Origin of the sequence: Methanosarcina siciliae T4/M, from assembly GCF_000970085.1 — an archaeon.
In the GTDB taxonomy this organism is placed as follows: Archaea; Halobacteriota; Methanosarcinia; order Methanosarcinales; family Methanosarcinaceae; genus Methanosarcina; species Methanosarcina siciliae.
In genome coordinates this window covers 4093509-4208851 of sequence record NZ_CP009506.1, presented here as the reverse complement: position 1 = coordinate 4208851, position 115343 = coordinate 4093509, and the positions used below count along the sequence as shown (strand labels likewise).

Annotated in this window: 104 protein-coding genes, 1 tRNA gene, 1 other RNA gene and 1 pseudogene (2 of these 107 cut by a window edge); 41 read left to right on the top strand and 66 right to left on the bottom strand. The window is 43.7% G+C overall.

The genetic code is table 11. The features are described from left to right. On the top strand, positions 1-282 hold the end of the coding sequence (gene gpmI, locus MSSIT_RS17640) for a 2,3-bisphosphoglycerate-independent phosphoglycerate mutase (RefSeq protein ID WP_048173810.1). 1272 nt of this gene lie to the left of the window's left edge; the window shows 282 of its 1554 coding nt (coding positions 1273-1554); its start codon lies off the left edge, out of view; it ends in the stop codon at positions 280-282. Between the two features lie 414 nt (positions 283-696). Beyond that, entirely contained in the window at positions 697-1653 is a 957-nt protein-coding gene (locus MSSIT_RS17635) for a beta-ribofuranosylaminobenzene 5'-phosphate synthase (protein WP_048173809.1), read from the top strand. Positions 1654-1779: 126 nt separating this feature from the next. Here MSSIT_RS17635 and MSSIT_RS17630 read toward each other — a convergent pair whose 3' ends face one another. The 5 genes from MSSIT_RS17630 to MSSIT_RS17610 form a co-directional block, all read right to left on the bottom strand. Continuing rightward, on the bottom strand, positions 1780-2787 hold the full coding sequence (locus MSSIT_RS17630) for a cation diffusion facilitator family transporter (protein WP_048173808.1): 1008 nt from the start codon (positions 2785-2787) through the stop codon (positions 1780-1782). 24 nt (positions 2788-2811) lie between these two features. Further along, positions 2812-3828 carry a flap endonuclease-1 gene (fen, locus tag MSSIT_RS17625; protein ID WP_048173807.1) on the bottom strand — a complete coding sequence of 339 codons (1017 nt, stop codon included), beginning with the start codon at positions 3826-3828 and terminating at the stop codon, positions 2812-2814. Positions 3829-4148: 320 nt separating this feature from the next. Then, complete coding sequence (locus MSSIT_RS17620) at positions 4149-6074, bottom strand: clostripain-related cysteine peptidase (RefSeq protein ID WP_048173806.1); 1926 nt, start codon at positions 6072-6074, stop codon at positions 4149-4151. A gap of 99 nt (positions 6075-6173) precedes the next feature. Further along, the gene (locus tag MSSIT_RS17615; RefSeq protein WP_011023897.1) at positions 6174-6476 is read right to left on the bottom strand and encodes a hypothetical protein; all 303 of its coding nucleotides are present in this window, start codon (positions 6474-6476) and stop codon (positions 6174-6176) included. An 873-nt stretch (positions 6477-7349) separates the two neighbouring features. Next, positions 7350-7685 carry a hypothetical protein gene (locus tag MSSIT_RS17610; protein ID WP_048173805.1) on the bottom strand — a complete coding sequence of 112 codons (336 nt, stop codon included), beginning with the start codon at positions 7683-7685 and terminating at the stop codon, positions 7350-7352. Between the two features lie 551 nt (positions 7686-8236). Between MSSIT_RS17610 and MSSIT_RS17605 the strand changes: the two genes are divergently transcribed. From MSSIT_RS17605 to MSSIT_RS17555, 11 genes are all read left to right on the top strand, one after another. Next, on the top strand, positions 8237-9130 hold the full coding sequence (locus MSSIT_RS17605) for a presenilin family intramembrane aspartyl protease PSH (protein ID WP_048173804.1): 894 nt from the start codon (positions 8237-8239) through the stop codon (positions 9128-9130). Positions 9131-9249: 119 nt separating this feature from the next. Beyond that, positions 9250-10053, top strand: coding sequence for an HAD family hydrolase (locus MSSIT_RS17600; protein ID WP_048173803.1), 804 nt, complete (start codon positions 9250-9252; stop codon positions 10051-10053). 242 nt (positions 10054-10295) lie between these two features. Beyond that, the gene (gene atwA, locus MSSIT_RS17595) at positions 10296-11909 is read left to right on the top strand and encodes a methyl coenzyme M reductase system, component A2 (RefSeq protein ID WP_048173802.1); all 1614 of its coding nucleotides are present in this window, start codon (positions 10296-10298) and stop codon (positions 11907-11909) included. A 40-nt stretch (positions 11910-11949) separates the two neighbouring features. Then, a complete protein-coding gene (gene mmp3, locus MSSIT_RS17590; RefSeq protein ID WP_048173801.1) occupies positions 11950-13542 on the top strand; it encodes a methyl-coenzyme M reductase-associated protein Mmp3 in 1593 nt (530 codons plus the stop codon). Between the two features lie 153 nt (positions 13543-13695). After that, positions 13696-14139, top strand: coding sequence for a methanogenesis marker 6 protein (locus MSSIT_RS17585; protein ID WP_048173800.1), 444 nt, complete (start codon positions 13696-13698; stop codon positions 14137-14139). A gap of 5 nt (positions 14140-14144) precedes the next feature. After that, a complete protein-coding gene (locus MSSIT_RS17580; protein ID WP_048175040.1) occupies positions 14145-14648 on the top strand; it encodes a methanogenesis marker 5 protein in 504 nt (167 codons plus the stop codon). Further along, a complete protein-coding gene (locus MSSIT_RS17575; RefSeq protein WP_048173799.1) occupies positions 14645-15892 on the top strand; it encodes a methanogenesis marker 15 protein in 1248 nt (415 codons plus the stop codon). Before MSSIT_RS17580 ends, MSSIT_RS17575 begins: the two co-directional genes overlap by 4 nt. A 7-nt stretch (positions 15893-15899) precedes the next feature. Next, positions 15900-16499 (top strand): methanogenesis marker 17 protein, encoded by a 600-nt coding sequence (locus MSSIT_RS17570; RefSeq protein WP_048175038.1) that lies wholly within the window; start codon positions 15900-15902, stop codon positions 16497-16499. A 1-nt stretch (position 16500) separates the two neighbouring features. Then, entirely contained in the window at positions 16501-17436 is a 936-nt protein-coding gene (locus MSSIT_RS17565; RefSeq protein ID WP_048173798.1) for a methanogenesis marker 7 protein, read from the top strand. A 139-nt stretch (positions 17437-17575) separates the two neighbouring features. Beyond that, positions 17576-18052: a carboxymuconolactone decarboxylase family protein gene (locus MSSIT_RS17560; protein ID WP_048173797.1), complete on the top strand. Its 477-nt coding sequence runs from the start codon at positions 17576-17578 to the stop codon at positions 18050-18052. Between the two features lie 659 nt (positions 18053-18711). Then, positions 18712-19347, top strand: coding sequence for a matrixin family metalloprotease (locus MSSIT_RS17555; RefSeq protein WP_082089059.1), 636 nt, complete (start codon positions 18712-18714; stop codon positions 19345-19347). Between the two features lie 33 nt (positions 19348-19380). Here MSSIT_RS17555 and MSSIT_RS17550 read toward each other — a convergent pair whose 3' ends face one another. Beyond that, positions 19381-19818 (bottom strand): NUDIX hydrolase, encoded by a 438-nt coding sequence (locus tag MSSIT_RS17550; protein ID WP_048173795.1) that lies wholly within the window; start codon positions 19816-19818, stop codon positions 19381-19383. A 256-nt stretch (positions 19819-20074) separates the two neighbouring features. Between MSSIT_RS17550 and MSSIT_RS17545 the strand changes: the two genes are divergently transcribed. The 3 genes from MSSIT_RS17545 (at position 20075) to speB (ending at position 23624) form a co-directional block, all read left to right on the top strand. Next, complete coding sequence (locus MSSIT_RS17545) at positions 20075-21799, top strand: aldehyde ferredoxin oxidoreductase family protein (RefSeq protein WP_048173794.1); 1725 nt, start codon at positions 20075-20077, stop codon at positions 21797-21799. Positions 21800-22282: 483 nt separating this feature from the next. Further along, a complete protein-coding gene (locus MSSIT_RS17540) occupies positions 22283-22669 on the top strand; it encodes a translation initiation factor IF-5A (RefSeq protein WP_048173793.1) in 387 nt (128 codons plus the stop codon). Positions 22670-22748: 79 nt separating this feature from the next. After that, positions 22749-23624, top strand: a complete 876-nt coding sequence (gene speB / locus MSSIT_RS17535; RefSeq protein WP_048173792.1) for an agmatinase — start codon at positions 22749-22751, stop codon at positions 23622-23624. Positions 23625-23832: 208 nt separating this feature from the next. On the opposite strand, the gene MSSIT_RS24360 is transcribed toward speB, so the two are convergent. The 5 genes from MSSIT_RS24360 to MSSIT_RS17510 all read right to left on the bottom strand — a co-directional run bounded on the left by MSSIT_RS24360 (position 23833) and on the right by MSSIT_RS17510 (position 28206). Further along, complete coding sequence (locus MSSIT_RS24360; RefSeq protein ID WP_187151799.1) at positions 23833-24009, bottom strand: MM0924 family protein; 177 nt, start codon at positions 24007-24009, stop codon at positions 23833-23835. A 212-nt stretch (positions 24010-24221) separates the two neighbouring features. After that, on the bottom strand, positions 24222-24401 hold the full coding sequence (locus MSSIT_RS17525; protein WP_048173790.1) for an MM0924 family protein: 180 nt from the start codon (positions 24399-24401) through the stop codon (positions 24222-24224). Between the two features lie 583 nt (positions 24402-24984). After that, positions 24985-25188 (bottom strand): helix-turn-helix transcriptional regulator, encoded by a 204-nt coding sequence (locus MSSIT_RS17520; protein ID WP_048173789.1) that lies wholly within the window; start codon positions 25186-25188, stop codon positions 24985-24987. A 1-nt stretch (position 25189) separates the two neighbouring features. Continuing rightward, complete coding sequence (locus MSSIT_RS17515; protein ID WP_048173788.1) at positions 25190-25573, bottom strand: DUF2178 domain-containing protein; 384 nt, start codon at positions 25571-25573, stop codon at positions 25190-25192. Between the two features lie 644 nt (positions 25574-26217). After that, a complete protein-coding gene (locus MSSIT_RS17510) occupies positions 26218-28206 on the bottom strand; it encodes a cation:proton antiporter (RefSeq protein WP_048173787.1) in 1989 nt (662 codons plus the stop codon). Positions 28207-28843: 637 nt separating this feature from the next. On the opposite strand from MSSIT_RS17510, the gene kamA reads away from it, so the two are divergent. Beyond that, the gene (gene kamA, locus MSSIT_RS17505; RefSeq protein ID WP_048173786.1) at positions 28844-30103 is read left to right on the top strand and encodes a lysine 2,3-aminomutase; all 1260 of its coding nucleotides are present in this window, start codon (positions 28844-28846) and stop codon (positions 30101-30103) included. A gap of 142 nt (positions 30104-30245) precedes the next feature. Next, a complete protein-coding gene (ablB, locus tag MSSIT_RS17500) occupies positions 30246-31121 on the top strand; it encodes a putative beta-lysine N-acetyltransferase (RefSeq protein ID WP_048173785.1) in 876 nt (291 codons plus the stop codon). Positions 31122-31161: 40 nt separating this feature from the next. Here the strand turns inward: ablB and MSSIT_RS17495 are convergent, their stop codons facing one another. The 6 genes from MSSIT_RS17495 to ffs all read right to left on the bottom strand — a co-directional run bounded on the left by MSSIT_RS17495 (position 31162) and on the right by ffs (position 38112). Beyond that, positions 31162-31776, bottom strand: a complete 615-nt coding sequence (locus MSSIT_RS17495) for a hypothetical protein (protein ID WP_048175037.1) — start codon at positions 31774-31776, stop codon at positions 31162-31164. 110 nt (positions 31777-31886) lie between these two features. Further along, positions 31887-33836 (bottom strand): type II secretion system F family protein, encoded by a 1950-nt coding sequence (locus MSSIT_RS17490; RefSeq protein ID WP_048173784.1) that lies wholly within the window; start codon positions 33834-33836, stop codon positions 31887-31889. Between the two features lie 9 nt (positions 33837-33845). After that, positions 33846-36176 carry a type II/IV secretion system ATPase subunit gene (locus tag MSSIT_RS17485; RefSeq protein WP_231589957.1) on the bottom strand — a complete coding sequence of 777 codons (2331 nt, stop codon included), beginning with the start codon at positions 36174-36176 and terminating at the stop codon, positions 33846-33848. A 486-nt stretch (positions 36177-36662) separates the two neighbouring features. After that, positions 36663-37361, bottom strand: a complete 699-nt coding sequence (locus MSSIT_RS17480; RefSeq protein ID WP_048173783.1) for an RAD55 family ATPase — start codon at positions 37359-37361, stop codon at positions 36663-36665. A gap of 194 nt (positions 37362-37555) precedes the next feature. Next, a tRNA-Ser gene (locus MSSIT_RS17475) sits at positions 37556-37640 on the bottom strand. Positions 37641-37797: 157 nt separating this feature from the next. Continuing rightward, positions 37798-38112: signal recognition particle sRNA (gene ffs / locus MSSIT_RS22600), an RNA gene on the bottom strand. A gap of 307 nt (positions 38113-38419) precedes the next feature. Between ffs and MSSIT_RS17470 the strand changes: the two genes are divergently transcribed. After that, the gene (locus tag MSSIT_RS17470; RefSeq protein ID WP_048173782.1) at positions 38420-40042 is read left to right on the top strand and encodes a methylamine methyltransferase corrinoid protein reductive activase; all 1623 of its coding nucleotides are present in this window, start codon (positions 38420-38422) and stop codon (positions 40040-40042) included. A 1488-nt stretch (positions 40043-41530) separates the two neighbouring features. Here the strand turns inward: MSSIT_RS17470 and purB are convergent. Beyond that, a complete protein-coding gene (gene purB / locus MSSIT_RS17465; protein WP_048173781.1) occupies positions 41531-42877 on the bottom strand; it encodes an adenylosuccinate lyase in 1347 nt (448 codons plus the stop codon). Positions 42878-43411: 534 nt separating this feature from the next. Between purB and MSSIT_RS22595 the strand changes: the two genes are divergently transcribed. The 4 genes from MSSIT_RS22595 (at position 43412) to MSSIT_RS17450 (ending at position 47276) form a co-directional block, all read left to right on the top strand. Then, entirely contained in the window at positions 43412-43561 is a 150-nt protein-coding gene (locus MSSIT_RS22595) for a 50S ribosomal protein L40e (protein WP_048184753.1), read from the top strand. 6 nt (positions 43562-43567) lie between these two features. Then, entirely contained in the window at positions 43568-44311 is a 744-nt protein-coding gene (locus MSSIT_RS17460; RefSeq protein WP_048173780.1) for a geranylgeranylglyceryl/heptaprenylglyceryl phosphate synthase, read from the top strand. 510 nt (positions 44312-44821) lie between these two features. Next, the gene (locus tag MSSIT_RS17455) at positions 44822-45061 is read left to right on the top strand and encodes an MTH865 family protein (RefSeq protein ID WP_048173779.1); all 240 of its coding nucleotides are present in this window, start codon (positions 44822-44824) and stop codon (positions 45059-45061) included. Between the two features lie 478 nt (positions 45062-45539). After that, positions 45540-47276 (top strand): ABC transporter ATP-binding protein, encoded by a 1737-nt coding sequence (locus tag MSSIT_RS17450; protein ID WP_048173778.1) that lies wholly within the window; start codon positions 45540-45542, stop codon positions 47274-47276. Between the two features lie 125 nt (positions 47277-47401). On the opposite strand, the gene MSSIT_RS17445 is transcribed toward MSSIT_RS17450, so the two are convergent. From MSSIT_RS17445 to MSSIT_RS25785, 3 genes and pseudogenes are all read right to left on the bottom strand, one after another. Next, complete coding sequence (locus MSSIT_RS17445) at positions 47402-48130, bottom strand: flavodoxin family protein (RefSeq protein ID WP_048173777.1); 729 nt, start codon at positions 48128-48130, stop codon at positions 47402-47404. 116 nt (positions 48131-48246) lie between these two features. Beyond that, positions 48247-48855, bottom strand: a complete 609-nt coding sequence (locus MSSIT_RS17440) for a flavin reductase family protein (protein ID WP_082089163.1) — start codon at positions 48853-48855, stop codon at positions 48247-48249. 401 nt (positions 48856-49256) lie between these two features. Further along, positions 49257-49522: pseudogene (locus MSSIT_RS25785) on the bottom strand (ABC transporter permease); the annotation flags it as partial. Positions 49523-49947: 425 nt separating this feature from the next. On the opposite strand from MSSIT_RS25785, the gene MSSIT_RS17435 reads away from it, so the two are divergent. Then, positions 49948-51327, top strand: coding sequence for an ATP-binding protein (locus MSSIT_RS17435; protein ID WP_394296918.1), 1380 nt, complete (start codon positions 49948-49950; stop codon positions 51325-51327). A 285-nt stretch (positions 51328-51612) separates the two neighbouring features. On the opposite strand, the gene MSSIT_RS17430 is transcribed toward MSSIT_RS17435, so the two are convergent. The 5 genes from MSSIT_RS17430 to MSSIT_RS17410 all read right to left on the bottom strand — a co-directional run bounded on the left by MSSIT_RS17430 (position 51613) and on the right by MSSIT_RS17410 (position 57520). Further along, positions 51613-52824 carry a COG1361 S-layer family protein gene (locus MSSIT_RS17430; RefSeq protein ID WP_197080296.1) on the bottom strand — a complete coding sequence of 404 codons (1212 nt, stop codon included), beginning with the start codon at positions 52822-52824 and terminating at the stop codon, positions 51613-51615. 222 nt (positions 52825-53046) lie between these two features. After that, positions 53047-53673 carry an ABC transporter ATP-binding protein gene (locus tag MSSIT_RS17425; protein ID WP_269430835.1) on the bottom strand — a complete coding sequence of 209 codons (627 nt, stop codon included), beginning with the start codon at positions 53671-53673 and terminating at the stop codon, positions 53047-53049. A 694-nt stretch (positions 53674-54367) separates the two neighbouring features. Next, complete coding sequence (locus tag MSSIT_RS17420; protein WP_048173773.1) at positions 54368-55582, bottom strand: ABC transporter permease; 1215 nt, start codon at positions 55580-55582, stop codon at positions 54368-54370. Positions 55583-55624: 42 nt separating this feature from the next. Beyond that, entirely contained in the window at positions 55625-56866 is a 1242-nt protein-coding gene (locus tag MSSIT_RS17415) for a COG1361 S-layer family protein (RefSeq protein ID WP_048173772.1), read from the bottom strand. Positions 56867-56878: 12 nt separating this feature from the next. Next, the gene (locus tag MSSIT_RS17410; RefSeq protein ID WP_048173771.1) at positions 56879-57520 is read right to left on the bottom strand and encodes an ABC transporter ATP-binding protein; all 642 of its coding nucleotides are present in this window, start codon (positions 57518-57520) and stop codon (positions 56879-56881) included. A gap of 2454 nt (positions 57521-59974) precedes the next feature. On the opposite strand from MSSIT_RS17410, the gene MSSIT_RS17405 reads away from it, so the two are divergent. Continuing rightward, entirely contained in the window at positions 59975-60217 is a 243-nt protein-coding gene (locus MSSIT_RS17405) for a hypothetical protein (RefSeq protein ID WP_148705919.1), read from the top strand. A 497-nt stretch (positions 60218-60714) separates the two neighbouring features. On the opposite strand, the gene MSSIT_RS17400 is transcribed toward MSSIT_RS17405, so the two are convergent. Together MSSIT_RS17400 and MSSIT_RS17395 are read right to left on the bottom strand one after the other, a co-directional pair. Further along, positions 60715-62382: a DEAD/DEAH box helicase gene (locus MSSIT_RS17400; protein WP_048173769.1), complete on the bottom strand. Its 1668-nt coding sequence runs from the start codon at positions 62380-62382 to the stop codon at positions 60715-60717. Between the two features lie 503 nt (positions 62383-62885). Continuing rightward, on the bottom strand, positions 62886-63311 hold the full coding sequence (locus MSSIT_RS17395; protein ID WP_048173768.1) for a hypothetical protein: 426 nt from the start codon (positions 63309-63311) through the stop codon (positions 62886-62888). Positions 63312-63476: 165 nt separating this feature from the next. Here MSSIT_RS17395 and MSSIT_RS17390 point away from each other — a divergent pair, with 165 nt between their 5' ends. From MSSIT_RS17390 to MSSIT_RS17385, 3 genes are all read left to right on the top strand, one after another. Then, positions 63477-64016: a GNAT family N-acetyltransferase gene (locus MSSIT_RS17390; protein ID WP_048173767.1), complete on the top strand. Its 540-nt coding sequence runs from the start codon at positions 63477-63479 to the stop codon at positions 64014-64016. 179 nt (positions 64017-64195) lie between these two features. Then, the gene (locus tag MSSIT_RS23700) at positions 64196-64369 is read left to right on the top strand and encodes a hypothetical protein (protein WP_156157491.1); all 174 of its coding nucleotides are present in this window, start codon (positions 64196-64198) and stop codon (positions 64367-64369) included. 190 nt (positions 64370-64559) lie between these two features. After that, positions 64560-64901, top strand: coding sequence for a carboxymuconolactone decarboxylase family protein (locus tag MSSIT_RS17385; RefSeq protein WP_048173766.1), 342 nt, complete (start codon positions 64560-64562; stop codon positions 64899-64901). Positions 64902-64975: 74 nt separating this feature from the next. Here the strand turns inward: MSSIT_RS17385 and MSSIT_RS17380 are convergent, their stop codons facing one another. Next, positions 64976-65362, bottom strand: a complete 387-nt coding sequence (locus tag MSSIT_RS17380; protein ID WP_052721709.1) for an ArsR/SmtB family transcription factor — start codon at positions 65360-65362, stop codon at positions 64976-64978. Between the two features lie 332 nt (positions 65363-65694). Between MSSIT_RS17380 and MSSIT_RS17375 the strand changes: the two genes are divergently transcribed. The 5 genes from MSSIT_RS17375 to MSSIT_RS17355 all read left to right on the top strand — a co-directional run bounded on the left by MSSIT_RS17375 (position 65695) and on the right by MSSIT_RS17355 (position 70572). Further along, positions 65695-66279 carry a thioredoxin family protein gene (locus MSSIT_RS17375; protein WP_048173765.1) on the top strand — a complete coding sequence of 195 codons (585 nt, stop codon included), beginning with the start codon at positions 65695-65697 and terminating at the stop codon, positions 66277-66279. Between the two features lie 4 nt (positions 66280-66283). Further along, positions 66284-66928, top strand: coding sequence for a cytochrome c biogenesis CcdA family protein (locus MSSIT_RS17370; RefSeq protein WP_048173764.1), 645 nt, complete (start codon positions 66284-66286; stop codon positions 66926-66928). A gap of 202 nt (positions 66929-67130) precedes the next feature. Then, complete coding sequence (locus tag MSSIT_RS17365; protein WP_394296897.1) at positions 67131-67685, top strand: hypothetical protein; 555 nt, start codon at positions 67131-67133, stop codon at positions 67683-67685. Between the two features lie 295 nt (positions 67686-67980). Beyond that, positions 67981-68685: a class I SAM-dependent methyltransferase gene (locus tag MSSIT_RS17360; RefSeq protein WP_048173763.1), complete on the top strand. Its 705-nt coding sequence runs from the start codon at positions 67981-67983 to the stop codon at positions 68683-68685. Positions 68686-69048: 363 nt separating this feature from the next. After that, positions 69049-70572, top strand: a complete 1524-nt coding sequence (locus MSSIT_RS17355) for a hypothetical protein (protein ID WP_231589955.1) — start codon at positions 69049-69051, stop codon at positions 70570-70572. Between the two features lie 95 nt (positions 70573-70667). On the opposite strand, the gene MSSIT_RS17350 is transcribed toward MSSIT_RS17355, so the two are convergent. Then, entirely contained in the window at positions 70668-70988 is a 321-nt protein-coding gene (locus MSSIT_RS17350; RefSeq protein WP_048173762.1) for a DUF6951 family protein, read from the bottom strand. Positions 70989-71775: 787 nt separating this feature from the next. Next, complete coding sequence (locus MSSIT_RS17345; protein ID WP_048173761.1) at positions 71776-72156, bottom strand: DUF302 domain-containing protein; 381 nt, start codon at positions 72154-72156, stop codon at positions 71776-71778. A 363-nt stretch (positions 72157-72519) separates the two neighbouring features. Between MSSIT_RS17345 and MSSIT_RS17340 the strand changes: the two genes are divergently transcribed. After that, positions 72520-72885: a carboxymuconolactone decarboxylase family protein gene (locus tag MSSIT_RS17340; RefSeq protein ID WP_048173760.1), complete on the top strand. Its 366-nt coding sequence runs from the start codon at positions 72520-72522 to the stop codon at positions 72883-72885. Positions 72886-73004: 119 nt separating this feature from the next. Here the strand turns inward: MSSIT_RS17340 and arsB are convergent, their stop codons facing one another. The 5 genes from arsB to MSSIT_RS17315 all read right to left on the bottom strand — a co-directional run bounded on the left by arsB (position 73005) and on the right by MSSIT_RS17315 (position 77055). Continuing rightward, complete coding sequence (gene arsB, locus MSSIT_RS17335) at positions 73005-74057, bottom strand: ACR3 family arsenite efflux transporter (RefSeq protein ID WP_048173759.1); 1053 nt, start codon at positions 74055-74057, stop codon at positions 73005-73007. After that, entirely contained in the window at positions 74050-74937 is an 888-nt protein-coding gene (locus tag MSSIT_RS17330; RefSeq protein WP_048173758.1) for a universal stress protein, read from the bottom strand. Before MSSIT_RS17330 ends, arsB begins: the two co-directional genes overlap by 8 nt. A gap of 303 nt (positions 74938-75240) precedes the next feature. Beyond that, positions 75241-75561 carry a DUF6951 family protein gene (locus MSSIT_RS17325; protein WP_048173757.1) on the bottom strand — a complete coding sequence of 107 codons (321 nt, stop codon included), beginning with the start codon at positions 75559-75561 and terminating at the stop codon, positions 75241-75243. A 126-nt stretch (positions 75562-75687) separates the two neighbouring features. Then, positions 75688-75918 (bottom strand): thioredoxin family protein, encoded by a 231-nt coding sequence (locus MSSIT_RS17320; RefSeq protein WP_048175029.1) that lies wholly within the window; start codon positions 75916-75918, stop codon positions 75688-75690. 165 nt (positions 75919-76083) lie between these two features. Further along, the gene (locus MSSIT_RS17315; protein ID WP_048173756.1) at positions 76084-77055 is read right to left on the bottom strand and encodes a permease; all 972 of its coding nucleotides are present in this window, start codon (positions 77053-77055) and stop codon (positions 76084-76086) included. A gap of 269 nt (positions 77056-77324) precedes the next feature. Between MSSIT_RS17315 and MSSIT_RS24355 the strand changes: the two genes are divergently transcribed. Then, complete coding sequence (locus MSSIT_RS24355; protein ID WP_197080295.1) at positions 77325-77489, top strand: hypothetical protein; 165 nt, start codon at positions 77325-77327, stop codon at positions 77487-77489. 235 nt (positions 77490-77724) lie between these two features. Here the strand turns inward: MSSIT_RS24355 and MSSIT_RS17310 are convergent, their stop codons facing one another. The 4 genes from MSSIT_RS17310 to MSSIT_RS17295 form a co-directional block, all read right to left on the bottom strand. Further along, the gene (locus MSSIT_RS17310; protein ID WP_187151797.1) at positions 77725-77985 is read right to left on the bottom strand and encodes an ArsR/SmtB family transcription factor; all 261 of its coding nucleotides are present in this window, start codon (positions 77983-77985) and stop codon (positions 77725-77727) included. Between the two features lie 126 nt (positions 77986-78111). After that, the gene (locus MSSIT_RS17305) at positions 78112-78495 is read right to left on the bottom strand and encodes a putative zinc-binding protein (protein ID WP_048173754.1); all 384 of its coding nucleotides are present in this window, start codon (positions 78493-78495) and stop codon (positions 78112-78114) included. Between the two features lie 115 nt (positions 78496-78610). Next, positions 78611-78844, bottom strand: coding sequence for a thioredoxin family protein (locus tag MSSIT_RS17300; RefSeq protein WP_048173753.1), 234 nt, complete (start codon positions 78842-78844; stop codon positions 78611-78613). A gap of 139 nt (positions 78845-78983) precedes the next feature. Then, positions 78984-80036, bottom strand: coding sequence for a permease (locus tag MSSIT_RS17295; RefSeq protein WP_048173752.1), 1053 nt, complete (start codon positions 80034-80036; stop codon positions 78984-78986). A 501-nt stretch (positions 80037-80537) separates the two neighbouring features. On the opposite strand from MSSIT_RS17295, the gene MSSIT_RS17290 reads away from it, so the two are divergent. The 4 genes from MSSIT_RS17290 to MSSIT_RS17275 all read left to right on the top strand — a co-directional run bounded on the left by MSSIT_RS17290 (position 80538) and on the right by MSSIT_RS17275 (position 84649). After that, positions 80538-81617: a FecCD family ABC transporter permease gene (locus tag MSSIT_RS17290; RefSeq protein WP_048173751.1), complete on the top strand. Its 1080-nt coding sequence runs from the start codon at positions 80538-80540 to the stop codon at positions 81615-81617. Between the two features lie 65 nt (positions 81618-81682). After that, a complete protein-coding gene (locus tag MSSIT_RS17285; protein WP_048173750.1) occupies positions 81683-82489 on the top strand; it encodes an ABC transporter ATP-binding protein in 807 nt (268 codons plus the stop codon). Between the two features lie 82 nt (positions 82490-82571). Then, a complete protein-coding gene (locus MSSIT_RS17280) occupies positions 82572-83414 on the top strand; it encodes a class I SAM-dependent methyltransferase (protein WP_048175027.1) in 843 nt (280 codons plus the stop codon). Next, positions 83414-84649, top strand: coding sequence for an ABC transporter substrate-binding protein (locus MSSIT_RS17275; protein WP_082089056.1), 1236 nt, complete (start codon positions 83414-83416; stop codon positions 84647-84649). Before MSSIT_RS17280 ends, MSSIT_RS17275 begins: the two co-directional genes overlap by 1 nt. Before the next feature lie 478 nt (positions 84650-85127). On the opposite strand, the gene MSSIT_RS17270 is transcribed toward MSSIT_RS17275, so the two are convergent. From MSSIT_RS17270 to MSSIT_RS17230, 9 genes are all read right to left on the bottom strand, one after another. Next, positions 85128-85412, bottom strand: coding sequence for a hypothetical protein (locus MSSIT_RS17270; protein WP_048173749.1), 285 nt, complete (start codon positions 85410-85412; stop codon positions 85128-85130). A 150-nt stretch (positions 85413-85562) separates the two neighbouring features. Beyond that, complete coding sequence (tusB, locus tag MSSIT_RS17265) at positions 85563-85862, bottom strand: sulfurtransferase complex subunit TusB (RefSeq protein ID WP_048175024.1); 300 nt, start codon at positions 85860-85862, stop codon at positions 85563-85565. Positions 85863-85939: 77 nt separating this feature from the next. Further along, complete coding sequence (locus MSSIT_RS17260; RefSeq protein WP_048173748.1) at positions 85940-86284, bottom strand: DsrE family protein; 345 nt, start codon at positions 86282-86284, stop codon at positions 85940-85942. 24 nt (positions 86285-86308) lie between these two features. Continuing rightward, complete coding sequence (locus MSSIT_RS17255; protein ID WP_048173747.1) at positions 86309-86689, bottom strand: DsrE/DsrF/TusD sulfur relay family protein; 381 nt, start codon at positions 86687-86689, stop codon at positions 86309-86311. Between the two features lie 37 nt (positions 86690-86726). After that, positions 86727-87197, bottom strand: coding sequence for a helix-turn-helix domain-containing protein (locus MSSIT_RS17250; protein ID WP_231589954.1), 471 nt, complete (start codon positions 87195-87197; stop codon positions 86727-86729). A gap of 295 nt (positions 87198-87492) precedes the next feature. Beyond that, a complete protein-coding gene (locus MSSIT_RS17245) occupies positions 87493-88290 on the bottom strand; it encodes a (Fe-S)-binding protein (protein ID WP_048173746.1) in 798 nt (265 codons plus the stop codon). 494 nt (positions 88291-88784) lie between these two features. Beyond that, positions 88785-89999: an ammonium transporter gene (locus MSSIT_RS17240; protein WP_048173745.1), complete on the bottom strand. Its 1215-nt coding sequence runs from the start codon at positions 89997-89999 to the stop codon at positions 88785-88787. A 362-nt stretch (positions 90000-90361) separates the two neighbouring features. After that, positions 90362-91555 (bottom strand): ammonium transporter, encoded by a 1194-nt coding sequence (locus tag MSSIT_RS17235; RefSeq protein WP_048173744.1) that lies wholly within the window; start codon positions 91553-91555, stop codon positions 90362-90364. Between the two features lie 11 nt (positions 91556-91566). Continuing rightward, on the bottom strand, positions 91567-91911 hold the full coding sequence (locus MSSIT_RS17230) for a P-II family nitrogen regulator (protein ID WP_048173743.1): 345 nt from the start codon (positions 91909-91911) through the stop codon (positions 91567-91569). A gap of 214 nt (positions 91912-92125) precedes the next feature. Here MSSIT_RS17230 and MSSIT_RS17225 point away from each other — a divergent pair, with 214 nt between their 5' ends. Beyond that, positions 92126-93007: a class I SAM-dependent methyltransferase gene (locus tag MSSIT_RS17225; protein WP_048173742.1), complete on the top strand. Its 882-nt coding sequence runs from the start codon at positions 92126-92128 to the stop codon at positions 93005-93007. A 134-nt stretch (positions 93008-93141) separates the two neighbouring features. Here the strand turns inward: MSSIT_RS17225 and MSSIT_RS17220 are convergent, their stop codons facing one another. Together MSSIT_RS17220 and MSSIT_RS17215 are read right to left on the bottom strand one after the other, a co-directional pair. Beyond that, complete coding sequence (locus tag MSSIT_RS17220; RefSeq protein WP_048173741.1) at positions 93142-93708, bottom strand: PEF-CTERM sorting domain-containing protein; 567 nt, start codon at positions 93706-93708, stop codon at positions 93142-93144. A gap of 306 nt (positions 93709-94014) precedes the next feature. Then, on the bottom strand, positions 94015-94929 hold the full coding sequence (locus MSSIT_RS17215) for a hypothetical protein (protein ID WP_048173740.1): 915 nt from the start codon (positions 94927-94929) through the stop codon (positions 94015-94017). A 340-nt stretch (positions 94930-95269) separates the two neighbouring features. Between MSSIT_RS17215 and MSSIT_RS17210 the strand changes: the two genes are divergently transcribed. Beyond that, positions 95270-98068: a cache domain-containing protein gene (locus MSSIT_RS17210; protein WP_231589953.1), complete on the top strand. Its 2799-nt coding sequence runs from the start codon at positions 95270-95272 to the stop codon at positions 98066-98068. Between the two features lie 445 nt (positions 98069-98513). On the opposite strand, the gene MSSIT_RS17205 is transcribed toward MSSIT_RS17210, so the two are convergent. The 15 genes from MSSIT_RS17205 to MSSIT_RS17135 form a co-directional block, all read right to left on the bottom strand. Further along, complete coding sequence (locus MSSIT_RS17205) at positions 98514-99506, bottom strand: hypothetical protein (RefSeq protein ID WP_048173738.1); 993 nt, start codon at positions 99504-99506, stop codon at positions 98514-98516. A gap of 78 nt (positions 99507-99584) precedes the next feature. After that, positions 99585-100508 (bottom strand): ABC transporter ATP-binding protein, encoded by a 924-nt coding sequence (locus MSSIT_RS17200; protein WP_048173737.1) that lies wholly within the window; start codon positions 100506-100508, stop codon positions 99585-99587. Then, positions 100495-101475, bottom strand: a complete 981-nt coding sequence (locus tag MSSIT_RS23695; RefSeq protein ID WP_048173736.1) for an ABC transporter ATP-binding protein — start codon at positions 101473-101475, stop codon at positions 100495-100497. Before MSSIT_RS23695 ends, MSSIT_RS17200 begins: the two co-directional genes overlap by 14 nt. Positions 101476-101490: 15 nt before the next feature. Continuing rightward, on the bottom strand, positions 101491-102390 hold the full coding sequence (gene nikC / locus MSSIT_RS17190; protein ID WP_048173735.1) for a nickel transporter permease: 900 nt from the start codon (positions 102388-102390) through the stop codon (positions 101491-101493). Then, positions 102383-103342: an ABC transporter permease gene (locus MSSIT_RS17185; protein WP_048173734.1), complete on the bottom strand. Its 960-nt coding sequence runs from the start codon at positions 103340-103342 to the stop codon at positions 102383-102385. The genes nikC and MSSIT_RS17185 overlap by 8 nt, the downstream gene beginning before the upstream one ends. A gap of 11 nt (positions 103343-103353) precedes the next feature. After that, complete coding sequence (locus MSSIT_RS17180) at positions 103354-104940, bottom strand: ABC transporter substrate-binding protein (protein WP_048173733.1); 1587 nt, start codon at positions 104938-104940, stop codon at positions 103354-103356. A gap of 2 nt (positions 104941-104942) precedes the next feature. After that, positions 104943-105698 (bottom strand): class I SAM-dependent methyltransferase, encoded by a 756-nt coding sequence (locus MSSIT_RS17175; protein ID WP_048173732.1) that lies wholly within the window; start codon positions 105696-105698, stop codon positions 104943-104945. Positions 105699-106752: 1054 nt separating this feature from the next. After that, positions 106753-107883, bottom strand: coding sequence for an ABC transporter ATP-binding protein (locus MSSIT_RS17170; protein WP_048173731.1), 1131 nt, complete (start codon positions 107881-107883; stop codon positions 106753-106755). 19 nt (positions 107884-107902) lie between these two features. Continuing rightward, positions 107903-108568 (bottom strand): molybdate ABC transporter permease subunit, encoded by a 666-nt coding sequence (modB, locus tag MSSIT_RS17165; RefSeq protein ID WP_048173730.1) that lies wholly within the window; start codon positions 108566-108568, stop codon positions 107903-107905. A gap of 192 nt (positions 108569-108760) precedes the next feature. Further along, positions 108761-110206 carry a nitrogenase component 1 gene (locus MSSIT_RS17160; protein WP_048173729.1) on the bottom strand — a complete coding sequence of 482 codons (1446 nt, stop codon included), beginning with the start codon at positions 110204-110206 and terminating at the stop codon, positions 108761-108763. A gap of 12 nt (positions 110207-110218) precedes the next feature. Next, entirely contained in the window at positions 110219-111769 is a 1551-nt protein-coding gene (nifE, locus tag MSSIT_RS17155) for a nitrogenase iron-molybdenum cofactor biosynthesis protein NifE (RefSeq protein WP_048175021.1), read from the bottom strand. A gap of 134 nt (positions 111770-111903) precedes the next feature. Beyond that, positions 111904-113274 (bottom strand): nitrogenase molybdenum-iron protein subunit beta, encoded by a 1371-nt coding sequence (gene nifK, locus MSSIT_RS17150; RefSeq protein WP_048173728.1) that lies wholly within the window; start codon positions 113272-113274, stop codon positions 111904-111906. Between the two features lie 27 nt (positions 113275-113301). Next, positions 113302-114888 (bottom strand): nitrogenase molybdenum-iron protein alpha chain, encoded by a 1587-nt coding sequence (gene nifD / locus MSSIT_RS17145; RefSeq protein WP_048173727.1) that lies wholly within the window; start codon positions 114886-114888, stop codon positions 113302-113304. A gap of 2 nt (positions 114889-114890) precedes the next feature. After that, positions 114891-115268, bottom strand: coding sequence for a P-II family nitrogen regulator (locus MSSIT_RS17140; RefSeq protein WP_048173726.1), 378 nt, complete (start codon positions 115266-115268; stop codon positions 114891-114893). Between the two features lie 26 nt (positions 115269-115294). Further along, positions 115295-115343 carry the final stretch of a P-II family nitrogen regulator gene (locus tag MSSIT_RS17135; RefSeq protein WP_048173725.1) on the bottom strand. The gene runs 269 nt beyond the window's last position, so 49 of the gene's 318 nt are visible here — the last part of the coding sequence; its start codon lies beyond the right edge, outside the window — the gene reads right to left on this strand; the stop codon is at positions 115295-115297.

The following is a 115343-nucleotide window of genomic DNA, read 5'->3' as shown; positions in this document are numbered from 1 at the left end:
TGCGTGGGGAGGATTATTGAGGCTCTGAAAAAAGCAGGGGGTGTGGCCCTTATAACTGCAGACCACGGAAATGCCGAACAGATGGAAAACCAGCACACAGGAGAGCCGCATACAGCCCATACCTCAAATCCCGTAAGGTGCATTTATGCAGGAAATGGCGAAGTAAAAGCCCTTGAGGACGGGAAACTGTCTGACCTTGCCCCCACTCTCCTGGCCCTTCTTGGAGTCCCTAAGCCTAAAGAGATGAAAGGCAAATCGTTGATTTTAAATGAGCGACGCTAAAAAGAAAAGTCAGAGTTTAATACTCAGAAAAGTAAGGTTTGCGAAAAAATCAATTATTTTTTAATATTTTTCGTTCCGTTTTTTATTTTCTATCCCCTCTCCCTTCTTTTCTTTTTTCCGGCCTTATTCTACTTTCTTGTTTTATTCTTTTTCTTGCTTCTTGTTCCATTTTCTTTCTTTTCTCTTTTAGGGTTTTACCAGGTTTTCTGTCGTTCTCTTTTATTTGGGCTTCCTACCCTGTTGATTTAGTATCAACTCTATTTTTTCAGAGTTCCAGGCATACGTTTTCATAAAAAATGCGTTTTTTCCGAGCAGGATTTTTTTAAAAAGATTAAATATCAGCAGTTACAATAGGAAATAAAGATTCTAAGGTTATTATAAAATTTTATAGTGTTTGTCTCGGGTTGTCCACGCATGATCAAAATAACCACTCCCAGCCGGCTTCACATAACCCTTATCGATATGAATGGTGAGATAGGGAGAGTTGATGGAGGGGCAGGACTTACTCTTTCCTCCCCCAATGTAAAAATTACTGCGGCAGAAGCCGATGAAATCCGGATAGAAGGACTTCAGGAATTTGCCGGCCGCATGATAAAAGCCGCTGAAGTCCTGCTTCCTGATGAAAAAGGAGTCATAATTGATGTAGAATCTCTGATTCCCGCTCACGTGGGCTTTGGATCAGGTAGCCAGGCGGCCCTGGCTGTTGCAGCAGCTGTGAATGAACTTTACGGACTTGAAAAAAGCGTTCGAGAACTTGCATTTGTCGTAAAAAGAGGAGGAACCTCGGGTATAGGAGTAACGGCTTTTGAAAAGGGCGGATTCATAGTTGATGGGGGGCACAGGTTCAAAGACAAAGGGGCTTTCATGCCATCAGCTGCAAGCAGGGTACCTCCGGGGCCTGTACTTTTCAGGGAAGATTTTCCTGATTGGGATGTCGTTATTGCAGTTCCCAATGACAAGGGCATGCACGACCAGCAAGAGATCGATGTGTTTCAGAAATTCTGTCCCCTGCCGATAGGGGAGGTCAGGGAGGTTGCACACATGGTACTCATGAAGATGATGCCTGCAGTTCTCGAGGGAGATATCGAAAGTTTCGGGGCTGCGGTAAATCATGTCCAGACCGTGGGTTTCAACAAAAGTGAGAGTCTGATCTGGCCTGACTTCGTCAAGAGCATTGCCTCTTTTATGCGGAGCCGGAGCTACGGGGCCGGAGTAAGCTCTTTTGGACCTGTAGTTTATGCCTTTGTGGATAACAGGGAAGAAGGCAGGCAGCTCCAGGCTGAAGTTCAGAAAATGCTTGACGAATCAGTCGGTGGAATCACAATGATGACCCGGGCAAAGAACAGTGGAGCAGAGATCTCTAATATCTGATACTTAAATCCCGAGATTTAATGTTTGATACTTAAACCCTGGTATTTAAAGTCTGATACTAAAAACCCGAACTAAAATCCGGGTTAAATTATTTTGAAATCGTTTAGAGTCCGGAAGCCTGCAGTTTCAGTGCGAATCAGCCGGGGAAATTTCGGAATCGTGTCCCGGAAGACGATGAAAGTTCTCTCCGGATGCTCCAAGAGGATCTACGTGTACAACTGCGTTTGACAGATAATTCAGGCCATGGAGCATCCTATGTCTCACATTTACTGCAATTTCATGTCCTTCCTTAACGGAGAGCCCGGATTCTACTGCGATATTAACTTCAGCATAAAGCCTGTGTCCTATCCAGCGTACCCTTACCTCCGTAATATCCTTTACCTCTTTTACCTGGCTTATTACCTGCCGGATATCATCAACAATTTGAGGGTCAACTCCGTCCATCATGCGGGAAATAACGGATTTACCCGTTTCCAGGACTATACGGAGGATTGCAACTGTAATCAGGAGCCCGATTACAGGGTCTGCGAGTGGATATCCAAACCAGATGCCAAGAGCTCCTAAAAGCACTGCAAGGCTGGTAAACCCGTCTGCACGCGCATGGTATCCATCGGCAATTAGGGCAGCACTTCCTATTTCTTTTCCGACTTTTATCCTGAATTTTGCCACCAGCTCATTTCCCAGAAATCCAATAATTGAAGCTGTAGCCACAGCCCACAGGTAATCGACAGTCTGGGGAGCAAGAAGCCTTTGAACTGATTCGTAAGCTGCAACCACTGCACTGATGAAGATAAGAAAAACAATTAGCAGCCCTGCAAGGTCTTCTGCTCTGCCGTAGCCGTAAGTAAATCTTTTGTTGGGGTTTTTTCTGGAGAGCAGGAAAGCAAAACCCAGGGGAATTGCAGTTGCCGCATCTCCGAAGTTATGAATAGTATCGGCAAAAAGGGCTACACTTCCCGAAGCCCATACTACAAAAATTTGAAAGAGCGCGGTTAGCATCAGGCCTGCAAAGGACCATTTGACTGCGTACAGCCCTTTATCCGTGGAAATAATTTCGGGATCCACTACTCCATGGACATGGGAATGCGAGTGCTCTTTTTCTGAATGTTCCGGTTCATGTCCTTTTAGGCCCATATCTTCCTCTGCGCTTAAAACTCTTCAAAACCACTGGTCGAGGGTTTTCTGCCTTGCTCCTGACACTGCTTTAAGGCGTTCTGCAGCTTTTTCCACCCTCTCTGCGGAGAAGTCGTTCTTCTCTGATAGGAATTTGATGAGTTTTTCGGAATCCGGCTTTGTCCATTTAATTTCGTAGTTGTCGGTTACTTCAGGATGGATAAAAAGTTCCCTTATTCTGTCCAGGCCTTCGATTTCTACTTCTTTTTCCCGGAGCACGGCATGGATATCTCCATGCTTTTTTATCAGTTTGAGGGCGGTTTTAGGGCCTACTTTTTCCAGTCCTTTGTTATAGTCCGTACCGACGCAGATTGCAATATCGATTAACTGATTCCTGTTGACCCCCAGAGCCCTGAGGGTTTCCTCAAGGTCGATTACTTCAAGTTTGACATCAACATAGACATTCTTTCCGGGGAGCTTACGCTTTCCGGTGACAGCCATATTGCGGACAACTTTGGGGGCTCCGAAAAGAAAGGAATCATAGTCCTGTGAAGCAACATAGTCTGCGTCTTTCTTCAGAACCATGTGGGCAGCCTGTGCCTCTCCTTCACAGGGAGCCTGTATCCAGGGAATGCCCATTATTCCGAGGAGGTATTTTGAATCTTCAACGATTTCATGGTCGACCTTTGAAGATGCCTGAGCATACTTATAAGCAGCTTCAAGGTCCCCTTCTGCCTTTGCATTTGCCCATTTTTCCCGAGAAGTCTCCCTTACTTCTTTCCTCCGGCTCAGGGTTTCGGATTTCAGGTCAGGGGGCTTGCCGTCAAAAATGAAAACAGGTTTGATGCCGGCTTCAATCAGGCTTGCTGTCCTGTAGAGCAGCCCGGAAAGGTGAGAGGTCACTTTCCCTCTTGAATTAACCAGAGGACTTCCGTCCCTCTGGCGGATAATGCTCAAAAACTGGTGAAGGGTGTTAAATGCATCAACTGCAACCACTCGGTTTGAAAGGTCAGAAAGCTCTATTTTCCTTTTCTGAAGCAGATCTCCTATATCCGTGCCCATATTTTTTCCCTCCTGTGTATGAAATTCTTTTTTAGCCTCAGGTTTCTTTACTTTTACTCTCCGGTCTAAACTCTTTTACTTCCTGCGGGAACTTACGATCCTCAGGCAGTTTTAATCCGGGTACACTAGTTGCTCGGGACACTAGTTGCTCTTTACATCTTGTTCCCCGCATCTTGTTCCCGGTATCCCGTTCCTGGATCTCTCTTCCGATAACTCTGTTTTCTTGATAATAGACTTTATGTGTACCGAAGTTTTATCCCTGTTGCCAGATTAACGGCTTTTTGAGATGGAGGAGAATTGTTAAGGAAGTTTTCAGACAATTATTCCAGGATAATCTCCTTAGGTTCGCTCATATTGACGTTAAGGCGGTAATCTTCTGCATGGAGTGCGGTATAATAGGTCCTCTCAGGTAGAAAGTCGTAGACAAAAGCTGTATTTTCATCCATCTTAAGCCTTCCAAGCGTTGTCCAGTACTTAATGCCGGCTTCTCCGTAGACCGGGGCGTATGCAGTGATAATATCTCCGGGTTCGGGTTCAAGCACTTCTTTTGAGAACAGGATGTTTCCGTCGTCAAGGACTTCGTAGGGATTCATATAAGCTCTGACAGTCCCGTTGAGAGTATCCAGGTAAAGCTGAGTAAGACAGGATCTGAACTCCCCGTCTCTTTGAAGTCCCAGTTCGGTATCAAATATTCTGTCTCCGTTCTCGCTTTCTCCTCCGCAGACCGCATAAATAAGAGAGCTTTTCCCCGTTTTGGAGTTCTCTATAAAAATCCATTCCCCTCCCCAGGGGGGAAGGCTGTAGTTTGTGCCTCCTGAACAGGTAAGGGGCATTTTTCCTATGAGAACCGGACCTTCAGGGGAAGCTATAAAATACACCTGGTCTACCGAAGCCAGCCCGGAATCGTCTTCTACTGAAAAGGTATCTCCGGATTTTGAAATGCCGGGTTCGGTAAAGTCCGCACAGGTTTTCATGGCATAACCGTCAAGGAATTCCGACCATGTTTCTGAAATGGAAACCCTGCCGTAATAAGTGGAGTAGCTATCCAGTGTCTGGGGAGAATATACGGAAACTCCATACGCTTCAGGCATTGTACCGTCCTGCCTGGAGTAAATAACAAAATCTTCAAGTGATTTTATGAGGTCATCGGACCTGTCTGTAAGTTCCGGCATTTCCTCCCCGATTCTCAGGGCAAAACTCTTCAGGTCCATTGAGATTTCCGAGCCTTTCTTTGGCTCGACCCCGAACTTTCGGGCTTTTGTAATGGATGCCCCAAGCCCGCAATACCCTTTTGAGTTTGAAAAGCTTGTTCCCATCTCCTCTGCAAGCCAATCTACATTCTGCAGTACCTCTTCGGTTTTGGAAAGGTCAAGGAGAGAAAGGGTTCTTGGGGGCACATGCGAGGGGTTATCCAGATAACTATCAATGATAACCTTGCCTGTTTCTTCTGCAGAGGCTTCGGGAGACTCTGAGACGTATCCGATGAAAGCAACATAGTCCCAGCCGTGGGTGGGTTCTATTGACTCGGAGGAGAGCATGTAATCAGCAGAAGGTTCAACTGCTCTTGCAAGCTCAAGAGTGGACATGAGGCAGGCATCAAAGCCGATAAGGTCAAAATGCATCCCTGAGGCTTCAAGGGCATCGCTCAGTTCAGGCAGCTCCAGCCTGTCATACCCGTTATTTTCGTCAAAACAAAGTCCTCTGTAAGCGTCTCCGTGGTCCCAGAAAATAAGCAGGATGCTTTCACTCTCGTAGTTTTCCCGGATATACGAAAGAAAGGTTTCAAGTCCTGCGGCATCTCCCATGTTTGCATGGGGATATTTCTTCCTGTGGATTTCTTCATTGCCTATGACTTCGTCCTCGCTGTCCTTTCTGAGGTCTTCAAGCTCTGCGATCGTCATACCTTCCCATCCCTCCACAGCAGCCCCTCCGTAAGCCACGAGAACTTCAGTCTCGTTTCTGTTCAGCGTGGATGCCCCATCAATAATTTCAAAGATGTCCTTGCTGGCATATCCGTTTGAAGACTCAAGGTCACTCCCGACCATATAGACCGCAACAAAAGTAGATAACTGACGTTTTGGAAAATCGCCTTCATATTCTGTAGAATGGTTACTTTTGATTTCAGTCCCGCCGCCGGGGTTTTCAATATCTGTTTCTTCTTCCAAACAGCCTCCGCTAAGTAGTAAAAAAAGAATGATCATAAAAATAATTGCAGCAACTTTTGCTTTCTGGAGTTCCCCTTCCAAACTCAACCCTCCATGAATCCCAATCCAAGCTATTCAGGAGAAAAGGGGAAAATCCAGAAACCTCGATTTTTTGTCGGCATATGTCGATGTCTGAAGATATCAGGCGGTAAGATCAAGTCGGACATCAATAACAGAATCTTCATTTGCCTCTATCTTGGATATAGTTAGCAGATTTCCTTTCCTTTCCAGAAGTGTTGCCTTTGTGACCTGGACCTGGTGACCGTCTATTTGTTTTTTGCTATTATTTTTGTGAATAACCAGAATCTTCTGTCCCATTTCGGCTCCTTCTCCTATTTTGGACACGATATTTCGTATGACCTGCTCAAAATCAGAATAAATCAAAATCTCCGACTTATTTGCAACCTTTTTGATAATTCCAATCGGTTCAAGATTGAGGTGCATATTGGCTTTCCTTCTTTACCTGTTTACACAAGGTAATCAATATACTAACTCTGGGTAATAATAACTTACGATCCACTATCTCAATTTTAATATAATTATCAACTTCCTAGCTCCAGATCTCTCCCTCCACTACATAACATCCGATATATATACTTTGCTAAATCATGGAGCTTGTATCCGAAATATTCAGATATGATGTCATTTTATGTATGGTTTCATATCATAAATTGTTATGTTTATGTTTAAAAGTACTATCAAGTTTAATTTGACTAAAATGTAAAGCAGGATTTCCTCCACAAAACTTGTATATCAACTTTTCGTTTTAATTACCTCTGTTTGTTTAAGGATTTAAGTCGCAAAGTAATTAATTTATACAAATTACATAATTTGCCCGCCTGAAAAGATACTTCAAAATAAAAACATTTGGAAGCTTTCGTAATAATCGTTGATTAACGATAAAAACCGTTTAAAAACCGTCCTGGTAAATATGTGGAAGAAATGAAGTGAAATACGTTTGAAGGATACCTGAAGAAAAAATAGGATCTGAATTCAAAGGCAAAGCCAAAACTGTGAAAAGATATGACTGTGAAAATAAAACACAGGATAAAAGAGAATAAACATCTGATGGAATGACAAAATTGAAGCTAAACTAATAAAGGAAAAACTTCTGTATTAAAACGAATGTCTGGATGAATAGGTCTATGTCCGGACGAATCGGTCTATTAATTCATACCAGTCAAATTCAGAGGATAAATACTAAAATCTATAATATATATTTAAAAAACCAAACTAAATTTTAAAAACTAATCCGGATATTGGTAAAAATCTTGCCGTATTTATGCCTGCAGTAAAAAATAAGATTGTGAGCAGAAATCAGTGATATTTTCTGCGGTTGAATTCATATACTGCGTTATCAACTTTACTTGAGAGCTCATTCATCCTTTCTTCGATTTTTGTTTCCGAGCTTTCCATATTGACCCTGAGAGAGCGGTCCCTTGCTTCTATCGTGTCTTCAAAGTCCTGAAGCTTGTTGTTAATAGAAATGAGCATAAGAGATAATGTCCCGGCCAGAATCATAATAGATAAGATGATTAAAGGGTCAATGAAAGGGTTTTCGGGCCTGTATGTAAACCTTCTAAGCCACTGGAAGGATAGAAGGAAAGATGACAGAACCATCACAACAAGGAATACTGTATCTTTAGTCTCCATTGTATACCTCTACGTACTTATGGAAATTCTCCTAATGCATTCATAAACTTCATATAAAGCCACAAATTCTTCAATAACGGGCTGGAAATTATCAGGTGGAAGGTAATTCCATTAAAGTATTTACTGTTTGTCTATTTTTACCGTATTTTCATATTCACTAGCTTTTTATTTTTGCTTATTTTTTATACAGTAATTCTATATAATTTTTTGCATAAACTATTTATGTATCATTTGTCCCGAATTCATTTTTGCTCCTAATCTGTCAAATGTCTCGAATTCATTTTCACTCCTGATCTGTCAAATTTCAGTTCATCATCTGAAGAGGATTGCCGTGACTCTTCTCCGGTAAACTAACAGACGCATAAAACTTCTTATATGAAAATCATGAAGATTGTAAGGCCAGACTTTGATTACAGAAAAAACATGAGTATGGCAGGCAATTGGCAAATTGGATTATCTATTAAAAGATATAAAAATTGAAGACTGAGAATAGAGTAAATATATAAAGGAATAGAAAAGGCATAGTGTCAAGAAATAAGGGAGTTCAGTACTTGAGTTCAAGCGAACATTCACTTAAAGATTATTTGCCGATTCTCTCCATGGCAGGGTTAATCCTGATCGTACAGATTCTAGCCCTTCTCCTATCAATGCCAATGGAGATCAATGATATGCAGGCTTTTGAAGATCCGACACAGGTCTCCAATTCGATTTATTATATCGGGATGATCCTTGTTTTTACACTTCTGGTCCTGATAGCGATAAAGAAAAATATGAAATGGGTTATCAGCCTATTCATATACCTCGCCATAGTCAGTACTCTGTACTATGTATTTTTCGCGCTGTTTACCATGATCCCTGCCCTCGCAGGGCTTGAAAACATAACTTCACTCCTGCTTTCTACGGGGCTGACGGTACTGCTTTACAAATACCCTGAATGGTATGTTATCGATCTTCTGGGAATCTGCATAGCAGGCGGGGTCAGTGCCCTGATCGGAATTTCCCTTTCCATTGTTCCGGTAGTTGTCCTTCTGATCTTGCTTGCGATTTATGATGCCATCTCAGTGTATAAGACAAAACACATGATAGCCATGGCTGAAGGGGTCATGGACCTCAAACTGCCTATTCTTTTCATAATCCCTAAGCACTCAAACTATTCCTTCATCACGGAAAGTTTTGACGAAGGGGAAAAACGTGAAGCCTTTTTCATGGGTCTCGGAGACGCCGTCATGCCCACTCTGCTCGTAGTTTCCGCAAATGTATTCCTCGAAAACGGAGGATTATCCTACCCTGTACTCGGGGCAATGATCGGAACTCTTGTAGGGCACATCTTCCTGTCCGTCCTGGTAATGAGGGGCAAACCCCAGGCAGGGCTTCCATTCCTGAATTCCGGAGCAATTATCGGGTTTTTTATCGGGGTCCTGCTCTCTGGAGCCTCAATCTTTTAAAGGGAAACGAAAACGAAGTTTAATTCCCTAACTTCATTCATTTTTATAAATTTCGGTATCCCATCTATTTTTCCGGGTTTTTACAAAGATTTTTTTATTTTATAGGTTAATCAATTGACATGGCCAAACGAATCGCAGTGGTCTTTGACAGTGCCGGTACTCTTCTCCACATGTACAGAGTTGCAAAAGAGCCAAGCACCGGGGACATTCTTGAAAACATAGAGAGCACTGCCATTGTAGCGAGAAAAAACGGTTGCGGCCTGGTAGCTCTCAATACCGAAAAAGAAATAATCCTTAGCTCCAGAAGAGATATGTTTTTATTTGAGTTTATAAAGAAACATGGAGTTTCAATAGGTATCAGCTGTTCAAAAGGAAAGTTTACTCCGGAAGTTGCCTTTGAGGTTATAAGAGGTTCTTCTCTCCTGATGGGGGATGTGCATGATGTGCTTGAGGCAGTTACAATCCGCTGCCCTGACAGCATTTATTTTGCGGCAGGTCTGATCGTGGATTCAAAAGCAAGAAGAATTCCCTACGTGCTCAGCACGGGAGGGCAGGTCTTCAGTAAGACATCTCAGACCATCCAGTTGCTCCATGCTATGGAGGTGGACATGTACATAGCATCCGGGGACAGAATGTCTTCTCTTGAGCAACTTGCAGAATTCATAAACATCCCTCCGGAAAGAGTCTTTGCCTTTGCAGATCCTTTTATGAAGGAGAAAGTTGTGTTTGAACTTAAAAGCAGGTATGAGAAAGTAGTTATGGTAGGGGATGGAATTAACGATATCCTGGCTCTCAGGGCAGCAGACATAGGAATTATGACCGTCCAGCAGGGAGATAAAAGGCCCGAGGAACTAAGGGACGCAGCGGATGTGGTGCTCAAGGATATAATAAAAGTTGTGGATGTGGTAAAAGGATTGCAATAATTAGATATCCAGTAAATTTCCCTACTGATATTGGTTCTGGATGTTCACAGTGACAAAATAATGCGTTATGTTTATGTAATGTTTACTCTTATCTAGTTGTTGCCCAAATGTGTGAAATTTATTGTTTATGTTAATGCGGTACTCACTTTAAAGTAATTACTTTTCACTCTTGAGCGAATACAGGCAGGCGGGAGAAAGCCACCAGAATTTATTTACAGCTCATAATTTGCGGAGGAAAATAAATGCCAGTATTTATTGAAGTTAAAAACCTAACTGTAGACTTTGACGGTCTCAAAGCCCTGAAAAATGTAAATTTAAGTATCAACGAAGGGGAAGTCGTTGGAATTCTGGGAAAAAGCGGATCAGGGAAAACAATCCTGATGCATGTGTTACGCGGGACCGAATCTTTTGAGAATATCTCAGGCGAAGTGATCTATCATCTGGCCCGCTGTGAGAAGTGTGGGTATATAGAGCGTCCAAGCAAAATCGGCCAGAAATGTCCGGTCTGTGGTGAGATGCTTGAGGAATTCGAAGCTGATTTTATAAAACTTTCACTTTACGACCCGATAAGAAAGGATATTGCCAAGCGCATTGCAATCATGCTCCAGAGGACTTTTGCCCTTTACGGGGATGAAAGAGTTCTGGTAAACGTCATAAACCCCCTGAATGAAATCGGGTATAAGGGAGAAGACGCCATGAAAAAGGCGGTTGAACTCCTCGAGGAGGTAAACCTGAGTCACCGTATGATGCACGTGGCAAGGGAACTTTCCGGTGGAGAAAAACAGAGGGTTGTGCTTGCAAGACAGCTCGTAAGAAACCCCCTCCTTCTATTAGCTGACGAGCCTACGGGTACCCTTGACCCCATGACCGCAAAACTGGTTCACGAAGCCATTATAAACGCTGTTAAGAACTACAACATGAGCATGGTCCTGACTTCCCACTGGCCTGAAGTAATCGAGAAACTGGCAGATAAGGCAATCCTGCTTGAAAATGGAGAAGTTGTTCAGGAAGGTGATCCGCTTGAGGTTTCTGCGATTTTTATGCAAAGTGTATCCATGGTTAGACAGGAAAAGAACGTTCTGGTAGGAGAACCTATTATCCGTGTAAGGGAACTCTCAAAGCGCTATATCTCAGTAGACCGGGGCGTGGTTAGAGCTGTCGACAAAATCTCTTTTGATGTGAAAGAAGGAGAGATTTTCGGGCTTGTAGGGATAAGCGGAGCAGGCAAAACCACAACCTCAAAAATCCTTATGGGAATTTTGCCCCCTACCTCAGGAGAAGTTGAAGTCCGTGTCGGAGACGAATGGGTGGATATGACAAAATTAGGGGTTGATAATAAAGGCAGAGCAACGAAATACATGGGATTCCTGCACCAGGAATACGGGCTTTATACCCATAGCTCTGTAATAGACAACCTTACGGAATCCATCAGTCTTGACCTCCCGTTTGAACTCGGAGTCAGAAAAGCCATCATTACTCTCAAGGCCGCAGGTTTTGAAGAAGATAAAGCAAAATCCATTCTGTCCAAAATGACCGATGAGATGAGTGAAGGTGAGAGGCATAGAATTGCACTTGCACAGGTTCTGATCAAAGAACCAAGGATAGTCATTATGGACGAACCTACCGGGACCATGGATCCAATTACCAAGGTGGCGGTTACAAACTCCATTCTGAAAGCCAGAGAAGAGATCGGAGAAACCTTTGTTGTCGTTTCTCATGACATGGATTTTGTAAATGAGATATGCGACCGTGTTGCCCTCATGCGTGACGGAAAGATTGTGGAAATAGGCAAACCCGATTCCGTACTTGCTCAACTCACGGAAGAAGAAAGGCTCAAGGCTGCAGAAGAAATATAAATATGCTCCCACCTCTTAGTATAGAAAATACTAAAATGAGGTGCAGATTACGAGTAATGAGATCAGCGTAGAGGTGAATGGGCAAAGTTACACTTTGCCCGCAGGCTCTACCCTTGGAGACGCCCTTAAAGTTTCCAGAGCCCCCTACATAGCCGGCACAGCAGTTGGAATCATTAAAAAAGCTGCCGAGAAGAGAACGGAAGAAATCACTGAATACGCTATCAAGACGCCCAGAGGGGAACTGAAGATAGAACTCAAAGATCCAGACTCCTCCTCCGGAAAACTATGGGCTGAACATTATAAAGAGTATGAAGGTAAAAATATCCACTGGGCAAGTCCCGAAGCTCTGGCTTTCGGACCTTTCGAAGCCGACATAAAGCCTTTGCATGAGGCCGGGAGTTTTGAAGCATTTGATGTTGTGTTCGGAGCAGGAGGATTTGACCCCAATAATACTCATCTGATCCTTTCAAGAAAAAGGCACGTTGCAGAGTATGGAACTCCCGAAGATGGTGTTTTTGCAACAGTTGTAACCGGAAGAAATCTTATTTTCAGGCTTTCAAGAGAAGACTCAATCCTGAGTATAGAACCTATTATAGAGTGGGAACAACTTGCAGAAAAGACATGCACCACCGACCTTTCGACTATCCTTGAAGATGAAGACAGCGTATTTACTTATTTTGAGGTCGAGCTTTCCAGAAACTCTCCCAAAGGAGCTGAGCATTTCTATGCACTGACTCGCGAGGGAACCCTTTCCGTAGATGTGACAACCAGTTCTTTTATTTCGGATGATACCCTGAGAGAAGAATCTGTTCCTTACGAAAACTTTGAGCCGAGGAAAGAAGGTGCTATTTCTGTAAGGACCGTCGGGTACGGGACAGGCAGGACATATCTCTCCAGAGAAGAACGACCTTCCAGCCTTGTGCATTCTATCGTTGGGCAGGTAACAAAAGGTATCGAACTTATCAAACTTGCAGAAAAGGGACAGAAGTTGTCAGTAGAAAGCCTTCCTCCCCAGATAGTTCTGCTGGGTCACAGTTTTGAAGAGGTCGAACCCGTACTTTCCGCCATAGGGGTGGAACTGGTAAAGGAAGGGTACAGAGGAGAAAATGCAGTAATCGTAAAGCAGGACCCTCCAACAACCCTTGAAATTCTGGGAGGGGCTAAAGTGACCGCTTACGGGGTTCCCAGGGAAAAACTCATCAAGGTCGAGCTTTACCCTGAGGAAGCTCCAAAATCCGTAGATTTTTTCCGCCATTCTCTCGAACTCAAGACAAAACCCGTTGGAAAACTGCCTGTCTATATGATATACGATAACACTTACCTCTTCAAGACCGAAAAAGAAGCTGTGAAATACAAAGAAGTCCTCCCTGAAAACACGCCTGCCGGCAGGGTCCTTGCAGGGGAAATTGGGATCACAAATCAGGCCGCAAAGAGGATGGGAACCATAGGAGTGAGGCTTACAGACGACGACCTTTTTGGCCCTACCGGAGAGAAGTTTTCCTCAACGAATATTATCGGGCGGATAATCGATCCCGAAAAGCTCATTGGCATCGAAGAAGGAGATGCGATATATGTAAGTGAAGTAGTGCGCAGGAAAACTGATGAGCAGGAAACCGGGAACCCGGATAATTGAAATTCATCAAATTATATAAAACAAAACATAAATTAGTTGAATAATACATAAGAAACTATTAGATGAGCGAAGTAATGTACCTGATATTTGAGTGGATTCACATGTTCGGACTTATCGCAGTTGAAGTCTCCCGAAGTTGAGGAGAGACAGAAGATGACAGAAATAAAACAAAATGAGATTACAAAGTACATTGTAATCAGTTCGGATATAGTGCTGCCTGCGGATGCAACTATGAAGATTTACGAGTCAGAGTATCCGGTTACGGTAAAAGAGACTTGCTTTGGACTGATTGTAACAGGCCCGGAAAAGGACGTCCTTGCAGTGGTAGAAAAGATCCGGCAGCTGGATAAAAATCATATTTTTATAAAAGATAGGGGATTCCCCGCAGGTGATGAGAGACGCTGCCGGGCAACCAGGGGTGGTGGTCCTAGACCGGGATTTCATTTCCTGAGGGAAGAAGTTGAGATGCTTCCTGCCATAGGGGCTGCACTTGATGAACTGGACGCTAAGGGGGCCGTAAACGAAAAGCATGGGGAGAAACGCAGGCTTAAAGTCTCGGATCTGGAGAAAATTATCGAAGCGGAACTTTCGAGGTGAATTTTTTGGCAAAGGTTTTCATTTATCCTGTAAACAGTCTTATCCTGGCTGACCTGGTCGAGCGTTTCGGGCACAAACCCCTTACAATGATGAATCAGGTACGAGAAAAAGTTACAAACATCAGCCTTGATTCGCCCCCTATTAATATCACTCCCGAAGACCCTAAAATAGGGCTTCGATATGCAGCAGTTGAAGTCCCTCCTGGAGTAAGAGGCAGGATGGCCCTAATAGGCCCCCTTCTTGAGGAAACTGAAGCTGCAATAATAGTTGAAAACCCACCTACAAACTTCGGCTGCGTGGGTTGTAACCGTACAAACGAACTGATGAAATATCTGGTTCGCTCAAAAGAGGTCCCGATTCTGGAAGTCAGGTATCCGGAATCGAATGAGGATGCTCGGGATTTCGTAAGCAAAATCGCAGTGTTTCTTAAGTCCCTGCCCTCAAAAAATACCGGAGAAGACGAAAAGGTGGAAGAAATAGAGTCCGTAGGAGAGGAGGGTGAAAAATGAGTGACGACGACATCGGAATTGTCAAGATTGCCCTTGTGTCCTGTGGCTCCGAATATTCAGGAGTTCAGCCCGAGTTTGAAGCTGCTGCAGCAAGAGTAAATGCAAAATTCATTTATCCTGAAATCGACGTCGCATCCATAGATACAATAGGCAAGGATTTCGGGCTTGAAGTTGCAAGTGGAGACCTCAGGCTTATGATGGCAAGGGCAAAGGCCGTTGTTGAAGGACTGACAAAAGTAGACGGGGTTTTTATTACTACCTGCTTCCGCTGTGCTGAAGGAGCTATTGTTAGAAACGAGGTCCGAAGATACATCCACAAGCACTCCGATATCCCTGTAATCAGCTATTCATTCACTGAACGGACAAGTGCAGGCACCCTGCTTACCCGGCTTGAAGCCCTCACCACGGTTGCCAGGCGCAGACATCTCCTTGCCAGGGAGGTTCAGACAGGCCTGACTGCCGGAATAGATTCGGGGTCAACAACCACAAAAGCTGTGATCATGAAAGACAATAATATCATAGGTAAAGGCTGGGTGCCCACAACAAAAGTCCTTGAAAGTGCTGAACAAGCTTATTCCAGGGCCCTTGAAGAAGCCGGGGTTTCCAGAGAAGAAATCCAGGCTCTGGGAACTACTGGATACGGGCGTTTCCTTATAGGAAATCATTTCAATGCTCAGCTTGTTCAGGAAGAAATTACTGTCAACTCAAAAGGAGCTGTCTACCTCGCAGACCGGCAAAAAGGGTCTGCAACGGTTATTGATATCGGAGGTATGGACAACAAGGCGATCTCGGTAGAAGACGGAATCCCCGGCATGTTTACGATGGGAGGAATCTGTGCCGGAGCTTCGGGGCGTTTCTTTGAAATGATCTCAAAGCGGCTCGGGGTGGATATTACGGAACTCGGGGCTCTTGCAGTCAAGGGTATGCAGGAAAATGTAAACATGAACAGCTACTGCATAGTATTCGGAATCCAGTCCCTTGTAAACTCCCTTGCCCGGGGGGCTACCCCTGAAGATGTCGCAGCTGCAGCCTGCTACAGTGTGATAGAACAGATCTACGAGCAGCAGCTTCAGGAAGTGGATGTAAAAGAGCCGCTGATCCTGGTAGGTGGTTCTTCCCTTATCGAAGGAGTCCCTAAAGCTCTCGGAGACCTTCTCAAGATTGACGTCCTCGTGCCGAAAAACTCCCACCTGATAGGGGCGGTCGGGGCTGCACTTCTTGCGTCCGGCTATGTGGAGGAGTGAGGTAAAAATGGAGTCGCTTGAGACCTTTGTTGTCGAGTCAGCAATTGAGTCGGAGCAGGAGTTTTACAGGAAGATTATCGAGGACAACCTTGCAAGTCTCAAGCTTGTCCCTGCAATCGGACGGATCAAGGTAGTGTTGAGACCTGAAGATTCTCTTTTCCAGATGGCAATTATCCTCAGAGATGTTGGTACCAGGGTTACGACAATCGATATTGCTGATGTGGAAGCAAAACCTATCGCCGGGGAAGTAATGATTTCTATCAAAAAAGAGCAGTATATCCCGGAACTGCTCGGAAAACTCTGGGAACGCTACGGAAAAGCGAATATCAGCCAGCCGGACCGCTGGACAGTATCCGTAAGTACGGATAATCCGGCAGAAGAGGCGGCTTTTCTTAAGGAAATGATGGTTGCAGATCCCAGACACAGGCTTCACGAAAACCTTGTGGAGTTTGCGATCCGGGCTACTCCGGAGGGTTTCAGGGTTCGCTATCATCTCTATAAAGGTAACAGGTTTGTTTTTGTGGCATCCGAGGAAGCATTGAAACATGAATGGATCGAAGAAGCGGGAGCAATGCTCGAAGAACTGACTAAAGGAGGGAAAGAGTAAGATGGTTGTACTTCTACCCTATCTTTATACCGGCGGGGTCCATAAGCACGGGCTTTTGATCGAACTGATGGAAGACCTTGGAGGCTACATAATTCAGAAAGTAGTTACAGGGACCGAAGTCAATCTTATAATGCTTATCCCTGAAAAAGACCTTGATATTGTAAAAGAACTCGCTGGTGAATTGCTTGGAATCCTGATCGAAGCCCCTCTTACAGGGGTGGAGATTGCAGTTGTCTCCCCCACGCTTGCTTCCCACCATCTCCCTCATTCGGCCTGTGATGTGGCAGAATACCTCCGCCACCCCGGAGCCAATACCAATATGATAGGGCTCGCCAGGGGAATGGGGCGCAGGGTTTCTCTCTCCATGGACTACGAAAGAAAACTCATCAACGAACACGATATTGCGGTTTTCTCCTTCGGGTCTTTCAGTGATTGTATTACGAAAAAGAAGCCGAAACTCTTTGAAGGCATTGAGATCCCAATAGTGGCTACCGGAGGGCCTACCGAATTAAAAACCGAAGATGTTCCCGGGGCAGACCTCTACGTTGGAAATATCGGGAGGGTCTCTCACAGGTTAAGACGAACCGAGGAGATTGAAGCCCTTGATAAACTCAACGAAGGGGTTTCAAAGATTGCTTCGGATATTCGCAAGCAGCAGGCAAAAGACCCTCTTGCGGTGCTTCCTGCTCGAGTTATGAAGGAAATCGAAAACCAGATCCCGGAAATCCAGAGAGTCCTCTCTCCTGCTCCTCTCACCCTTCAGCTTAACGGGCTCAGGGTCAAACTTCCATACGATGAATTCCATGAGAAAGTTGAAAAACTGGAGTTTGATGAAGGAGTCGTACTTTCCGAGCTTGCAAATATTACCCGGTCAAAAATGAAAAATTATATATTGATAAAAATCAAATCTAAGTCTGACGTTGGTTTTGCAATTTGACCCGGATTCTTGAGTTTAAAATACGGCCACTTTACATTTTTACTGGGTTTGTGCCTCTTCACTCATCCTTTAAACTGTAAAGCTTTTCCCGGAAAACGGCGTCTGACTCGGTTTCTACTTTAATGTGTGGTGGTTTCTTATGGAACTTGAGGATATTGTGGAAGTTTTAAAAAATGACCCCGAGAAAGTCATCCCGGAACTTCTCGAGGATGTCCGGAAACAGTACGGGGAAGTGCCTTATATTATGAACTTTATGAAAGATCTCCCTGAGATCTTCATCCCGAAAACTATTTATGATAACTCCATCATGCGAGAGTTCAAAAATCTCGACCCGGAAACAGTGGAACTTATTTCCATAGGTGTAGCTTCTGCCCTCCGCTGTGAGCATTGCCTGAAAATGCACATAAGAATCGCAAAAAGAAAAGGCATCCCGAAAGAAAAAATATTTTCTGCAATAATGATAGGGGCATCCCTGTCCAATGCAGCAGTACTTGCGGAAAGTACCAGGGCTCTTGCATCTGAATTCCCTGGGGATGAAAAGGGCAGCGAAGAAAACGAACGTTGCTGTGACTCTGATTGCGAAGTATGCAATATCTCCGGAGCAAACATCAAGTAAACAGCATCAAGTAAACAGCATCAAGTAAACAGCATCAAGTAAACAGCATCAAGTAAACAGCATCAAGTAAACAGCATCAAGTAAACAGCATCAAGTAAACAGCATCAAGTAAACAGCATCAAGTAAACAGCATCAAGTAAACAGCATCAAGTAAACAGCATCAAAATGTCTGAGATCTGACTTTTTCATGCTTACTTCTTAAATTTAATCTTAAATTTAATTTTTAAAAAATGTTTTTGAATCCCGGTTTAAACAAAGAATTAGTTTACAGCCCAAATCCCGGTTTAACTTATTAATAAATATTCTTAAGTTAAGGTACTTATAATCTTAAAGCTTATTTTTTGACAGATATTCTTCGGGCTTTAATTACTCGATTCATAAGGTTTTAGCATGATTAGAAAGTCTTATCGGATTCAATCCTTATCGAGGTTCATAAGTCTTTATGGAGATTTGTAAGTTTTTATCGAGGCTCACTTATAACTGACAAAAATAACTGACAAAATATGCATGTACAGCAGTTTTACCTTGTATAAATCATAACTGAATATAATCATAACTGAAAATAAATTAATTACCTATAATGGAGGTTCTTTTGCATTAATCGAAAAAGTATTTCCGTAATCACTTTCTCCGTTGTTTTATTGCTGATGTTATTATTTTTGTCCTCTCCAGCAGCCGGGGAAGATCCGGAGAAGATTCTTGACAAGCCCTGGGATCATTCCCCTATTACAGTGTACATCGACGACAGTAATACCCCTCTTCATTACAGCACCACCTACTATGAACAAATAGAAAAGGCTCTTGAATACTGGGAAAACGGAGGAAACGGTAATCTCGATTACAGCCCTGTTTTTGAGGTCATCGACTCCGAAGACGCGGACATAAGAATAAAGTGGGTGGAAAACCTTGAGACTGTCGAAGAGGCTCCTTCGGGTGTGGCGGGCTATGCAAAACCCAGTATCTCCGGAGATCATTTTGAAGAAGTGGATATAGTCCTTGAGGTTGGAAACTACCAGGGCAGGGGCTGGCGGCAGTATAGTGACGCGACCATGTTCACCATTGCAAAGCACGAGCTCGGGCATGCCCTTGGGCTCGGGCACAGCAATGACCGGGGAGACATAATGTATCCCGAATACGAACTCCGGGATAATGTGAACCCTCTTCTGCTGAGTAAATATGGACCCATTCTGCGGGTGGCAGGTTTGGTAGCCCTTGTAGTTCTCCTCTTCCTTGGAATAAGCTGGCAGTACAGTCGGAGAAAACGAAAAAAACTTGAAGATAAGTACTTCAAATGAGGTCTGAAACGAAAGCTGAAACCGGGAAGCTGATCAAACGGGTGGTTCAGAAGTTTTTTTGTTTTCAAGAGCAAACCTTCTGAAAAAGTCCCTGAAATAGGCAGGAAGCGTCTCCATTCTGAGAATACTTTCCAGGGAAGTCCAGGCATATTCGATATGTTCAGAACTCAATTTAACTTCAGACATAACATATCCCCCATTAAAGACGATAGCAATAACCCTTTTTTTCGGGAGCTCAAATTTTACCTCTCCCGCAATTTCCCCCGGAAATATTGAAATTCCTGTTTCCTCCAAAACCTCGCGCACAACTGCCTCTTTAAGAGTTTCCTTCAGGTTTACTTTCCCGCCTGGCAGGTCCCATTTCCCTGGATTGGTGCGGGAGTTTTCCGAGCGTCTGAGTAGCAGGAATTCTCCTTTCTCATTCTGGACAAGGGCGTATACAGAAATGATATAAGGTTTCTCCAGATTCATGTAGTATTATCTGAGATTTCTCTGTCTTAAAGTCTGGCTTTTTCAGGATCTTCACAGTAAGGACCTTATTTAAATTCTCTTTTAATTGAAGGTTTTAAGGACAATATTTCTATAGAGTGGTTAAAAACTTAAAGGAAAATGGCAGCATCTCCGAAACAGATGAGAATGAATGGATAAAAATTATAATCCGAAATCCGGTTAAAAAATCAGAACCCGGTTCAAAAAAGTAGAAAAAAGATGCATAAAAGGGATTTATATGGCTGGCTGGACAGGAAAAATAGTATGTGTAGACCTTAGTTCCGAAAGAGTTACCATCACCGGTACTGATGAAAAATTAATCCGCATGTACCTGGGGGGCAGGGGACTTGGAGTAAAGTTGCTTTCAGAGCTTTCAGATCCTTATATTGATCCTCTTGATCCTGAAAACCCTCTTATTTTCACCACCGGCCCGCTTACAGGTCTTGCCCCCATGGCTTCGGGGGCAGTTCTCACTTCAAAATCCCCTCTCACAGGCACCATATTCAGCTGGAACACAGGTGGGGGCTTTGGGCGAGAACTGAAAAAAGCCGGAATTGATGCCCTGGTTATTAGCGGAAAAGCAAAGAGCCCTTCTTATGTGGAACTAAAGGGAGACGAGATAAAAGTTATGCGTGCAGGCCAGCTCTGGGGACTAAATACAGAAGCATGTACTGAATCCCTGAAAAGTATGGGAAGTGTAGCCTGCATAGGCAGGGCCGGAGAAAAAGAAGTTCTTATCTCTTCTTTTGTCCTTAATTCCGTTCACAGCGGAAGGGGAGGACTGGGGGCTGTTGCAGGCTCAAAGCTGCTGAAAGCCGTGGTTGTAAAGGGAGAAAAAGAGCTTTTGCCTGCCAGGCCTGAAAAGTTCAAAGAGCTTGAAACAAAGATGCTGAAGCTTTTTGACGCAAACCCCGTGCTCTCCAAGGGGCTTGCAAACTACGGTACGCCTGTGCTTGTAAAGCTTCTGGATTATATGGGGCTTATCCCCAGCAACAACTTTTCCGGAAAAAGCACTCCTTTTGCGGATATGTTCTCAGGAGAGTACATCAAAGCCAGCTTCGATATTGAGAAAGAAAGCTGCCCTGCCTGTCCCCTGGGATGTAAACGGAGGATAAAGAACACCGGGCAGCTTCTTCCTGACTACGATTCTATCTGGGCTTTCGGGTTCAACCTTGAAAACTCAGATTTTGATTCGGTACTCCGGGCAGACAGGATCTGTAAAAATTATGGGCTTGACCCTGTATCCGCCGGGTCCGTACTTGGCGCCTGTGCAGAACTCCAATCCGGGAAAATAGATCCCAGGGAACTTGAAACCCTGCTTACGGGAATCGGGGAAGGAAGCGAACCAGGAAAAGGAGCCAGAAATTACCTCTCGGCCCGGAAGAGGGAAGACCTCAGTATGGATGTAAAGGGACTCGAACTGGGGGGTTTTGACCCGAGGGGGATTAGAGGACAGGCCCTTGCTTATGCAACCTCCTGCCACGGTGGGGATTACCTTACAGCCTTTATGGTCGGTCCCGAAGTGCTCGGGAAGCCTCTGCTCCTTGACCGCCTCAGCCTCCGGGGAAAAGCCGGAATTTTACAGGTTTTTGAAAACCTTACCGCTTTGCTGGATTCCCTTGTGCTCTGTTCATTTTCGATTTTTGCCATCAATGAAGAGCTCTGTTCAGCTCTCCTGAAGGTGGGGGCCGGGCTTGAAATCTCTTCTGCGGAACTCCTTAAAGCAGGAGAAAGAATCTGGAATCTTGAGAGAATTTATAACCTGAAAGCAGGTTTTACACGGAAAGCTGATACTCTTCCGGGAAGGCTGTTTGAAGCCGACAATGATAAGAGAGGAGATGGGATTCCCAGGCAGGAGTTTGAAACTGCTCTTCAGCAGTATTACCTTTATCGTGGCTGGGATCAAGAGGGGGTGCCTTCTCAGGAAAAACTGAGGAAACTTGGACTTGACTATTGGAAATAACCAAAGGGAGGCTTCGAATTCTTGAATGTACTGTAAATTTCTCAGGAATGAGGCTTCTTTAAGATTTATTAGGTTCCTTTAAGATTCCTTTTCTGGGCCTTTCAGGTCCATTTTAATCGTCAGATTAGATGTTTTATAACTAAAATTCTCTTCAAATTAAGGGAATATCTCACTATTTCGGTAAATTCTCTCTGAAATTACGCTCGGAAACTCAAAACCTCGCATAAGCGTTATATACTCTTGGATAATTAACCGTATTAGTTCTCGACCTGTGAGTTTGTACAGGTATTCAGGCAGTAACTACTTTCGAGCTTTTCTATACAGTGCAGTTAAGCAAAGTATGGATGAACGGGTAGGCAGGCTTAAAAATTAGAACAGCCTTCTTATACCACTTCTCCGGAATTGACCCTGAAAAATTCAACAAATCCGGTATGACGTTTACAGCTTATATCGACATCTCTTAAAACGTATGGGAGAATCACTATGAAACAGCAGGTAGAAGTAAAGGACCTTAAAGAAGGAAAATACGTTATTATTGACGACGAAGCATGTGTTATAAAGAGCATTTCCAAGTCCAAGCCCGGGAAGCACGGCGCTGCAAAAGCAAGGGTTGAAGCTATCGGACTCTTTGACAACCAGAAGCGCTCCTACATCGGTTCCGTTGCAAACAAAATCTATGTCCCGATTGTGGAAAGAAAAAGTGCGCAGGTAATCTCAATTACCGGAGACATCGCTCAGCTTATGGATCTGGGGGACTTCTCAACCTTTGAGATTGTAATCCCCGATGAATACAAGGACAAGGTAAAAGAGGGCGAAGAAGTTTCATATATCACAGCCCTCGGAAAGATCAAACTCGACATAAGGACGTAAACCTTTTAATGGCGGTGAAAACTCAGGTCAATAAACCTGAGTTCTTTTTTTTAATAACTAATTTACATCAGGTCAGAGTATGTTTTTACCCAATTCCTTTATAGATGCCCTCGCAGACTATGAATCTGCATGCTATGTTATTTTCGGCGTACCTTTTGATAACACCTCTTCGTATCGTGCAGGTAGTCGCTGGGCTCCGGACGCGATGAGGCAGGTTTCTGCAAATTTTGAGAGTTATAACCCTACTTTCGACATCGACCTTGTGGACCTTCCGATTCATGATGCCGGAAACCTGGAAACCTCAGCTTCGGTTGACGAGACCTTAAGGGACCTTTATGAAGATGTAAAGGGTCTGTTGAACGACGGAAAGCTTCCCATCATGTTAGGAGGCGAACATTCCCTCACCTATTCTACGGTAAAAGCATGTGCCGAGTTCGCAGGAGATGATTTTGGAGTCCTTATCCTTGATGCTCACTTCGATCTCAGGTCAGAGTACAGGGGATTCAAGCATAACCATGCCTGTGTGTCCAGGAACATTCTCGAGCAGATCACGAAGAACCTCGTTTCCATAGGCATAAGGAGCGGCCCGGAAGAAGAATGGGTTTTTGCTATGGAAAATAACCTGAAATACTATACGGCAGATGATGTTGAATCCGCAGGCATGGTTGAAGTCCTTAAAGAAGCCATTGAATGGCTGGATTGCAGCCAGCTCTATCTTTCTCTTGATATGGATGCAATAGACCCTGCTTATGCCCCGGGGCTCGGTACGCCTGAACCTTTTGGTCTCAGTGCCCGGGATGTCAGGACTGCAATAAGGACTCTTGCCCCTTTCTCAATGGCTTTTGACATTGTCGAAATTGCTCCTGAATACGATTCGGGACAGACAGCCATGCTCGGAGCAAAACTCATGAGGGAGTTTATAGCCTCTCATGCAAAAAGCTGCACGAAAGTATAAGCTGCAAAAAAAGCACGGGATTAAGGCAGAAGCCTGGAAAATATCTCGGCTCTACGAGAGCTACAGTTGGCTGTTACCTTTATAGCTGTTTTTGTAAAAATGTGATAGAAATGGATGAAGTTTTCCACCTGGGACTTCTCCAGTTCAATATATTTTATCTGACAGCTTTTATTAAATAAAGCTGCCCCGATTACACTCTTTTGTCCTGTTATGCGCGCCAGATAGCTATGATCTTATCAATTGCTATGTGCGTGTATTTTCCTTCCTTTTCAAGAGTGAGCACATTGTCTGCACAGGCTTTCACTTTCCCGCTAAATATATCGGGCCCACCGCAGTAGACGTCTATAACTTCATCGAGGTAGTGTTCTACTATAAAAGGCTGCATTTCTTTTACTTCCATGTATTTTTTATTGGTTTAATTCCTTCCATGGAAATTCTGGTCGGTTTCCATCTCCTGTCTGATAGATAGAAATCTCAAACTAATCAATCAGTTCGAGTGTTATCCGCTGTAAGAAGATTCAGATATAGGATCAGTTGTCCTTTATCTGTCCCCGCTGGTCTCCTTTAAGTGATACTGAAATCTAAAAAGTTTTGAACTTACTGAGGCCACAAAGCTATAATCTTGTCAATGGCTATATGTGTTAGTTTTCCTTCACTTTCGAGAGTGAGTACATTATCCGCACAGGCTTTTACGGTTCCCCTGAAAATATCTGGCCCACCACAGTAAACATCTATGGCACTCTCGAGGTAGTGCTCCACAATAAAAGATTGCATCATATTTGTTGACTCCTGTTTATTTTCTTGTCTGGATAGTTGTTTTTATTTGTCTGTTATCTGTCTACCATTGCTTTGGTTAGATATATCGGTTGTCAAACCGATATCTTAGAAACAGAACACTATACTTAACTATCGACTCATTCCTTATAAATTTATTTATAAACTAATCTTGATTTTCCGGCTGCAGAAGCCTTAAACCCCGTTTAAGAAATTTAACTTAAGTGCTGAAATCTCGGTTCTTTTCCAGACAGCGGTTTTACCAAAAATAAAAACCTGATTATATGGTCTTTTACTTCAGGTTTATTTGCGTGGAAGAGCTCGGGAAAGCTAAGTTTAGCTGGGAAAAATATTATAATGTCTGCTTTTGGGAAAAACAGGATCAAAATTCATTCATTACCTGGGAAATTCTTTTTACTGCTTTTCATGAAAAATCGGAGTTTCTATGTACAAAATAGGGTTATATGTCTTTATTCTCTTGCTCTCTCTTCTGAAAGGTCGTTTTTTCCGGGTAAGTCCTTCTCTGAATTCTTCAATTCTTTTATATGTTGATGGATTAAGGAATAAACCCTTTTCGAGGCAGCTCTCAATTCTCATTGTCCTCGTAGACAAAGATCTCTTCAATGCTTGCTTTAAAAAGTCTGGAAAGCTTGAACGCAAGATCAAGAGAAGGGTCATATTTTCCTTTCTCAATAGCATTTATTGTCTGCCTTGTTACTCCCACCTTTTCCGCAAGGCTTTCCTGGGTAAGGTCATGAATTGCCCTATGAACTTTAATATTGTTTTTCATCTCAGCCCCCGGATTCCTTGTTGTAGTATCTGTAAAACAGGGAGTAAAGCACAAGAATCCCGCAACTGGCGTATGCCATGAAGAAACCGAGGTCCGTGTATCCCGGGTAGGCCTTTCTCATAGCTATAAGGACCGTGCCTCCGAGGGCAAGCCCCAGCGCCATTATCTGGAGAGTTATGCGCGAAGCTTTCTGGCTTATCTGATAAATCCTTTCATCTTCGACCACGCCTTCAAGTCTGCTCTTCAGATTATACATGGCGGCCATACCCGCAAGCACGACACCTGCTGTAAGCACCGGATTTCCTATGGAAACCGAAAAACCTACTACAGCCCCCATGATCATTGTGATCAGGAGAGAAATTATTCTAAATTGTTTTCGTTTCATCTGAACAACTCTTCATACATTTTTCGTGATTATTCCTTAATTCCGCTCATATCAAAGTCAAATTTTAACGGCATATTATCAATTCTTATCTACAATATGTAACGTTTATTTTACATTATGTAAAATAGTTGATACATTATTTATATGTATCTGAATACAAAGAAAATAAAAAATTTTTTAAAATTAAAGTTTCAAGTGTAACAAATTGAAAGTTTAAATCATTTAGCAGTCCTTGAATACTATTTTTGTGTTTTTTTCCTGGGTATTTATCCATACTATGAAAATAATTTATATAAGATCGTCTCCTTATTATAACTGTGGCAGATAAATTTCTAAGATATACTGAAATTGCATTTTGTATTACTGTCATTGTACTCATTCTGATTTTCTGCAGTAATACGTTTGTTTGATGTAAAATTAGCAAACAGATCCATATTGGTAAGCAGATTCCTGCAAATTGGTAACACTTCTGGAGTTACACTTCCTGTTTTATAAACATAATTGATTTTTTGCTATTATACAGGTGCTCCATTATACAGGAGTACAGAATTAACAATGGAAAATGGATTAATACCGAATACAGGGAGATACCGGAATACATTATTATACAGAGAGTTTAAGTATTTGTGAGAAAAAGAACCTTCTCACTCTTTCTCCTCAAAAAGTTCTCTCAGTTCCTCAAGCCTTTCCAGAGGGCTTATTACGAGCAGAATATCATCGGACTTTAGCTCGGTTTCAGCTCCCAGGTCATAGATTAACTTATGGTTTCTGGAAATTGCAAGGACAGAAACTCCGTACTTCTTGCGAATGTTAAGATTCCCGAGGGTTTGTTCCGCAGCTCCTGAGTGTTTTCCTACTCTTATGCTCCGGATGTCTACGTCGGAAAAGTCAAGGGAAAGTTCACAGAGACTTTTCCGGCGTATTTCAGGGCTGCGAAGTATTCTGTAGTGGTTGGCCCGAAGCTGTTCTCCCATGGTTTCAATCTCGCTGAAAGGGACCATGTACCTGTGGAGCACCCGGGAAAAGAGTTCAATTGAGCTTTCAAACTCGTCCGAGATGACCTCATCCGCACCGAGTGCGTAAAACCGGTCGAGTTCACTCAGGAAGTGTGTTCTTGCAATAATATGGATTCCCGGGTTCAGTCTCCTTGCCGCTTCAATGACTCTCTGTGCACTTACAGGGTCGCCTGCAGTTACAACAACTGATTTTGCAGCTTTGATGTCTGCGTGTTCCAGTACGGCTTTCTGGGCCGCGTCCCCGTACATAATAGGCTCTCCTTTTGACTTTTCCTTCCTTACGGTGTCCGGGTTGATGTCGATTATGCGGTATGGAATCAAAGCTGCACGGGCAGCGGTCGCAACGTTTCTCCCGTTGACTCCATAACCTATTATAACCAGGTGGTTTTCAAGCCCCCTTTCCCTGTTGTACTCTAAAAATCCTTCATACCAGCCGGATTTCAGCACCGTGGGAAGCGGAAGTTCCTGAGCGAAAGCCGCAGCCTGGGGAGCCATGCCCATGATGAAAGGGGTAAGCACCATGGAAAGCACTGCCACGTCCAGAAACTCCTGGTAGATTTCTATGGTAAGGAGTCCGTTAGCAAAACCTACTCCGGCAAGTATCAGGGAAAATTCTCCTACCTGGGAAAGGGAAAAGCCCACCAGGATCATCGTATTCAGGGGGAAACCGATAAGGAAGGTGCTCAGTGCATTTACAAAAGCCTTGAAAAGCAGCACCGCAAAAGTGGCAGCCAGGATCAGGAATAAGTGTTGTCTCAGGATGTCCAGGTCAAGCAGCATCCCTATGGAGATAAAAAAGATGCTCATGAACATATCCCTGAAGGGAATCACGTTTCCAAGGGCCTGGGTGGAATACTCGGACTCGGAAATAATCAGCCCTGCCAGGAAAGCTCCGAGAGCGAGGGAGAGCCCTGCCATGGAAGTCAGCCAGGCAACGGAGAGTCCTATTACCACCACACTCAGGAGAAAAAGTTCACTGTTGCGGGTCCGTGCCACATGGTACATAATAAAAGGAACAACATACCTGGCGCTGAGAAGGGTAAGCAGGACAAGTCCCAGGGCTTGCAGGATAAGTTTGAAAAAGCCGGTTTCTTCTCCCGAAACCCCTGCCAGAAGAGGGGTCAGGAGTATAATTACCACTGCAGCCACGTCCTGAAAAATAAGGATTCCCAGTGAAGTTCTTCCATGGGCACTGTAGATTTCTCCTTTTTCCTGAAGGATCTTAAGGACAATTGCCGTGCTGCTTAGTGCCACCAGTGCCCCCAGGAAAATAGAAGTTTCCCTGGAACTTCCCAGCAGGACGAAAACAAAAGCAACAGCAAGAGTGGTGATTAACAGCTGAAGCCCGCCTCCAAGGAGCACGATTCGCCTGAGCTGCAGGAGGTCGCGCAGGGAAAACTCTATCCCTATGGTAAAAAGCAGGAGTACGACCCCTATCTCAGCCAGCAGTTCGATTTCCCCGCTCTCCTGAATCAGCCCGAGCCCAAAAGGCCCGACAAGGATGCCCGCAAGTAAAAAGCCCACCAGTGGGGCAATCCTCAGTCTGGAAAATGCAAAGACTACAGGGATCGAAAGCCCGAAAATAATCAGGAGGTCCCTCAAAAGCAGTGATTCCATCAATTGTAGATTGACTTCTCAATTAATATAAATTTCATTGGCGTAAAGTGGGGACACTTCGGCAATGGGATGCCCCGATAATGGGACACTCTGGCAATGACAGACTTCATTCGAGACATATTCGAAAAATAAGGATAAAAATGGATTTTTGGGACATTAAACTCTTCTTTTCTCTCCTATAACTTGGGATACTCAATAATCGGGGATTAAAATTAGCTTATAACCTTTATTTATCCCATAAAGCATTTTTCGTTCTACATAACTGCTAATAACAGAAGTAATTGCTTTTTTTCCTTTATAAATATATATATCCCCTTCAGAGGGGGTCGAATTGGGAATGCCAGAAGAATTGTAGTTTTGGCAGAAGATAAAAGGATAGGAAAGGACAAAATTAGAAATTCTCTTGAATAAGGAGAGATTTTTATGAATTATTTTCAGAAAATAAAAAACGTTGAAGCTTCTTTTGGCAAAAAAGTATTTAATAGATTAATTAAATCTTAACATTTACCAATTAAAGACGCATTTTCTTTAAATAAGCTGGAAAAGACTGGATTTAATTTCCTGAACAAGATTCCATGTACTATATTTTGGACATCCGTCCCTTGATTTTTCTTCCAGCTTTCACTGAGGTTTAACCGTGAAATCCAAAATTAAAACCTGCTTTAACGCAGGCGAAATAGAATTTTCAGACTGGAAATGGCAGTATAGAAACAGAATCACCACTGTCGAAGAACTCGAAAAACTGATCCCGCTTTCGGACCCGGAAAAGGCGGATATTAAGAAAGCACTTGAGGTTTTTCCAATGGCAATATCTCCTTACTATGCTTCTCTTATTGATCCGGGAGACCCGAACTGTCCCATCCGGATGCAGGCCGTGCCTCTCTCAGCCGAACTTCAAAAATCTTCCTGGGAACTTGAAGACCCTCTCTGTGAAGACCTTGATTCGCCATCAGAAGGGAGTTGCATAACTCACAGGTACCCGGACAGGGTGCTTTTCCTTATTTCAAACCGATGCGGGATGTACTGCAGACATTGCACTCGCAAGCGCAGGGTCGGCAACAGGGAATATGATTATTCGGAAAAAACAATCCGGGAGGGAATCGAGTACATCAGGGAACACTCTGAAATAAGGGATGTCCTGCTTTCGGGGGGAGATGCCCTGCTTGTTTCCGACGAGAGGCTTGACTGGCTCCTGGGAGAACTTTTTGATATCCCACATGTGGAAATCGTAAGGATAGGCTCAAGAGTGCCGGTCACCCTGCCCCAGCGCATAACCCCGGAACTGTGTGAAATCCTTGGGAAATACCCTTCGGTCTGGCTAAATACCCACTTCAACCATCCAAAAGAGATTACTCCCGAAGCTAAAAAGGCAATGGGTATGCTTGCCCGTGCGGGGATTCCTCTGGGGAACCAGTCCGTACTTCTCAGAGGGGTAAATGACTGCCCGGTCATAATCAAAAAACTCTGCCACGAACTCCTGAGAATAAAGACCAGGCCTTACTATCTCTACCAGTGCGACCTTTCCTTCGGGCTGGAACATTTCAGGACTTCGGTTTCAAGGGGAATAGAGATCATAGAAATGCTCAGGGGGCATACCTCCGGGCTTGCAGTCCCCACCTTTGTTGTTGACGCCCCGGGAGGGGGAGGCAAAATTCCTGTCGGTCCAAATTACTTGCTTTCAAGTTCGGATACCGGAGTGACCCTCAGGAATTATGAAGGGGTTATCTGCATGTACCCTGAACCAGCAGAATACTCCGCGGTGTGCCAGCAGAAATGTTCCATCTGTGATAAGCACCCCGGGCTTAAAAGTGATACCGGTCTTGCAAAACTCTACGATGAGGAAAATGATATAATCGCCCTTGAACCGGAAGGCCTTGAAAGAAAACAGCGTTTCTGAAAGGAAATATTTCGGAAAAACAGTTCTGGAAGCAAAAAATGTGTTTAAAAACTAAGGAGGGGTCGCTACGAAAAAAAACGTTCCCTTAACGCTCGAGATTCATGAAGAACTTCCGGGTTACTGGGAAAAAGCAGAGCTTAAGATGCCAGGGGCAGGGGCTGAACTTGTAATTGATTACTATAATAAAAGGATAAAAGTCATGGAGTTTACCGGACTTTTTGAAGCACTCTCCGGAAACCTTGAAGCTCTTGCCGAAGCCGAGGAGATGGGAAAAATAATCGTATACACACTCCCAAAAAAAGGAAATGAGGTCCGTACTTGCGGATATGTAGAGGAAGGGATAATCGGGGGGTATTACTCCGGAAAGGACTGCCATATTTTCTCAAGTTACCCGGAAATCCCCAGGGGGATTTCCTTCCAGAGGGAAAAAGAAGACCAAATCCTCAAAAATTGCCTGAGAAAGAAACGAGAAACCGGGAAAAGGCGGCAAAAAAAGGGAGGTTCTCGGAAAATGGAAAGCTGGAAGCAACAAAAAGAAAAAATTTGCCTTCCGGAAGGATATATACTCAGGCCTGCAGTCCAGGCGGATGCTTCTGCAATGGCAGCCCTTTACAGGCAGGGATTTCAATTATATCCGGCTCCCCTGCACATGGAAAGCTACCTGCTCGAAACCATGGATTCCAATGTCCTTTACCTCCTTGTGGAAAAGCGCGGGGAAATCGTGAGCCTTGCCTCAGCAGAAATGGACCCCGATAACGCGAGTGCTGAAATCACCGACTGCCTGACAGTTCTTTCCGAAAGGGGAAAGGGGTTGATGAAAGAGCTTATCAAAGCTCTGGAAGAAGAACTTTCAGAAAGAAACTTCCTGGGCTCCTATACCCTCTGCCGAGCTTCTTCTCCCGGCATCAATTCCTCCTTTGCTTCTCTTGGCTATACTTGCACAGGCCGGCTTGTGAACAACTGCAGGATAGGAAAGGGATTTGAGGACATGAACATCTGGAGCAAACTGCTGAAGTAAATGCCCTGATAATTACCTATAACTTGCCTGAAAAAAGGGCTTAAGGAGAAATGCTTATTTGCTGCTGAAGCTGCTCTACTATTTTCCTTGCAGCTTCTTCAGCCAGGTGTTTCCTGTACGCTTTTAAAGATACAGGTCCTTTTGTAGAGTCCTGCAGTTCCATATCCCCGCGTATCAGTTTATCTCCTTCCCCGGAACCTGTGTTTTCAAAGACAACCGTTACATTTCCTTCTTTGAATTGTTCGAAATATTTTGTGCCTTCTCCCGTATAGGTATAGAAGAACAGGATATTCAGGTCCGAAGAGGCGTAAACAGGTGTGTAAAGCCCGTCTTTACTTACATTCACAAGGAGGGCTTGAGAGTCATACTTTTCCTCAACTGCATCGGCTACTGACACCTCCATGCCTGCTTTTTCCAATTCCGCTTCGAGGCTCTCCCTGAGGGATTTCGAGATGGAATCGTCTCCTTCGACGTAGAGGTAGATCCTGTCCGGAAAGTCAATCCCGGGGTTTCCCGAGGAACAGGCACTTACCCTTGAATTTGTCTGTGTCTCACTCTGCGCTGCCTTGAAGTCCAGAACATAAAAGGAAGAAAAGATAACTGCAAGGATGAGCCCGGAAAGGAGCATTTTCTTAGTTGCTGTGTTTTGTGCCATCTTCCTCAAAATTGGGTGTTTATCTTTAAAAAGAAAGTGGATCAAAGGGAATTCCGGGTTTTTTAAACCCGGAGGACAGAAGCTCTTGAAGGGTGCCCAAAATCCCGAATTCAGATAAACACGATGAACAGCACATAGGATACTGTCATCATTGCAAGTGAGTGCTTGAGCCCGGAAGATATACTCCCCGAACCCATTTTTCCTGCAACCATCCCGGAGCCAAAACCCTGGAGGAGAGCTGCGTGGAAGAAGAGGAGGGTGTACTCTTTCAGGTCAAAGCCTCCCATGGACATTGCCGGGTTGCTGGAACCGTCAAGTGCAGGGAGGAAGAAGGCTGCAAGCACGTATACTATGACCAGGAAGACGCAGAAAGTCACGAAGATGATGAAGACGTAAATGAACATCTCTGCAGAACGTTCCTTTTTGAGGTTTTTCTCAATGTCTGCGTCATCCGCAACCGTGCTGATGACCTGATGGATGTCGCCTGTTGATTCGCTTGCCTTGGCTATAAGGGTCAGGCTGCGCCGGGTCATGTTGGTCCGGACCCTGGCTTCAAAACGTTTCAGGGCTTCCACGAGGTTTGAGTTCCAGCGGATATCTGCAACCGTGCATTTGATTTCGGATTTCAATCTGCCCATATTTGACTGGGCTGTAATGGCAATAGCATCGGTAAGCAGAATCCCTGTCCCGTTGATACTTGCAAGCCTTTTAAGAAATTCCGGTACCTGATCCTCAATCTGCCTGGTTTTCCGAACTTCGAGTTCGTGGAAGATCATGTAAGGAATGAAAAGGACAAGCAGGGTTACAAAGATATAGTCATCAAGGGTAGATGCGGTTTCAACAAATCCTCCCTCATATGGCATGTGTTCCAGGAAAGCATAAACAAAGTACCCGAGGGCGATTGGAGTGCTTATTGCAAAAGCGTATACCGGCCTGTCAAGCATAGCCCTTATCGGGTGCAAGATCACATTTTTGACCCTGTTCACCTTTTCGTAAAACGCCATCTTCTGGAGCAGTTCCTCATCCTCTTCCGTCCATGGCTTTACCCTGACATCGCTGAAAGAATCAGGCTTAATTCTGGAGACTTTCTCCTCAGGCATCTTTTCCACGTCTCCTGTAAGCATGTCCAGAAAGATCAGGAAGATCGTTGTCCCGAAGGGAATTGCCCCGTATACAAGGATATAGAGGTTGGTCACTCCTCCGTTGTCAACCATGTTCATTACCACCAGGATGACCATAAGGAAGAGGGGGCCTACAACGAATACCGTAATATAAACCTCTGCCAGGAGCCCGAGGGTATCAAGGAAACGCTTGTGTTCCTTATTGGCATTGGATTTATAGAGGTCAGTCTTATTTTTCAGGTAAAGGGTAATGTTTCCTCCGCTGGAGGCTATTGAAATCAGGCCGTCTACAAGGTCTTTGAACTGTTCGGAAGGTGTCCTGTCGGCTGCATCCCATAGGGCGTCCTGAAGGTCTTTTCCGAAATATTCTATATCCCTTATGATGTTTCCGAATTCATGCGAAGCAGCCCCGTAGAGGTGAGAATGTTTCGAAAGCGATTTCATGATCTCAAAGATAGTCATACCCCCGCCCCTCTGCAGCACATAGAGAAAAGCTGTTGCATGGGGCATTGTTGCATTGATAGCCCGCTTCCTGCTATCTGCCTTCATGGGAGGGTATGCCATAATAAGCCCGTAGGTAAAGGCAGCAATCATCGAGAAGAAAATGAGTCCGCCTACGATTGTAAGGATGAAGGGAAGATTAGCTTCAATATATGCAGGAGCCTCAATTACCCTTGTTTCCCTGCTCGAGATACCAAACGTTGAAGCAATACTTTCCGGGGTGATACCTTTGAAGAGCTGCTTTCCGATCAGTAAACCTGCAAGCCCGCCGAATATCCCAGCAAACAGGGAGTATAAAATTGCGGTTGAGACATACTGTTCCACAGGCAGGGGAATATGAGACTGGCGAAGCTTTATCCTGAACAGGGCATATCTGTCTTCGTTCTCAAGGATTTTTTCTCCGAAGATCCTGAATGCCAGGGTATTTATAGCGTTCATGGATATCCCTTAACTATGGTGCATTACCATATCCTGCAAGGTATCGTTTCCAACTGCTTCCATTACAAGCTGCGGGTTTGTGGCATACATATGCACTATCAGAGAGACACTCACGTAGTCACGGATCTGTTTTGCTGTCAGGTAGGCAAGGATCTGTTCCCTGTTTTTAAACTCAATAAAGAGCTTATCAGGGTTCCATCCCCTTGCTTTCATGATCTCATTGAGCACATAGGAATCCCCTGCACGTTTAAAGTTATCATGCACCGGCTCCCAGCGGTAAAGTTCATTGATCCTGAGACTTCCTGACCTTGCATCAAGGCCTGTGATCTCCACAATTGTTTTGGTCCTTCTTACCCTGGTCTCATTGACATAGGTCTGCATCTGAATACAGATGACTCCAAGGGCCTGCATCATCACGTGCGGGACATTGATTGGTTCGTTTTCAAGCCTGTTAATCACGGTCTGCACGTCGCTTGCATGCATTGTTGAATAGGTGGTGTGCCCTGTTGACATTGCCTGGAAAAGGGTCAGGGCCTCTTTACCCCGGACCTCGCCTACAAGAATATATTCCGGACGCTGCCTGAGGGCGGCTTTCAGGAGTTCGTACATGGATACCTCTCCGGTCCCACCTACTGTAAATGATTTTCTGGTTGCGCCTGCGATCCAGTTTTCATGGTGGAGCATAATCTCTCTGGTATCTTCAATGGACACTACCTTTGAAAGTCTCGGGATTAAGAGAGAAATTGCGTTCATAAGGGAGGTTTTTCCCGAAGCGGTACCTCCTGCGAAAAGTACACTGATGTTGTTTTCAATGGCAATCCAGTAGTAAGCCATCATCTCGATACTGCATGTTCCATACCTGATAAGGTCAATAGGGGTTATGGGGTCCCCATTGAATTTACGGATGGTGAAGGAACTGCCCCTTGTTGTGACCTCTTTTCCAAGGGTTGCCTGAATTCTTGAGCCGTCCGGAAGAGTTGCATCTACAATCGGTTCTCCTATGGATATATGCTTGCCACTCCTCTGGCAAAGTTTGACAACCAGAGAGTCCACTTCCTTTTCCCCAAAAAGGATGTTGGTCACGATGTTGTTGTGCTTCATGTGGTAGAGGTAGATAGGGATTTCAATTCCCGAACAGGAAATATCTTCAATATTCGGGTCCCTAATGAGCGCATTTATCCTTTCGTACCCGATGAAATTTCTCCTGAGGAAATACATTATCTTGTGGATCGAGGAAACTTCCAGAGTGCTGTAATACTGATCCAGAAGCCTCATGCCTCTGTTAATGAGAATTACGTCTTTATCCTGTCCGGATATCATATCATCCTGGGTAAGCATATCTTCCAGGTTGTCCCTTACTCTCTCAAGAACGGCTTTTTCATAGGTGCTGAGAGTGGGCTCAACGACATAATAGTATTTCATTTCCAGGTTTTCAATTATGCTTATAAAGGCGTAAGGTTCCTCTACCCAGTAGCGTTCGATTTCAGTAAACCCTGAAGGAATTTCATACTCAAGGAGCGGGCCGCAGGTTACAGGATCATATGGAGGAAGAACCCTGAGCTCTTCATCTTTCAGGCTCTGGACGACCTCTGCAAATTTCTTTTTTGCTCCTTCAGGGGTTTTTACTTCGTCAAAGAATTCTTTAAGCTTGTCACTTAATTTTTCACTTTCCTTGATACCGGCTATGTCGCGAGTCAGATCCTTCATTTTCCCAAGGAATCTGGACTTTTTCTTAATTTTCATTTTTTGGGCTTGAGGTCTGATTTCAGGAGGAAAAATTCCTTTTTTTTTGGTTTCAGGAATAAGTTCGACTTTCTTCTCAGGCGCAGTTTCTGGAGAAACCGGGGATTTCGGTTCAAGAGCAACTTGAGAAGAACCGGAAAGTTTCTTTTCAGGATCGGAATTTTTTTCCAGATATGTTGTTTCCGGATCTATGATTTTCTGAGTTTCCGGAGGAAAACTATTAAATTGAACCGTTTCAAGTACAGGTTTGGTTTTTAGGGTTTCAATCTTTATTTTCATGTCAGTAAGATCAGTATTCTCTTTTTCTGTATTTTCTCTCCCTGCACTGTGCTTCACCCAATAAGGATATTTCCGTTTTTGTGGAGTTCTTTGAATTCCTGAAACTTCCAGGATAATGTTCTTTGTATTCCTTTTGTTGTTCTCCTTCTGAAGGCTGTCAGTATCAGCTAGATTCGGATTATCTTCGTCAGAAGCCCTTTTGACAGGTACCTGTAGAAGACTGGACTTTCCTGCCATAACCTCTTCTTCCCCCCTTTTCTGCATACCATTGTCTGGTTTTTTTGAGTTATCTGGAGATTTCTCATTTTTGGAAACCATAGATGTTTGCCCCCCAAGGCTTGTCCCCTTACAAAATTTCCACAGTATGAACTAATTTATTAATTATTATCTATATTTATTGAATAAGAATTGATAACTTTTCAATATTATTTGTTGCTCATCTTAATTATTTTGTGTACTTATTTTAAGGTTTTTTTCACCTTTTTTCGGTATACAAAAGTAATATATCGGATATTCAATTTCATTTACAAATAAGAACGCATTTCAACAGTATTAATTTTTTCATTAAAAAATTTTATTGAGTACTTATTATTTTTATATTTTTTTCATTTATAATTTAAAAAATATTCTATATTTTGCGTTTTGAAAAAACAAAAATTGATGTTCTAAAAAAGGAAACCAGAAGAGGAGAAAAGAAATGAAAATAGGGAAACTGAGAGTTGATTTAGTGGGAAGTGAAGAAATGAATGTGTTGGGCGAAGAAGGGAAAAGGAAAAAACCTTAAACTTGTAGGAATGCAGCTTTTCAAAGGAGTTTTATCCCTGATGAAGTAATTTCAAATCTTATCGGATTCAGACTGAGGCATGTCCTTCTCATTTTAGGAATTCTTATGTAGCGTTCAATATTCCCTGTGTAGGGATTTTCGTCTACCATAAGTCGGAGAGAGCCACTTGCCGAATACTCGGCAAGGTTATGGGTCATCTTGCATGCGATATCGTCCATGACAAACATTGCCGTGCAGTCTCCTCTGGTGCTGAGGATAAAGTTCAGGGCATCAAACTGGTTCCTGAAATCCTGAATGGAAAGCCTCAGGGTAAAAACACCGATATTGTCAATCACCGCAACATCGGTTCCTTCGGGTACATAATCCGAAAGTGTGGGTAGATCTATTTCCAGACCTTCGGGAGTAAATCCGAATTTTGAGGTCTGGACCTTCTCGGAACGGTTCTGAAAAGACCGCTCAATTGTGAGCTGGCCTTTTTCATAATATTTAGTAAGCCCAAGTCCCATCATTTCTGATGAGACCAATATATCTTCTGGAAGTTCTTCGGTTGCGACCAGGATACATTTCTTACCCTCAAGGCATGCTCTGTGCAGAAAATGAATGGTAAAAGTGGTCTTGCCAGTTCCTGTATCTCCGGTTATGAGAAGAACCCTGCCCGCCAGGTATCCCCCACCGATCCTTTCGTCAAGTTCAGGTATTCCTGATGATATCCGTTTCATTATTTTAACTCAATCCATTTCTGTAAAATTAACTTAATAGCACTGAATTCTGAGTTGATAAGATAGGATATATAGTGAATTTTTATTTACAGGGTATAAGGCAAGATCTTATTTAAAATTTACATGAAGATGGTTGAGAAAAATACAGCTCAAAAAAATAATGTACAAAGTATTAAAATCTTGTAAAAAAGGAGCGACGAGAGGGGGACTCGAACCCCCGCGATGCAGGGCATCATGGGATTAGCAATCCCACGCCATACCGGGCTTGGCTATCTCGTCATTCCGAACTTTAGAAACGCGCCCCCTAAAATGCATTTCATATATTTAACTTTTTCCGGAGAGAATCCTTCAAATAAATTGTTCTTCCCGAAAAATTACAGTTACCATAATGCAATATAATACAAGGCTCTTGAAAAATATTAATTTATGTGCTTAGTGATGAGCACACCGCAGGTCGTTGTATCTGGGGGACTTCAGTAGACTAGAACCTCTTCTCCACCCCGCGACCCCGCAAGCGACGGTTGCCCGCGGTGAGTCTGCTCCCTTCCGGGCCTCGACCGGTTTCCGCAGTTAGGGTATGAGAACCTGTTTTCCAGCAAGTCCACATACCTGCATCATCCAAGCAGGACGGGGTTTCTCAGTTGAGATCCCAGGCTGGAATCCCTTTGACGCATCTTCCATCGGCTTCGTCCCCCGCATATCGGCGATTTCGGGTTACAGGTAACGCCGGACTACCCGGACTAGCTCATCAGCTATACAAAGAGATTATTTACTTATAAAACTATCCCTCCCGATATGCATTTTAAATTTCCCGTAAAAAACACACGATGGCCCTTGAAAAACGAAAAAATAGTCTCAGGAAAACATTAGTTTACATATATTTCTTAAAAAAGGAAAAGCTGGTGGGAGCGCTTGCAGAACTTTAAATTATATCTAATGATGAATAAAACGCCTTATTTATTTATACGTCGTTTTTCAAAGTAATAGGTACATAAAATTCTAAACGGCTTCCAGTATGTTAAACCACCCTGTAAACTAAATCAGCGAGGGGAGTTTGTATGAGATATGGAGTTGCAATTGACCTGGGAACGAGCGGGTATAGGGCTCAGAAGATTGACCTTAATACCCAGGAAATTAAGAGAACAGTTATAACATTGAGAAATCCCCTACCCGGAGCGAATGTGATGGATCACATGGACTTCGCAATCCACTACGGGCAGGATCTTGCGCATGGGCTTTCCGTGAATGCGGTAAAGAACCTGTTTCAAGCCCTTGATGTTCAAAGTGGCGAGCTTGATAGGCTTTCAGTCTGCGGAAACCCTATCCAGCTATCCATTTTTCAGGGGATAAGCATTGAAGACCTGGCTTATGCGGGGGAACGGAAGAAAAAGAAGTACCATATAGAGGAACAGAAAAGGAATGCAAGAATCGTACCAAGCAGTGAAATTCCAGGGCTTGAAGAATTTAATTGTGAAGTTGTAGTCCCGCCTGCAATTAAACATGAAGTCGGAGCCGATGCCCTTGCTCTTATTATTAAGTCGGGCATGCTTGACAGCGACCAGGTTTCGATTGCAACTGATTACGGGACAAACGCCGAAATGGCGCTCAAGGTAAAAGATATTATATACACTGGTTCAGCAGCTGCAGGGCCTGCTCTTGAAGGGCAGCAGATAAAGAATGGGACCCTTGCCTCTCCTTTTGCAATTTCGGATTTTGAATTCGAGGACGGGGCCTTGAGGAATTATGTATTAAACGAAGAGATGAAGCCCGATCCCGGAGATCTCGTAGACCCTAAAACCGGAGAAATTCTTGAAGCAGGGCAGATCAATGCAAAAGGAATTACAGGTACTGGAGTTATTGCCCTTCTCGAAAAAGCTCTGGGTCACGATCTGGTTGTGCTCCCGAAAATCAAAACTCCGGACGAACTAATTCACCTGCAGAACAAAATAACTTTTTCGGAAAGGGATTTGAAAGAAGCTGGAAAAGCTATTGGTGCAATCCGGGCAGGGCATATTACGCTTTGTGCTACTGCAGGTATAGAGCTTACAGATATTGATGCAGCATATATGGCAGGTGCTGCCGGAACATATATGGATGCGAAAAAAGCCCAGAAAATTGGCCTGATCCCTTACTCTACAGGGAACATTGCTCAGCTCGGGAACACCTCTCTTGCTGTCGCGAGGGAAATCCTGCTTTCGGAAGGAAGGTTGTGGGAACTTCAGGACATTGCAAGCCAGATTATAGGCACTCACATAATGTTTGCAACTGCCCCGGAATTCCGGGACGCCTACGTTCTGGAACTTGCATACTGGGAAGAGGGAATGCCCTTTAAGATGTTTAAAAAATACCTTAAAAAGAAGAGTCTCCCGTCACTTGATGATCCCATAGACAACCCTGTGGTGGATAAGCGTGTGGAAAGGGATATCCCTGTCCTTGGGGAAGAAGGTCTGCATGTACTCGAAAGAGTCGGAACCTATATGACCATGGTTGTTGACTGCCCCGAGTGCAAGAAATGCATAAAAGTCTGCCCTAACGATGCCATTACAATTGACGAAGAAAGCAGGATTATGATAAGCACCGACCTCTGTGAAGGTGCCCACTGCCAGAAATGTATCAGGGCCTGCCCGCCTGAAAAATTCAACTGGGCGAATCTGGAGGTCTTTAAACCTGAACAGGAATAAGAGAATCCGGGTGCCGCGGTCAGGAACCCAGTCCTTCTGATATAAAAAGCTTCTTCTGTTCCGGGATCTCTCATAGGGGAATCTCTCATGGGATATCGCTATACAGAGTAATGCCAATGTGCGGATCTATATGATGATCTTTAAAAGTAACGTTCAGCATTACTCTGGTTATTTAAGTTTAATATCCCTCTAGCTTGCTGCTGAGTGGGCCAGTGCAACTTTGGTTTGTAAATCTCAAAAATGTCTGGAATAATGACTGTTCGCAGTCGGCAAAAATTAAAAAGCTTTCATATTCTCGGAAAGGAGAAGTTCTGACAGTGAATTTGCGGATGTATTTTCAGGTTGTCTTGAAATTAAACGGTAAACTGTAGCCAGGTTGGCAAACAATTGGAAACACACTTTACTCAAATATCAAATTAGACTGTAAAAACGCGAAAGAATTTTTTGTCTGCAAATCCCATGTAATCTTGTCTGCAAATCCCATGTAATAATGAATCCTTACTTCTTAACAAAATAGGAGTTTTGGATGGTTGTGCACAGAATAAACACAAATTATATAAATAACTTAATCCTATGAAATTATTGAGGCATCTAATCCACTTTCACACCGAAATCATCTACCACATCTAGCCCAAACAGATTTTTAAGTTACGCAACATAGTTTTTTAGATGCCTCAATACCACATAAAGCAACGCTATCTGGATAATGAACTATCCTATATAAATTTTTATATTTATTTTTTAAAATAAAAATTGAGTTTGTAAATTCATTCCGCAGAAAAAGTGAGTTTTGCACTTAATTAAGCATTAAAGCTCCTGTAAACTCAAAAGCTTTCATATCTCTTCTTACTTTCATATCTCTTCTTAATATTTTCTCCTCCATTTTCTTTTCATTCAGGTCGGGACATCAGGGGTATCAATTATAGGATGCATTAGGACTACCGCTTAAGGAGTAGTGCCACCGGAATAGTTCTCAGGAATAGCGTTCATACGATAATATACGCATATCTACAAGATCCTTACTTTACATCTCATTGAATTGTATCTAAATAATGAGATTTTAGCTGACGGGCAGCCTGGATACAAACTTTGAGATCAATCTTGAAAAGAAGGAATGGGAGAATGAATTCTTTGAAAAAATCTGAAAGCTAACTAGCACAAATTTTATAAATAACCTTTACGTAGGAGTAAATGAGGCATCTAATCCATTTTCACACCGTAAAGCATCTACCACATCTAGCCTAAATAGATTTTTAGTTACGCAACGCCTGTTTTTAGATGCCTCAATCACCCAATTCGGATGAAACTGTTGATGTAGTTCTCTAATAAAGATTGGATTTCTCAGATATATATATTTATATTTTCTCATGATTATAAATTTTGCCGGGTAATTAGTCGTTTTTCCGGATTTTTTCAATCATTTTCATTTCTACGCTTCTGAATTTAGCTTCTTCTGGCCCGGAAAAAAGGAAAAAAGAGAGGAAGAGGTCAGAGGGAATAAGCTTCACGAAGTTTTACAACTAGCGTTTCGACCTGTTCCACAGCTGTTCCTATATACTTATCGGGGTTTACGAGGTTTTCAATATCTTCTGCACTCAGGTACCTTGAAACGGAAGGAGTATCAAGAAGTACCTGTTTGAAGTGCTTCCCCGTGTCATGGGCTTCCATAGCCGAAGTCCTGACAAGCTCATGGGCTTCCTGCCTGCCTACACCTCTTTTTGCAAGTTCGATCATTACAGCTTCACCCATGTTCAGGCCTCTTAGAAGGTCCAGGTTCCTGCGGATATTTTCGGGATAGAACCTGAGATCCCCAAGCACACTGGCTCCAAGTTTAAGGATATGATCCGTAAGCACGCAGGTTTCCGGGAAGACGACCCTTTCACAGGAAGAATTTGTAAGGTCCCGCTCGTCCCAGAGGGTGTTGTTAAGGAGTTCAGGCTCAACCATTGCTCTTACGATCCTTGCAAGCCCGCAGATCTGCTCGGACTTGATCGGGTTTCGCTTGTGAGGCATGGTAGACGAACCCACCTGCTTTTTCCCGAAGCTTTCCTCTATCTCGGCAATTTCACTGCGCTGCAGAGTCCTGATTTCGATGCCAATCTTGTCCATAGTCGTAACAGTATTTGCCATCCACATAACAAACTCTGCATGCCTGTCCCTCTGGATTATCTGGTTTGAGACGTCCACAGTCCCGATTCCGAGGTGCTGCATTGTAAGTTTCTGGATCAGGATTCCGGACTTCCCAAAAGCAGCCTGAGTCCCGACAGCCCCTGTCATCTGCCCCACAGTAGCTCTCGGAGTCAGCTCGTAAAGGCGGTCAAGGTGCCTTGAAATCTCGGAAGCCCAGATTGCAAAACGGAGCCCGTACGTTGTAGGGACGCCTACCTGCCCGTGTGTCCTCCCGCAGCAAACAGTGTTCTTATGGGCTTCTGCCTGGTTTACCAGCACCCTTAGCAGGACTTTGAGTTTGTCTTCCAGAAGGCCGATTGCGTCCTTTATCTGGAGTGCGGTTGCCGTATCAAGGATATCGTTTGAAGTTGCCCCGAAATGGACCCACTTTCCTGCATCTTCCCTGCACTTCTCAGAAATCGCAACAACAACAGCCATCATATCGTGGTGGATCTCGTCTTCGATTTCGTCAACTCTTTCCGCTTTTACGGAGGTCACGCATTCGGAGATAATCTCAGCCGCTTCTGCCGGGATAAGTCCCATATCCGCTTCTGCCAGGGCAAGAGCTGCCTCGGTCTGCAAGATCTTAGCTAGTCTGTTTTCCTGACTCCATACGTATTTCATTTCTGCTGTACCGTACCGGTATTCTATCGGATGAATTGCCACATCGATCACTTTCCTGGAATCGGGAATTTTATTTTATCCCGGGTCTACCTTTAAACCTTAATTGGTCTTAGTTTTTTAATAGTTTTAATTCAGGTTTTTTTCCTGAATACCCTCAACCTAAATTATCCTTTAGGTTAAATTATCCTTAGCCTTAAATGATTCCTGGCGGTATGGAATTTTGGTAGTAAGTTCGTTTTCAAACCTCTCCTGAACATGCTACCGGTTAGCTTAATGTTTCATTAATTCTCGGAACTGCCAGTATTATCAATATCACTGCTGTTAATAAGTACAACCTCATTACTGTTCCGCAGCCGGAGTTTCCAGCCTGCAGGATACGGCATAAACAACAGGACCAATAAATAAATTTTGAGTCTGCCGGATTGGAACACATCCTGCCATGTGAAAGAGAAGAGCAGAAAAGGTTGCAAACTGGCAGGTAGCGTAATTTTTTGATGAAAAACATTATATGCCTTAACATCCTTTTAGCGGGCTATATACCGCATCAATAATAAAAAATAATAGCAGGTGACAAAAATGGCTCGTTTTCCAGAAGCTGAAGAAAGGTTATTAAACAAAAAAATATGCATGAAGTGTAATGCGAGAAATGCTGTCAGGGCAACCCGTTGCAGAAAATGCGGCTATGGTACTCTTCGTGTGAAATCCAAGGAATCCAAGGGAGCATGATCTTTTTTGCAGGTGGAAGCACACCTTCAGAAGATTATTGAACAGGACGGAAAAGTTCATCTTACTCTTATTGACCCGGCTTCCCAGACCCCTGAAAGAGCTGTTGAGATCGCTCTTGCAGCAGTTGAAGGAGGCACTGATGCCATCATGATAGGGGGCTCAACCGGGGCGTCGGGAACCATATTAGATGAGACTGTAATAAAGATTAAAGAAAAGGTAAATGTCCCCACTATCCTTTTTCCGGGAAGTTCAGCCGGGCTCAGTAGCTATGCAGATGCTGTATTTTTCATGAGCCTCCTGAATTCCAGAGATCTGGGATATGTGATCACAAACCAGGTGCTTGGAGCTCCGCTTGTATACAGAAGCCAGATAGAACCTATCTCCATGGCATACCTTGTGGTCGAGCCCGGAGGTACCGTTGGATGGATAGGGGATGCAAAACTGATTCCCAGGAAAAAACCTGATATTGCTGCGGTCTATGCCCTTGCAGGCAAATACCTCGGCATGCATTATACTTACCTGGAAGCAGGATCTGGAGCCGATGCGCCTATATCTCCTGAAATGATAGGGGCTGTCAAACACGTACTCGGAGAAAATAAACTGATTGTTGGCGGCGGGATCAGAGATGCAATAACTGCAAAGCTCTGTGCTTCTGCAGGTGCTGACATGATCGTCACCGGTACGATTGTTGAAGAAGTAAAGGATGTAACGGCTAAGGTGGCTGAGATCGTATCAGCCATAAAAAGCTAAATTCCTGTCTTAAATATAGGTGTGCTGCCTGCTTTTAAAAGTCCTGTAGGAAATTCTTAATTCAACTGTTCTTTTTAAATTTCTATTTTTTCAATTCGTCTTTGAGAGCATAAGCCGTCTCTCTGCTCTGAACCTGTTTCCACAAATTTCGGGCAAAAAGTAGAGGATATTTCATTTTAGAGAGGATGTTGAAGGAGATATTTTATTTCTGGTACGAATCTAATAATTGCCTTTCATACGTCTTCGGTTAAGTGATGAATCATGACAAATTGCCTCCATTCCCACAACAGTTATCAAACATTTTTCCAGATTGGAGGTTGGAACTGAGTATCGATTCCATGTAAAAAGGCCAAAATTTAAGGCCGCTTCTGGCGCAAAATCGATAGCTTTCAGGCAAGAAAATTCCTTAACCGATGACGCATGAATTGCCTTTCATAAGAGATTATGGAAAATGGTTTCTTAGAACAATTAATAAGCATAAGGAAAAAAGGACAGATTAGGAGGAAAAATATGGGAGTCAGAGAAGAAGTTCATGAACAGATTCTTGAAATCCTCAAAGGCGCAAAATTTCCAATCAATTCTCTGGAGGAATTAATTGCCGCTTTACCCGAGGGGCTGGACACTACATGCATGATAGGGGATGTTGAGGTTACTGCAGCTGAAGCGAAAAGTCTGGTTACTGATAAAGACTTCCCTTTCAAAGACGCAAGACAGATTGCAGACTTGATGGTTGAGAGAGCAGGGCTGTAAACCCCTATCTTTATTTTCTATCTCGTTTCTATCTTTATTTTCTATCTTGTTTCCTATGGTTCTGGGGATGGTTGTCCACTATTGGTTACCATTAAATGGCTTATATCCTGTTCCCCCGTCCTACTCCATTGCTCCGCCCTGCTCCAGATTATACTTTCCTCTCAAACAGCTTTTTTCGATAGGCTTTTCTTTTCCCAAGCTTTTTATTTTGGAAACTATCTTTATACTTAAGATTTACAACCTGTCCGGTTGGCAATTTCCGGGCAGTCGATTGTAATAAATAGTTTTAAAGGAAATACTTGCTCCTATTTTAGTGTCATGTTCTTATTAATGTAAATATATTATACTGACACAAAGGGATCTGAAAAATGCAAAGGTTCGGGAAAGGCAAATTTTCAATGGAAGAAAGACTATCAAGGCCTGTAGAACCTGTCGAGGTTCCGGTGTCAGCTTGCAATTAACACTAAGAGGTATGATTATGCTCAGGATTTCCAATCTGGTAAAGGATTATGAGGTACGTTCCGAAAAAAGAAGGGTTTTGGATCATATCGACCTCATGGTGGAGGACGGAGAGATTCTCGGAATCACAGGTCGAAGCGGAAGCGGGAAATCGACTCTTCTCCGTATTATCCGGGGGGTTGAGCCTTTTGATGAAGGAACCGTGGAAATTGATGGAGAAACTGTAACTCCTGAATCGGGACTTGAAGGAGAGCTGCTCCTGAAAAGTGTAACTGCAATACACCTCCAGCGAAATTTCGGACTATGGAACGGCCCTGCAATAGAAAACATCATAAGGAAACTGAATTACCTTCGTGTAGGGCATGAAGCCCTTCCTCACAACGAGAATCAGGAGTATGACGAACTCTTTGCCGAGGCGATGGAGTACATGAAGCTTGTAGGGCTGGAACACAAAGCTCTCCACTCGACCAATCTCCTCAGCGGGGGAGAAAAGCAGAGAGTTGTAATGGCAAGACAGCTTGCCGCAAAGCCGAAAGTCCTCCTCCTGGATGAGCCCGTAACAATGACAGGGCCGGATACCAAGCAGGAGGTCCTTGATGTCATAAAGAGCCTGAAAGAAAAACTGAATATCCCGATCATAGTGGTCTCCCACCTCCCTGAAATCCATGCCTATCTTGCAGACCGGCTTATCTTCCTCGAAAGCGGAAAAATCGCAGCTGATGGTGAACCTGCCCTGGTTCTTAAAAACTTCCTTCATGACATGAAACCAAGGAAAGAGCTTTCCGAACCCGAAACTAGGGAAACCTGCATTAAGGTAAGGGACATCTCCAAGCGCTATTCCATTATCCGGATGGGGGAAGTCCTCAACATCAAAGATTTCTCTCTGGATGTTGACAGGGGAGAGATTCTGGCATTTATCGGGCCTTCAGGAGCCGGAAAGACAACCATTATGAAGTTGATGGAAGGGCTTGTCAAGCCAAAAAGCGGATCAGTCGAGTATTTATGCAACGGGGACTGGGTGGATGTTACCGAGTACAGCAAAAAGCGCATGGAACTCAGGCGGATTATGAGCATTATGAACCAGGAATTCTCAATGTCCGTAAATTCCACTGTCCGGGAACAGATCCGCTTCAGACTGAGCATGAAAAAACAGGGTGCAATTGAATACGCGAGAAATAAAGCCAGGGAAATGGGGCTTTTGGATGAGACTCTGGATACTATCTACCGTCTTCCCGATATGCCTGAAGAAGAAAAGACTACCGCACTCAGGGAACTGAACCTCAATGACACGGTTTACTTCGAACTTTTCCCGGCTATTCCGGTAACTGATGTCGATGCCTACGCAAGGCCGGTCTTCGAAGCCCTTGACCTGCCGATGGAAGTCCTTGATAAAACTCCTTACCAGATAAGTGGAGGAGAACACGTCAGGGCTTTTATTGCCCTGAGCCTTGCAACATCTCCCGAATACCTTATGCTTGACGAACCTTTCGGGGACCTCGACCCTGTAACTCTCAGGGACGTAACAAATTCCTTAAAAAGGATCAATGAACGTTTTGGCACGACCATTGTACTTGTGAGCCACCACATGGACTTCGTCCGGGAAGTTGCCCACAGAGCGGTATTGATCGAAAACGGGGCTCTTGTAATGGATGCAAAGCCTGCTGAAGTCTGCCAGGAGCTGATCAACAGGAGCAATGCCCCTTACATGGAACACAGCCTGGAAGACCTTGTCGAAGGCAAGCCGGAAACCCAGTAAATTTAGAGGTTCTACTCCGAGCTCCTTTCTTCTTATTTTTCTTTTTTCTTACTGTCTTTTGCCTTTTCTTTCCTTATTTCCTCACTTCTTTTATTTTGTTCTTCTTTTCACTTCTTTTCTTTTTCTTATTTCTGATATTCGCTTCTAAGTCGATCCCACTCCTCATTTCCGAATTTTATGTACAGGCTTGGAGGAACGATTGGTTTCTCCATATCTTTTATTGTTTTTTCAGAAACTGTTTGGGTTTCAACAATCTCTTTTCCGGCAGATCGGAGCAATTTTTTGTATTTGCCAATCAAAGGTTTTAGCATGATGTTTTTCTGGCCCCTGAAAATTTCCCCTTCTCCCCTGTAGATCTCTGCAATCAGTTCGGTGTGAAAAGTTCTTGCCAGCCGCTTGAAATAAAGACTTACTACCTCGAAATTTGTCTGCCCGGGCAGCCCGGCATTTGAAATCACAACGAATTTCGGATACTTTTCATAACGTTTGGAATGCCTGTATTTGCCCTGTTCGTCCTCCTCAAAGTGAGGCAGAAGAAGAGGTAAAAGCCTATCTATGAAAACTTTCATTACAGAAGGAACATTATCAAAATACACAGGGAATGCAAAGACTACGATATCCGAGGCCATAAATCTGGCACGCAGATCGTCCATATCGTCTCGAATGATACACTCCCCGGGAGTTTTTAGCCAGCACTCAAATTTTCCCGTGCAGTACCTGATTTTCTTTTCGAAAAGGATAATATTCTCAGTTTCCGCTCCGGCTTCTTCTGCTCCTTTCAGAAACTCCTCAACCATAATGAGGGTGTTTCCTTCCCTGCCCTTATGGCTCCCGCTGAACACTGTCACTTTCATATAACAACCCCCTGTTTCCCTCGGAAAAGTCAAACTTGTGAGCCGTTTTCTCCCGGCCCAAAATTCAAAATTATTCCCCAAATCCTTTATCGGCAGCTGCAAAGAGAGCTTTCTTTCTAACTATTATTCTCGTTTTTGTTATCATTAGTGTTTTCACTGAATTTTTTTCCCACACACCAGGCTCTGCCCAGATGCTCCCCGATTCCCCAGTAGTTATTATCGTACATGGAAAAGACGATCGGTTCGATTTTTTCTATATCGGGGATTCCATTACAGAGATATTGATCTTCTGCATAACTCTCCACAATCTCGCCGATGAAAACCTCGTTAGTCCCGCCGAAGTCCAGGGTATCCACGAGCCGACATTCGAGGTTTACAGGGCATTCCCGGATCATTGGAGCTTTTTCAAGCTTTCCGTAGAAAGTTTTGAAGATGTAGGATTTGTCTGTCTTTTTCCCGGAGACTATGCCACAGTAATCCGTAATTTCAACCATATATCTGGAAGGGATATTTACGCTGAAGCAATTGTTTTCTCTGATTCCTTCATTTGTATAGTGCATTTTTCCCAGGGTAACTGCAATCATCGGAGGACTTGCCTGAACGATTCCGCAAAAAGCAACTGTAAGGTAGTTTGGCTTTCTTTTTACATCGGCTCCCACAAGGGTAGTGGGCATAGGATAAAGGAAATTCCTGGCTCCAATGGCTTTTTTCTCTCCGGTTTCCACTCTTTCATCCTCCACAAAGCTTCATAAGCAAAAATTTGAATCCGCTTATTTGAATCCTCCTTATAGAATGTCCTTTCCGAAGCTGCGGAAGAACAAGTTAAGAAATGTATTTTCTACGCGTATTCTCCCGATCTGTAATTAGTATTCCGGTTTTTGCAGTTATATATTAAATATAATTTCCCAGGATATAAATGCCTTTACGGATGAGGGCAAAAAACGTTTGAGTAAAAATCTACTCCACTAAAAGAAACAAAATGAAAGGAGTAAAATACACTGAAAAGGGAAATTCCTGAACTCTCTATTCAAGCTCTCTATTCGAACTCTTTATTCAAACTCTCTACTCGAACTCTCTGTTCAAATTTTAAATCCAACTACAAAATCTAATTCTTCAAGGTTTGTTTTCACTCATGTCTCAACGCATCCACAGGAGCCAGTTTGGCCGCTTTTTTTGCCGGATAAACTCCAGCTGCAACTCCTATGCCATGGCTGCAACGAAAACCTCTATCTCGAAGACGTAACCGGGATACAGGAAAGGTAGTCCAAGGGCTTTCATGAACCCTATTCCTCTGGTGCGTTCAGTACTCGTAACAAGCATTATGTTCATTATCCCTATCGAATCCATAAGCAGGGAGATGAGAGCTACTGCAACAAGAAAATTCAGCAGGGATTAATGTGTAAATATATCCTGAAAGCTATTAATGTTCCAATATACCCAAGTAAATATCAATGTACAAATATAATATCCCATTGTTGGAAAAAAATAATAGCTTATTTTCGGAAGAAAATATATATGTCTATGGGTACTTTATTCCAGAGTACTCTGATGTGACAGAAGGGTTAAAAACCTGGTGAACTTTCTAACATTGAAAATTAGAACATTTCTTATATATGCTAATGTTATATGATAGAAAATATAAGCATATGTATGAAATATTGAAAGTTAAGATGAAATAATAGACAAAAATGAAATTTCACTTTAAAAATTTTAGATATATTTTCCAGGCACTTTAAATCGGATTTAAGGTGCTGAAAGTTGTCATTTATAGCTCTAAAACCTATGCTTGATACCCCATTCAAAATCCTGAATGTGCGCTGAAAGGTGCACTATTACACAACACACGGAGGGGGAATATTCTGATAAAAAATACTGACAAACACCCCGAACTTTTTTCAAGCATTCCACAGAGTGCCCAGCTCTCTGCCGTATATAGCGATATCGATGAACTGACAGAACTGCTTGTTGCCTATTTCAAACAAGGAATTGAAAGGGGAGAGTTCTGCCTCTGGATAGTCCCGGATTCGCTGGCAGCTGAAAATGCAAAAAAAGAACTTGAAAAAGAAGGAGTAGATGTAAGGAAATATATCACTTCATCTCATCTGGAGATTATGCCGGCAGGCACACTTTCTGAAAGTAACCTTCTGTTTGAATCTGCAGTAAAAGAACTTCTGGAAGAGGGGATCGGGAAATCCCTTTCTGAAGGCTTTTCCGGGTTCAGAACGAATCTCGATGTTAAAGGGATCGAAAACTCCTTCAAAACCTGCTTTGGAGGGTTAGAAAATATCCTCGAAGATATCAGTCAGGGTAATGGAAAAAACTTCACATTCCTTTGCACTTTCCCGCTTGAAGAATTATCAGGCAGCGCACTTCTTGAGCTGGTGGAGGAAAAAGGTGTTCTGGTTAACAGAAAGGGCAAGTGGGAATACCTGGTGAATACCTGCGATGTAACTGGACGACAAGAGCTGGAAATCACTCTCCTGGAGGCAAAAAAAGATGCTGAAGCCACAAACAGGGCAAAAAACAATTTCATTATGAATATGAGCCATGAGCTTCGGACTCCTCTCAATTCGGTAATAGGCTTTTCTGACCTGCTGCTGGAAGGAGCTTTCGGACCCTTGAATACAAAGCAGTCAAAGTATGTTAACAACATCCTGATTAGCGGAAAAAATCTGCTGGAAATTATTAACAACCTGCTTGACATCTCAAGGCTTGAAGCCGGGGAAAAGACCCTCAAATATGAGGATGTGGACATTGCAAGCCTCATAGGGGAAGTGAGAATGAGTCTCCTCTCGCCTGCTTCGGTTAAGAGGATAACTGTTGAGCTGAATATAGATCTTTCTGTGGGAAATGTTCGGGCTGATATCACAAAGCTCAGGCAGATCCTGTACAATCTGGTCAGTAATGCCATAAAGTTCACTCCAGCTAAAGGAAAGGTTATCATCAGCGCTTGCAAAAAAGAAGGGGTTCTTGAGGTCAAGGTTTCGGATACCGGAATAGGACTTTCAAAGGATAGCCACGAAAAGATATTTATGCCCTTTACACAGGCCGATTCTTCCGCAGCCCGCGGGTACGGGGGTGCAGGTCTGGGGTTATATATTGTCAGGAACTTCGTAGATCTTCACGGCGGGAAGGTCTGGGTTGATTCGGAGGTCGGAAAAGGAAGCACATTTACCTTTACCCTTCCGGCAGAATAGGAAAATACCCCTCTTCCGGAGAATAAACCGAAAAAGAATAACCCTTCACTTAAAGGGAAAAAATTGAAAAAAAAGGACTTTACTCCCTGAAACCGGGAATTGAAATCCAGAAATTAAATTGAAAACCAGGAAAAATCAAGCTGGAAATCAGAAAATCATATTTATATTTGGAATCCCAGCTACTTAATAAACCAAGCTGAAATTAAAAAATCCTGCAAAAAGAACCATGGCTGTAAAGGTAGAGTGCAGTTGGTGCTGCCTGTACTCCCGGGTTCTTCAGCATGTTTATTTGTTTTTCTGTTGCCTTTTTCTGTAAATAATTCCTCCTCCGGCAACAAGGGCGACAAGCAGGATACCAGTTACAATCAGGCCTGAACTGCCTCCCTTTTCCTCAATCTGCTGAATGCGAAGATTGCTTACCAGGTTTTCGTGTTTGTTTATGCCGTTGCTGTAACTTGCAGAAAGGCTGAGGTTTATCGGTTCAGAGTCCCCTACTATGTTTTCCGAAGCCGGATCTGCTATAGCATCAAACTCTATTGTGAAAAGTTCATCAGCATCCATGGGCCCGATGAAATATTCGGCGGGATAAAAATTTACATCTTCAGCTTCAGGTTTTATACTGACAGAGTTAAGCTCATTGGGGTGGGTGTTTGCTACATCTAACTCGAGGGTAGCTTCGCCGTTTACCAGTTTAAGTGGCTTTGAAGGGATGACCTTTACATTCGAAGAGTCAACTTCAAGCGGAATATTCTTCCGGCTGTTGTAGTCAAAAGAATTGCCTTCAATTGCAAGTTCAAGGTTGTGTGTCCCCTCATTTGCGTCCTCGGAAACCATAACGTTAAATGTTAGTTTGATGCTGTCTCCCGGACCAAGAAGCCCCATCTCTTCATAGGGTGCGTCAAGCACAATTACTTCTTCAGACAGAGGCCTCAAAACTGCAGCCTGGATTCTGGCATTGGTATCGTAGTCGCTTCCATCGATGGTAACTGTGGGTGTGGTAGCTGTATTTTTTAGAGTTACCGTAACAGTACCCCTATCTCCAGGCATAAAGACTTCGGGAGAATAAACGATTTCCGCAAGCTCAACGGTTCCTTTGCTGTCAAAGGTCTCAGTCCCTATCCTTATATCAACAGTTTTTTCACTCCAGGGGTTTGATTTATCGATCCTTGTCCGGATGTCAATTGTCCTGACCCCTTTCTGAGCGTTCTTGTCCACGAAAAGGTGAAACTCTTTGGATGCAAATTTGTCGGGAGCAAGAGCTCCTATATTCTGCACTGCGTTTTCCTCGGTATCAAGGGAAAATGGATACTCGGGGACTATTTCTATATCAACATCTTCTGCTCGTTCTCTACCTACGTTTTCTACCTGGACTGTCAGGTCCAGATACTGCCCTATTTTAGCAGGGTAAGGGTTTGTTTCAACTATTGTAACTTTCAGGTTTGCACTTGCAGTCGCCGCGGAAGCCGGGGCTGCAAAAATAAATGAAACTAAAAGCATGAATATAACAATAAAAGTAATTGGGATTTTTTGTCCTCTCATTTTTATCCATCCTGATTGATTAAATTTAGAAACTTAATTGTTCAGGGTGTTCTGGATTACTCTGGATTATTCTGAGCATCCTGTCGGGGTATTATGTAGAATCATGAATTATCTGATTTATTTCAAGATAATTCCAGCTCATTTTCCCAATCATTCTGGTCTGTTCAGAATTATTCCGGTTTATTCCGAATTATTCTGGACTATTCCGTCTTTTACGAGTACTATTCTGTCAGCATATTTTGCAATCTCAGGGTCATGCGTAATCATTACGATAGTCCTGCCACCTTCATTAAGTCCGGTAAACATGCTGAGAATTTCGCAGCCTGTTTTTGAGTCAAGGTTTCCTGTAGGTTCATCCGCAAGGAGGATTGCAGGGTCATTGATCAGAGCTCTGGCAATTGCCACTCTTTGCGATTGTCCTCCCGAAAGTTCCCCTGGCCTGTGGTGCATTCGGTCCTCAAGCCCTACCATTTTAAGAAGGTCTTTTGCCCTCTTACGCGTATCCACTCCTTCTCTTGTGTTGGCGTAGGTCGGCAATTCTACATTTTCAAGAGCTGTAAGCCTTGGGATCAGGTTGAATGTCTGGAATACAAAGCCTATTTCAAGCCCCCTTAGCCTGGCAACTTCCTTATCGGATAATGTATTGATATCAAGCCCTTTAATTACGATCTTCCCTTCCGTAGGTCTGTCAAGAAAACCTATAAGGTTCATAAGGGTACTTTTTCCTGAACCTGAGGGGCCCATTATAGCAAGAAACTCTCCTTCCCATACTGTAAGGTTGATTTCATGGAGAATTGGGACTTCCATATCTCCCAGAGTATAACTCTTTTTTACATTGATTACCTCTATTATCGGGGTTCCTTTGTGGGGATTTCCTCCTCCTACATCTCTTTCCGGGCGACTGGAACGGGGTAGTTCGCACTTAATGCGCTCTTCATCTGAGTTTCCTCTATCTGGAGTTTCATCAGAGGCGAGCAAGCTTTCTTCCTGGGGCATTTTTTCTTCATTTCCATTACTTCTGCCTGCTTTCGGATTTGTATTTTCGGGAGAAGAAACTTCATGATCGAGTATTTCAGTTTTCATGTCCACTTTGCCATTGTTCTAATTTTAAATATATTATTCTTTATGTATACTATTCCACTGAATGCTACACAATATCAATATTTCTTGGTTTCAAGCTTTAAAATGTTTGTTATCTATTTATTTTTATAATCTAAAATCTGCAAAAGAATTAGTTCTCAACATCCAGTTTTTTAGGGTTTTCATTCTTTTTTAGTTCTGCTTCCATGTTTGAGTGGGGCTTTATGGTGAGTATGAACATTTCTATTTCCTTATTTTGTGTTAGTTGATATGATAAAAAAAGCTAAAGAGCTGGAAAAAATCTTGAAAGAAAAATTGGGATACAAAAACTGGCATCAGAACAACTGGACTATGAAAATTTAAAGGATGCTAAAAAAAAGAAAATATGAAGATCTAAGGTCATTTCTTTGAACAAAGCCCTTTACTCATATCTTAAAGCATCCACAGGATTCATGTTTGCGGCTTTCCTTGCGGGATACAGTCCTGCTCCCACACCTACAAGAACCGAAACCATAATTCCGATTTCAATCAGCTTGAAAGGAAATACCGGTGGAAGTTTGAGGGCTTCTTCAATAATGTAGGCTCCGAACCCCCCGATTGCGGTTCCCATCAGGCCCCCAAAGACGCTTACCATCACTGATTCAAGCAAAAAAAGGGATTGAATATTGGAACTGCTATACCCTACGGACTTCATTATCCCTATTTCTCTCGTGCGTTCGGTAACTGTTACGAGCATGATATTCATGATCCCTATCGAACCCACGAATAGTGAGACTAAAGCAAGGACAAGCAGGAATGAACTTAAGGCATCTCCCAGTGCTCCGGTCTCTTCAAGGACATCTACCTGGTCAATTATGGTATAGGGCTTTGCGTCGTCATTCCCGATATCCCTCTGAGGAATTCCGAAGTTCCGGGCAAGCCTTTTATCCACTTCATCCGAAACAGTGCCTATATTTTCAGAGCTTTCGGCCATTGCAAAGAGGACCCCATAGTCTTCTTCTCCGGTCATCTCATTCATGACTGAAATAGGGATATAAACTACCATGTCTGTACTGCCGTCTCCGCTGAGAATAGTTTCTTTTGAATCTTCCAGAACCCCTTTAACTTTGAAGCTTTTTTCTATAAGGGTGCCATCTTCCTGTCGGAATGCAATATCCACAGTGCTTCGATCTGAGATACTCCTGCCAAATTCCTCTTTTGCAAGGTCATACCCAAGAACGGCAGAGTAAATATCCTTATCAGTCAGGAAACTTCCTTCTTCCATCTTAATTCCCTGAATTTCCTGAAAGTCCCCATTTACTCCCACAATGCTCACGCTTTTAGTATCCGAAAGATAGCTAATTTCTCCAGACACTGTTTTCCTGGGAGAAACTCCGGAAATTCCCGGAGTATTTTTAATCATTTCAAGCTCACTGTCATAAAATATGTTAGGCTGGTCGCTATATGCAATTATAAAATTTGAGCCAACAGAGGTGACCTCATCGGTAAAAAATTGGTTAAAGCTAGCTCCAAGAGATGCATTTATGATTACTGCTGCAACCCCTATCACAATTCCGAGAGTTGTGAGTGCAGACCGAAGTTTGGAGCTGCTTATACTCCCGGAAGCAATACGAGCAGCCTGTACAAATTGTATCATATTTTTCCCCCGCAAATATGATATTTAGCAAATCTCATCTGCTTATTGTTTTTTCTTTTTATATACCAGGAAGGCTGCAGGGATAAAGACTGCAATAACTCCTCCTGCAATTGCAACTGTAGAATTTGTCTCAGTAGGCATGAAACCAGGTTCAAGTTTCAGGTTGCCTGCGACATTTTCGTGCCTGTTAATCCCATTGTTATAGGTTGCAGTTACATTCATGTTTATGGGTTCTGAAGTATCGACATCCGAGGAATCGTCTACCGTTGCGTCAAACTCTATTGTGAAAAGTTCATCAGAATCCATGGGCCCGATGAAATATTCGGCAGGATAAAACTTTACACCTTCGGCTTCAGGCTTTATGCTGACAGAGTTAAGCTCGTTGGGGTGGGTATTTGCTACGTCAAATTCTACGGTTGCTTGCCCGTCCACCATCTGGAGCGGCTTTGAAGGAATGACTTTTATATTTGAGGAGTCCACTTTAAGTGGAATGTTCTTCCGGCAACTGTAGTCATAAGAGTTGCCCTCGATTGCAAGTTCAAGATTGTGAGTTCCTTCACTGGCATCCTCTTCTACCTTAACATTGAAGGTCAGTTGGATACTGTCTCCCGGGCCCACAAGACCCATTTCATAATATGGAGCTTCCAGATTCGTTATTCCATCAGATAGAGGTTTCAAAGTCGCAGCCTGTATTCTGGCATTGGTATCGTAGTCCTTGTCATCGATAGTAACTGTAGTTGCGGTAGCTGTATTCTTAAGGGTTACTGTAATTGTACCTCTATCTCCGGGCATAAAGACTTCAGGAGAAGTAACAAATTCTGCAAGTTCAACTGTCCCTTTGCTTTCAAAGGTCTCAGTCCCTATCCTTATGTCAATAGTTTTCTCACTCCAGGGTTTGTCCTTTCCGGTCCTGGCGCGAATATCAATTGAACGAGTTCCTTTCTGGGCGTTTTTATCCACATACAGATAGAACTCCTTTGTAGCAGTTCTGCCAGGATTGAGTGCTCCAATGTTCTGCACGGCATTTGCCGTGGAATCCAGACTGAACGGATACTCAGGGACTATTTCTATGTCAACGTCATCGGCTTTGTCCCCTCCGACGTTTTCGACCTGTACTGTCAGGGTCAGGTATTCCCCTATCTTCGCAGGATAAGGATTTGTTTCAACGATCGTTACTTTCAAGTTTGCACTCCCTACAGCTGCGGAAGCCGGAGCTGCAAAAACGGAGGCTATTACAAGTACAGAAAAAAAAGCTGCAATAATATGCGCTTTAATCAATTTCATGTATTCCCCACCTTAATTATATCTAATTTCCCCATCTTTTACCAGGACAACCCTGTCAGCATATTTTGCAATCTCAGGGTCATGTGTGACTATTACTACTGTTCTTCCCTCATGGTTCAAATCCATGAATATCTGAAGGATCTCAGAACCCGTTTTCGAATCCAGGTTCCCGGTCGGTTCATCCGCAAGGAGAATGGAAGGATTATTGATGAGTGCTCTTGCAATTGAGACCCTCTGAGATTGGCCTCCGGAAAGCTCTCCCGGCCTGTGGTGAATGCGGTCCCGTAACCCCATAAGTTGCAGTAGTTCCTCTGCACGTTTTCGTGGATTGGTGCTCCTTGAATTTGCAAAAGTAGGAAGTAAAACATTCTCGATAGCTGTCAGGCGAGGAACAAGGTTGAAAGTCTGAAAAACGAACCCTATCTCAAGCCCCCGTATTTGGGCAAGTTCTTCATCTGACATTCTGCGCAGATCCCTTCCCCTTATAAGGATCCGTCCTTCTGTTGGCCGGTCAAGGCAGCCTATCAGATTCATAAGTGTACTTTTTCCCGAACCTGATGGGCCCATAATCGCCAGGAATTCTCCCTTTTCGATTTTCAGGTTAATACCTGAGAGTACCGGAACTTCCATGTCTCCAAGCAAGTAATTTTTCATGACATTGGAAACCTCGACAACAGTTAACCTATCCTCAGTTAACCTATCCTCAGTTAACCTGCCCTCAGGTAAACTATTCTTATTTATGTTCGCATCCCCCCCAATTTTATTGAGATATGATCAGAAAATATCACTTTGAATTATCTCAATTGTTTTTACTCTTATGTAAGAAAATCCATTTTAATCTATGCTCTCTTAACTTTTTTTTAAAGTTCTCCCGCAAAGTCTGGCCGTGGTCGATTTTTGATTTTCTAGTCGGACGTTTATATGTGAACTTTGAAAATAAACACTTGATACACTGTTTTTAACTTTGGGGATTCTATTTGGTTTCAAATACAATTTTTGCAAACATCAAACGTACAAAAAAAGCATAATTTTGACAATATTTATTGAAGATTGAACTTTTCTATGAAAGTATGTGGCTTTTGAAGAAAATTTGTGTTCTCATCCTGAGACCTATCTCTGTTATTTTAAACTGCTATTTCTCTCATAAATAAATTGTATTTTTGACGGAAAACCACAGTTTCTAAACCAATCAGTTCCAAAAAGTTCCTCTTTGGATCAGGGAACGCATTTAAATATTTAGATTAGAATCAAAACTATAGTGAAATATTCAAACATATAACAGTATCAAAAATATATCCTATGTTATGAATATACTTCCCTCTAAATCTTTAAGAACTATTATTCGTAAGGATATGTAATTCTATTCAACTTATATAATTTGTTATATATAGCTAAATATAGCCACTGCCAGATAAAAATTGGAACTGTAATTCCCAAGGAGAAAGGAAATTATCCTTAATAATCTCTCTAAGTGGCTGACAGTGTATCAAGCTTTGGGGGCTTGATAAAGGGGATTACAAACAAATGTTTCAAGGAAGTGTGCTCAAAGGCAAGTACACATGTATCGGTTTGGTAAAAATATGAAATTCGGAGGGAACAAACATGATTTTTGGATTTGATCTAGGCACGTTTTTTACGTTTGCTTTCGGCTTTGATCTCAGCATGCTCTTCGGCTGGTAATCGCAATTGTTAGATTGAATTCTTGGTTCAATCTATCATGAGGACGATAAGAACGATGAAATCTGGATAATTACAGAAATAAAAGAGGTAATGAAAATGTTCTTCAGTCTTGTATATTCCAATATCGTATATTGCTACGAGGCAACTTTCTTAAAACTCTGTTACAGCTGGTGCTAACTGAGCTGTAAGGAGGACTCTGCCGGGCTATTGAGAGTATCTGGAAAATTGTGTATTAGCACTTTTCCTATATTCCGATTGCAGAAGGCCGTGTATAACGGGGATGAACAAAATACTGGAAAAGAGCGGAGGGAACTGAAATGTTCTTCAGTCTTGTATATTCAAATATCGTATATTCCTACGAGTCAACTTTCTTAAAACTCTGTTACTGGTGCTAACTGAGCTATAAAGAGGACTCTGCTGAGCTATTAGGAGGGCCCTGCTAGGGGGCCCTGCTGAGCTATTGGGAGTATCTGGAAAATTGTTTATTAGCAATTTCCTTATATTCCGATTGCAGAAGGCCGTGTATAACGAGGGATGAACAAAATACTGGAAAAGAGCGGAGGGAACTGAAATGTTCTTCAGTCTTGTATATTCAAATATCGTATATTGCTACGAGGCAACTTTCTTGAAACTCATCTATTGCTTTTAATTAGCAACAATACTGATAAAATATCTAAAATAAATAGTGTGAAGTTGCCTGCTTTTCAGGTAACTTTATCTTTTCAAAAGAAGTCCATAACTATTTCTTTTTTACTGTTTTTATATTTCTTAAATATTTCCTCTATTCAACTGCCGTTTTTACTTACCTAATGGATTTTACTGTTTTAATTTACTCTTTCAAATATATGCAAAATGACTTGCATAAAATTTGGAATTGCATCAAAAAGCATTAATTTTTGGGATTTGTGTAATTCTTTTATTACATTGTACAATTCTTTTTCTATATTGTAAATTATTGGAGGGTTTTATGGGGAAAAATTGAAGTAATTTTATGAGATAAACCAAACGTATTGGCTGCATAGTTGTTTTCGATTTTAATATCTTCTGTTTATAAATATTATGACACTATCATTTGTAAGGAACAGTCGTTCTTTACATTTTATATAAATTCATAATCTACCTGTATATTGATACTCGCCTGGGAATTAATGTTATAGCTTCCAGGCTTAATAATGAATAGAGTATCAAAAATATAGTCGTACGTCAAATGCAAAGTTTCTAGATCTGGAATATATATTCCATAAAGCCCTTAAGCTTTTTAGCTAGATATCTCTGCAATTGTTTGATGCCTACTATAGTTCAGGAACAGGTGTCTGGGAGTATAAAGTGGAATGGGGGGTTGGAGAAGAGAACCGGTATATCATTGAAAATTGGGGTCAGTGTCAGTTTAAGAGCTTATCTCAAAACTCACAATTTGCTCTTTGAATCTTGGAGTTTGGAGAATCAGTCAGGTTTCGGATGATGAAAAATAACCTGAAAAACCTTATCATTATAATAAAACACAGGTTCGAGATCAGCTCTTTGGGAATGGCTTTAAACAAGAAAGAACAGTGTTCCAGGGGAGGAATTATGATGTTTTTCTATTTAAACTACCTAAAGATTACTTTCTATTTAGAGATCGAAAGGCTAAGAATAATATATCTCAGTGGCTATGGAATCCTCAACGGGTAAACTGCATGTTTAGATGTTTACTGGTCAGCCTTTGAAATGAGCAGTATGGGTTCAAAGTGTTTGATTAATGAGAAGGGCAGGCATTCCTGCAGTTACATTGGAATAGGCTGTCCAGAACGATCGTATGAGATTAATTGTTCGGAAGAAGAAGTGAATAAGCATAGAACTTCAGCCGGAATAAATCTTGAATAGAGTAATTTTCCTCCTTGGCTTATAACTCAACTTGGAGATTTATTTCGGTTGAATACCCAAAATATTTAGGGTTTTTGATAAATAAATTATGAAGAGAAACAGATTGATATCCATTTTATATTTTTACGTGATTTATATTTTTATGAGATTTATATTTTTATGAGATAACTTTTCTGAAAAACAGGTAGTTTCTCCTAAAATCTTCTTCAGGTTGTTTCTGGTAATAGGTTAATATTATTCCAAACATTCTAATTTTAAAAAATAAGAAAAAAGAATAAGTTTAAAATAAGTTTAAAAATGGAAGTTCATTTTTTCGTATTTCTTGGTCTGCTGGGATTTCTTGGCCTGTCATTGCTGTATCCTTTGTTAGAACCTTTTTGACTCCTTCCCTTTGATTTCTGAGCAAGTTCCACAAAGGGTTTTCTGCCTCTTCTTTTGTTTTTAAAGATTTCGAGCAGAGCTTCAGCCTGGGCAAAGGGCAGGGTTACAAAGGAGAAATGAGGGAAAATCTCTGCATCCCTTACTTTAAGTTCGCTGTCACCAAGTTCTTCCTGAATAAAGTATGAAAGTTTTTCCGGGCTCATACCATCGGATTTTCCCATGGCTATGAAGAGTCTGGTTTTGCCTTTCCTGTCGACATAAGAACTGGTGTTGGAAATTTCCGTATACATGCTTTCGTCGAACTTTTCTTTGAACGTGTACTTTAAGAGGGCAGCTAGGATTTTCTCCGCAGGGTATTCCTCAAGGAGTCTTTCACTCATTTCAAGGCAGTCCCCGTATTCTTCTGTCTTTATGGTCTCTTCGAGTTCGTCTTTTACTCTCGCCCTTTTGGCTTTAATTACATCTTTTATTTCGGGGATGCGGCCTTTCTTCATTTCGGACTTTGAGGTCTTTTTTATGTAAGTGAGCCGCCTGAACTCTGTGGATGTAACAAAGGTGATAGCAGTTCCCTGTTTGCCCGCCCTTCCGGTCCTTCCTATCCTGTGCACATAAGACTCAGGGTCCTGGGGCAGGGAATAGTTAATGACATGGGTCAGATCCATGATATCAATGCCTCTTGCTGCAACATCGGTTGCGACAAGAATATTTATCTTCTGCTTCCTGAACTTATTCAGGATTTTTTCACGTTCTTGCTGGGAGAGGTCTCCATGCAGGGCATCGGCTGCATAGCCTCTGTCGCTGAGTTTCTGGGCAAGCTGGCCGGTGTCAGTCTTTGTCCGGCAGAAAACGAGCCCATAGAATTCGTCTTCTATATCGATGATTCTGCTGAGAGCTTCAAACTTGTCGTTTTCCTTAACTTCGAAGTAGATCTGTTCGGTCAACTTTGTTGCAAGGTCCTCTTTCTCAACTGTAACATGCTCGTAGTTCTGCATGTACTTCTTGACGATCCCAAGGATTGGCTTTGGCATTGTAGCTGAAAAGAAAAGCATTCTTTTATCAGGGCCTGTTGCCTTTAAGATTTCCTTTATATCGTCAATGAAGCCCATGTTCAGCATTTCGTCAGCTTCGTCAAGTACGAAATATTTGATATTTCCGAGGTTGAGGCTTTTTCTTCCCAGATGGTCGATGATCCTTCCGGGTGTCCCTACAACGATATCCACTCCGCTCTTCAGTATGCGGAGTTGCTGGTTCATGGACTGTCCGCCGTAAATAGGTACAATATAAAGTTTTTTGTTTCCTTTTATGGAATTGAGCTCTTCTGAAACCTGAATTGCAAGTTCTCTTGTTGGGGTCAGGATTATTGCCTGAACATGCCCTGATTTTTCAGGGATCTTCTCTATAATGGGGGCTCCGAAAGCGGTTGTTTTTCCTGTTCCTGTCTGAGCCTGCCCTATAATGTCAGATTCTCCTTTCAAAAAAAGAGGGATGACTTTTTCCTGAATCGGTGTTGGTTCTTCAAAACCTTTCTTTTTGAGGGCTTCCAATGTACTGTCCGAGAGCCCAAGTGCCTTAAATTTTGCTAATTTTTCCATGTACTCACTCTAGAATTTACAATTATTTTTTACAGGCTTTACAGATTGTAAAGCTGTTATTTACATGCTATCTGCCGCATGCCCGGCAGTTCTTTTATGGAAAAGCCCACTTCTCAAAACCGGTACATGATACCGCTAAAAACAGGTAAACACGCCGTACAAATGGTTAATCTCCCCGGGATGCGCAAGTTGCCTAAAAATCAGGGAAATCCGAATTAATTTGCATAAACTTATACAGCAAAAAAATGGCTTTCTTGGATAAGTTCCGGACAATTTTGAATTTTTCCCTGTGAGACAGGCAAATGAGTAATTAGACCGCGGTCTTTTACTCCTGTGGATATTCACTACACCCATTCCCTGTATATAATCTTTTGCTACCCTTCAGTCAGGAAACTTACGGAATACACGCAATATCCGGGAAAAAGCCGATATTGAAAGCTTTGTGTTCAGAATTGAAAAGATGTTGTATTTTAACGTATTAATTTTCACAGGTCAAGGCTTACTCAGTACCAGCCTTTTATATGGAGCTCGTCTGTCAACATTTCCTTTAAAATGTTCAGTCTGTCAATGGAGTTTCGGATCTGCTCTGGCTTGTCCAGCAGTTCTTCACACCCTGTTTCTTCCTGAATGGTTGTAATCCTCAGGAGCTCGGCAAAATTTACGCACTCATCCAGAAAGCTGTTAAACAACCTGCGAGCCTGTACAAAATAGTCCGAAGTCCTGAAATCCGGCTGGAGGGTTTTTTCGTATTCTGCTCTCTGTTTCATCTCTGTAGCCAGTATCCGGGCTTCAACATAGTCCCTGGCGTTCAGAAGATTTCCCAAATTCTGCAGGGTTGTGCCTGTTTGCTGGATAAAATACGCAACCTCAAAAGCCCACTGCTTGTCATAGTTAGTTTCAGTTCCGGAATTAAAAGAAAATGAATTCATCTGCCGGGTTCATCTCCTGTTACGTCTTTATTTTCATCCTCTGATAATAATAACCTTTCTACTTTATCCAACCTGGTTCTACCTTTTACTTTTTGATGTCTCAGGAATATGGATATACTTTAATACTTGCACATGACTTTTTCTTAAAATTGGGTGCGGAACAAAATGGAACTAAAATACGTTGTCAGGGGAGGTGAAACTTCGGATCTGCACAAAATTGTGGTCCTTTACAGGACTGTTGCATCCCGTTCCGGTGGAATCGCGAGAGAAGCCGATGAAGTTACAGAAGCATATGTAAGAAGTTTCATTGAAAAAAGTCTTGAATCGGGTATTATTCTGGCAATTGAGGACCCCGAAAATCCCGAAATTCTCATCGCAGAGGTCCATACCTATAAGCCCGGAATAAAGGTCTTTGCTCATATCTTCAGCGACCTGACAATTGTTGTGCGCCCTGATTATCAGGGAAAAGGGATAGGTAAACTTCTCTTAGGGACCCTTTTGCAGGAAACGATATCAAAGCACTCCGAGGTAATGAGGGTCGAACTTCTCGTAAGGGAAAGCAATAAAAGGGCTATTGAATTCTATAAGAAGCTCGGTTTTAATATTGAAGGCCGGCTTGAAAACAGGATTTGCGATAAAACAGGTAAATTGGAAGCTGATATCCCTATGGGATGGACCTTTCCTGCATGCCGGCAGCAGGTTTGAAAGACTGTGGGGGCATGAGATAAATCTGCCTTCTCTTTTTAACTTCCACATTTTTCCTGATATTTTCCGACATCAATTATTTTTGATACCTATCCACGGGTTTTTAAGGTCTTATCTTCAATATTTATACGCAGAAATTCATTAAGGATTAATAACTTATCGAGTTAAGGAGGCAGTTAATGGAAGATGAAAAGAGTACTTTACCAGAAGGCAAACTTCTTGAAAAAGGAGGCTCAAGTTCTGAAATGGATGAACAGGAAGATGATGAAGATCTCCTGTACACGCACAAGCCCGAATCTCGCGGCAATGAAATGCGCTGGAACACTACTTTGTGCAGAAAACCTGGGCGGTGACCCCTCAAAGGTTTCTTGAACCTATTTTGGGGCTAATGGTTTGAGTACCGACTATTGTTTAACATCTGTGTAACGTCCTGGAGTAACTTCTTCGTATTACTACAACTGTATAATTTTTTCTCGTGTGTTACTTGGTATATATGTTTAAAACTTACCTATCCCGTTTTCATTTCAATCCGGAGGAATTTAAGTGTCATTTTTAAACGAAATGTTGCCTGAAACTGCTGAAGCTTTCGGGCAGATGAGAAATTCCATTTTCAAAGACGGTTTCCTTGACCTCAAAACAAAAGAGTTGATCGCCATTGCTTCTTCGGTACTCATGCGCTGTCAGTTCTGTGTCTATGTACATTCCCAGAGGGCTGCTGCTATGGGAGCTACAAAAGAGGAGATTGCCGAAGTCATATCAGTTGCCATGTTTGTTGCTGCAGAGTCGCAAATTGGATGGACGAACATATATGGTGAAAATATATACGATAAGATTTTTGAAAAGGACAGGGAAGACAAGGATTACTGCTGTTGCTGTGGGGATTGAAGTCTTTTATACCCTAAATTCATTTTTTGAAATTTTTCACTGGATCTATTGTTTGTTGTTTTTTATTCCGTTGCTTACATGTTTTTATTCTCTTTTTCTCCTGCACTTGCTTTACAAGCTTCAATTTGTTTTACAAGCTGCAAAATATTTGCGAATTCAGGTTTCAATCTGTAGAACCGCCATTTTGAACTGTTATAGGCTTCGACGATCCCGCAGTTTTTCATAATTGCTAGGTGATGAGAGACCAGGTTCTGCCTCTCGTTTAATTTAAATATCAGTTCACAAACACAGTGATCTCGCTGAGATAGAAAATAAGCAATTTTCAGTCTTATCGGATGCCCGAGAGCGCTGAATACTTCACTGGCTTTTTTAATGTCATTGTCCAGAAAATCTACTTCCTGGAGCATTTTCTCTTCCCATTCCTTTTTTTTCTCGGGGTCCGCAGGGCAACAATAGCTCATAAATAAAAGAAGTTAAACTTTCTAAATAAGGATTTTCATATCAAGGTTTCTTGATATCTATATTACAGTTTAATATATATGTGGATCATGAACTCAACTGTAGAACCAGAATAGATTTGTTGAACAAATGGTGCCGGAATTCCCCTGATGATTGCATAATTTTTAAGCACAATATCGTTTTATTGGTGATAAACTTTTTATATTATTTGGCGTCGGTGTGATTCGGGTAATATATTTATAACACTGTTAACATTGACGGTATCAATATTTTGGTCTGATACGTGCCGTTTATTGTTTTTTATTAAAAAACCTGCATCTTTTGGAGAATTATAATGAAACGACTGCACAAAATAAAGGACAAAGAACGAGTTTCTTCTTCGCTTCCGTTCTTTTTGAAAAAACCGTTTTTTATTTTGGTGATTTTTTGTTTTCTTCTCTTCAGCTCAGGTTGCACGGATGTTGATGATTCCGGCAATGAGGCAGAGCTCGTTGAAGTTACAGAGGACGTGAATAATTCCGATAGTGAAGCAGGGATGGTCGAGGTTACGAATCTGAACCAGATTGACGAAGCCCTCACAAAAGGCCCTGTTGTGCTGAAACTTGGGTCTAAAGGCTGTATTCCATGTCAAGAGCAGGAAGAGGTGCTTGCAGAGCTTCTTCCGATGTATCAGGATTCTGCTTCAATTATGCTTATTGATGTAAAGGAACAACCTGAGTTTGCAACAACGTTCGGGGTAAGAGTTATTCCAGACACCTGTATTATTACAGGAATCGAGGATGGTAAATACATGTACATGCGGCCGGACGGGAGCAAAAGTTCGGAAAGAGCGAACGCAAGATTCCTGGGTGTTGCCGATAAAGAAACTCTTTCAGAGACTCTTGAGGAAGCTATTGAATCCCGAAATATAGTGGGGTGAATATATGTTTTCCGGCTTTTTTCCGGTTGCCGCTTTCTTTGCAGGAGTCGTCAGCGTACTCTCACCGTGCATTCTTCCCGTAATTCCGGCAGTTTTTGCTTACTCAACTGAGAAAGGAAAGTTCAGGCCCCTTGCGATCGTATCAGGGCTGTCTCTTTCTTTTACAAGCATGGGGATAGTTACTTCCATATTCGGAGCAACACTGACGGCTTATCTCGATTTTCTTTATATTTTTGCCGAAGCCCTTTTGATCACGATGGGGATTTCACTACTTTTCGACCTCAATATTTTCAATTTTTTTGGAAATTTTTCTTCACTTGCAAATTCCAGGAAAGATGGGCTTTTCGGAGGCCTTTTGCTTGGCCTCTCTCTCGGGATTGTCTGGCTTCCATGTGTGGGCTCCGTACTTGGTTCTATCCTCACAATGGTTGCGGTTTCAGGCGAAATTACTTACGGGGCGCTGATGCTCTTCATCTATTCCATCGGCTTTTCCATTCCAATGCTTCTTGTTGCTTACTCTGCACGTTTTTCTTCCACAAGGCTCCAGAAAGTTTCAAAATATGGTTTTCCGTTAAAAAAAGTTGCAGGCCTTATAATTCTGGGAGTCGGCTTTTTTATGGTTTACCAGAACCATTTTGGTAGCTTCTGAGGCCTGAACTGTCTGGCTTATCAAAGTAAGCCATGACCATTTTTCCTTAAATGCACATTTCGAACCCTGGCACTCTTGTGTTAAGTTACTGCATAAACGGATTATTTTGCTGACATAAAGTCAACAAAATAACCTGAAATCATGCATTATTTGCCTATAATGGCAGGGGTTCGAAATGTGCACTTAAGTCTGATCTTCGAATTTGTTTTTTCCAATAGCAGTAACCTTAAATACAATAAAAATTGCCCGTTTAATTGGAAAGAAACTCAGGGTGTGTAAAGGAGTTCTCTTTGAGGATTCGCTTGATAATTATCTGAACAGAGAAAGTACCTCAATTTGCCAATTCCTGTATTTTCTCTGCATTGACGATATTGCAAAGCACGTAGAACGTACTTTTTATACCAACAAAAGTTGGTACTTTAAATACAGTGTTTCTTCTATGACAAAACTCTTTATTGTGAAATGTTTTAGGAATCTTTCCTTTGACAAGACTATTTCTTCCTTAACAGAGGAAGAAGCTATCCTGCTATCTTTCTATGACGAAACTGGCCATATAAAACTTCCTTCTGGTGGAACACTTCATCATTTTGTGAAATATAGGTTTGGAGAGGAAGGAGTCAATGATATCATGATGTTGTTAGGTGAAATATTTCTCAAACTCTCATCAGCAAAGGAAGCTAAGATTGATTCCACTCCTCATTATGGGTGTAAAATGGATAAGGCACATATTACGATTGTTAGAACATACACAAAATAAGATTGGAGAAAAGAATTCATTTGGGAGATACTTCTAAAAAACAAATATCAAATTAGATCAAGGAATTTTAGAGCTAATTTGAGAGCCTAAAAAAAGAAGCATTTTTAATTCGAAAGATATAAATATTTAAGTACAAATGTGTGAAATTAATTCCTTATTATCTTTTATCATCTTAGTTCTCTTATCATCTTGAAATCACAAACCTATGAGCTTAAAAATTAAAAATTATACATTGTAAGGCTCTGCTTGTCTGGAGAAAAGGTACAATTCAAGCAGGACTGGGGGTATAAAAAGCATGTCGAAACAAAAATCTGTCTGGGAAGAATTCTTTACAGGTAAGAGAAGCGGTGGACACAGGTCTTCGGCTGAGGAGTTCATTTCCAGAGAAGCCAGGGAAAAACTCTTCCATCTGGATGGAGGGAAAACACTTCTTGACTTCGGTTGCGGGGCCGGGGAGCTTCTGGTTTATTATGCGCTCGAATATGAAAAGCTGGTGGGTGCCGATTTTTCTGAATCAATGCTTGATGAGGCAAGCAAAAGAATCAGGGCCAGAAAGTGTGAAAATATAACTTTAATCCTTGCTGATGATGAAACGGTTTGGGAAAAGCTTGATTCTTCTTTTGACCGAATTACTGCAGCCGGAGTGATCCAGTACCTCACAGATGAAGAAGTCGATAATTTTATTTCCAATGCATCAGAGTACCTTAATAAGGAAGGTAAAATAGTCCTTTTTGACTTACTTAACCCTCGCTTATATCCGCTATGGAGGATAGGATACTTATCACGAAATTTTGGGTGCTGGAAAATCTTTTGCAAAATAGGCTTTGAAACTTTCAGTGTTGTATCTGCGAGCTTAAATAATCGCCCGAGAGATATTCTTGGATATACTCATAAACCCTGTATAATAGAAAGCATTGCAAATAAACATGGGTTTAAGATGGAGTATGTTCAGTCCATGTATTATGAATACAAGTACCATGCAATAATGTCTCGTGAGTAATAAGGGGTTACATTATGTGTGAGTAATAAGGGGTTACATTATGTGTGAGTAATAAGGGGTTACATTATGTTATTGAGCACAGGTATATTCGATTGAATAAAATGATTTCTTCCCGATATTCATTACTTGTTCTGTATTGGAGGAACTGATATTTCCCCTATCACAGTTGATCCCGAAAATCCTGAAAATATTGGTCAGGGTAGTATAACCATGTTTTCACAGGATTACTCTAAAAATGACAGTATTCCGAATAACGTATTTATGGCCAAACTTCAAGGGAATAGGCCTTATGACCGGCTATATTCAGCAATTTTCGGGACGCTGGAAACGCAGGTTCTTTTTAACGATTTTCCAAAAGGACTGGTGTATAAAACTACAAAAGCCCCCGTTTTATCCCTCTGCGGTTTGCTTCCGGTTACATATTCTGTTTTCGGTTCTGGAATAAATAGGTGCACGGAACACTTACTGAAATCTCCAGATCTCCACAGGTTCTGTGAAGCTGCTTCTTTTACACCCATTCACTACCAGGGACAGTCAAGACAAACGGGGTCGCTCTACATCTGCGGGTTTACCCCGATGGTTAAATGTACTTATCATATCTCAATGGATATAAAAATGGACAATCTTCACAGTTTTGTTGAACTTAACAGCCCGGGTTCAAAGCTGGTAATTCAGGAGATAAATGACGGGACTATATTAAAAAGTTATTTTGAAAGCTCTTCCGGTGATATAGGGTCTGAAATCATATTCCTGGGGGATGCCGCCGAGAAGCTGGATTTTGAAATTATGTTTGACGGATGCAGCAAGACAAACACCATATTCGCAAAAGATGGAAAATATATCGTGACTCCTTTTTATAATTTTGAGAGGCAAAGGCTTCCATATATTGATTTTTCTAACGGGTATCTCAAGTTCACCTCTTTTCTCACTGGAAAAGGAAGATACCTTCATGTCAATATATACCGCATAAGCCAAAGGGCAGACCGAAAATTCATAACCGCAATTGGAGACCGCACTCTTGTTCCTTTCGGGCTTGACGGGCCTCATGTAAGAAATACTACTGAGAAGGGTATACGCTACCTCAACAGCAAAGACAACAGAGGCACAATCTGGTTTGATATAGAGCTTCTTGAGCAGTGCAGTGATTCAGACCTTGAATACCTGCGCAAGCTGGTTGTTAATAATTCCTGGGATGCAGGAGTACACTATTCTGAAGAATTAAACAGCCTTCCTCATGAGCAGGCCTGTAAAGTAATGGATGAAGGATACTCATATGTTTATGAAAAAATAGGAAGGAAGCCGACAAGCTGGTGTTCCATGAGGAACCGGGACAATATTACACACGCAATTTATGCATATGAAAATCTGGGGATGTTCTGGAGAAACGGAGCTTCGGGAATTCATGCGGAAAGAGATATTGGAAATCTGGATGATGATACCTGGGCATGGTGGGAGCCGGCATCCGGGGCAGGCATGGTTTATCCGGCTTTCACCCACGAACTCGACCTGGAGCCAGCTATAAAATACTCAATAAGTTGCTCAAAATTCCAGAACTGGGTGGATAACTACAATTCAAATAAGATGACCATAGTATCGTTTTTCGAGTACAATCGGATCGGTCGCAATACGTATGATGCCAGTTTTGACATTTTACAGTACACAGAGAGTTTTTTCGTGTTTAGAGCACATACAAAAGGCTTTGACGCTCTGGTAAATGTAAATATAAGTGCAGGAGATAACACCAGGGTCTGCGATAATACCTTAGAACAGTTTTTCAGTTATAAACTCGAGCAGGATAAATCGATTACTTTCCGGGTTAAAAACAATCATATTTACAGTGTGTATCTGGATAGTGGTAATAAAGAGTATGATTGTCCCGTAGATTAAGATTATCCTGTAGACTAATGGCAGTTCCAAGGTATTTTTGCAGGCTGGTGGTTTGCAGGCAGATTTTTGTTGCCTGACCCCACTCATCTATAAGTTCAGGTATTATTGAATTCGATACTGACACTTCCTGCTTTTTTTGCCAGGGACTTTGCCATAAACCCGCTTTCAAGCTTGCAGAGGTTAAGTACGGCGCAGGGAACCAGGCAGTTTGAGGAACACTGTGCTTCCTGCGCTCTATCGATCACGTAGTTGTTTTTGATATCCAGGGTTTCCATCATGGGAATCTCCATATGCGAAAACTTTTTTATTTTCTCACAGGGGGTTTCGATGTCCACAATAATCTTATCCCCTTTCATACTCCCCCTAATTTTGTGTGTAAAACCGCAGATTGTAGAGTTTACTGTAATTTCTGTCAACTGCTTGTCTCCTGATGTTTTTCTCTAAGAGTTTTTTCTAAGCAATTTTTTAGTGTTGCTTTTATGTTCTCTATTATGTTCTTGTTTTTTCTATTTCCTTTTTATTATTTTTCTCGGTTTTTATAGTGAAAGTAAGGTCGAGAGGACTCGAGTTAGATTTGAAAATCTCTGATCTAATTAGACACTTTAATTAGACACTTGCTTCTTTATATAAATCCTCTGAATCTTTTCTTATTGCTTAATAAAATGATGAAAATTGCCACCCGGAGGAAGTTTCATCCTCCCTTTTTCATCAAAAACGTACATGAAATTCTCTGAATAACAGGCACAATAAATGAACGGTAAAGTATTTTCATATCAAACAGGCATGAAATTCTTCAGATCGTAAGCACAAAGGAATGAAAGGCAAAATATTTTCATGCCAAACAAACATGACATTCTTCAGATAACAGATACAAAGGCATGAAAGCATTTTTCAAATCCCAGTACTTTCATGCCAGAAGATTGTTAGATAATTTCTTTCCCTGTTAAAGAAAAACAACTTAAAAACCCAGATATTCGATTCTTTCAAGTTGTCGCTACCGAAAAAAACGGGTACAGTCCGGAGTCGGTGACAAAACTGAATCGTTTTTTAAGTCAAAATTCTCATTTTAGATCCGTTATTCTCGGAACCCGTTTTATCATAGTTTCAGCATCTTTTATGTTATTGGCCAGTAATCGGATTCTTATAGAGCCTGAACTCTTTAACCGCTCTCTATTCTTTGAAATTTTCCCGGCATATATCTGCTCATATATTTGCTATGACCCTCTCAAGCTTTTCTTCAATTTCATCTGCGATTCCGACCAGTTCCTTGTTTTCCACAAGCTTGAACATTTCCTTCGGCCTGATTGCTGAGACAACGGTTTCATCACCGTCTGCATACACGATGACATTACAGGGTAGCAATAGACCTATGTTCATGTCACCTTCGAGGGCATTTTTTGCAAATGGTGGGTTACAGGCACCAAGAATTATATAATCGGTGAAGTCGTAATCCAGTTTTTTCTTCAATGTTTCTTTTACATCGATCTCGGTGAGAACACCAAAGCCTTCTTTTGCAAGTTCTTTTTTTACTTTTGCAATCGCTTCATCGTACTTCAGATTTGTTCTGGTTGTTATGTCATACATGCCAGATCCCCCTACATATTCAAAAGTGTGCCACTTACGTTTTCTTTGATTCCCAATGGATGAACTTCATTTTACACTATACATCAATTGGATCAGGTAGTATATAGATTTTAAAATCGACTCCATAATAAATTGAAGTGCAGTGACACTTTTCTCCTTCAGATATAGGTATTCAGGATCTTTTTGGCATTTTCCCGGATTTTTCGATTTCCTTTCAATTTTTCCGGATTGCTTTAGGGGGGCTTTTCTATTTCTCTGTTATTATTTTTCTTCTTCGATTCCCGCTTTGAATATCAATGAAAATTGATATATAACTTCCTGTGTTTTATAAACTGAGACTGTAGAATTAAGTGGTGGAATAAAATGCCATTCATGAACGAAATAATGCCTGATACTGCTGAAGCATTCGGAAAACTGAGAGATTCTATCTTTGAGGGCGGAGAACTTGACCGCAAGACCAAGGAACTCATAGCCATCGCTTCTTCGGTCCTTATGCGCTGCCAGTACTGTGTTGATGTTCACTCCCAGAGGGCTGTTGCTAACGGGGCAAGCAAAAAGGAGATTGCAGAAGCTATTGCTATTGCTATGTTTATAGCCGGAGGCTCTCAACTCAACTGGACAAACATTTACGGTGAAAACGTTTATGACCTCATCTTTGGAGAGAAAAAATCCGATAAGTCCGGAAATGAGAAATTGGATAAAGAGAAAGGATGCTGCTGCGGGAACTGAAGACGGAACCGGAGAAATAGCTGAACCTTTAAGTTCAGATTCAGCAGTTAGCGACTCATCAACTTCATCTCTGCTTTTCTGCTTTTTCCTTTCTCCTTCTTTTTCTGATAAGAACTTCTTCAGAACCTGAATTTTTCCCTGTTCCTTTCCATGATCTTCACAAGGGAAAGCATGACAGGCACTTCCACAAGGACTCCCACAACGGTTGCCAGAGCTGCCCCTGATTCCATTCCGAACAGGATTAAAGCTACTGCCACCGCCAGTTCAAAGAAATTACTGGCACCTATAAAGGTTGAAGGTGCGGCTTCCCTGTAGGGAATCTTCAGGTGTTTTGCTCCTGCATACCCGATCCCGAAGATCAGGTAAGTCTGCAGTACAAGAGGGATCGCGATCAGGAGAATATGCAGGGGGTAATTTATGATATTGTCTCCCTGGAAAATGAAAATAAGGACCAGAGTTATTAAAAGGCCTGCAGGGGTAACCCACTGGATTTTTCGGATCAGCCGGTCTTCAAACCAGGTAATGCCTTTTTTCCTTATCACTACCTGCCTCGTCAGTAAGGCAAGGCCGAGAGGAATTGCCACATAAAACAGGACCGAGATGAAGATTGTCATTAAAGGGACAGGAAAGTCGGTCGTGATCCCAAGAAGGAACTTCCCCAGCGGAGCGAACAGGACCAGAATAATAAGGTCGTTTACCGAAACCTGAATCAAAGCATAGTTTATATTGGCTCTTGCAAGGTAAGTCCAGACCAGGACCATAGCCGTACAGGGAGCAAGCCCGAGCAGGATCATCCCTGCGATATACTGCGCCTGAAGGTCAGCAGGTATCAGGGCTTCAAAGATCACGCGCATAAAAAGCCATGCCATAAAAGCCATTGTAAAAGGCTTGATTGCCCAGTTTACGATAAGGGTAAGAAAGAGGGGCTTTAAATTTGCCTCAACGTTCAGGATTTCTTCAAAATTAATCTTAAGCATGATGGGATACATCATAACAAGGAGCACGACTGCTACGGGGATTGAGACATTTGCAATCTCAATACCTCCAAGGGCGTCCGCAAAACCTGGAAATAGGTAACCAATAGCAGTTCCGAGTATGATACAGACTGCAACCCAGACCGAGAGATATTTGCTGAAGAAATCAAGTTCCCTTTCTTCCTCCCCTTCAGGCATAAGCTTCTCCTTCATCCCACCCTTCTTCCTCTAATTCTTTGCTTGCAGGGATGATCAGTACGGGCTTTGTGGTTTTCCGGAGTACGTTTTCTGCCGTGCTCCCGAGCAGGAGGTCCATTAAAGCTCCTTTTCCACGGGCAGTCAGCATGATCAGGGTGATATCTTCTATGTCGGCAAACTTGACTATCTCATCGGACGGGATGCCTTCAACGACAAGGTACTGGCTTCTTATGCCTTCAAGCCGTTCCTTTATTTTTCGGAGCCTTTCTTTTGCCTCTTCTCTCTGCTCATCCAGCAGGTCCATGTCTTTTATGTCATCTATTACATGCAGGAACAGAACTTCTTTCACGATTCCTTTTAATTCTTGGAGCTGTTCTATTGCCTCCATTGCCTCTTTTGAAAAGTCGAGAGGCACAAGAATCCTGGAGAAAGTTGCTCTGCAAGTCTTCTCATAAACCTCTTTTCCTTCTTTCATAGCTTCATACTTTTCAACCAGCAATATTTTCTTTGAACTGCGCGCTATATATTCCGTAGTTCTTCCGAGAAGCTTCCCCTTTATGAAGCCTTCAGTGGTGGCTCCCATTATTATCGCATCAACCTCTTCCCGATCTGCGATCTCCGTAACCGTCCTTCTGATGTCTCCTATCACTACCAGAGTTTCGATTTCAAGTTCGAGTTCCCTGGCAAAATTTGCATACTCCTTAATCCTTTCCTTTGCATTCCGTTCAAACATAGGGGCAAGCCCCTGGCTTTTATGTATGTCAACTACATGCAGCAGGATAACTTTCTTCAAGCCGGCATTTTTAAGTTCCCCTATGCAGCCGAGCAAATCTTTCGTTTCAATGGTAAAATCCACAGGAACAAGTAATGTGCTTATCATCTGCTTACAAAGCCCCCTTTCGCTCCAGTTGCTTTTCAGGGCTAACTTTTCCGTACCCTGTAGCTTTCTGCTGACTCCGGTTTATAATTATGTCTTTATCTCTAATAGCTTGATGCACCGAAGTAAAAAAAGAAGAACTGTTTTTAGATGGGATGGCATTTTCAAAAGGAGAACGATTCTTAAAAGAAGAACAGTCTGCAAAAAAGATCTTTTTTATGCGAAAAAATGTTTGAGAATAAGGTTCTACCCAATATTTCAAGATCTTAAGGGTTCAGGGCCGTATCCTTAATCCTCATAAAAATCTCAGACTTCATCAAAATCGATACTGAGGCTCCCTGCTTTTTTTGCCAGGGACTTTGCTATAAAACCGCTTTCCAGCTTGCAGAGGTTAAGCACCCCGCAGGGTACCAGGCAGTTAGAACAGCATTTTGCCTCTTTGGCCCTGTCCATCACATAGTTATCCTTGATATCCATTGTTTCCATCATGGGAACTTCAAGATGCGAGATTTTCTTTATTTTTTCACATGGAGTTTCGATATCCACAATAATGTTTCCGCCTTTCATGCTCCCACGGAGTTTGTGGGTAAAGTCGCATATTGTGGAGTTAACAGTGATTTCAGTCATATGGGTACCTCAATTCGTTTTTGCTTTCAACATTCAGCTATCTGGTAAGCTATTAATTAAGCCTTTCCCAAAGTCCGGGCTTCATACTAAAATTTTAACAATCGAGGTCCGTCCGGCTCGGGAGTTTTATTCAATCCATTTCTTGATTTCTTTTTCATCCGGGACTTTGCCTGCTATTTTTACTTCTCCATCGACCACGACTGCAGGAGTTACCATCACACCGTAGTTCAGGATAGTTTCAATGTCCTCAACTTTTACTACTTCGGCTTTCTTTCCGGTTTCAGCAAGGACTTTTTCGATAGCTTCCTTTGTTTTCTTACATTTTGCACAGCCTGTACCAAGGATTTCAATCTTCATATTTTTCACCTTATTTTGTTTTCTTTTTTTCTTTCTGATTTTTTCCAATTTCTCGGATATATTTCTCTTCTTAATCAACATTTTGAGTGTTTTTAATTGTCAGAATTCAGAATTTGAAGTTCAGGATTTCGGGCAGAACAACATTAGCGTTACTCAACCTTGACGTTACAGCAGTATATTGAACATGTATCCCGTAAAGATGATCGAAAGCCCCACAATCGAAACAAATATTGCAATCAACTCTTTCTTCAACACCTTTTTGAGGATTACCATTTCAGGCAAAGATACGGCTGTTACCGACATGAGGAAGGCCAGTGAAGTTCCTATGGGGAGCCCCTTTCCGATCAGGCTTTCCATAATGGGGATCATGCCCATAACGTTTGAGTAGAGGGGTACGCCCACCAGGACAGCGATCGGCACTGCAAGCAGGTTACCCTTTCCTGCATATTTTTCGAGGATGCCTTCAGGGGCATACCCGTGGAAGATTCCTCCAATGCTGACTCCGATGATCACGTAAATCCAGACTCTTCCTACGATGTCTTTAACACCTTCGAAAGCAGTTCCGGCTCTCTCTTTTACTGTCATTTTTTCTTGTTCGGATGCCTGTTTTCCGACTTTTATTTTGTAGACGAATTCTTCAACGTACTTTTCCAGCTTCAGGAAGCCGATCACATAACCTCCGAATACTCCGAGTACAATCCCTGAGACTACATAAATTGCAGTTGCTTTCAAGCCAAGGGTTGCCCAGAGGACGGCTACTGCAGCTTCGTTTACCAGAGGGGAGGTAATCAGGAAGGAAAAAGTTACTCCGAGAGGAACCCCTGCTTCCACAAATCCGATAAAGAGGGGCACTGAGGAACATGAACAGAACGGAGAAACCGTTCCTATCAGGGAAGCTATCAGGTGGTAGCGAAGCCCTTTCTTACCTCCGAGCACCTTTCTGGTTTTTTCCGGGGTGATATAGGTCCTGAGGTAGGAGATCGCAAAAATCATCACGGAAAGCAGGACGAAGATTTTTAACACGTCATAGATAATAAAGTTGACACTGGCTGCAAGGTGAGTAGCGGGTGCAATCCCGAAAACCTCGTATGTCAGTTTGTCTGCAATCCATTGTAGAGGATAAAAGATATCAGCCATTTTGAGTTCTTTCCTTTCTGTTTATTTTTGCTTATTTTGGATACTCAGTTTCACCCAATCATATCAATATATATTGATATACTGCAACTTTGATATAAACCTGTCGCTTTGATGAAGCTTTTTACAAAAAACTTGAGTCAGGACCTGAATCTCCTATCACAACAAAATCTCAAAATAGGTCGGGTTCAATACCTTACCCGGTATAATTATGAACACAAAAAGAGACTTTCACAGTAAGCTGGAATGAAAATTTCAATTGAGGTTCTAAAATGGCTACATGCTCTATCTGCGGGAAAGATGAATATTCGTTGCTGAAAGTAAAGCACAGAGAACTTGGTACAGTAAAGCTCTGCTTTGAATGCTGGGAAGTAGAGAGAGGAAACCAGAACATTCTTCCTTCATGCAGGGGCGACTGTGACTGTTGCCGTTATTAATCCCGATCTTGATTTTTCCGGCACATACGGGCTCGTATGGGATTTGGTACGTGGGAGTTAATATGCGGGACGGGATTGATGCGGGAGTTGCCTGATTATTGGAACGGAACTGAAATAAGGACTAAAAAATAGTAAGGATCCATAAAAGGGTCAAAGAAATGGAAATGGGCTGACGGACAAAAAGGGCTAAATTACTAAAAAAGCGCCAAAACAAACTAACGGACTGAAATAAAACTTATTCTTCCGCTATTCTCAAAATTTCCCGGATTTTTTCATTATCTATGGAATAAAGCCTCATTTTTCCATCCTTTCTGACCTTGATGATGCCCCAGTCCTGCAGCTTTGCCAGGTGCATCGAGGTGTTGGACTGGGTCTTGCCTATGAGGTTCGGGATCTCGCAGGCGCAGCGCTCTCCTTCCAGCAGGACCTTAATGATTTTGTACCTTGTTTCTTCACTCAGGGCTTTGAAGAGCTGTACATTATCTTCATCACTCACATCAATGAATGATGATATGTTTGGATATATAGTTTTCTGAACTTTGATTGCCGGAAAATTGGTGAGTTCTAACAGAAGATGAAAATGAGGAAGAAGATGAAAATGAAAAAAGAAAAAAGGTTGGGATTATTCAGACTGCAAGATCTCCATAACTTTTCCAAGGACTTCAGCAACCTCTTCGTCCTTAAGGTCTCTGTCCTTTGTTTTCTTAATTCCGAAGTCGGAAATTACTATCTGGCGGTCAACCTTGAAGCCTGCCAGTTCCATTGTTTTGGTTGCGCAGTTTACCGGGCAGCCGTCGATGGTCATAATCCTGTCGGAAGATTCAGCGGATTTCATGAGTCCGGGAGCTCGAGCTCCTATACCTACGGTACACATAAGGTTTCCTATTCCCTGTTTTTCGAGTTCGATTGCGATTTTGTTTGAAAGCTGGCCTACATTTGCCGCTCCCACACAGGGGAAAATTGCCACGTTTGCCGAACCACACGCACATTTTGTTTCTTCTGCCATTTTTTTCACTACCTTAAGCTGGTTTTAATTATCTGTTTTGATTCTCAATTTCGATTCTCAATTTTAATTTTCAATTTGAATTTCGATTGTTTTTTCCAGGTCGTTTTGTTGTCTGTTATTTTGTAATCCATTTCTTGATGTCTTCTACACTCGGGACCTTGCCTGCTATTTTAACATCGCCGTCAATCACAATGGCAGGGGTGACCATGACCCCGTATTCCAGTATTTTGTCAAAGTCTTCTACCTTGACGATTTCCGCATCCACGCCCGTTTCTTTAACGGCTTTTTCTGCAAGGTCTTTGGTTTTGTTACATTTTGCACAACCTGAGCCCAGTACTTCGATTCTCATTTGTTTCACCTCGTTACTTGATTCTGTTAATTTGATTCTGTTAATTTGATTCTGTTAATTGATTCTGTTAATATGGTAGCTTTATATGGTTATTTAAAACTCATTAGGACTCTATCTTATTTGATCGACCGAACTCCCTTCATGCGAACATGCTCCCGAAAACGTAGCCTGAAAAAGTTGCAATCAAAACTACAAGGCAGATGTAGGTCATGCCTTTTTTTACGCCCATTATCCTGTTGATTACGATCATATTTGGAAGACTGAGAGCGGGGCCTGCAAGGAGCATTGCCAGGGAAGGGCCTGTTCCCATTCCAAGCAGGGTCAGGGCTTTGATGATTGGAACTTCCGTGAGGGTTGAGAAATACATCAGGGCTCCTGCTATGGAAGAGATAAAGTTTGAAGCCAGGGAGTTTCCGCCCACAAAAGCTGCTACGTACTCTTTGGGGAGCACCACGACCGCAATCCCTGCGAAGAACACTCCCAGCAGGAGCAGGGGAGTAATCTGCTTTATCAGGAACCAGGTTTCTCCCACCCAGCTGTTGATTTCTTCTTTTGAAAACCACCTGTATGAGAGATATGCGGTAAGTCCGATAAGTGGAATCCATGCAAGTATCTGGAACGTGTACTTCCAGCCCCAGGAGGACATTAATTCGGGGGCTATGAGGACAACGATGAGCAGGATGAAAAGTTGAACACTGTGTTTATGCTCTGCTTCTCCGAAGGTTTTTATGGGCTTTCTTTCCGTGTCCTTCCTTTCATAGGCAAGGGACATTATTACGCCCACAAGCACGGACAGGAGTACGGCCGCAAAAGCCCTGGCAGCTCCCAGGTCATATCCCAGGATTTTTGCAGTGTAGACAATTGCAAGGATATTGATTGCAGGGGCAGAAAACAAAAAAGTGGTTGCAGGGCCTATACCTGCTCCCCGCTTGTAAATTCCTGCAAAAAGGGGAAGGACCGTGCAGCTGCAGACCGCAAGCAGGCAGCCTGAAACAGCAGCTACCGTATAAGATACATATTTGGGGGCGTCCGCTCCGAAAAACTTAAGTACCGATTCCTTGGAAAAGAGGGAGGCAATCGCACCCGCCAGGAAAAAGGCAGGCACCAGGCACATCAGAACGTGGAGCGCCAGGTACTCCTGCACGGACTGAAGCCCTACTGATATGAGATAAGTGAGATAATCAAGGGTCATTTTTTTCCACCGGGAGGATTTTCCAGTTTTATCCTGTTATTTCAAATCTATTTGAAAGAACCTATATAAAATTTCCTATTTCAAATTTATTTGAAACAACTTTCCAGTCTTTATTCTTTTTCCGGTTTTCAACTCTTTAAACCCGGTCTACATTCCTCTGGAGTTAAGAGCTAATGTTGCTGTTTATTCTCTTCATAACTGCTGTTTATTTTTTAGGGTTGTTGTTTATTCTCTTCATAACCGGATTTACTGGCCAAGAAAGTAGGACGCTGCATGATTGAGCTGGGAGTCTCCCTTTGTCCTTTTCTCTCCCTTTCTTCTCCGTATATGATAATTTTTAATTTCATATTCTTGTGATTATTTGTTAATAAAAACGAAATATATATGTATTATAATTAATTAAATTAAAAAAGTAAGGTATTCTATGTGAATACTTTTTTCTTATGTGTTATTTTAGCCCGCAACCCAGGGGCATATCATATTTTCCGGAGCAGTATATTGATGCTTGAATATACGAAACTGCATAATATTTTCAAAAGGATAGGGTGGGAAGAAGTTGAGGGTTTTTCTGAGTTGCATAAAATCTTCATTATTACAGCACTGGCACTCCTGCTTGCAGCTACGGTTTTAGGGTCTGTGGTGAGCGGGACTTATCCGATCACTCCGGAGGATATATTTGCCACTCTCCTGATCCACCTGGGGCTGGGTAATCCGGCTGAAATGCAGAGCCTGCATTCTACCATTATCTGGGATATACGTATTCCACGTATCCTCCTTACTGTTTCGGTCGGAGGGGCGCTTGCAATTGCAGGAGCAGTCTTTCAGAGTGTCTTTAGAAACCCCCTTGTGGAACCTTACATTCTGGGCGTCTCCTCGGGTTCGGCATTTGGTGCAGCGCTGGCGATTGTTTACCCGTCGATATTTTTCTCGACCCAGCTTTCGGCATTCTTCTTTGGAGCGCTTGCCGTAACGCTGGCTTACCTTCTAGCTCGGGTCAGGGGTGAAACACCCATCGTTACCCTGATCCTTGCCGGGGTTATCATAGGATCGGTATTTTCTGCCTTTGTCTCCTTCCTGAAGTACTTTTCCAATGATACTGAACTCCGGGAAATTGTTTTCTGGCTGATGGGCGGGTTTTATTACGCCACATGGGAGGACGTCTTCCTCCTGAGCCCCGCGGTGATTGCGGCATTTCTTATTCTGTGGGCGCTTGCCTGGAAACTCAACATCCTTTCCATGGGGGATGAGGAAGCCCGCAATCTCGGGATCAATCCGGAGCTCTACAAATTCGTGGTAATAGTCGTCGCTACCGGGATCACCGCGTTTTCCGTCTCTCACGTCGGGATAATTGCCTGGGTAGGGCTGATGATGCCTCATGCTTCACGGATGGTCCTGGGGCCGGATAACAGGTTCGTAATTCCGGCATCACTGATGATGGGCGGGATCTACGTCACCATATGCGATACTCTTGCACGGACGATGACAGGTTCCGAGATCCCTGTCGGTATCATAACTTCGATTCTGGGAGCTCCGTATCTCTGCTACCTGCTTAGAAACAGGGGTAAGGCAATATTCGGGTGATTTTAGGTGGTATTTTGGGTTTGGAGGAATATTTCGAATTTAGAGTAATATTTCGGGTGATATGTATGCTTCAGGTTAACGATATTCATTTCAGCTACGGGGGTGACCCGGTACTCCGGGGGGCTTCATTCAAGGTAAGGGAAGGGGAACTCTGCGGCCTTTTCGGACCTAACGGGTGCGGAAAAACCACCCTTTTCAAGTGTTGCCTCAGGTTTCTTCGCTTTCCCAGGGGGACTGTCCGGATGGAAGGGTACGATGTGGGGGATATGAGGGTTGCGGACCTCGCTAAAAAGGTTGCCTATGTCCCCCAGGAGCATAAGCCGCCGTTTCCATATCTGGTCCGGGAAGTGGTCCTTATGGGCCGGACTCCTCACCTGGGAGGCTTCTTTGGCGTCAAAAGGAATGACAAAGAAATCGCGATCGAAGCCCTCAAAAGAGTTGGGATTTCCGATCTTGCCAAAAGGCCCTATAATCAACTCTCGGGCGGGCAACGCCAGATGGTGCTCATGGCCCGTGCACTTGCACAGGACACACCACTAATGTTTCTTGACGAACCCACTTCGGCCCTCGATTTTCAGAACCAGGTGCATATCTGGGAAATTATGCGTGAGATCGCAGAAGAGGGAAAAACAATCCTTGCCTGCAGCCACGACCCTAACCATGTCGCGTGGTTCTGTGACCGTGTAGTGGTCATGGCTGATGGCGCTGTCATCTCAAATGGAATGCCGAAGGAGGTTATTACCGAAGAGATGCTGGACAGAATTTACGAAAATACCTGTACTGTCCGGTCAATGGCTGACACTCAGATGGTTATGCCCCGATGCATTGCTGCCAGAGACCGCAGTGCTTCGGAAGAAATGACGATGATCTGATGAAATGACAATGATCCAATTGCTGCTCACGAATTCAAGGTCAGCAGCCAAGTTATACAGAGTCCGGAAGGAGAAAAAAGAAATGGATATTCACGAGATTGACTGGAACGAGGTCTGGAAAGACCTCCATGAGCAGAACCTTTCCAGAAGAAGGAAAGAAGAATGTGCATCAATATGGGAATCCCGGGAGAGTGCCCTTGAATTTCTCGAGCGTTCAAACAAAAATCCTCAAAGAGTTGCCAAGGTCTTTTCCGATCTGGGAGTAGGACCTGCTTCCAGGGTGCTTGATGTCGGAGCCGGGCCTGGAACCCTTGCAGTGCCCCTTGCCTCCCTCTGTGCCCACGTGACTGCCGTGGAACCTGCTGCAGGCATGGTCGAGGTCATGAAGGAGTTCGCCCAAAAAGAAGGGGTTGAGAACCTGGAGATCGTTTCAAAACGGTGGGAAGACATCGACCCTGCAGAACTTTCGGGCCCTTATGACGTCGTATTTGCTTCATATTCCCTGGGAATGCCGGACATCCGTGCCGCCGTGGAAAAGATGTGTAAACTGGCAACAAAGCGTGTTTGTCTCTACTGGTTTTTGGGGAGTTCCCCCTGGGAACAGTGGATGATTGACCTCTGGCCAGCCCTGCACGGTCAGGAATATCGTTCCGGGCCAAAGGCCGACGTGCTTTTCCATGTCCTCTATGACATGGGAATCTATCCGAATATGGAGACGCTACAGTTGTCGTATACCCGCACATTCCCCGACTTTGATGCAGCTGTCGAGAACTTCAAGCGGGAATACCATGTTGAGACAGATGCCCAGGAAAAAATACTCAGGGAATATCTCTCTTCTGTCCTGAAGGAAGAAGGGGGTGAATTCGTTCTTTCCGGAAATTCGATGCGCGTAAAGCTCTGGTGGGAGGTGGACCAGTGCGCTTAATGCCCTTTTTTATCCTCTTCAGTGTGCTCCTAACAGCTCTTCTTGTCTCGGGATGTGCTGACACTGCGGAAACTTCTCCAAGCTCCGATCTCTCGGATTCTTCCCTCTCCAGTTCCGCTTCTTCGGGCTCTGATTCAGCCACTCAGGTACAGTACCGCACGGTTACCGACATGCGGGGAGAGGAGGTCGTTATCCCCGCAGAACCGCAAAGGGTTATTGCCATCAGCAGGTCGTTAATTGATACCACGATGTACATCTTCGGGGTAGAAGACCGGATCGTAGGAGGGAGCGTGTATGATAAACCGCTTCAGATGGGCCAGTACGTGTGGAACGGTACCGATTATACGGTGAACACCTGGATAGGTAAAATCCTCAACCCGGGGCTTGACAACGTTACGAATGTGGGAGGTTTCGGCGGCCCCTATGGTCTTCCTAACGTGGAGACAATCGCATCTCTCAACCCTGATCTCCTCATTCTCCGGGACCTTGGGGATCAGGACGAGGATACGGAGAAGTTTATCTCCCAGACAGAGGCGATGGATATCCCTGTTGTGGTGCTGAAGTATCCCTCCTGTTACGATGAACCCAGTGTGGAAACCATGTACGAAGAAATAAGGCTTCTGGGTGAAGTTTTTGGAAAAGAGGGTGAAGCAGAAAAGATTGTTGAGACTGTCAGTTCGCGTGTAGAATTCATCCGAAGTCGGACGGCCGATATCCCTGAGGAGGAGCAAAAAAAGGTGCTGTACTTCGGCGCTCCTACATGGGCTAAGGACAAAGGTGGGGCAGGTTACGCTTTCGGCTCAGGATCAACCGAGGTGGCTATGATGGAAGGAATCATCAATTCCCGCAGCGCATATACCGAACCCGGCATGAACATGGTTTCCGCTGAGCAGATACTCTCCCTTGACCCGGACAAGATCATTTTGTGCACCTGGAGCGGATACCACTCCCCGCGCCAGCTCTATGAAGATTCCCAGTACGGCACCATCCAGGAACTTCGGGCACTCCGGGAAGGGGAAGTTTACTCTCTCACAGCTACACCCTGCAAATCCGAAAGGCTCGAATTTCCGATCAACCTGATGGTCGAGGCAAAAGCCGTTTATCCCGAGCGCTTTTCCGACGTGGAACTCGAACCCTGGATCAGGGACTATTTCGTTGAGCTCTACGGCACCAACGAAACTAAAACAGATGAACTCATGGACGCTCTGATGCTTGAATATCTGGAGATTGTCTGACCCTGCTTCCGAATTAAGGTGACAATAATGTCCGGAAAATTAAACCTGGATTATCAGATTCAGAAAATTGATTCGGAAAGAAAGGTTGGGAAATCCGGGCTGGTAAAAGTTTGGGAAATTTAGCCTGCAGTTAAGGAATGGGAAGTAGAGGAGGAAAATAGAGAAAAGAATACTTCATTCTTCTCTACTTTGTTCCGTTAACCTTGACGACTTCGGCATCCACACCAGTTTCCTTTACGCCTGTTTTGCAAATTATTTCAGTTTCTTGCACTTTGTACATCCTGTACCCAGTACTTCGATTTTCATGTTTTATAGCGTGCCGCAAGATTTGTTTTCATGGTTCTGTTGGTTACTATCATGTTAGGAAGGCTGAGGGCCGGGCCTGCAAGGAGCATTGCCAGGGAGGGGGCCTTCTCCCACACCGAGCTTCGACACTGCTGTTCATATCGATAAAGGCACCCGTGTATGAGTGTGTTTTTTATTTCCCCGCATCTTTTTTAGCCTCTTTTGCCACGTTTTTAATCATTTCCCCTACAAGCGTTGCTTTTTCACAGTGCGATGCTTCTTTAGGCTTGCAGTTTATGAGGACGCTCATCAGCCTGTCTGCCGTTTTGTAATACTTCATATCTTCGACTCTAACCAGAATGTCAGACAGGTTTTCGCTAAATTCCCTGCATTTTTCGTGGTCGCAGACTGCCTGCTCATGCAGCCGGCTTACCCGTTCCAACTCCTCGATAACCTCACGTGGGAGCTTTTCAGCCATATAAAACAGTCCTGGACGGTGAACTATATTATTGAAACTTTTTCTCTTCCGGGCTAAGGTAAAAATACACGTTAAACCTGTAAAGTTCGTTAAATGTTTTAAAAATTGCAGTGCCAGTCAGCACTTATTAAAATGTATGATGTCAATTATTTAAAAAGTATATGCCTGCCTGCAATGTTCCATCAGATCCTTGATAAAAGCCGCATAAAAGTTCTCCGGAACTGTAACTTTTCCTCTCCCTTTTATTGCTCTGGCTTCGAGGTCTTCCTGACAGGCGTAAACTGTGCACCCTGGCAACTCCTGTATTCCTGAAAGCAGGTGATATACTCCGTCTCCTGCAAGGTAGAGCCTGGCATTTCCTGAGCGGACAGCCAGTTTCAAGCATAACTCTGACCTCGGGCTGGAGGGGGGTTTTGTCAGCAGGAATACATCATGTTTTTCTCGTTTCATCTTATTGCTCCCGTTCATACTTCAGCAAACTTCTATTTTCCCTCTCGGTAGCTGCCGGTTTTTAATGAGTTACCTCTTTAAAACAAGATCACACAGTCCGAACTTTCCATCGCTTCGAGAAAGTCCTCTTCATCGACAAGTTCGATGGTCTCTATCAGGGTTTCCTCAAAAAGTCCCCTCTCAACCAGTGAGAGTTCGTGCACAAGTACTTTTAACTCTCCATACGAATAGAGAATATCCGAAAGGTTCGGCAATCCAAGTTCTGTGCTGTCCTGCCCTGCAGCTACAAGATAAACTCCATCTCCGTAAAGGCCAAGAGTCACATCTATCCTGTCAAGGCTCACAGCAGCCGCGTTCAATGTTCCAAAGGATTTTTCACTGCCGTATGGGGCGGTATCCAGCAGATAGAAAACTGATTCCATCGTTCAAACCTCTTTTCGGTGAGTTTATCTTGACAGTGAGATTACTCTATCACTTTTGCTCTGCATTTCAGAGAGTTCATAAAGACTGGAGATTTTTATTCCGGGAATGTAGTCTCTGCAGTTATTCCCGTTCTCAAGGCTTTCTTCTGCAATATAGCCTCTTGCAGCGGCACATCGGGCACATGCTCTGATTACAGCCCCTTTCTCTGCGAGCCCTCTGAAAAGTTCGCCTGCGTTAGTAAAAAATGAAGGAATCTGGCCTTTTTTGGGGATGTGCACCGCGTCCAGGTACAGGAATATGTTCACCTGATATTGTCTAAGTGCTTCTTCGGCAAGTTTGAAGGCGATTTCAGCGTATTCGGAAATATAAGGGCCATCAGTAAGCACTATCGTAAGAGTCTTCATAATTTCCTCCTAACAAATCATGTTTTATTATTAGGGTTTAGATGTAATCGGCCAAAATCTGTAGATGCTCATGATTATCTTCGTATTCCGGTTCTTTTCTGGGAAAGAGGGGCTCAAGGAGTTTCAAGATTCCACCCAGCGGTGGAGTCATATTCGCACTCACTCTGAGTCTTGAGGAATCGGCTATACAGGGCGAAAGCTGTCTGATCCTTGCAATCTCTATTTGTTTTGCCTGAGAGAAGTCTACAGTTTTCTCCTCAACCTTTTCTGTTTTATTCTTAAGGAAACTCTTGCCATATTCGCTTAGCTTCACAGTTTCTTCTTCTAATTCAATCAGACCTGCCTGCTGCAAAATCCTGAGATGAAAGTCAAGTGTTGCCTTCCCGATTATCTCTCCTATTTCCCCGGTACTTCTACAGCCGTCCGCCAGGAAGTTAATTATCTTCCTCCTGGTACCGTTGGACATAGCAAAATTTACGAGTTTTGTCTCATTCGGGTTTTCCGACACCTTTAACACCTGCTGAAGTTATTTCTGCCGGCAACCTCTTATGAAGCTATTTCTGCCAGCATCCTCTTATAACGGCGTACTATTCACAGGCTCTCGCTCCAGTCCCTGTCTCCACAGTCCCTGAATAACAATCCCTGAATAAAATTTGCCTGCGCTGATAAAACAGAATAAACTTTCAGGTGATTTTAGCGTATTTGGAATAGAAAGACTGTCTGTTAGCACTATGGTTAATGTATTCAAAGGATCCCGGTTAAGGTGGTATTTTTCAAATAACTGTAGCTCAGGTACCTGTAGCTCAAATATATGCACTCAGAACCTGCAGGTGCTCGAAGTTGGTTGCATAGTCTGGTTCTTTGAGAGGCGTGCACTTCTCCAGGTTTGTTTCTCCTCCCATAAGCTTTATTGCAAAGGTATAACAGCTCTGCTCACCACACTTCCCGCAGTTGGTCTGGGGCAGGTATTTGTAGATCTCCATAGGTTCGACCCTGACTTTTTCCCTGGGGACCGGGGCTATACCTTTTGCTATTGCTTCATTGACAATACCCCTGAGGTTCTCAAGGGCTTCTCTGGCTTCATCCTCGTTTTTAATCATCGTCATGGTGACTTTTCCGGTCCCGTAAAGAGTTGTGATAATTTCTCCTTTTTGCGTTATCAGAGCACTTATCCTGTCCGAATATCTGGACCTGGGAAAGAGGGGCTCAAGGACCTTCAGGGTTCCACCCAGAGGAGGAGCCATATTTGCGATTACCCTGAACTTTGAAGAGTCAGCTATGCAGGGCAAAAGCTGCCTGACTTCAACAATCTCAACCGGCTTTGCCTGAGAGAGGTCTGAATTTTTCTCCGCACCTTTGTCTTCCTTGCCTTTCAGGAAATTTCTGCCGTATTCACTCAGCTTTGCTGTCCCTTCTTCGAGCTCTATCAGGCTCGCCTGCTGCAGGACCTTGAGATGAAAGTCGAGCATTGACTTCCCGATCTCTTCTCCTATTTCCTCCGTACTCTTCTCGCCAGCCTCCAGGAAGTTCATTATCTTCCTTCGTGTAGCGTTGGACATAGCATTATTTACAAGCTTTATTTCATTCGGGTTTCCCGGCATCTTTACCACCTGCAAGAATCTGAAAATTTTCTCCGCATTTTTCCTGATGCTCAGCGCTATCAGGTCTTGTGAATCTCAAAAATAAAGTCAAATTCTCCTAATCAATTATGGAGTCCTCATACTTTTCCAATCAATTATGGAAGCCTCAAATTCTTCCAATTGGTTCTGAAGTCCCCTAATTCTTCTACTTAATTATTGGATTCACTTCTTAAAAACCCGAAAGCCGGATATCAAAAAAGATTGATATGAATGTGATTTACAGGAACATTCTTCAATTACCGGTTTTTATGCAAAGAAGAGTGGCTGAAGAGTGTTAAAGTGGAAAAAAGATATATAGGGCAGGGTTTACCCTGACTCCTTTCACCTAATCAAATAAACCTGCCGATAACGGAATTTTTTCTTAATTGAGCCTTTTCTTTCGAGAACCCGTGTTTTAAGTTCTTCCTCAACGGATAAAGATATCCTCATTTTAAGCAGGTTTACGAAGGATTTTATCAGTGAATCGCATCGTAGGCACATTCTCCATGCATGGATATATCCAGCCCTGCAAGCTCATCTTCATCCGAAACTTTGACCGGAGTTATTACATTTATGAGCATCAGCATGATGTAGGTAAATATAAATGCATAGATTGAAGCTCCTACAACAACTGAGAGTTCTTTGATAAAGAATGCAGTGCCACCATAAAGCAGACCGTCAGCACCTACCGGATTTATGGCAGTCGAAGCAAAGATTCCAAGTAAAATTGTCCCTGTTACTCCTCCTATTCCGTGAACACCCCATACATCCAGGGCATCATCCCATTGCATTCTGTTTTTAATATGTACTGCAAAGTAGCAGGCAATAGCTCCGAGGATGCCCATCAATGCAGCTACGTGCATGGAGACAAGCCCCGCTGCAGGAGTAATTGTCGCAAGTCCTGCAACAGCCCCGGTCATAAGCCCCACGAATTTTGGTTTTGTTTCCCTTAACCATTCTATTATCATCCAGGTAATAGCCGCAAAAGAAGCTGCGATGTCGCTGTTCAGGAATGCAAGGGCTGTAATCCCGTCCACATTTAGTTCGCTGCCCGCATTAAATCCGTACCATCCGAACCAGAGAAGTGCTGTTCCGACAGCCATTAAGGGAATATTGTTTGGCTTTGAATCCTTATATTTCCTCGAGCCTACATAAAACACTGAGGCAAGGGCTGCAAATCCGGCTGTCGCATGAACCACGATTCCACCGGCAAAGTCGATAACTCCCATTTCGGAAAGCAGGCCGCCTCCCCATACCATGTGCACAAAAGGATAGTAAACAAAGAGCTGCCAGACGACAAGGAAAATAATGTAAGCCTTAAAACTAATTCTGTTTGCAAATGCTCCCGTAATCAGAGCCGGGGTAATGATTGCAAACATCATCTGGTAAGCTACGAAGACGAGTTCGGGGAACCCGGCATCTCCAAACATATCAGTTGGGGAAATCCCATTCAAGAACATTTTGTTCAGGTTTCCTAAGATTGCGCCTTCTCCTCCGCTGAAGCACAGAGAATATCCTATGAAAAACCATAAAATGGTTGTCAGCCCGAGAGAAACAAAACTCTGCATCATTATTCCTAAAATGTTTCTCTTACAGGCAAGTCCTCCGTAAAAGAATGCCAGACCTGGGGTCATGAGCATCACAAGACTTGTCGCAAGCAGCATAAAGCCTGTTGAACCAGTATTTAACATATTTTCATCCCATCTTTTTTTATATGATAACTAGGAAGCCTCAAATCTCTTACCTCCTTCCTACTTTATTCTACTTATTATTTTCTACTTTTCCAAATAAATATAATAGTATTAAAATAATTCTCTAATTATGAATGGTTCAAAAAAGGCTGAATAATGCCGAAAAGACAATAAAAGATCAGGAATAACCCGGGATAAAGATCAGGAATAACTCGGAATAATTGACTGCCGAAATACGTGTTAATTTGACTCTAAAAAACTCATTGGTTTTAGAAAACACATTTAGATTCTATAAAGCTAGGTTCTTCCGATCCGTGGAATTGAATTAAAAATCGGAAAGGTACAGGTGGGTTTGCCTGTACTCAAATGTTATATGCTGCTTCTCCGTGCTGTGTCCGGTCAAGCCCGATATTTTCTTCGCTCTCACTTACCTTGAGCCCTATCGTCTTGTGGAGTGCAAACCCGATTATAAGGGTGCAAACACTTGCGTAAATAAGCGTGGCAACAACGCCTTCTACCTGGAGTATCAGCTGCTCGGAGTTGCCGAGCAGGAGTCCTGAAGACCCTACGCTTGCAAATACGCCTGTCAGAATTGCCCCTGTAATTCCGCCTACTCCATGGACTCCGAAAGCATCAAGGGAATCATCATACCCGAACCTTCCCTTGAGCATTACGGCCTGGTAGCAGATAAAGCTTGTAATTGCACCTATCGGAATTGCTGTCATGGGGGTAACAAAACCTGCAGCCGGGGTTATGGCAACGAGCCCTGCAAGAACTCCTGTTGCAAATCCTAGGGCGGTAGGGCGTCCCAGGTGGACCCATTCCAGGGTCATCCAGACAAAGCCTGCGGCTGCAGGGGCTACGAGGGTTGTAATGAATGCGAGGGCTGCAATTTCATTTGCAGCAAGAGAGGATCCGGCATTGAACCCGAACCATCCGAACCAGAGGAGCCCGGTCCCCAGAAGAGTAAGGGTGACATTATGCGGTTTTATTGAGTCTATGCCATACCCTCTTCTCTTTCCAAGGAAGGTCAGAATTGCCAGCGAAGATATGCCTGATGTTATATGGACCACGGTTCCGCCTGCAAAGTCAAGGGCTTCTCCTGTGAGGAATCCTCCGCCCCAGACCCAGTGGCAGACCGGTGCATACACAATAAGCCCCCAGAGGGCGATGAATGCAATGTATGATTTGAACTTAACACGTCCGACAATGGCCCCTGAGATCAGGGCAGGTGTAATTATTGCAAACATTCCCTGAAAGGCAACAAATGCATATGTGGGAATTGTCCCTGTTACGGAGTAGGGGTCAATTCCTTGAAGGAATACGTGTTCCAGGCTGCCTATGAAACCGTTTCCGGTCCCAAACGCAAGCGAGTAACCTATTATTATCCATTCGAGAGCCATGACGCCCATTGCAACAAACGAATGCATCATGCTGCTCAAAACATTCTTACGCTGAACCAGTCCACCGTAAAACAGTGCAAGCCCCGGAAGCATTAGTAATACAAGGGCAGAGGAAATCAATACCCATACGGTATCTGCTGCTACGATTGCCATTTCTATCTACCTCAAATAGCGACAGGTCCGCTTTCGTCCGTACGGATCCTTATAACATCTTCAAGCGGGAGCACGAATATCTTGCCGCTTCCTATATGCTCTTCACTGCCCTTTGCTCCCATCTTTATTGCTTCAATCGTAGGATACAGGAATTCATCATTTACTGCAATTTCAATCTTGATTTTCTCAAGAAGGTCTGCTTCAAACTCCATTGCCCTGTATATCTCGAGCTGTCCTTTTTGTGCACCATAACCTGAAACCGAAGATACTGTCAACCTATTAACTTCAACCTTCTGAAGTTCTCTTTTGACCGCATCAAGCCTTTCAGGTCTTATTATTGCAATTATGTACTTCATCGCGACCACCAACAGGTATCCCCTATCCTATTTCATAGTATTTAAGAATATTGAAATTGATATTAATTATTTATGTAGTTTATAACGACATCTCACAAAACATGCGAAATTTTCCTCATCTAACCCGGATGTCAGCTTTTATGTTTCCGGAATACCTCTTTTTCCGGGTTTTTCCATCAGAGAACTTTTATTCTCTTAAGTCAAATCCAGAAGTATGTTCGGAGAAATTGGAACTGTAAGAAACGAGGCCGACGAAAATTCTCTGCAAATTCTCTCCCTTTTCAGGGAAAGCATAAGTGAGATCCGCCTGAATGAACCTGAATCAGTATCAGCATATTTCAGCCCTAAATATTCTCATTATATTGTTGTTCACACACCCCTGAATTTCAGGTTCCCTGAAAAAAGGAACGAATGGAACCTGCGCTTTTGCGGGGATGTCGGAGTTTCCATTGTAGAACTGGCCACAGCTGAGGACGGCAGTGCTTATGTGCGGGGATTGATGGCAATTAACGGCTCAAAGGTCTATGCTGTCCTGCCATTTGTACCAATAGACGCAGAAAAAGCAAAAAAGGCAGAATTCCCTGAAGACCGCATGGGTCATATAAGGGCACAGGTAGTTCCTGTTGTGCTTCCCGGAATAAAAGGCGAAACCATCCTGGATATCGGCAGTGGTTTCGGAACCCTTACAATAGAGCTTGCAAAAAACAACCCGGATTCAAAGGTTTACGGCATCGACATCCATGATTCCCTTGCAGCCCAGTCACAGATGAACGCAGAAGTTCTCGGGGTGTCCAATGTGCAATTCAAAACCGGAAGCGCCTATGCCCTTCCTTTTGAAGGTAACTCCGTGGATACGGCAACCTGCTTTTTCATGCTCCATCACCTTGAAGATATTAAATTCGCACTTTTTGAGATTAAGAGGGTGCTGAAAAAGGGAGGGACATTAACTGCAATTGAACCGCTTGCACATCAACACCATCATGGCCCCCAGCTCTCGGAAACCGCATGGGTAGAGCTTTTTGAGGATGTAGGTTTCAACGCGGAAAGTGAAACTCCGGAAGGTGCAATTGTTCTGAAAGCCGTAAAAAGAGAATAATATCTGAGAAAAAAGGATAAATCAGGAAAAAGAATTTCAAAAATGGGTTGAAAGATTGTCAGTCACGCCAAAATAGCCTTTACTTTCAATCCATCTCAATAACAGTTCATTTCAAGAACAATCCATCTGAAAATTTAGTTTTTCCTACGCTGGAATACAAATATCATGCCTAATACTGTAGCTGCTGGAAGCGCAACGGTGGGGAATTCAGGAATCTGGGTATATTTCAAATTATCGAATGTTATCTTCGTACAAATACACGGGAGATACTCAATCCCGTATAATTGGACACTTTTTATAGGATTCTGAGCACTGCTTTCAATATGTAATGTTTTCTCTATCCAAACGTAAGTACATTCAGAATCAGAAATTTTTTCTCCGTTTACTAGAAGTCCATCCATATTACCTTCTGCCAAATCATCCTTAAAATCTATGGAAACTGAAGTTACATAGGGGGAGAAATTAATTGTACAAAAGTCGTCTTTTGGGGTAAATCCTAAGTCCGTTCCCACTAATTTGGTATCTATAACCTTTGCTCCTTCAAATGTCACTCCAAGATCTGCATAAGCATCATCTACATCCTGATCAGCTACTACAATACCGTCATCAAAGGTTATGGTTACTTCTCCTGCACTTGCTGGTGTGACCATTATCGTGACAACGGCAAGTATCAGTATTATACATAAAAGATTCGTTTTCACGTTTTATCTCTCCCTTTTTTATATTATTTGTATTTATATTTGTTCTAACTTGTTTATTTCTTGGAAAGAAATTCCAATTCTGACTACATATACTTATAGAGGTTGTATTTTCTTAAAGAGTCAATGTCATTCATTCCTGTTTTTTTCCGGCTGAGATTTGAGCCGTATTTGCTTTCAGGATGTTTGACATCGTTTTGGAAAAAGAGAGTGAAAAACGGGGGCAGATTACAACTTTTTAAATTATTTCAGAAACATCTTGGAGCTCCTAAATTTCGCCACTGTTGCCTTTCAATCAGTTTCTGCAATTCAATTTCGTCCGCGCTGGAGTATGAATATCATCCCAAGAATTGTAACCACCGGAAATACGATACTGGGGTACTCCGGAATCTCCTGATTACAGGGTTTATCGGGTTTTGTATCGTTGCACGGATCCTTTTCCGGTACACCCGGGCAAATCTCATCCTTTTCTGTATCGTTGCACGGATCCTTTTCCGGTACACCCGGGCAAATCTCATCCTTTTCTGTATCGTTTTTGCACGGAGTTTCCTCTATCTCCCCACCGCAATCCTCATTGTCCGAGTTATCGGAGTTTGTATCATTTCCTGGTATTGTTTCTTCCGCTTCCTCTTTACAATCTTTGTTGTCAGTATTATCGGAGTTTTTACTTTTTCCTGATGAAATTTTCTTGTTTTCATCATCAGGGTCTTCATTATCAGCGTTGCCAGAATTTCGATTGTTTCTGCGTGAAGAATTCGTTAATGTCTCCGTAACCTGCTCATAACAAAGATTATCGAATTTTATTTTTTTCGAACAGGGAAGTTTGCTTGATATCTCAATACTCTGTATGTTAGTGTCATTGCTTTCGATTCTCAACGTATTTTTTGCGGTCCATTCACAGTTATATTCCGATTTAGAAAGCACCTTCCCGTTTACAAGAAATGCATCCAGATTCCCTGCAAGCGTATTTTCGAAATCGATTGAAACCGAAGTTACAGCCGGTGAAAAGTAAATTTGAGTGATACGGTTATCCGGGTTCCAGAAACCCATTTCTTTTTCTGAACTTAAATTACCGAGGTCAACAAACTGTACCCCATGAGAAAATGTAATTCCCTGGTCTGAATAAGTATTGCCGATTTCTTCTCCAGCACATAAACGCCCTTCTTCAAATGTTACGGAAATTTCCCCTGCGTTTACTGGAATGATTATTAAAATAATGGTCATGTTCAACATAAAAAATAGACGTGAGTAATTTTTTCTCATGTTTTTTCAGTCTCTGTTTTATTATTTTATTTAGGCAATATTTATTCAAATACGACCATATTTGGTAAAACTTATTTATCGTAGGGCTATATATACTTATGGAAATATTATTTTCTTAAAAAGTTAGGGAGTAATTCCTACTGCGGGAGTGATTTTTCCTGTTATAGATTTCTCCTGTTATCCGAACCGTTTTCATTGTGCATCCTTTAAAAGTGCGTTCTTTTGCAAATTGGTGGGACGCGTTCAGTATTCCTTTATATGTTGGTAGTAGACTTTTTTCATGTCGCGATCTCTACGGTACATGTATTTCATCTTTATTGCAGTGATGTTTGGAACGCTGCTTCCAGCTATCGGATGCCTTACGGGAAGTGAAGTTGAATCTGCAGGCCTGAGCGGTGCCACGATACCTGTCGACCTGACGTACTATACAGAACAGCTACCTCCCTACAACTACATGGAGAACGGTACGCTTCAGGGTATCTCTGTTGATCTCCTTGAAGAGGTCACCGGGAAGATGGGAAAGAAGGTGACCCGCGAGGAGGTAAATCTCGTTCCCTGGACGGAGGGGTATCAGGCAGCTCTTTCCGGGAATAATACTGTTCTCTTCAGCATGGTAAGATCCCCCGAACGCGAGCAGTCCTTCAAATGGGCCGGCCCCATCTATTCTGATAGATATGTTCTGTTTGCCAGGCGAGATAGTGGGATCACAATAGAGAGCCCTGAAGATCTGAAGGGGTACAGGGTCGGGGTGATCGCCGATGATATGGCAATCCGGCAGTTGCTCGATATCGGGGTGAACCAGAGCCAGCTTGTGCCTGAAAGCAACGTATCCGCAATTATCGGCGGACTCGAGAACAATGAGATCGACCTCTGGGCATGCTCTGAGGACGCAGGTAGGTACTTTACCGAAGAGGTGACCGGGAACTATTATTCCTACACGGTCGTGTATCAATTAGAAACCCAGGACCACTATTATGCCTTCAGTAAAGACGTGCCCGATTCATTCGTCCGGTCTTTCCAGCAGGCACTCGATGCCGTCAAACAGGAAAAAGACCCTGAGGGCATTAGCACATATGATAGAATTCTCGGGAAATACATTCCATCGATCGGCCTTGCCCGGCTAAATTACCTGACCGAAGAGTGGGCTCCCTTCAACTACCAGGAGGACGGGAATGTCACCGGTATTTCTGTCGAGATACTCGAGGCGGTCTTCAAAAACATTGGCGTAAACCGCTCAAGGGCAGATGTCCGCATTGTCCCCCTTGCGGAAGCTTTCCAGATGGCGCAGAACAATACCAGCACTGTGCTTTTCTCAATCGTCCGTACCCCCGAACGTGAGTCTCTCTACAAGTGGGCCGGGCCTTTTACCAGAGCCAGTTTCGTCCTCTATGCACCGGTGAGCAGTAATATTACAATATCCTCTCCGGAAGACATTGATCGGTACAGGATCGGTGCTGTACGGGCCTCAATCGAAAATGACCTCCTCGCCAGCCAGGGAGTGAACGAATCGCAGATCATCAACGGTCAAACCCCTGAAGCCCTCTTCCGGATGCTGGAAGGGGGCCAGATCGACCTGTGGGCAACGGGGGACCTCGCCGGACGGCATCAGATGTTGCAGACTGCAGCAGATCCTAACGCCTATGAGATCGTGTATACTCTGAGTGAGAACGACTTCTATTACATCTTCAGCAAGGATGTACCGGACACGCTGGTCAGCGCTTTCCAGCAGGCTCTCGATACAGTACGAGATCAGAGGGATGAAAAGGGAGTCAGTGATTATGAACGTATTATCTACCGGAATCTTGGGGTAAGATGTGCCCGGCAGACATTTACTGATGACAAGGTGATGGCGCTTGTAAACACAACTGCCGAAGCAATCGAGAAGAACGCTTCCGATACTTTCCGGCGCATCAATGCCGGCGAAGCTCCTTATCGTGACTCTGAGGACCCGGGACTCTACGCCTTCATCTACGATACGAATTTGACCATTGTTGCTCATGCGGACAACATTCAATCTGTCGGCACGAATTTCAGGGGCAAGACAGATGTTGCCGGTAAACCGTTCCGTGATGAAATTTTAGAAGGGGCACTGAAAAACGGGACTGGATGGGTGGATTATGTCTATATGCGCCCTGTCCAGACGAACCTGTACTATAAGACCGCCTACTACAGGTTAACCATTGGGAGTGATGGGAACTCCTATATTGTCTGCAGCGGCAATTACAAGCTCTGCCAGAATAAGTCGGAAGCAACGCCTGCTAATAACTCCACCGCATCTCCTGAGGAGCTTATCGCACTCGTCGAGAAATCCTTCGAATATGCTCACGTAAACGGGCAGGAAACCGCTCTTCGTGAGTTCAACAACCAGACCGGCAAGTTCGTTGATGGGGAACTCTATATATTCGCATATGACACAAACGGCACCACACTGGCTCTTCCCTTCCAGCCCGATATCATTGGGACTAACAGGTGGAACGTTACGGACGCGAACGGCACCTTATTTATCCAGGACCTGATTTCAACTGCGCAGTCAGGCGGAGGTTTTGTCCGGTATCTCTATGCAGACCCTGCAGATAACTTCACAGTCAAACAAAAACTCAGCTACGTAATGATGGTAGATAATGATTGGCTCATCGGGGCTGGCATTTATAACCCGCCGGATAACTCATCGATCGTGAGTGTGGGTACAGATCCCAAGGTAAGAGATAACCTGAAATCCTTTGTCGGGGCGGCGATAACGTATGCCGATAAGAACGGAAAGGATGCCGCGATCACTGAATTCAACAACCAGAACGGAACGTTCGTCCACGACAGTCTCTATGTCTATGCCTTCGATTATAACGGGATAACCCTGGCGCTCCCGTATCAGCCCCAGCTGATCGGAACGGACCTCTCAGATCTTCAGGATCCCTATGGGGTGAATTACACCAAAGTCGATATCTTCCTGGCGCAGCAGGGAGGAGGGTTCCTGTTCTACCACTATTACGACCCTGCCCGCAACATGACCCTTGAACCGAAAATGAGCTACGTCCAGAAAGTCGACGATACCTGGTGGCTCGGGGCTGGGACCTACATAAAGGACCTCAGCCAGACCGCCTGACTTGTTAACCAGCAGGAGATGACAATGGGTGTACCGGTCGCGTTTGTGTATAATGCTTTGCATATGAATACAATCAAAGAAAAAATGAATCTTATTGGGGTTTTAATCTCCAAAATGGATTGAAAGACTGTCCGGCACATGACTCTCTACCTCACTGTCTTTCAACTAATTTTTAGAGTCTAATCCTTCTTGCGTTGGAAAATAAACATCATACCTATATCTTACTGTAACAGTTGGAATCATAATCTTCTTTGTTTGTATTTAGCAATCATTGTCGTTTTCAGCTGGAGATTTCTCTGTTTCCTCTTTACAACCTTTACGATCAGTACTTTCATCATTAGTTTCGTTTCTGGCCGAAGATTCTTCTGTTTCCTCTGAGCAATCTTCATTGTTAGTGTTGTTGGAATTTGTCTTGTTTCAAGCTGATATTTCTCTTGGTGTTTTCTTATCCAGGGTACGTTTGCAGTATTATAAGGAGTAAAACGATACATGTCAGCCCTGTTTCAACCATGAAGCCCTCCACGCAGGTTATTCGAAGACCGAGTTTTCTCCCGAATAGGGCGATATTTGTCGGAAGAGATGTCTTAACATAACCAATTCCAAGGTGTAGTACCCTGGCAATGAAGAGCATCTCAAGACACTGAAGAACGGTTATTTGTTCCATTACGACTATTGTGCCAGCTGCCGAAAGAACGGCAATCTGACTCAAAAAGCTTGCTGCAAATACAATTACTGCAGCATCCGGCAGTCGAAGGAAATTCATAAGGGGTTGAAGTATTTCTGCCGAGTACTCTGCCAGGCCCAGGTTAAGGATGATAATGAATAAAAATGTCGTTGGAACCAGTACAAGGGCAACCTTTCCGAACTCATGAAAACTTTTTTGAAGTACAGCTCCTGCTCTGGCTATGCACCCAGTTTCTTTTTCCTTTTCTTTTTCCTTTTCCTCTGAAATGGACAGTTCGGTATTATCTCCATATTCTAAAATATTTTTAAAAAGAATTTTTCTACCTATGAATATTCCGGCAACTGCAATGCCAGCGAAAACCAGAAGTTCTAAAAAGAGGAGCAGCAATCCGATCTCATAACCAAGTACTGAGAGTGCAACGGGTGCTTGAAAAAATATTGCACTATGAAGCCCTTTTGGTAGCTGAGCGATCAGGACTGTCACAATGACATCCCGCTCTCCGAGAATCCGCTTATGAAAGAAGGAAGAAAGCATGCCCATTCCTGACCAGGAGTTTAAAAAAAAGAAGGTGAGCACAGAAGAGCATGTTTTTGGAAGGCGGGCCATTTCCGTGATAGACGCCATGGGAATGCTGGTGTATTCTAGATAACGGGTTGCCCTCAGGAGATTTGATAGAAAAAAGCCGATAAATATCATCGGGAGCATTATCGAAAATAGCTTCATAGCTTCGGAAAAAATTAGGGAGTAATCCATATCAGGCTCCTCAAGAGGGGCATTTTATTCTTAATTAAATCAGTCTTAGTTTAATGGATGTATGGAAATCCGGAAATTTCAATCCTCGCTGACCGACCTGCAGGCAACCTTATGGATACCGCCTCTTAACCGGACCTCGCCCATCCGGCATTCCTGTCTGGCTACTGCGCACCTCCCCGCATACGGACACCCTTCATCCGTGGGCTGAGATGCCTCAGGGTTTTGATATTCTGTTGTTTCGCCACAAAAAGATGAGGCATTAATGAGTTCCTGTGTGTAGGGATGCAGAGGGTTCCGGATCACGTCATCCGTCAGCCCCTCCTCTACAATCCTGCCCCTGAGCATCACCGCGATCCGGGTACACATCCATTTTACAACTTCAATATCATGGGAGATGAGCACACAGGGTATCGAACGTTCTTTCTGTACTTTCTTTATCAATGTGAGAATTTGTGCCTGTACAGAGAGATCAAGGTTTGATGTGGGTTCGTCTGCAACGATCAGTTTTGGGTTGAGACTGATTGCACGGGCAATGACTATCCTCTGAATTTCCCCACCGCTTACTTCATGAGGGTAGCGATTCAGGATTTCTTCACGTATGTTCATATTCTTAATGATTTCCTGTACGGTATCTTCGATCAAATCTCTCTCCCCGGAGAGCTTCAGACCTTCCACAAGGGAATCTCCAATCCGCATCCTTGGGTTAAGCGAGGACCTTGGGTCCTGAAAGATCATCTGGAGATTTGGCCAGTATCTCTGCAACTCCGATCCCCTGAGGCTTGTGATATCGAGGTCGCCGATTGCCACTCTTCCTCCTGTTGGATCTAACAGGCGTACGAGCATCTTACCCAGAGTTGTCTTTCCACACCCGCTCTCTCCCACAAGCCCGAAAATTTCATCACCTTTAATTGAAAAGCTCACGTCCCGTACAGCATGCACTTCTGCCCTGTGTATTAAAAAACCACCGGTGTAGGTCTTGGAAAGGTGTTCAACTGCAAGCATAGTGACACCTAAGTTCCCTCTTCTCTCCGCACATGTTCTCTCCTTGTATATCCGGATGATGCGTTGCACACTTCTCTTTTGCATACGGACACCGGGGATAGAAACGACATCCTTTCGGGAGTTGTATCAGACTCGGACTCATACCCGGTATCGAGTACATGCCCCTTGAAGGCATCGAAGACATCAAGCCCTGTGTGTATGGATGCCTGGGGTTGTCGAGTATGTCCTGTGCAGGCCCCCTCTCAATTATTTCACCTGCATACATCACCGCAAGATTTTCACAGATCTGTGCCGCTCCGATATCATGGGTTATCAGCAGGAGAGAACGCCCTGAAGTAATGCGATCTATCAGCTTCACGGTTTTGTTCCTGAGAATCGTGTCCAGCCCGGTCGTTGGCTCGTCTGCGATGAGGAGATCCGGATTTTGTGCAATGCCCATCGAGACCAAAACTCGCCTGTTCATCCCTCCAGAGAGTTGATGCGGGTATCTGTTTGATACCTGAGGATCAAGTCCTACCGAGTTAAGGAGATCGAAAGCTTTCCGGTAGAGTTGTTTTTTATCCCGGGAACCTCCACTTGGTTGTATTGCTTTCCGAATCTGGCCTTTAATTTTCATAAGAGGATCAAGGGAAGAGAGCTGTTGTGGGATCAAACCGATCTCTCCACCTCTGATCTTAACCATCTGGTCCCGCCCTGTACCTAACAGATCTTGGTTGTGAAAGATTATCTCCCCGGATACTCGTGCATTATATGGGAGGAGCTTTAGTATGGTCTGGGCAAGCACAGACTTGCCACATCCGGATTCCCCGATAATGGCCATTCTTTCCCTTTCCGCCAGGTCAAAATCAAGGCCGTTCACTGCCTGTACCGGACCATTTGCCGTGAGAAATACTGTATTCAGATCTCTGACGCGTAAAATGGGCTCTTTGCCTGTTTCACTGGTAAATTCATACGATAAGGCATCCATGTTCTCTGTTCCCGTTCATTGAAAATCAGTTTTTTCCATTCTCATCGGATCAATTCTCTCTTTCAGCCAGTTACCCAGACAGTTGAATGAGAGGACTGTAATAATGATGCACAGCCCCGGGAAGATCATCGTCTGCGGTGCGGTCTCCATAAAAGCGATACTTCCCTGAATCATCGCTCCCCACTCCGGGGTTGGGGGGTGAGCCCCGAGGCCGAGGAAGCTCAGGCCCGTGATATGAAGAATTGCGGATCCCACATCAAGTGTGGCAAGGGCAAATAAAGGGGAGAGTACATTCGGGAGCACATGCTGCCTGATGATGTAGTATGAATTTCCTCCCATGAGCCGAGCTCCTTTGATAAAATCCTTCTCTTTTACCTGGAGGACAGATCCCCGTATAATTCGTGCATAACTTACCCACCACATCACCGAGAGTGCGATTACTATGTTGAAAAGTGAAGCCCCAAATAATCCGACCAGAGCTATAGAAAGGATTGTCCCCGGAAATGCCAGAAAGAGGTCTACAATACGCATGATGGTTTGATCAATAACACCTCCAAAAAACCCGGCAACCAGGCCTATGAAAGTACCAAGTACGACACCGATGGCAACTACGGAGAGGGCAGTTACCAGCGAGGCCTGTGCCCCATAGATCACCCGGCTAAGAATATCCCGACCGTGATGGTCTGTCCCAAATGGGTGGTCTACTCCTGGTTTTGCAAGCCGATTGTCAAGATCTACAGCATTTGGATCATGGGGGGCTAATACACCTGGAAAGATAATCATTACCGCAAAGGTGAGAAGAGTCATACAGCTGATGATCACCTTTATACTCAGACGTGGGGACTTAATCTGGAGGCGATGACAGCTCTGTTCCCGGTGACTGCTCTGTCCTCTTCCATACAAGCTGTTACCCATGAATATTTCCTCCCGGTTTCATTCTTGGATCGATACACACATACAGAATATCAACAAGAATATTGACGATCACAAATATCAGAGCTATAAGGAGGACAAATCCCGCAATGACAGGATAGTCTCTGCTCATTACCGATGTCAGAAGAAAGTTCCCTATTCCTGGCCACCCGAAAATTTGTTCGATGATCACAGTGCCGCCAAGGAGGGTTCCGATGTCGAGCCCCACCTGGGTAACAACAGGGACGGAAGCGTTTCGAAACGCATGCTTCAACACAACCTCTCTTTCCTTCAGTCCTTTTGCATAGGCTTCGAAGACATAGTCTTCGGAGAGGGCGTCGAGCATGCTCTCTCTTGTTATCCTCAAAATTCTTGAAATCTGGAGAAAACCGAGGGCCATTGTTGGAAGGATAAGGTGTTGTATCCCTCCATATCCGAATGAAGGGAGGATATCAAGATGGATCGAGAATATGAGGATGAGCAGCAGTGCAAGCCAGAAAGATGGTATTGAAGTTCCCATCGATGCGATGAAGTTGCCAAATAGATCAAACGGGGAATGTGGCCTTATGGCTGACAATACACCAATGCTGGTGCCCACTATCAGTGCAAGTGTCATCGCCGTCACCGCAAGGATGAACGTTGCGGGAAAGCGGGCAGTGAACTCTTCCAGAACCGGATCACCTGTTCGGAGGGATACACCAAGGCTTCCGGAAAACAGGTTTGTCATCCAGACAGCGTATTGTTTTAAGAAAGGCTGTTCAAGCCCGTGGCCGTTCATGAAAAGTAAAACAGCCTCTCTTGTCGGCTCATTTCCGGTTTCCTGTGTTAAAATGATCTCGGCCGGATTTCCCGGTGCAAAGTACATTATTGAAAATGCGAGTACTGATGCAAGAAATATCGTTAGAAGGGCCCATGGTATCCTTCTTGCTAATAAGATAGGTATATCTCCGGCCATAATACACCTTCTTAAGGTTCGATACTAACCGTACTCAGGTCGAGCCCGTAGATCGAAGCAGAGAACGTGAAGCCTTTCACAGCCTTTCTATACGCAGCGATTTTCTCAATGTCATACAACGGCATACAGGCATACTTCTCCTGAATATACAGGTATGCGGCGCTATAATCTTCATCTGCACCGGTAGCGATGGCTGTTTCGATCAATTGGTCGAGCTCTTCATCATGGTAAGATACCGGCCATGATCCCCAGGTAGAGTGATATTTTCCGGTAAGCGGTCCTTCGGGCAGCCCGGGAACTCCCCAGCTGTGGTGCAGATACATGTCATAGTTGCCCTTTTGACGTTCTTCTCCTGCGGCACCGCTTTCAAGCACAAGGATATCTACGTCGACCCCGATCTTCTTCAGCTCACTCTGGATGTAGACGGCAATAGAATCCGAATTAGCTTCACCCTGCGGAACGATATAGGTAAGTGTCAGTTTCTGTCCGTCTTTTTCCCGAATTCCATCGGCTCCGGCAACTACCCATCCTGCCTGGTCAAGGAGGTTCTTTGCTTTCTCCGGGTCATAGGTATATTCCGTCCCTGCAAGGCTGCCGGCCCATGGGTACGTAGGGGATACAACCGAATACGCAGGTTCTGCAGCGCTGGCGAGGAGTTCTTTAACCATCTTATCCCGGTCAAGTCCGAGGTTGATCGCCTCCCGGAGACGAATATCACTAAGCGACCCCTCTTTACAGTTCAGTTCCACAACCTGATATCTTCCGTAGGACTGCTTTTCGACGATGATATCCGGATCGTCCATCATCTGGGGGATCTGCTCATATGGGACCGTTGAATGGTGGTCCGCCACTCCAATGATATCCACATCACCTGCACGTAACGCCGATACACTGGAATAGCTATCAGGAATTACCCGATAAGATATCCGGTCAATTAGCGTTCCTTCACCTGAGGCCGGATCATGTCTCACAAATTCTGCACTCTGTGCCTTTACATAGTTCTCAACCTCGAACTTCCCTGTCCCGATAAAGGATACGATCTCTCCATCGTTACTCCAGGCAGGTTCGACCGATGTTGGTGCGATGACATGGCTGTTCGACTCCGATGAGAGCGATTTGATGAAAGCTCCATATGGCTCTTTCAGAGTGACCTGTATTGTATATTCATCGACCTCACTCACATCGGATATCTTTGAGAATGCGATATCGTTCTTCCTTGGCCCCTGACTGCACCATGTCAGGAACCATGAAGCAGAACTCGCGTTCCATTGCGTCCCGTCGTGGAACTCTATTTCCTTATTGAGTTGGAAAGTATAGGTTAATCCGTCATCAGACTTGTTCCATGAACTGACAAGATGGCCGGGAATAGGTTTTCCATTGGCATTGATGTCGAGGAAGACATCATACACGTTCATCTTCATCTCTATTCTTGAATCAAAATCAGCGGGTCCGGCAACGATAAGCGTCTGAATGTTGTCCTCTTGAACATTGTCTTCTGTCTGAGCACTCTGTCCTAAACATCCCGCAGTGATAATCATCGCTCCGACAAAGCAGCAGAATGCCAGGAATCTCAGGGGTGTAAAACTTATTCGCTTCATCTTCAATCCTCTTTTGGTTTCTCAGCTGTGTAGCAGAACTGGCCGTGCCCGTGTGAAATTCTATATGGGTAGGGCATACGTCGGCTTTTCAGGGTTTCAATCTCGTGCATGGGCTCGGCGAAGACATGAGAGTATCCGACAGATTTCAGAAGGTCTACAATGACTCCGGGTTTTACACCCCCGTTATATGGAAGGTTTACAGCCTGTCCTTTACTTCCAAGAGTGCGCCAAGGATTCCTTCTCTCTGAGAGGAGTATCCAGAGGTTCAAAACCTGTTTCTGGAGCGTATCTTCTCGCTCGTTGCGAGGCACGTGAAGGAAAAAGCAGAGTTTTCCTCCGGGTCTCAATACCCGCATCCATTCACGTACTGCGATATCCGGATGCGGAAGTGTCCAGATAACAGCCCTGTTGACGATGGCATCGAAGGAGTTGTTTTCAAAACCGAGGTTTTCGGCATCATCCTGATGAAAATCGATTGATAATCCTCTCTCTTTTGCCTTGGAAGACGCACGAGCGATCATCTCCTCGGAGAGATCGATTCCCACAACCTCATACCCCATATCGGCGAGCATTAGTGAGAGAAAACCTGTTCCTGAACCAATATCAAGGATTTTTTCGGCATCATCCAGCTTTGACCTGAGGAGCCCCTTCCATGCTTCTTCCTCCTCTTTGCTGGCGGTATAATGGCCAGGAGATTTATCGAATTTTTGAGAACGATAATTCCAGAAATCTCTGATTATCTCTTTGTCTTCGTTCATCTGTCACCCTCCAGAAGGTTAAAAGTGGCTATAGTTGCAAGCTGGCCCCGGCCATAATACCCATTAATTATCCTTTCAGAGTCTCCATGACTCAATATCCGGGGGCTCTGGGAACCTGTGCTAAACCTCTTTTTGTTCATCCAGTTCGACTGTTGTGATGCTCTCTCATGATGAGCATTAGAAGCGTGGATTCCCCTGAGTCTTCCCTGAGAATAATGGATTATCAGGATAAGAACCTCAATCCAGACATCTTCCGAGTTTCGGTTGTTGTATCGGTCTACATAATCGATCTCCAGATGGCATATACACTCTATTTTCGCCTCTTCCCAGGCCTATCAGTTTATAATGTGCTCATTTCAGGCTACAGATCGATATCCCTGTCTTTAATTCGTATCACATTTATTGTATGATATACTATTCTTTTTATGTTACTATTTGCTAAATTAGTGACTTAATTGTATTCTTAGTATAAGTTACTATTGATTCTGTATTATTAAATATTATTTTTACAAATCTATTTATTAATTGAACTTATCTGGTCAGATTTTAATATCTATACTCTAATTTGACAATTTCATGTACAATCCTCTGAAAAAAGATTTCACATAGAAAAAAACACTGACTTAAAGTGCCAACTTTTGTTTGGCACAAAAGTACGTTTTACACGCTTTGCAATATCGTCTATGCAAAAAAAGCAAAGGAACTGACAATCTTTCTGCGGGAAAGGGTGCTCTCCTTTTTCGGGAGTACCAAGAACTACCTCTGTATACAGAATAGGTTTGTACAGGTTATGAAATTGTAATTTTGTTCTTCAGATATGGAATTTTCTACCTTATAACTTCTTGATATTTGTGATTTTTACAGAAAAATTGGCACGCTGCCAAAAACTTCGATTTCCTTGATCCCAAATCAAAACTCAAAGAAGAACTCTACTGCTCTACTCTCCCATTCTAAATTTGTTCTCTTGAGCGAAGCGTAGCGTAGCGAAAAGGACTGCGGGCTCCCGAGTCGCAATTCGGGCGAGTCGCAATTCGGGCGAGTCACAATTCGAGAGTCAGAAGATGATCATATCCGAGGCTCTGAGCCTGACCATGCATTCGTCTCCGGTCCCCATTTTTAATGAGTTAAAGACATGGTTTGCAACCTCTACTTTCAGGACGTCCTCGCTGTCTTTGAGGATAAGGGACATGATCCGGCTGGTGCCTTTGTTTACCACGTTCATTATTACCCCGTCAAAGAGGTTTTTCCTGTTTTCCTGGCGGATAACGTGCATGTTTTTCCTGTCCACAAGCTCGATATTCTCAGGCCTGATGCCCCAGCTGACTCTGTCTCCTGCTTTACGTTCTATATAGGGGGCAGTAATTTCCGTTCCGAGGGACCACAGGAAGGTGCATTCGTCTCCGTTTCCGTGCCCTTCTACCACGGCATTATCAAAGAGGTTTGAGAAGCCCACAAGTTCGGCCACATAACGGGTTTTCGGGTGGTAGAATATGTTCTCAGGGGTACCTATCTGCTGCACCCTGCCGTTTTCAAAGACTGCCATGCGGTCAGCCATGGTAAAAGCCTCTACAGGGTCATGGGTGATGAAAATTACAGGAATCTTGAGCCTTTTCTGGATATCCCTCAGTTCCTTTCTCAATTTAAGGCGGACTACGGTGTCCAGAGCTGAAAATGGCTCGTCAAGGAGCAGGACTTCCGGATTGGGAGCAAGGGCCCGGGCAAGGGCAACTTTCTGTTTCTGCCCGCCCGAAAGCTCGTCAGGGTAGGAAAACTCAAGCTCCTCTATTCCCACAAGGCCCAGCATCTCGTTTACCCTTTCCTTTTTTTCCATGGCGCTCAGGCCTTTTAAGCCGAACTCGATGTTCTGCCGCACGTTCATGTGCGGGAAGAGGGCATTTTCCTGGAACATGTACCCTATTTTCCGTTTCTGGGGAGGGAGGTTTACTTTTTTTCCGCTGTCAAAGTACACGGTGCCGTTAATCTTAATGGTCCCCGTGTCCGGGTTTTCAAGCCCTGCAATACAGCGGAGAGCCGTGGTTTTACCTGAACCGGAACACCCGAACAGGACCACAAAATCGGAATTGGCATCAAAGCTGCAGTTCATTGAAAAGCTGGGGATTTCCCCTTTCTTTTTTCTGTTTTTCCTTCCGTAGAATTCCTTTCCAATGTCTACTTCAACAGTCATTCCCTACTCTCACCTTTTTTCATCGTTCTCCCAGTTTGCCGGTGGCCGCAATCGTTACGAATGACATGACAACAAGAATAAGCACAAGCAGGTTCGCAAGTTCATTATTTCCTGTCTGGTATGCTCCGTAAATGGAAAGAGGCATGGTGCTGGTCTTTCCCGGGATATTTCCTGCAACCATGAGGGTTGCTCCGAACTCTCCGACAGCCCTTGCAAAACTCAGGACGCAGCCTGCGATAATGCCTTTCTTTGCAAGGGGCAGGGTTATGAAGAGCGCAGTTTCGAATTCATTTCTTCCGAGAATACGGGATGCTTCCTCAACATTTCTGTCTACTGCCCCGATAGCTGCTGTGGTGGTCTTTACCATCAGGGGCAAAGAAACTACAAAGGCTGCAATGGCTGCTGCCTGCCAGGTAAAGAGGATTCCGCTCCCCGTAAATTTGGTGAAAATGCTTCCTATAACTCCGTTTTTTCCCAGCAGGATAACAAGGATGTACCCGGTTACGGTAGGGGGAAGAACCATTGGCATGGTAACCATAACGTCAGCTAACCCTTTTCCCGGGAACTCCCTTTTTGCCAGTATATAAGCAATTAAAATTCCCAGCACCGTCACAAAGAGGGTTGCAATGACGGAAATCTTGAGGGTTAGTAGAAGTGGGGTCGCGATTATTTGAATGATTTCCATCAAATTCTTCCCTTTTTTATCGTTTTTCCGGCTATGAGAATCTTAGATCGCTTTCGTTTTTTCATTTACATTTTCTGTTTTTCATTCTCTATCAGGAGTTTCTGAATTCCGGGAGGCATTATGAAGCTGAAGTCGTATTTGCCATGATCGGAAGTGTCAGATTTTCTTGTGTGTCAGATTTTCTTGTTTATCTCACTGCGCTCCCTCGATGCAGTCATCTCCTGCTCTCTGGCCGGCATATGCAGCCGGTTCTACCTGTACAGGTGCGGTGAAAGTATCAGTGGCTTCAAGGATGGTGTTGGTGATCCTGTCCAGAAGTTCCAGGGCTCCCCTGTATCCGACAGTAAGGATACGCTGTGCACCTACTCTGTCGTGGATTGGTAGGCCAACCCTTACAAGGGGGATGTTGCGCGCCTTGGCAATGTGTCTCCCGTTTGAGTTCCCTATCAGGATTTCAGGGCTGCATTCACCGACAGCATCATTGAGGGTGTCAAAGTCAATGCCGTTCAGAACCACAGGTTCCAGTTCCGGCCTGATCTCTTCAAAGATTTGTTTTATTCTCTTTTCGAAGTCCCGGCTTTTGCTTCCGGTTGCTACAAGCACGGGGTTCATCCCGAGTTCCAGCATGAAAGTCGTCAGGCTAAATACAGTGTCCGGGTCTCCGTAAACTGCTGCCTTTACTCCGTAAAGATACTTGTGCACGTCCACCATGGCATCGAGTAGCCTTCCCCTTTCTTTCTGGTATTTCTCAGGGATTGGGCAGCCGAGGATGCGGACCAGTTCCGTAAAGAAAAGGTCGTTGTTTAAGAGGCCTATGGGTATGGGAACATTGTGTCCGGGAACCCCGTGGGAAGTTTCAAGGTATTTTACAGCAAGGTTCGTGCTGACAATCCCCAGACCGAGGCTTGCTTTGCTGTTGGGCATGTCGGCAATCTCGGCGAGTGTGGTGCCTCCAGGTGCTATTTTAGGAAGTTCTTCTCCCAGGGGTGCATCAAAGGTCTCGGAAATGTCCGGGAGGAAAATGTAATCTTCTGCAGTTTCTGCAAGTATTTCTTTGAGTTCCCTCACATCAGCCGGGGAGACGCTCTCAACCGGGATAAGGTTGAGTTTGCCGTTTCCTGCGTCTTCAGAGATTTTTGATTCTTCCGGGTTTTCAGGCTTTTCCGTAAGCTTCCTGACAATGGCGTCCAGGGCTTTTATATAGCCACTTACATGGCTTTCCCCATAGCTTGGGGTGGAAACGGGTATGATTATGATATCTTTTTCGAGATCGTCTCCGATCCCTGCTTCCTCTTTAAATTCCCTGATAATTGAAGGGACGTCATCACCAATTGTTTCGGCAAGACAGGTGGTCGCAACGCCTATTACTTTCGGATTGTATCTGTTGATGACGTTTCTAAGCCCTTTTTTCAGGTTCTCCCTGCCTCCATACACTGCTCCCTTTTCGCTGAGGGAGCTTGAAGCGATATCGACAGGTTCCCTGAAGTGGTGGGCAAGGTGCAGGCGCATATAGGTGCTGCAGCCCTGGGAGCCGTGATAGAGGACCATGGTATTTTCAACTCCTTTAAATGCAAGGGCACTTCCCATGGGCTGGCACATAACACAGGGGTTCACAGTTGCATAGTTTCTTTTAGTCATTTCATTGCCTCCTCATACCTGACTCTCAACTGCGGCATCTGACCTGGAGCGTAAAAACTCCGGTTTCAGGGCTACACCTTTACATTTCTTAGCGTACGGTTTTGCAGAGATCTTTTCTTCGACTGCGGCTTTTTCCTGTTCCAATTCTATTGTGGCTTTTTCCTGTTCCGGGGATCCGGGTTTAAGGGTCCTCTGCCTGACAGCTTTCCAGACAGGGCTGTTGATCGAGGCATCCACTTCCTTTGCGAAGTTTACAAAGCCGTCAAAGCCTTCGAACTCCACCACTCTGTCGTGGTTGAAATCACAGAAGGCAACTCCCAGCTTGTATGCGATAAATCTCTCTTTAACGCCTGCAACCATCAGGTCGGCTTTCTGTTTCACGAGCAGGTCTGCAAGTTCCAGGGGGTTTGCATCATCCACAATGACTGTCCCGTCCCGGACTGAATAACTGATCTGCTCGTAGTCTTCCTTTTTCCCGGTCTGGGTCCCGATGATCACCACTTCCATGCCAAGTTCCGCAAAACCTTTGATAAGCGTGAGGGCTTTTGCAGGGCCACCCATATAAATGGCGGCCTTTTTTCCTTTGACTCTCTCTCTTACCTGGGAAATTACAGGCATTATCCGGTTCTTTTCGGTCTCCAGGATTTCTTCTGCTATCTTTTTCATCTCTTCGGAGCCAAAGTATTCCGCAGTCTTTCGAAGAGCAATGGAAATGTCTTCGATTCCGAAGAAACTTATGGTCTGGTATGGAATCCCGTACTCTTTCTGCATCCATTTTGCAAGGTAGGTCATCGACCCGCTGCACTGGACGAGGTTGAGGTCTGCTTCCGCTGCCCTTGTGATTGATTTGGCAGTCGAATCTCCGGTCATGGAGACTATAACTTCTATTCCCATCCGTTCAAAGAGGGGTTTTACGAGCCAGACGTCCCCGGCCACATTGAAGTCTCCCAGGATATTAATCTTCGGCCTGTTGACTTCGGGGCCTGCCTCGGGCTTCTTTTCTTTCGGCCTTTTGATTAGCTGCTTTAAGGCATCGCAAGCAGCTTTGTATCCGTCAGACTTGTTACCTTTAAAGCCTTCGGATTTTACAGGGATTACCGGGATATTGTGCTTCTCACTCGCTGTCTTGCAGGCCGATTCCAGGTCATCTCCGATGATTCCCACAATGCATGTGGAGTACACGAAAACGACCGGAGGGTGATAGATACCTACCAGCTCATCGATTGCGTTTGAGAGTTTTTTCTCTCCTCCGAAGACAACATCGATTTCCTTCATGTCCGTACTGAAACTGCTGCGGTTCGTTTCAATCCCGCTGGATTTTGCCCCTCTTATGTCCCAGGTATAGCCTGCACAGCCTATAGGGCCGTGTACCAGGTGGACTGCGTCGGTTACGGGGTTTAAGACAACCCTTGCTCCCGAATATACACATGCCCTCTGGCTGATGGCTCCTGCAAGGGAGTTATTGTCGCAGGCAAGGGGAATTTCATCCCCTTTTTCCTGCTTTCTGGTGATGTACGGTTGCCTTTCTTCGAGAGTATCCACTATCCCGGTTAATTTTTTCATTTCTTTCACTCCCCTCTGCTTCTGTTTTCAGAATTGCAGCGGCGGTTTTCCACTTTTTCCCATTTTTAATTTATCAGTTCGATATCATCTCTGAGATATGTTCAGATCACTACCTTTATATTCAGGCTCCTCTCTTACTGGATGGTTTCAAGCAGCCAGTCAGGAGCATCTCTATCTTTCCTGTCAAGCAGGGTGTTTCCTATGCGCTCCACCAGTCGTGCAGCTCCGGCGTACCCCATGATTGGGAAGTAGTGCAGGTTTGCCCGGTCCATGATCGGGAAGCCTACTCTTACCAGGGGCACATCCTCTGCCCTTGATATGAATTTCCCGTATGTGTTGCCGATTAGGAGGTCCACGGGCTTTCGCTTGATGATCTGATGGAGCATGAAGAGGTCCCCTCCCGAAATGATATCGGCGTCCGGGTACTCGGAACCTATGAGTTCTTCGATTTCTTTTTCAAATTCGGAGTTCTGAGTGCCGGTGAGCACCACACTCGGTTCCATGCCCATTTCCAGCACAAGGCTCGTGAGGCCTGAAAGTATGTCAGGGTCACCGTAAATGGCTACCTTCTTTCCGTGGTAGTGGGGGTGGGCGTCAGTCATCATGTCAACAAGTCTTCCCCTCTCGTCTTCAAGTTCGGGGGGGATAGCCACATTGGCAAGTTTTGCTGCATTCATGACGAAGCGGTCGGTATTTCTGATCCCTATTGGGGTGGGCCCTATTTTTGCCGGTACTTTGTAGCGGCTTTCCAGGATCTTTGCTGCAGCCCCGCCTGCCATCCTGCAGAGAGCAATCGTCCCGAGGGAATTTGCGGAATCTTCTATATCCCCTATTGGGGTCCCGCCTTTGGGGTAGAAGGTATGTTCTTTTGTCAGGGGCGCATCAAAGACGTCCGTGGTGTCCGGGAAGACAATACTGGAAATTCCCATTATCGAGAGTATGCGTTTGATTTCCCTGATATCTGCAGGTTCTACAAAGCCTGGAATTATGTTGAGTTTCCCGTTTGGCTTGCTTTTGCTGGCAAAGGTGGTTACGAAAGACTTTACCATGTTGTCATAGCCGGTGATATGGGTACCGACATAACTTGGAGTGGAAGCTGCACAGATTTTGATGGATGGGTCAATAAGCTCTTCAGCACTCACATCTTCTAAGATGACTCCGACATCGTCTCCAATGGTTTCTGCCACACAGGTGGTATGAATGGCAATTACTTCAGGCTGGTATACGGTTGTCAGGTTGACGAGAGCTTCCTTGAGGTTTGCAGCTCCTCCGAAAACGGCTGTCCCTTCGGAAAAACTGCTGGTAGTTGCCAGTGCAGCCTCCCTATAATGCCTGCTCAGGCACATACGCAGGTAGGAAAGGCAGCCCTGGGACCCGTGGCTGTGGGGCATGCAGTTGTGCACGCCGAGGGCCGCATAAACGGCTCCTATTGGTTGACAGATCTTTGCAGGGTTGATGGTGATGGCTGAACGTTCCACTTCTTCACATGGGGTATAATCAAGCATTTTTTACACCTCTTTTCTTTTTTGTTTTTACTCCGCTTCTTCGCCTTTCCACGGTGGGTTTATGAACCTCCAGGTGGGGCTGTGAATAGCCATGTCAATATCCCGTGCGAAATTCAGGACTCCGGAAAAGCCTGTGTAACGTCCGCTGTAATCATAGGAGTGGATCTGCCTTGAGGGAACTCCTAATTTCTGAGCCCAGTACTTGTCCTTAATCCCGGAACAGAAGACATCGGGTTTGAGAGCTTTTACGAGGAATTCGGTCTCATGGTGGTTAAGGTCGTCAACGACAATGGTCCCATCCTTCATTTCGGGGAAAAGTCCCTCGTAGTCCATGAGCCCTATTTTCTCTTTCAATTCAGCAATCCGTTCAGCGCTAATGGAAGGCTTAACATTTTCTTCTCTTTCGTAATGTACATCCTCAAGAATGGACCCAAGGGCTTTTTCCTTCATGCTTGGAATGATCTGTCTGCCTTCATAGTCGTCTCTGTGGGCGAACTGGTAGCCTGCAACAACAACCTTCATGCCGAGCTCTTCAAAGAGGTTTATATAGTGATGACTCCTCGAGCCTCCGGCATAGATGAAAGCGGTTTTTCCCTGGAGTTTTTTCCTGTATCCTTCAATTTCATCCGCATATTTTGCTTTTTCTTCAGCAATGGTTTCCTCGGTTTTCCGGGTAAGTTCCGGGTCGTCAAAGAACTCTGCCATTTTCCGCAGGGATTTTTCAGTTCCTTTCGTGCCGATGTAATTTACCTTCAGCCAGGGAACCCCGTATTTTTCTTCCATCATCCGGTTAGTGTAGTTGATAGAACGGTGGCAGAGCAGGATACTGAGTTTTGCCTGATGGGCCTGCGAAATTTTGTGGAATGATCCGTCTCCGGTTAAACTTGAGATTATTCTATATCCTATTTTTTCGAGGATTGGCTTGATTTCCCAGAGGTCCCCTCCTATATTGTACTCTCCGAAGATGTTTATGTCAAAGGGAGTGGGGTCCTTGATATCTTCGGTCCCTATCAGGTGTTCCATCAGGGAGTTGCTTGCAATGTGGTGGCCTGCAGATTGACTGACTCCCCTGTATCCTTCGCAGCGGGCGGGGATTACCTTGATCCCATGCTCTTCTTCAGCTTCTCTTGCAACAGATTCTATATCGTCTCCGATAAGCCCTACGGGGCAGGTCGCACAGATGCTGATAGCTCCGGGGTTGAAGATTTTCACAATCTCATCAATGGCTTTTTTGAGCTTCTTTTCTCCCCCAAAGACGATATCGGTTTCCTTCATGTCCGTGCATACGCAGTAATTCATGAAGTTGTCCCCGCCTTCTTCTGCCTTTGCAAGGTTTCGCCTGGTTCCCCAGGTGAAGTAAGCGCAACCTATGGGGCCGTGGACCAGGTGGACTATATCCTTGATAGGTCCGAAGACCACACCCTTGGTACCCGCAAAGGCACAACCGCGGTTTGTGAGGATGCCGGGGATTACCTTGTCGTCGGCTTCGATGTGCTGTTCGGTGGAACAGTCCCTGACAACGAGATGTTTTCTCCGGTTTCTGGCAGCCTTTTCAGGGAGCACCTTCAAAATGTTGTCAACAATCAGCTGTTTTTCTTCAATTTCCGCTCCCATTCTTACATCAACTCCTTGCTTATGGTCGCTTCGCCACTTTCTCCGGTCCGGATACGGATTGCTTCAGTGATGTTTGACACGAAGATTTTTCCGTCTCCTGCATTTCCGGTCTGGTTAACCTCTATGATTTTCTGGACCACTTCGCTTACGTTTTCATCATCCACAACGATGGTGAACATACGTTTCGGAATGAAACGAATGCAGGTCTCTGCTTCCTTCTCCGGATCCGGTAGCGGTGGATTAAATTCAAAGCAGAGTCCTCTCTGTTTTCCGCGGCCCATGACCCTTCTTACGGTAAACGAAGGAAAGCCGCATCCAAGCAAGGCATTCTTGGTTTTCTGGACCTTGTTCATCCTGATTATTGCCGTAATTTCTTTCATGGGGATTTCCCTCCGAAAAACCGGTTTTAAAGCCCGGTTTTTCCCGTCCTTATGGTATATGCTTCTTCCACGGGG

Coding starts and splice junctions, on each gene's coding strand:
- MSSIT_RS17495 (WP_048175037.1), bottom strand. CDS start 31,776: ATGGCACAAAACACAGCAACTAAGAAAATGCTCCTTTCCGGGCTCATC.
- MSSIT_RS17415 (WP_048173772.1), bottom strand. CDS start 56,866: ATGAAATTGATTAAAGCGCATATTATTGCAGCTTTTTTTTCTGTACTT.
- MSSIT_RS17515 (WP_048173788.1), bottom strand. CDS start 25,573: ATGAAACGAAAACAATTTAGAATAATTTCTCTCCTGATCACAATGATC.
- MSSIT_RS17325 (WP_048173757.1), bottom strand. CDS start 75,561: ATGACTGAAATCACTGTTAACTCCACAATATGCGACTTTACCCACAAA.
- arsB (WP_048173759.1), bottom strand. CDS start 74,057: ATGCCTGAAGGGGAGGAAGAAAGGGAACTTGATTTCTTCAGCAAATAT.
- MSSIT_RS17215 (WP_048173740.1), bottom strand. CDS start 94,929: ATGACCATTATTTTAATAATCATTCCAGTAAACGCAGGGGAAATTTCC.
- MSSIT_RS17225 (WP_048173742.1), top strand. CDS start 92,126: ATGTTCGGAGAAATTGGAACTGTAAGAAACGAGGCCGACGAAAATTCT.
- MSSIT_RS17520 (WP_048173789.1), bottom strand. CDS start 25,188: ATGAAAAACAATATTAAAGTTCATAGGGCAATTCATGACCTTACCCAG.
- fen (WP_048173807.1), bottom strand. CDS start 3,828: ATGGGCACGGATATAGGAGATCTGCTTCAGAAAAGGAAAATAGAGCTT.
- MSSIT_RS17175 (WP_048173732.1), bottom strand. CDS start 105,698: ATGAACGAAGACAAAGAGATAATCAGAGATTTCTGGAATTATCGTTCT.
- speB (WP_048173792.1), top strand. CDS start 22,749: ATGTTTTTACCCAATTCCTTTATAGATGCCCTCGCAGACTATGAATCT.
- MSSIT_RS17330 (WP_048173758.1), bottom strand. CDS start 74,937: ATGATAAGCACATTACTTGTTCCTGTGGATTTTACCATTGAAACGAAA.
- MSSIT_RS17570 (WP_048175038.1), top strand. CDS start 15,900: ATGGAGTCGCTTGAGACCTTTGTTGTCGAGTCAGCAATTGAGTCGGAG.
- MSSIT_RS17360 (WP_048173763.1), top strand. CDS start 67,981: ATGTCGAAACAAAAATCTGTCTGGGAAGAATTCTTTACAGGTAAGAGA.
- MSSIT_RS17390 (WP_048173767.1), top strand. CDS start 63,477: ATGGAACTAAAATACGTTGTCAGGGGAGGTGAAACTTCGGATCTGCAC.
- atwA (WP_048173802.1), top strand. CDS start 10,296: ATGCCAGTATTTATTGAAGTTAAAAACCTAACTGTAGACTTTGACGGT.
- MSSIT_RS17255 (WP_048173747.1), bottom strand. CDS start 86,689: ATGAAGACTCTTACGATAGTGCTTACTGATGGCCCTTATATTTCCGAA.
- MSSIT_RS17400 (WP_048173769.1), bottom strand. CDS start 62,382: ATGGAAAAATTAGCAAAATTTAAGGCACTTGGGCTCTCGGACAGTACA.
- MSSIT_RS17565 (WP_048173798.1), top strand. CDS start 16,501: ATGGTTGTACTTCTACCCTATCTTTATACCGGCGGGGTCCATAAGCAC.
- MSSIT_RS17540 (WP_048173793.1), top strand. CDS start 22,283: ATGAAACAGCAGGTAGAAGTAAAGGACCTTAAAGAAGGAAAATACGTT.
- MSSIT_RS17205 (WP_048173738.1), bottom strand. CDS start 99,506: ATGGATTACTCCCTAATTTTTTCCGAAGCTATGAAGCTATTTTCGATA.
- MSSIT_RS22595 (WP_048184753.1), top strand. CDS start 43,412: ATGGCTCGTTTTCCAGAAGCTGAAGAAAGGTTATTAAACAAAAAAATA.
- MSSIT_RS17345 (WP_048173761.1), bottom strand. CDS start 72,156: ATGTATGACATAACAACCAGAACAAATCTGAAGTACGATGAAGCGATT.
- MSSIT_RS17245 (WP_048173746.1), bottom strand. CDS start 88,290: ATGCCGGGAAACCCGAATGAAATAAAGCTTGTAAATAATGCTATGTCC.
- MSSIT_RS23695 (WP_048173736.1), bottom strand. CDS start 101,475: ATGGATGCCTTATCGTATGAATTTACCAGTGAAACAGGCAAAGAGCCC.
- MSSIT_RS17430 (WP_197080296.1), bottom strand. CDS start 52,824: ATGCTTTTAGTTTCATTTATTTTTGCAGCCCCGGCTTCCGCGGCGACT.
- MSSIT_RS17230 (WP_048173743.1), bottom strand. CDS start 91,911: ATGAAGTACATAATTGCAATAATAAGACCTGAAAGGCTTGATGCGGTC.
- MSSIT_RS23700 (WP_156157491.1), top strand. CDS start 64,196: ATGGAAGATGAAAAGAGTACTTTACCAGAAGGCAAACTTCTTGAAAAA.
- MSSIT_RS17160 (WP_048173729.1), bottom strand. CDS start 110,206: ATGACTAAAAGAAACTATGCAACTGTGAACCCCTGTGTTATGTGCCAG.
- MSSIT_RS17480 (WP_048173783.1), bottom strand. CDS start 37,361: ATGAAACGGATATCATCAGGAATACCTGAACTTGACGAAAGGATCGGT.
- MSSIT_RS24360 (WP_187151799.1), bottom strand. CDS start 24,009: ATGCAGCCTTTTATAGTAGAACACTACCTCGATGAAGTTATAGACGTC.
- MSSIT_RS17285 (WP_048173750.1), top strand. CDS start 81,683: ATGCTTCAGGTTAACGATATTCATTTCAGCTACGGGGGTGACCCGGTA.
- MSSIT_RS17525 (WP_048173790.1), bottom strand. CDS start 24,401: ATGATGCAATCTTTTATTGTGGAGCACTACCTCGAGAGTGCCATAGAT.
- MSSIT_RS17380 (WP_052721709.1), bottom strand. CDS start 65,362: ATGAGCTATTGTTGCCCTGCGGACCCCGAGAAAAAAAAGGAATGGGAA.
- MSSIT_RS17240 (WP_048173745.1), bottom strand. CDS start 89,999: ATGTTAAATACTGGTTCAACAGGCTTTATGCTGCTTGCGACAAGTCTT.
- MSSIT_RS17630 (WP_048173808.1), bottom strand. CDS start 2,787: ATGGGCCTAAAAGGACATGAACCGGAACATTCAGAAAAAGAGCACTCG.
- MSSIT_RS17420 (WP_048173773.1), bottom strand. CDS start 55,582: ATGATACAATTTGTACAGGCTGCTCGTATTGCTTCCGGGAGTATAAGC.
- MSSIT_RS17445 (WP_048173777.1), bottom strand. CDS start 48,130: ATGAAAGTGACAGTGTTCAGCGGGAGCCATAAGGGCAGGGAAGGAAAC.
- MSSIT_RS17170 (WP_048173731.1), bottom strand. CDS start 107,883: ATGACTGTTGAAGTAGACATTGGAAAGGAATTCTACGGAAGGAAAAAC.
- tusB (WP_048175024.1), bottom strand. CDS start 85,862: ATGAAACGAGAAAAACATGATGTATTCCTGCTGACAAAACCCCCCTCC.
- MSSIT_RS17370 (WP_048173764.1), top strand. CDS start 66,284: ATGTTTTCCGGCTTTTTTCCGGTTGCCGCTTTCTTTGCAGGAGTCGTC.
- MSSIT_RS17290 (WP_048173751.1), top strand. CDS start 80,538: ATGCTTGAATATACGAAACTGCATAATATTTTCAAAAGGATAGGGTGG.
- MSSIT_RS17610 (WP_048173805.1), bottom strand. CDS start 7,685: ATGGAGACTAAAGATACAGTATTCCTTGTTGTGATGGTTCTGTCATCT.
- MSSIT_RS17315 (WP_048173756.1), bottom strand. CDS start 77,055: ATGGCTGATATCTTTTATCCTCTACAATGGATTGCAGACAAACTGACA.
- modB (WP_048173730.1), bottom strand. CDS start 108,568: ATGGAAATCATTCAAATAATCGCGACCCCACTTCTACTAACCCTCAAG.
- MSSIT_RS17455 (WP_048173779.1), top strand. CDS start 44,822: ATGGGAGTCAGAGAAGAAGTTCATGAACAGATTCTTGAAATCCTCAAA.
- MSSIT_RS17450 (WP_048173778.1), top strand. CDS start 45,540: ATGCTCAGGATTTCCAATCTGGTAAAGGATTATGAGGTACGTTCCGAA.
- MSSIT_RS17615 (WP_011023897.1), bottom strand. CDS start 6,476: ATGCACCTCAATCTTGAACCGATTGGAATTATCAAAAAGGTTGCAAAT.
- MSSIT_RS17260 (WP_048173748.1), bottom strand. CDS start 86,284: ATGGAATCAGTTTTCTATCTGCTGGATACCGCCCCATACGGCAGTGAA.
- MSSIT_RS17425 (WP_269430835.1), bottom strand. CDS start 53,673: ATGGAAGTCCCAATTCTCCATGAAATCAACCTTACAGTATGGGAAGGA.
- MSSIT_RS17200 (WP_048173737.1), bottom strand. CDS start 100,508: ATGCTTGCAGTTGAACACCTTTCCAAGACCTACACCGGTGGTTTTTTA.
- nikC (WP_048173735.1), bottom strand. CDS start 102,390: ATGGGTAACAGCTTGTATGGAAGAGGACAGAGCAGTCACCGGGAACAG.
- MSSIT_RS17235 (WP_048173744.1), bottom strand. CDS start 91,555: ATGGCAATCGTAGCAGCAGATACCGTATGGGTATTGATTTCCTCTGCC.
- MSSIT_RS17280 (WP_048175027.1), top strand. CDS start 82,572: ATGGATATTCACGAGATTGACTGGAACGAGGTCTGGAAAGACCTCCAT.
- MSSIT_RS17375 (WP_048173765.1), top strand. CDS start 65,695: ATGAAACGACTGCACAAAATAAAGGACAAAGAACGAGTTTCTTCTTCG.
- MSSIT_RS17585 (WP_048173800.1), top strand. CDS start 13,696: ATGACAGAAATAAAACAAAATGAGATTACAAAGTACATTGTAATCAGT.
- MSSIT_RS17545 (WP_048173794.1), top strand. CDS start 20,075: ATGGCTGGCTGGACAGGAAAAATAGTATGTGTAGACCTTAGTTCCGAA.
- MSSIT_RS17180 (WP_048173733.1), bottom strand. CDS start 104,940: ATGAAGCGAATAAGTTTTACACCCCTGAGATTCCTGGCATTCTGCTGC.
- MSSIT_RS17550 (WP_048173795.1), bottom strand. CDS start 19,818: ATGAATCTGGAGAAACCTTATATCATTTCTGTATACGCCCTTGTCCAG.
- MSSIT_RS17395 (WP_048173768.1), bottom strand. CDS start 63,311: ATGAATTCATTTTCTTTTAATTCCGGAACTGAAACTAACTATGACAAG.
- MSSIT_RS17410 (WP_048173771.1), bottom strand. CDS start 57,520: ATGAAAAATTACTTGCTTGGAGACATGGAAGTTCCGGTACTCTCAGGT.
- MSSIT_RS17560 (WP_048173797.1), top strand. CDS start 17,576: ATGGAACTTGAGGATATTGTGGAAGTTTTAAAAAATGACCCCGAGAAA.
- MSSIT_RS17340 (WP_048173760.1), top strand. CDS start 72,520: ATGCCATTCATGAACGAAATAATGCCTGATACTGCTGAAGCATTCGGA.
- MSSIT_RS17470 (WP_048173782.1), top strand. CDS start 38,420: ATGAGATATGGAGTTGCAATTGACCTGGGAACGAGCGGGTATAGGGCT.
- MSSIT_RS17295 (WP_048173752.1), bottom strand. CDS start 80,036: ATGACCCTTGATTATCTCACTTATCTCATATCAGTAGGGCTTCAGTCC.
- nifK (WP_048173728.1), bottom strand. CDS start 113,274: ATGCTTGATTATACCCCATGTGAAGAAGTGGAACGTTCAGCCATCACC.
- MSSIT_RS17575 (WP_048173799.1), top strand. CDS start 14,645: ATGAGTGACGACGACATCGGAATTGTCAAGATTGCCCTTGTGTCCTGT.
- MSSIT_RS17485 (WP_231589957.1), bottom strand. CDS start 36,176: ATGGTTTCCAAAAATGAGAAATCTCCAGATAACTCAAAAAAACCAGAC.
- MSSIT_RS17635 (WP_048173809.1), top strand. CDS start 697: ATGATCAAAATAACCACTCCCAGCCGGCTTCACATAACCCTTATCGAT.
- MSSIT_RS17300 (WP_048173753.1), bottom strand. CDS start 78,844: ATGAGAATCGAAGTACTGGGCTCAGGTTGTGCAAAATGTAACAAAACC.
- MSSIT_RS17140 (WP_048173726.1), bottom strand. CDS start 115,268: ATGAAAGAAATTACGGCAATAATCAGGATGAACAAGGTCCAGAAAACC.
- MSSIT_RS17305 (WP_048173754.1), bottom strand. CDS start 78,495: ATGGCAGAAGAAACAAAATGTGCGTGTGGTTCGGCAAACGTGGCAATT.
- MSSIT_RS17320 (WP_048175029.1), bottom strand. CDS start 75,918: ATGAAGATTGAAATCCTTGGTACAGGCTGTGCAAAATGTAAGAAAACA.
- MSSIT_RS17275 (WP_082089056.1), top strand. CDS start 83,414: ATGCCCTTTTTTATCCTCTTCAGTGTGCTCCTAACAGCTCTTCTTGTC.
- nifD (WP_048173727.1), bottom strand. CDS start 114,888: ATGGGAGCGGAAATTGAAGAAAAACAGCTGATTGTTGACAACATTTTG.
- MSSIT_RS17210 (WP_231589953.1), top strand. CDS start 95,270: ATGTATTTCATCTTTATTGCAGTGATGTTTGGAACGCTGCTTCCAGCT.
- MSSIT_RS17600 (WP_048173803.1), top strand. CDS start 9,250: ATGGCCAAACGAATCGCAGTGGTCTTTGACAGTGCCGGTACTCTTCTC.
- nifE (WP_048175021.1), bottom strand. CDS start 111,769: ATGAAAAAATTAACCGGGATAGTGGATACTCTCGAAGAAAGGCAACCG.
- MSSIT_RS17185 (WP_048173734.1), bottom strand. CDS start 103,342: ATGGCCGGAGATATACCTATCTTATTAGCAAGAAGGATACCATGGGCC.
- MSSIT_RS17490 (WP_048173784.1), bottom strand. CDS start 33,836: ATGAACGCTATAAATACCCTGGCATTCAGGATCTTCGGAGAAAAAATC.
- ablB (WP_048173785.1), top strand. CDS start 30,246: ATGCCAGGGGCAGGGGCTGAACTTGTAATTGATTACTATAATAAAAGG.
- MSSIT_RS17270 (WP_048173749.1), bottom strand. CDS start 85,412: ATGGCTGAAAAGCTCCCACGTGAGGTTATCGAGGAGTTGGAACGGGTA.
- MSSIT_RS24355 (WP_197080295.1), top strand. CDS start 77,325: ATGGCTACATGCTCTATCTGCGGGAAAGATGAATATTCGTTGCTGAAA.
- MSSIT_RS17510 (WP_048173787.1), bottom strand. CDS start 28,206: ATGGAATCACTGCTTTTGAGGGACCTCCTGATTATTTTCGGGCTTTCG.